This is a genomic window from Nonomuraea sp. NPDC049646 (assembly GCF_044465525.1).
Lineage (GTDB): Bacteria > Actinomycetota > Actinomycetes > Streptosporangiales > Streptosporangiaceae > Nonomuraea.
Window position 1 is genome coordinate 56,043 of sequence record NZ_JBITLU010000004.1, and the last position, 107,264, is coordinate 163,306.

Sequence of the window (107,264 nt, forward strand, 5' to 3'; positions counted from 1 at the left end):
AGCCGCAGCAGCACGGTGGCCGCCACCGCCTTCGTGCACGAGTACGCGAAGGCCGGCGTGTCGGCCTCCCAGGCGCGTCCCGTGTGCCGGTCGGCGACGCCGTCCCACAGGTCCACGACGAGCTCGCCGTCGAGGTGGACGGCCACCGCCGCGCCCAGCTCCTCGCCCTCGGCGAAGTTCCGCTCGAACGCCTCGCGCACGCGGGAGAACCGGGGATCGCAGTACATCAGACCTCCGCAGGAAAGGAAGCGCTTACTTGGTGCACGAGCCTAACAACTGGGGACGATTCGGCCCAGACGATCAGCGGGGCACCCTCAACCTGCTGACCCCCGCCGTCGTCCTGGAGGCCCTGCGCAGCGCCGTCACCGGCGAGGTGCTGAGCCTGGCCATGCCGATCAGGGGAGCCACCTCATCGGCGGCCCCCACGACCGTCCCCCACCTGCGGGGCCGTCCGCTGCCGCAGCACTTCATGTCCGTGGACGGCGGCGACTACGCCGCGGGCGCCCGGCCGGTCGGCGACGGCCTGCGCGTGGCCGACGACGCCCTGCTGGTCAGCCACCACGGCACCACCACCCACATGGACGCGCTGTGCCACATGTGGACCGGCGACCGGCTCTACAACGGCCACCCGGCCGCCCGCGTCCGCTCCTACGGCGCGACCAGGTGCGGGATCGAGCACGTCGGCGGCGTGGTGGCCAGGGGCGTGCTGTTCGACGTGCCCCGGCGGCTCGGGCTCGACCACCTTCCGGCGGACTTCCGGATCCCGGCCGGGCTGCTCCAGGAGATCGCCACGCCGCGTCCCGGCGACGTCGCGGTGGTCCGTACGGGATGGCCGCTGGTGTGGCAGCGGTCGCGCGAGGAGTACTGGGCGGGGCAGCCGGGGCTGTCGGCGGAGGCCGGCGCCTGGCTGGCCGCCCGGGACGTGTCGGCGGTGGCCTGCGACAACGCCGCCGTGGGCGGCCTGAACGAACACCAGCTCGCCGACGAGTGCGCCGCCGACGACCTGCACCTCATCCTGCTCCACCGGCACGGCGTCCACTTGATCGAGATGCTGTGGCTGGAGGAGCTGGGCGCGGCCGGGCGGACGGAGTTCGTCTTCGTGGCCGCGCCGCTGCGCATCGAGGGGGGCACCGGCAGCCCGATCACCCCGCTCGCCGTCCTGTGAGCGGTCACCAGGTGACGGGCAGGCTCCTGACGCCGTACACCGAGGCGTCGTGCTTGACCGGCACCTCGCCCGCCGGGACGGCCAGCCGCAGGCCGGGGAAGCGCTCGAACAGCGCCCGGTAGCCGATCCGCAGCTCGATCCTGGCGAGCTGCTGGCCGAGGCACTGGTGCACGCCGTGCCCGAAGGCCAGATGGCGGCGCGCCTCCGGACGGTCCGTGAGCAGCCGGCCGGGGTCGGCGTACACGGCGGGGTCGCGGTTGATCGCGGGCAGGGACAGGGCCACGGTCTCGCCCGCCCTGACCGTCACGCCCGCCACCTCCACGTCCTCCAGCGCGGCCCTGGACGGCGCGCCGAGATGCAGGATCGACAGCCAGCGCAGCAGCTCCTCGACCGCGCCCTCCTCGTACGGGCAGCCGCGCTCCAGCAGCGCGAACACGCCCAGCGCCAGCATGTTCGCCGTGGTCTCGTGGCCCGCCACGAGCAGGATCACCGCGAGCCCGGCGAGCTCGTCGTCGCCGAGCTCGCCGGTCAGGTCGCCGATCAGGCCGCCGTCCGGCTCCACGCGCCTGCGGCGGACCAGATCGCGCAGGTAGCCGGTCAGCTCGGCCAGCGCCCCCGCGCCGTCCGCGCCGAAGGTGACGAGCCGGGCGCTGAGCTCCTGGAACCGGTCGTGGTCGGCGTACGGGACGCCGAGCAGCTCGCAGATGACCAGCGACGGGATCGGCAGCGCGTACGCCGTCACGAGGTCGGCCGGCGGCCCGGCGGCGGCCATGGCGTCGAGGTGGTCGGCGGCGATGCGCTCGATCCGCGGTTCGAGCAGGCGCATCCGGCGCAGCGTGAACCGGCCGGTGAGCAGGCGGCGGTAGCGGGTGTGCTCCGGCGGGTCCATGGCCGCGAAGAAGCCCGGCGGGGCGGGGACGCCGAGCCCGGCGGGACCCCCGGGCGCGGCCCGGTGCTTGAGCTCCTGCCGGGCGCTGAACCGGGGATCGCCCAGCACCGCGCGGGCGGCCTCGGCGGTGGTGGCCAGCCAGCCGAGATGGCCGTCGGCGAACTCCAGACGGCTCATCGCCGGAAGGCCCGCCAGCCCGGCCGGGGGATCGAAGGGGCATTCCGCCGGGCGTTCAATGGGAAGTCGCATAATTGTGAGAGTAGACTCTCAAATAAGAGTTGCATAGCGCCTTTGTCGGGTGGACGCGCGGGACTCCCGCCCGGAGAATGCGGTGACATGAGCGAACGACCTGCCCAGGGCCTGCGCGAGCGGAAGAAGGCCAGGACCCGCGCCCTGATCCAGAAGGAGGCGCTGCGCCTGTTCCGCGAGCAGGGCTACGCGGCGACGACCGTGGAGCAGGTCGCCGAGGCGGCGGAGGTCGCGCCCAGCACCGTCTTCCGCTATTTCCCGACGAAGGAGGATCTGGTGCTGGTCGACCAGTTCCCGCCCTTCGTCGAGGCGCTCAGGGCCGTGCCCGCCGGGGTGGGGCCCGTCCAGGCCGTCCGCGCGGCCATGCGGGCGGTCACGGACGCCCAGACGCCGCAGGAGATCGCCGACGGCATGGAACGGGAGAAGCTCATGCTCACCGTCCCCGAACTGTGGGCGGCCAGCCTGGAGAACGTCACCGGCGTGCTGCGGACGCTGCGGGAGGAGCTCGCGGCGCGCCAGGGCCGGGACGCGGACGACCCGGAGATCAGGAACGTCACGGGGGCCGTCACGGGCGTGATGGTGGCCCTGTGGTTCGAATGGGTCCGGAACCCTGCCATGGACGGCCCCGCCGAGCTGGACAAGGCGCTCGCCCACCTGGAGGCCGGGCTTCCGGTGCAGCCCGGCCTGTAGCCCGGCCTGCGAGCCGGCCTGCGGGCCGGGCGCGCGGGTCAGGCGCCCGGGTAGTTGCCGCCGCCGTACGCGGCGTCGAGGGCGTCGTAGTCGGGGGTGAAGCCCTGCTTGGGGATGGCGTCGGCGAACACCACCTCCCGCGGCCTCTTGTACGCCGCCAGCTCGCCCCTGACGTGCGCGACCAGGTCGTCCGGCGTGGCGGCGGCGTCCGGCCTCAGCACGACCACCGCCTTGACCGCCTGGTGCCAGCGCGGGTCGGGCACGCCGATCACCGCGGCGTCGGCGACGGCCGGGTGGGTCCGCAGCGCGCGCTCGACCTCGGCCGGGTAGATGTTCTCGGCGCCCGACTTGATCATGCGCAGCCGGGGGCCGATGAAGGTGATGGTGCCGTCGGGTTCGCGGCGGCCGAGGTCGCCGGTGTGATGCCAGCCGTACCGCGACTTCTCAGCATTTAAGTCGGGCCGGGCGAAATATCCGGAAAAGAGGGTCTTGCCCCTCGCGCAGATCTCGCCCGCCTCGCCCACCGGCACCTCCACGCCCTCCGGATCCAGGATGCGCACCTGGACCAGCGGCGACGGACGTCCCGCGAACCCCGCCCCGCCCTCGGCCAGCCCGAGGAAGGTGAGCATGCCGCCCACCTCCGTCTGCCCGTACCCGCCCATCTTCGAGCGGCACCAGGGCGAGTCGTCCACGGTGATCATGTCGTCCCACTCGGCGGAGTGGGCGACGAAGCGCAGCGAGGACAGGTCGTACTTGCCGCCCGCGTTCGCCGCCGCGACCGCGTCGATCATCGGCCCGAACAGGAACGCCTGCGTCACCCGCTCGGCGTCCACCAGCCGGCAGACCTCCTCGGCGTCGAAGGCGGGCGTGAACACGTTCGTGCCGCCGATCTGGAGGGTGGCCAGGCAGAACATCATCGTCCCGACGTGGAAGAGCGGCCCGTCGTTGAGGAAGGTGAACCCCGGCTCCATCTGCCGGACGACGAGCAGCGTGGCGCTGTGGGCCACCAGGGCCGCGCTGCTGAGCAGGGCGGCGCCCGGCCGGCCCCCGAAGGCGGCGGTGTAGAGGGCGAGCACCGGCTCGGCGTCGTCCACCTGCGGGAACTCGCGCAGCGAACCGCCGGCGACCATCTCCTCGTACGGCTCGCCCGCCCGCACCCACGTCGCCTCGTCCGCCAGCTCGGCGGCGGTGTCGGAGTGCTGCCAGACGACGACCCGCGGCGCCAGGTCGGCCAGGACGAAACGCAGCTCGTCCCCGGACTGCCGCCAGTTGGCCGGGCAGAGCACCGCGCCCAGGCGGGAGCAGGCCAGCAGCAGCTCCAGCACGGCGTGCGAGTTCTGGCCGAGCCACAGCACCCGGTCACCGGCGGCCACGCCGCGCCCGGCCAGGGCGTCGGCCAGCCGCGTCACGCGGGCGTCCAGCTCGGGGTAGGTGAGCCGCACGTCCCCGTCCACCACGGCGGTGACGTGAGGGCGGCTGCGGGCGTGGTCGGCCAGGACGTCGGACAGGGTGAGGCTGTGGATCATCGTCATCCTCCTGCGGGGGCGAAGGCCGGCATGACCTCGGCGGCGAAGAAGCGCATGACCCGCTTCATGTCCTCCAGCGGCATGGGCCTGGTGCTGCCGAAGTCGCACAGGAGGTTGCTGAAGCCGGCGTCACTGAGCAGCGAGATCTGCTCGATCACGCGGGCGGGGTCGCCGATGACCTCAAGCTGCTCCCAGCGGAAGTCCGGCGAGACCGAGCCGCCCTTGAGGTAGCGGTCCTGGTAGTACTCGAAGCCCTGGGCGGCCTTGCCGGTCCTGGCGTCGATGGGCGCGCTGCGCTCGTTGAAGATGCGCGAGCGGTCGAAGGACGCCTCGAACCTGGCCTGGTCCTCGCGGGCCCGCTCCAGCGTGGGGGCGACATAGACGCTGCGGGCCACCACCAGGTCGGCGCCCGCCGGGTGGCCGGCCCGCGCGGCCGTCTCCCGCCAGGTCTCGGCCGCCCTGACGACCTTGCGGAACGTCGCCGCGGGGTCGGCCAGGACGGGCAGGCCGCGCTCGGCGTACATGGTGACGGTCTCGGGGGAGACCGCGGCCACGTGCAGCGGCGGGTGCGGCGACTGCAGCGGGCGTGGTACGAGCGAGACCTCGGCGCCGGTCCGGTAGAACTTCCCCTCGTGCCGGTACGACTCCCGCGTCCACAGCCCGAGGATCACCTCCAGCGCCTCGTTGAACCGGTCGCGCGCCTCGGCCAGGTCGATGCCGAAGCCCTCGAACTCGAAGCTCTGGTACCCCCGCCCGATCCCCAGGTCGAGCCGCCCGCCGGAGAGCACGTCCACCTGCGCGGCCTCCTCGGCCACGTGGACGGGGTTGTGCAGCGGCAGCACCACGATGCCGGTGCCGAGCCGGAGCCGGGAGGTGCGGGCGGCGGCGTGGGCGAGCATGGTGAACAGGTTGGGGACCACGCCGTAGTCGCGGAAGTGGTGCTCGGCCAGCCGCACCCCGTCGAAGCCCAGCTCCTCGGCCAGCTCGATGAGCTCCAGATGGTAGTCGTAGACGTCCTTGAAGCTCTGGCCGTCGAAGCGGTGGAAGAGGTGGAAGGTCGAGAACTTCATGCGGCGGCCTCTCCGTATGTAAACCAAGCGCTCGCTTGGGAGCGTATCACGCCGGCTGCCGCTCCAGGACCACCTCCCGGGTCGCCTCGCGCGGCCGCAGCACCGGCGCGAGCAGCGTGAGCGCCACCAGGATCCCCGTGATCAGCGCGAACGCCGCCGGGTACGACACGCCGTCGGCCACCCATCCCGTCACCGCCGGCGCGGTCAGCCCCGACAGGTACGTGATCGTCGCGACCCCGGCGACCCCCTCGCCCGGCGTGGGCCCCGCGTTCCCCGCCGCCGCGAACACCAGCGGCACGATGACCGCGACCCCCAGCCCGACCAGCGCGAACCCGACGATGCCCAGCGCGGGCGTGCGGGCCAGGACCACCAGCACGCCGCCCACGACCGCGATGATCCCGCCCGTCCTGACCGCCCGCACCGGGCCGGTCAGGCGCACCACCCGGTCGCCCAGCAGCCGGGCGCCGGCCATGCAGAGCATGAAGATCGTGTAACCCGCGGCGGCCACGCCGGGCCCGGCGTCGGCGACGTTGGTGAGGTAGACCGCGGCCCAGTTGGAGCTGGCGCCCTCGGCGAACGTGCCGCAGAAGCCGACCACGCCGATGGCCGCGATGGCGCGCGAGGGCAGGGCGAACCGGCGCGGCGCGGGCCCGGCGGCGGCCCGCGGCCCGTCGGGCAGCAGCCCGCGCCCGGCGATCCCGCTCGCGACCACCAGGACGGCGGCGACGACCCCCAGGTGCAGGCGGGCGTCGACGCCGGCGTGCGCGGCCAGGGTGCCGAGGCCGCCGGCCGCCAGGCTGCCGACGGCCCACATGCCGTGGAGGCCGGAGATGACCGGCTTCTTCAGATGCCGTTCAAGGGTCACGCCGTGGGCGTTCATGACGACGTCGCACATGCCCGCCGACGCGCCGTACAGCAGGAAGATGACGAACAGCCACACGGGGGCGGGGGCGAAGGCGGGCAGGGCCAGGCCGCCGCACCACAATGCGAGCAGCGCGCGCGTGGTGGCGCGGCTGCCGAACCGGTGGGCCAGGCGACCGGCCAGCGGCATCGCCGCGAAGGCCCCGATCGAGGGGCAGAGCAGCGCGAACCCGAGCATCGCCGCGCTCAGGTGGACGTGTTCCTGGAGCCACGGGATGCGGGTGGCGAAACTGCCGGCGACGGCTCCGTGCGCGGCGAAGACGGCCGCGATGGCGCGATGAGGGCTCATGGCGAGAGAAACTATCAGGGAACCTTCCTGATGAAAAGAGCTATCAGGGAGCCTTCCTGACTATTATGGACGGCGTGAAGACCGCGACCCCGTCCATGGCCCGTGCGATCAACGACCGGCTCGCCCTCGACCTGCTGCTGGAGCACGGTCCGCTGACCGCTCCGCAGCTTCGTGAGCTGACCGGCCTGTCCCGGCCCACCGTCTCCGACCTGATCGAACGGCTCAAGGGCGGCGGCCTCATCGAGGAGGCCGGCGAGCGCGGCGAGGACCGTCGCGGCCCCAACGCCCGCCTCTACGCGCTGGTCGCCGGCCGGGCCCACGTCGCCGGGGTCGACCTGCGCCGCACGGCGATCAAGGTCACGGTGGCCGACCTCACCGGCCACGTGGTCGGTGAGGCCGTCCGCGAGATCTCCGGCGACCTGGTCGATCTCGTCGCGGCCACGGTCGCCGAGGCCGCCGGGGGCCGCGCGCTCGACAACGTGGTCATCGGCGCCCCCGGCCTGGTCAAACCCATGGACGGCGAGCTGGCGGTGGCCAATGACGTGCCCGGGTGGCGGCCCGGCCTGGTGGGCGCCGTGCGCGAGCGGCTGGGCGTGCCCGTCGTCCTGGAGAACGAGGTGAACCTGGCCGCCGTCGCCGAGCTGCGCACCGGCGCCGCCCAGGGCAGCGACGACTTCGTGCTGCTCTGGCTGGACGACGGCATCGGCGCCGCGGTCGTGCTCGGCGGCCGGGTGCGGCGCGGCGCGTCAGGCGGCGCGGGCGAGGTCGGCTTCCTCGACGTGGAGGGCACGCCGTTGTGCATCCTGCTCCAGAACACGACCCGGCCCGACGAGCTGGCGCGCCGGGTGGCCAAGGGCGCCTTCGCCTTCGTCACCCTCCTCGACCCCGGCCTGGTGGTGCTCGGCGGGGCCACCGGCCAGGAGGGCGGCGACGGGCTGGCCGAGCAGGTCGCCGTCCGGCTGGGCGAGCTGTCGCCCGCGCCCACCGAGGTCAGGGCCACCCGGGTCGGGGGCAACGCGGTGCTGGAGGGGGCCGTGCTGACCGCCCTCGACGCGGCGCGGGACAACGTCTGGTGACCCGCGCCGCGCAGTGCTCAGCGGACCCGGCTTACTGGACGGCGGCGGGCTCGCGCAGCGGCAGGCGCACCTCGAACCAGGTCTCGCCCGGCACCGAGCGCACCTTGATCTCGCCGCCGTGCCGCCCGGCCACGATGCGGTAGGAGATGTCCAGGCCGAGCCCGGTGCCCTCGCCCACGCTCTTGGTGGTGAAGAACGGCTCGAAGATCCGGTCCTTGATCGCCTCGGGCACGCCGGGGCCGGTGTCGCCGATCTCGACGATCGCCTCGTCCTCGTCGTGGGCGGTGCGGACGGTCAGCGTGCCCTCGTCGCCCATGGCGTCGAGCGCGTTGTGGATGAGGTTCGTCCACACCTGGTTGAGCTCGCCGGCGTAGCAGGGGATGAGCGGCAGCGTGCGGTCGTAGTCGGTGACCACGCTGACGCCCGGCGCGATCTTGCCGCGGAAGATGGCGATCGTGCTGTCGAGCAGGTCGTGCACGTCGATCAGCTGGAACGGCGCCCGGTCCATCTGCGAGTACTGCTTGGCCGAGCGGATCAGCGAGGTGATGCGCTCGGTGGCCTCGGTGACCTCGTTCAGCATCTGCGAGATCTCGATGGCCTCGGCCAGCCAGTGGAGGGCGGCCGGGGTGTGCTCCTCGCCCACCTTGCCGCGGATCTTCTGCAGGTACTCGGCGGTGAAACCGGCGTTGACCAGCGCGGGAGCCAGCTCCCACGCGTCCTCGACGCCGACGTCCTCCAGCGCCTCGCCGAGCGCGTCCTCGGCGTCGGAGATCTCCAGCGGGGAGCGCTGCGGCTGGTTGCCCAGGTTGCTCGTGCACGCCTCCTGGGCCTCGATCAGCGTGCGCAGCTTCTCCGGCGGGATGCCGGCCTCGGCGAGCTGGGCGAGCTGGATGCGGGACGCCTTGATCAGCGAGCGCAGCTCGCTCACCGCGCGCACGGCCGCCGCCGCCGGGTTGTTCAGCTCGTGCGTGAGCCCGGCGGTGATCGTGCCGAGCGCGGTCAGCCGCTGCCGCCGGTCGATGATCTCCCGCTGCATGCGCCCGCCCGACATCATGCCGTCGAGCAGGTGCATCGCCATCGGGAACCACTCGGCCACGATGTAGGCGAACTTCTTGGCGGGCAGCAGGAAGATCCGCGAGGGCGCGGTCGCGCGCAGCGTGTGCTGGTAGGTCTCCGGCGCCCGGTCGCCCAGGTAGGCCGAGGTAGCGCCGCCGTAGACGCCGGGCTGGGAGGCGCGCGGCATGGCGACGGTGCCGGCGCTGACCGTCTCGTTGATCATCTGCACCTCGCCCGCCAGCAGCACGGCGAAGCACTCGGCCGGCTCGCCCTGCCGGACGATGTCCTCGTCCTGGGCGTAGGAGCGCACCCGGCCGCTGGCGGCCAGCTTGCCGAGCTGCTCGTCGGTCAGCCGCTCGAACAGGAAGAGCTTGCGCAGTTCGTCGATGTCGACGGTGTCGAGGCGGTCGGTCATTGCTTCTCCAGATAACGATGCACCAGCGCGACGGCCATCGCGCCCTCACCGACGGCGGAGGCCACCCGCTTGATCGACTCGGCCCGCACGTCCCCCGCGGCGAACACGCCGGGCACGTTGGTCTCCAGGTAGTAGGGCTCGCGGCGCAGCGTCCAGTTGCGCGGCCGCCTGCCGCCCTGCACCAGGTCGGGCCCGGTCAGCACGAACCCCTTGGCGTCCCGCTCGATCGTCTCGCCCAGCCACGACGTGTACGGCTCGGCCCCGATGAACACGAACAGGTACTGGGCGTCGACCGTGCGCTCCTCGCCCTTGGTCGACAGCGTGAGCCGTTCGAGGTGGTCGTCACCGGCGCCGGCGACGACCTCGGTCAGGAGGCTGACCTCGATGTTGTCGATCGCGTTGATCTGCTCGATGAGGTAGTGGGACATGGACTTCTCCAAACCATCACTCCTCACCAACAAATGGACCTTGCGCGCGAATCCCGCCAGGTAGACGGCCGCCTGCCCGGCCGAGTTGGCCGCGCCGACGATGTGGACCTCGTTGTCCTTGCACGCCGGCGCCTCGGTCAGCGCGGCGCCGTAGAAGACGCCCCGGCCGACGAACTCGTCCAGGCCGGGCGCCTCCAGCCGCCGGTAGGTGACGCCGGTGGCCAGGATGACCGCGTGGGCGGCGATCTCCCCGCCGTCCTTGAACCCGATCACCCGGGCCTGCCCGCGCGGCTCCAGATGGGTGACCTTGCGCGCGCTCAGCAGCTCGGCCCCGAACTTGAGCGCCTGCCGGCGCGCCCGGTCGGCGAGCTGCTGCCCGGACACCCCGTCGGGGAAGCCCAGGTAGTTCTCGATCCTGGAGCTCTGGCCCGCCTGGCCGCCCGAGGCGTGCGCCTCGACCAGCACCGTGTTCAGGCCCTCCGACGCGCCGTAGACCGCCGCGCCGAGGCCCGCGGGCCCGCCGCCGACCACGATCAGGTCGTAGAAGTCGGTGGCCGGCGTGGTGGACAGCCCGACCGCGGTGGCCAGCGTGGCCTGGTCGGGGGACTCCAGCGTGGTGCCGTCCTCGGTGACCACCAGCGGCAGGTGACAACCCTCGCCCGCCGCCTTGACGAGCTGCGCGCCCTCGGGGTCCTCGGCCAGCATCCACTGGTAGGGCACGTGGTTGCGGGCCAGGAAGTCCCGCACCTGGTACGAGCGCGCCGACCAGCGGTCGCCCACCACGCGCAGCTCGGGACGCGCCGTCCGGTCGGTCCGCATCCAGGCGTCGAGCTGGCCGTCGATCACCGGGTAGAACTTCTCCTCCGGCGGGTCCCACGGCTTGAGCAGGTAGTGATCGAGATCGACCACGTTGATCGCCTGGATCGCGGCGTCGGTGTCGGCATAGGCGGTCAGCAGCACCCGGCGCGCGTACGGGTACATGTCCATGGCGGCTTCCAGGAACTGCACGCCGTTCATCTGCGGCATCCGGTAGTCGGCCAGGATCGCCGCCACCTCGTCGCCGCGCAGCCGCATCTCCTTGACCGCCTCGATGCCGTCGTGGGCCGCCTCGGCGCGGACAATCCTGTACTCATGGCCGTACCGGCGCCTGAGGTCACGCGCCACCGCCCGCGACACCCCCGGGTCGTCGTCAACCGTCACGATGACCGGCTTGTCCATTCCTCTACCTTCTCCCCAATGGTCCCTAAGGGAAGGATGTCATGCACGCGTGGGTTGGTGAGCACTCGCTCATATCATGGGCCGATGAGCACCCGTGAGCGCATCCTCGACGCCGCCGAGCAGGCCATTCGGGAGTTCGGCATCTCGGGCGCGACCACGCGGCGCATCGCCCAGGCGGCCGGCTGCTCCGAGGCGCTGCTCTACAAGCACTTCGCCGGCAAGGAGCAGATGTTCCTCGCGGTCCTGCTCGAACGGCTGCCCGCGCTCGCCCCGGCGCTGGCCCGGCTGCGGCAGAGCACGGGCGAGGGCGACCTGGCCGGCAACCTCACCCGCTTCACCCTGGCGGCGCTGGAGTTCTACACCGAGGCCGCCACCATCGCCTCCGGCATGCTGGCCGACCCCTCGCTGCTGGCCCGCTTCAAGCACATGCTGGCCGCCACCGGCACCGGCCCCCACCTGCCGATCAGGTCGCTGGCCGAGATCCTCGACGCCGAGCGGGCCGCGGGCCGCACCGACGCCGGCCTCGACCCCGGCGCGGCGGCCGCCCTGCTGATGGGCGCCTGCTTCCATCGGGCCAACCTGTCCTACTTCGTCGACCCGGCCGACAAGGACGAGGAGTGGGCGGCCGGCGTCGTCGCCGCGCTGCTCAGGCGATGACCCGGCCGGCGCCGCCGTCGACCAGCATCGAGACGCCGTTGACGTACGAGGCCCGCTCGCTGGCCAGGAACGCGATCACGTCCCCCACCTCGTCGGCCTGACCGACCCGCCCGACCGGCACGGCCCGGCCGCGCTCCTCGACCACGTCGTCGCCGCCCGACATGCCGCGCAGGCGTTCGGTGTCGATCGCCCCCGGCAGCACGTTGTTGACCAGCACGCCGTCGCCGCCGACCTCGCGGGCCAGCGTGCGCACGAGCCCGGCGACGGCCGGGCGCATGGCGTTGGACAGCGCCAGCCCGTCGATCGCCTCGCGGACGGACGAGCTGGTGACGGTGACGATCCGGCCCCACCCCCGCGACCGCATCTCCGGCAGCACCGCCTGGATCAGCCGGACGGTGCCGAGCAGGTTGCGCTGCACCGCGACGTCCCAGTCCTTGAGGCCGACCTCGTCGAAGCGGCCGGTGGGCGGGCCGCCCGCGTTGGCCACCAGGATGTCGACCGGGCCGAGCACGTCGCGCGTCTCGTCGGCCACCCGCTGAGCCGCCGCCGGGTCCTCCACGTCGGCCAGCACGGCGTGCACCACGTGGCCGAACTGCTGCAGCTCCACCACCGCGTCCGCGAGCCGTTCCGGGTTGCGCGCGCTGACGCACACGTCGCAGCCCTCGCGCGCGAGGCTCTTGGCGGCGGCCAGGCCGATGCCCGCGCTGCCGCCGGTGACCAGGGCTACCTTGCCCGAGATGCCGAGATCCATAAGCCGACTATAGTGACGGGCCGATCACTGCGGCCGCACCCGGGTCAGCTTGTCCGGGTTGAGCACGCCGTAAAGCCCCTGGATACGGCCGTCGCGCACGTCGAGGGCGATGAGCTGGTCGCTTCCGGCCACGTGCGTCCACAGGGCGGGGCGGCCGTTGGCCTCGACCAGGCGCGCCCGGCTGAAGTCGTAGCGGGCCAGCAGGCCGCCGATGAAGCCGCTGACCTTGCGCCGGCCCAGGATCGGCCGCAGGGCGGCCCGGACCTTGCCGCCGCCGTCGTTCCACAGGACGACGTCCTCGTGCAGCAGCTCGGTCAGCGCGTCGAGGTCGCCGCCGCCGGCCGCCTCCATGAACTTCGTCAGCAGCCTGGCGTGGTCCTCGTTCGTCGGCGTGAACCGGTCGCGGCCCTGCGACACCCGGACCGAGGCGCGGTGGTGCAGCTGCCGGGCGTTGGCCACCGACGAGCCGACGATCTCGGCGATCTGGTCGTACGGCAGCTCGAACGCCTCCCGCAGCACGAACACCGCCCGCTCCGGCGGCGACAGCTTCTCCATCAGGTGCAGGGTCGCGAAGGAGAGGGTGTCGCGCAGCTCCGCCGTGTCCAGCGGCCCGGCCTCGCCCGTCGCGACCGGCTCGGGCAGCCACGGCCCGGTGTACGCCTCCCGCCGCACCCGGGCCGAGCGAAGCTGGTCGAGGGCCAGCCGCGAGACCACGGTCAGCAGGAACGCGCGGGGCTCCCTGATCTGGCTCCTGTCGGTGCCCTCCCACCGCAGCCATGCCTCCTGCACGACGTCCTCGGCGTCCCACATGCTGCCGAGCAGGCGGTAGGCCAGGCCCAGCAACATGGGGCGGTATTCCTCGAAGTCCACGTCCGGCATCATGCCCTGCCGCCCGGACGGGCGGCTCGGCGGGGGCTCGGCGGGGGGGCGCGGCGGCGGCGCCACGGGGTGGCCAAGGCGGGCCGGGCGTGATGGGCTGGGGGCGTGGCGAGAAATCTGATCCTGTCAGGAGGGCTCTTCCACGACTTCGCCGCCACGTCGGCCGCGCTCGCCGACGTGCTGGGCGAGGTGGGCGTCGAGTCCGAGATCACCGAGGACATCGCGGGCGCGCTGAGCGAGCCGCCGGAGGTGCAGCTCATCACGGTCAACGCGCTGCGCTGGCAGATGGGCCAGGACCGCTTCGCCGACCTGCGCGGCGAATGGCGCTTCGCGCTGCCCGCCCAGGCCCGCACCACGCTCCTCGACCACCTCGACCGGGGCGGCGGCCTGCTGTGCATGCACACGGCCGCGGTCTGCTTCGACGACTGGCAGGGCTGGCCGCGGGTGCTCGGCGGCTGCTGGAACTGGCCCAAGTCCCACCACCCGCCGCTGGGCTGGACCGGCGTGCGGGTGCACGGCGCCGCCCACCCCATCGTGGCGGGCCTGCGCGACTTCGACCTGGTCGACGAGGTCTACAGCGACCTCGACGTGCTGCCGGACGTGCGGCCCCTGGCCTCCGCGCACGGCCAGCCGCTGGTGTGGGCGCGTCCGGTGCGCCGCGGCCGGGTGGTCTACGACGCGCTGGGGCACGACACCAGGTCCTACGACAACGAGATCCACCGGACCCTGCTCCAGCGGGCCGCGTCGTGGCTGCTGAAACGGCCGGTGGACGACACCGGGTGACACGTCCGGTTCGGACAAGACCCGAGCTCGCGCGGCGGGCACGATGGCTCCATGAACGTCAATCTCTCGGCGGTCGCCGGCTTCCTGGCCACGCACGCGCGGGTCCTGGACCGGCGCCGCTTCCACTTGCTCATGGAGGAGACCGGCCCGGCCTCCGTGCTCGGCGCCCTCGACGCCTACCGCAACCCCGACGGCGGCTACGGCTGGGGCCTGGAGCCCGACCTGCGCTCGCCGGAGAGCCAGCCGGGCGCGGCGCTGCACGCCTTCGAGGTGTTCGAGGAGATCGGCCCCGACACCGCGCCGCAGGCCGTCGCGCTGTGCGACTGGCTGGAGTCGGTGACGATGCCCGACGGCGGGCTGCCGTTCGCGCTGCCGCTCACCCTGACCGACGGCACCGCGCCCTGGTGGGCGGGCGCGGACACGAGCACGTCGTCGTTGCAGATCACGGCCGTCTCCGCGGCGGCGGCCCACGCCGTGGCCGCCCACGACCCGGCCGTGGCCGCGCATCCGTGGCTGGAGCGGGCCACCCGCTACTGCCTCGACGCGATCCAGGCGCTGGACGAACGGCCGCACGCGTACGTGCTCTCCTTCGCCGTGCGCTTCCTGGACGCCGTCCACGGGACGCGGCCCGAGGCGGCCGGGCTGCTCAAGCGGCTGGCCGCCCACATCCCCGAGGACGGGCGGGTGCCCGTGGAGGGCGGCACCGCCGACGAGCGGCTGAACCCCCTCGACTTCGCCCCCTACCCGGGGCGGCCGGCGCGCGAGCTGTTCGCGCCCGAGGTGATCGCCTCCGACCTCGACCGGCTGGCCGGGACGCAGCAGGAGGACGGCGGCTGGGTCGTGGACTACGCGCGGATCTCGCCCGCGGGCGCGCTCGAATGGCGGGGCGCGGCCACCGTGCGGGCCGTCGAGATCCTGCGGCGCAACGGCGTGCTCTGACCGGCCCCGATCGTCACTGCCGGCGCTGCCCGACCCGGCGGGCCGACTCCGACTCCTGGGCCATGCGACGCAGCGTGTCGAGCGCCTTGCCGTACAGGACGGTGCCCAGCACCAGGGCCTCCACGGCGGCGTCGCGCGGCCCGTCGAAGGGGATGGTGTCCATCTCGACCTCGGTCACCAGCTTCCTGGCGGCCTCGACGTACGGCGCGAGGTCGACGCGCAGGCCGAGCTGGCGCATGCGGACCATCGTCTGCGCCAGCTCGTCGCGGGTGGGGGCGTCCTCGGCGACGGTCCAGCCGAGCTCGCCGAGCAGCCGGTCGACCTCGGCCCTGGCGGTCCGCCACTCCTCGTCCTGCTCGGGCTCGACGACCGGGCCGAGCGCGTAGTGCGCGATCCCCAGCATGTGGTGGATGGGCAGCGTCTCGTCGTCGACGGCGGCGATGACCTGCTTGATGGCGGCCACGGGGAGCCGGCCCACCTCCAGCAGGGCGCGGATCAGGCGCAGCCTGCGCAGGTGGGACTCGTCGTACTCGGCGCGGGTCGCGGCGGTCTGCTCGCCCTGGTGCAGCATGCCCTCACGCAGGTAGTACTTGATCGTGGGGATGGCGACACCGGATCGGGCGCTCAGTTCTGAGATGCGCATCGATAGATAATAGCGCTATCCAGATCGGGCGACGTGGCGGGCCGCGCTCACCACCTCGTGCACGTCGGCCTGCCGGTTCCACAGGAAGACCGCCTCCAGCGGCGGCACGTCCTCCTTGATGGGGACGAAGGTGAGCGCCTCGGGCACCGCGCTGCCCTCGTGGACGCACAGGCTGTAGCCGGCCCCCGCGCCCACCATGTCGATCACCAGGTCGTGGGTGGCGGCGGCCGGGCCCAGCCGGGGATGCAGCCGATGCCGGACGAACCCCTCCAGGAATCGCCGGGCCCCGGCGACCGCGTCCGACTCGGGCATGATCAGCGGCTCGCCGGCCAGGTCCGCCAGCGACAGCGCCTCCCGTCCGGCCAGCGGGTGGTCGCGGGGGAGCAGCGCGCGGACCGGGAAGCGGTGGACGAGCATGCGGGCCACGCCCCTCGGCAGCGAGCCGGGGGCGTAACCGAGGCCGGCCTGCAACGTGCCGTCGGCGATGGAGATCAACTGCTCGGCGGTGCTCATCGGCGCGATCCGCACCGGCACGTTCTGGAGCTGCGCGAGCAGCCGGGCGGCGACGTCGGCCAGCCCGTCGGCCACGCCCAGGCGGGCGGTGCGGCCCGTGCTCCGCGCGGCGGCCACGGCTCGTTCGTAGGCGTCGAGCGCGACCGTGGCCTGGGCCAGGAACGCCTCGCCCGCCTCGGTGAGCCGCACGCCGCTGGACGATCGGCTGAACAGCTCGACGCCTATCTCCTTCTCCAGCGCCCTGAGCTGCTCCGACAGCGTGGGCTGCGCGATGTGCAGCGCGGTCGCGGCGCGGCGGAGGCTGCCGGCGCGCGCGATCGCCATCGCGTATCTGACGTAGCGCAGATCCATCTCTCACCTCGGGGTGATGATGATGGGCTATCGGCTGATCACATCTCCGTATTACAAGACGGTGCAGCCCGCGTGAAGACGTCCAGTCACGGCTTGTGCCTTCCCGCTGTTCAGGGCCTCGCCCAACCTGGCGGCGCGGCCCTTCGGGCGGAAGTCGCCGCCGTTGCGGCCGCCCGGAAACGCCGCGTACGCCCCCCGGGCCCTCGCCCGGCCTGCCGTACCGAGCAAGCGCTTGTCTCAGCGTGTTATCGTGATCGCCGAGCTGGAGGGGGCGGGATGCAGTCCTTCGCCGGGTGCGCGGCCGTGGCCGGGATCGGGATGACCGCGCTGACCAGGCAGTCCGGGCGCACCGAGCTGGAGCTGGCCGCCGAGGCGTGCCGGGCCGCCTGCGCGGACGCCGGGATCGCGCCCGGCGAGGTCGACGGGCTGCTCAGCTACCACATGAACGACTCCGCGCCGGTCGTCCAGGTCGCCCGCGCGCTGGGGATCGAGCGGCTGCGCTGGCACAACGACATCTCCGGCGGCGGGACGCAGGCCGCGTCCGTGCTGGGGGACGCGGCCATGCTGATCCACGCCGGCGTGGCCAGGAACGTCCTGGTCTTCCGGGCGCTCAACGGGCGGTCCGGCACGCGGATGAACACCGCCTCCACCGGCCCCCTGGAACGCCACACCTACGGCCTGGCGGGGCCGATCCCGCTGTTCGCCATGGCCGCGACCCGCTACCTGCACGACACCGGGCTCACCGCCGAGCACCTGCACGCCGTGGTCGCCCAGTCCAGGAGCAACGCCGCCGCCAACCCGCGCGCCCTGCGCCGCGACCCCCTGGACCTGGCCGCCTACCTGGCCAGACCGTACGTCTGCACGCCGCTGCGCACCGTCGACTGCTGCCTGGAGACCGACGGCGCGTGCGCGCTGCTGGTGAGCGGCGTCCTGGACGGGCCGCGCATCCGGGCGGTCGTCCGCGGGGGCGGCCCCGGCTGCTCCTCCATGGACCGCTCGCCGGACGTGACGGCCGTCTTCTCCTCTCACGTCGCGCCCCTGTTGTGGGCGGCGTCCGGCATGCGGCCCTCGGACGTCCGGGCGGCGCTGCTCTACGACGCCTACTCCTGGCTGGTGCCCCGGCAACTGGAGGACTTCGGGCTGGTGGCGCGGGCGGACCTGGGGGCGTACCTGCTGGAGCGGCGGCACGCGTGGGTGAACCCGCACGGCGGCCTGCTGTCGGAAGGGTACGTGCACGGGCTCAACAACGTGGCCCAGGCGGTGCGGGAACTGCGCGCCGGGCGCGAGACCGCCCTGGTGACCGGGTTCGGCGGCAGCTACGGCAGCGCCGCCCTGCTCACCCGGTGAACGTCAGGGAGCGAGCGTGAACGCCGCGTGCGAGCCGCGGCCGTCGTCGCCGGGCAGCACGCCGCGGGCCGCCAGCCAGGCCGCCGCGCCCGCCGCGTCGCGCGCCGTCGCCACCCGCTCGCCGGACAGCCGCGCCAGCACGGCCCGGCGCACCGGCCCCTCGCTGGTCAGCACGCTGCCCGCGAGCACGACGTCGCCCGAGACGTGCACCCTGCGCAAGGTGGCCACCAGCCGGTCGGCGGCCTCCTCGGCGACCTTGAGCGCCATCGGGTCACCGGCCTCGGCCGCCCGGCTGACCAGCGCGGACAGCGCGGCCAGCCGCATGTGGTCGGCCTGCGCGAGCCGGACGAGCCGGTCGGCGACCGCCCGCGGCGACCCCGGACGCTCCTCGCCCAGGAAATGCCCGACGACGAGCGCGACCAGGCTGCCCGGCTCGCCCGCCGCGCCCCGGTCGAGGGCGGAGACCACGGCCTTGGCGGCGGCGCGGCCGATCCAGAAGCCCGAGCCCTCGTCGCCCAGCAGCCAGCCGAGCCCGTCGGCGATCGTGTCGATGCGGTGGCCGGCGACCCTGGCCGCGACCGCGCCCGTGCCCGACAGCAGCAGCGAGCCGTCGGGCTCGGCGGTGCCGGCGGCGTAGGCCACCGCGACGTCCCCCTCGATCAGGGGGCCCGCCTCGATGCCGTGGCCGGCCCACACCCGGGCCAGCTCGGGGACCAGCGTGTCGACCTGGCCCGCGACCCCGGCCAGCGAGGCCACGACCAGGCCGCCGTCGTGCGACCCCAGCGCCTGACCGAGCGCCGTGCCGATCGCCGCCACCGCCTTGTCCAGACCGTGTGCCGAGGGGTTGCCGGCGCCCGCCCGCGCGTAGCCGACGCGGGTGCCGTCGAGGGTGTGGACGGAGACGCGCGTCGAGGTGGCTCCCGCGTCGACACCGACCACCAGCGATTTGGTCACGGTCGAATTCTGGGGGTTGACGTGACCGGGAAGCAAGAATAATTTTCGCCAGAAGACCGAGTATTCGGAAGGAATATTCGTGACTTCAGGAGCCCTCGGGCGCGTCGAAACGGAACTGCCCGGTCTGCCGGAGGCGTTGCGCCGGGTCGGCGAGGTGATCCTCGGCGACCCCGCCGAGGCCGCGCGGTCGACCATCATCGCGCTGGCCGAGCGGGCGGGCAGCTCGCCCGCCACCGTGACCAGGTTCTGCCGGGCGTTCGGCTTCTCCGGCTACGCCGAGCTGCGGGTCGCCCTCGCCACCGAGACCGGCAGGGCCGCGCAGGCCGGCTGGGGCGCGGGCGTCGGGCACGAGATCGGCCCCGACGACCCGCTCGACTCGGCCATCGAGGTGATGGCCGCCGCCGACGCCAGGCTCATCCAGGACACCGCCGCCCAACTCGACCTCGCGATGGTCGCCCAGGTCGCCGACGCCGTCGTCAGGGCCCGCCGGGTGCTGCTGATCGGCGTCTCCACCAGCGGGAACGTCGCCACCATGCTCGAAGGCAGGCTGCGCCGCATCGGCATCCCGTGCTGGAGCGCCGGCGACGCGCACGTGGCGCTGTCGGAGGCGGCGCTGCTCGGCGCGGACGACGTCGCCATCGGCATCAGCCACCGTGGCCGCACCCGCGAGGTCATGGAGGCGCTGGCCGAGGCGGGCAGCCACGGCGCGACCACGGTCGCCGTCACCTCCTTCGCCCGCTCGCCGCTGGCCGAGCTGGCCGGCCTGGTGCTGACGACGGCCAGCAGGGAGACCACGTTCCGGCTGGGCGGGCTGGCGGCCGTGCACTCGCAGATCTTCGTGCTCGACGCCGTCTACGTGGCGGTCGCGCAGCGCACGTACGAGCGCACCAACGAGGCGTTCGAGCTGACGATCAGCGCGGTGGAGAGCCACCGCGTGGAGAGAGGCTGACATGCGGTACGCGTCCACGGCCCTCGCCCTCGCCGGGCAGGTCGCCGAGAGCCAGGCGGAGCCGGTGCGCCGGGCCGCCGCCCTCATCGTCGCCGCGCTGCGCGCCGGCGGGGTGGTCAACGCGTTCGGGTCGGGGCACTCCGAGGCCATCGCCATGGAGATCGCCGGACGGGCCGGCGGCCTGGTGCCCAGCAACCGCCTCTCCCCGCGCGACCTCGTCCTGTACGGCGGCCGGCCGCCGAGCGTGCTCACCCCGGAGCTGGAACGCGACCCGGCCGTCGCCCACGAGATCTACGACCTGGCCCCCGTCGAGCCGCAGGACGCGTTCGTCCTGGTCTCCAGCTCCGGCGTGAACGGCACGGTCGTGGAGCTGGCCACGCTGGTCAAGGAGCGCGGCCACCCGCTCGTCGCGATCACCTCGGTCGCGCACAGCACGCGCATGACCTCGCGCCATCCCTCGGGCGGCAAGCTCATGGACCTGGCCGACGTCGTGCTCGACAACGGCTCCCCGTACGGGGACGCCGTCCTCGACCTGCCGGACGGCGGCACGTACGGCGCGGTCTCCACGATCACCTCGGCGCTGCTCGCGCAGATGGTGGTCACCGAGGCGGTGGAGGAGCTCGTCGCCCTGGGCGAGCGGCCCCCCGTCTACCTGTCGGTCAACGTGACCGGCGGCGACGAGCACAACAAGGCCCTGGAGAGCCGGTACGCAGGGCGGATACGACGAGGATCATGAACAGCTAGGAGCCATCAATGCCTGACACCCCCCATATCAGCCGTCGTCAACTCCTGCGTGGCGCGGCCCTCGTCCCCGTCGCGGGGGCGCTGGCCGCCTGCGCCACCCCGGCCGCCAAGCCCACGGCCACCGCCTCGTCCGCGCCGGTGGCGACCAGCGCGGCCAACCCGTTCGGCGTCGCGGACGGCAAGCCGCTGGAGGTGTGGATCTTCGACGGCGGCTTCGGCCAGGACTATGCCAAGACCATCCACGAGCCGCTGTTCAAGGCGAAATATCCGAAGAGCGAGATCAAGCACAACGCCACCAAGGAGATCACCAAGGTCCTCCAGCCGCGGTTCGCCGGCGGCAACCCGCCGGAGGTGATCGACAACTCCGGCGCCAACTTCATGGACTTCGGCGCCCTGTCCCAGGACGGCCAGCTCCAGGACCTCACGTCCCTGCTCGACGCGCCGAGCTGGGACGACCCCGCCGTCAAGGTCAGGGACACCATCGACCAGTCCGTCATCGACATCGGCACCTACGACGGCAAGTTCAGCGTGCTGGGTTACGTGAACTACATCCACGGCATCTGGTACTCACAGAAGGTGTTCAGGGACAACGGCTGGGAGATCCCCAAGACCTGGGACGAGTTCACCAAGCTCTGCGAGACGATCAAGAAGTCCGGCAAGATGGCGCCCTTCACGTACGCGGGCAAGTTCCCCCAGTACCTGTACGAGCCGCTGCTGACCATGGCCGCCAAGATCGGCGGCAACGAGGTGCTGGTCAACATCGACAACCTGGAGGACGGCGCCTGGACGACCGAGGCCATGAAGACCGCCGCCACGGCCTGGGCCGAGGTGGGCGCCAAGTACCTCATGGAGGGCACGACCGGCCTCGACCACGTGCAGACCCAGACGGCCCAGAACAAGTACAAGGTGGCCATGCTGCCGTCCGGGTCGTGGCTGGAGAACGAGCAGAAGAGCACCACCCCGCCCGACTTCGAGTACGGCATGTTCCCGATCCCCGACGTCACCGGCTCCGACAAGATGCCGTACGGCACCCTGCACACCCAGCCCGGCGAGAACTTCATGGTCTCGGCCAGGAGCGCCAACCCGCAGGCGGGCATCGAGTACCTGCGCGGCATGTTGTCGAAGAAGGCGGCCGGCGACTTCAGCGAGATGGTCAAGACGGTGACCGCCGTCAAGGGCGCGACCGAGGGCCGGACGATCTCACCCGGCGTCACCAGCGCCTCCAAGGCTGTCGCCGACGCCGGCGCCAACACCCTCTACTACCGCTGGAACACCTGGTACGGCCAGCTCAAGGACGAGGGCATCGCCGCCACCGGCGAGCTGATGTCCGGCGGCCTGACGCCGGAGAAGTACCTGGAGCGCATGCAGAAGAAGGCCGACGAGATCAAGAACGACTCCTCGATCAAGAAGTACCAGCGCTGATGTTGTTCAACAGGTATCGCCGCGGGCTGTTCATCACCGCGTTCCTGGCAGCCCCGGTGATCCTCTATCTCGTCTACGTCATCTCGCCGCTGCTCCAGGCGTTTCGCATCGCGATGACCGACTGGCGCGGCGTGACGGCCACCCCGAACTTCATCGGGCTGGACAACTTCGTCCGCCTGTTCAAGGACGGCGTCTTCTGGAAGGCCGTCACCCACAACGCCATGCTGCTCGTGCTGCTGCCGCTGCTCACGATCGTCATCGCGCTGTTCTTCGCCTTCCTGCTCAACGTGGGCGGGCGCAAGGGCTCCTCGGGCATCGCGGGCTCGAAGTTCTACCGGGTGGTGTTCTTCTTCCCGCAGGTCCTGGCCGTGGCCGTGGTGGGCGTGCTGTTCCAGCAGGTGTTCCGGCCCGACGGCAGCGGCATGCTGAACGGGCCGCTGATCGCGCTCGGCGCCAAGCCGGTCGGCTTCCTGTCCGACCCCGGCCTGGCCTTCTGGTCGGTGCTCGGCGTGCTGGTCTGGCAGGCGGTCGGCTTCTACGTCGTGCTGTTCTCGGCCGGGCTGGCCTCCATCCCGCGCGACATGTTCGAGGCGGCGCAGATCGACGGCGCGGGCCGGTTCAGCCTGTTCTTCCGCATCACGCTGCCGCTGCTGTGGGACACGATCCAGGTGGCCTGGGTCTACCTCGGCATCCTGGCGCTCGACGCGTTCGCGATCGTGTGGGTGATGACCGACCAGCACGGCGGCCCCGACTGGTCGACCACCGTCATGGCCGCCGAGATCTACCGCAACGCCTTCCAGTACTTCCGCTTCGGCTACGCCTCGGCCCTCGGCGTCATGATGTTCTTCTTCACCGTCGGCTTCGCCATCCTCTCGCTGCGCCTGTCACGCCGCGAACGAATCGAGTACTAGATGACAACGACGACCACGTGGACGGTGGCGAACTCCCGCAAACTGGCCCGGCAGGAGCGCCGGCGGCGGCTCGGGCCGATGGCCGTGCTCTCCCACGTCGCGCTCCTGGTGTGGACGGTGCTCGTCGTGGTGCCGATCCTGTGGACCTTCCTGGCCTCGGTGAAGAGCGAGGACGAGATCTTCGGCGAGGCGTGGGGGCTGCCGGCCAAGCTCAACTGGGACAACTTCGCCCGCGCCTGGGAACAGGCGCACATCGGGCAGTACATGCTCAACAGCGTCATCGTCGTCACCTTCAGCGTCGCCGGGACGATGCTGCTCGGCTCGATGGCCGCGTACGTGCTGGCTCGCTACCCCTTCCGCGCCAACCGGCCGATCTACTTCCTGTTCGTGTCCGGGCTGGCCTTCCCGGTGTACCTGAAGCTGACGCCGCTGTTCTTCGTCGTGCAGAACATGGGGGCGGTGCCGCTGGTGGGGCCGTACATCGGGTTGAACACGCATGCGGGGCTGGTGCTGGTCTACATCGCGTACTCGATGCCGTTCACGGTGTTCTTCCTGACCGCGTTCTTCCGTACGCTGCCCACGGCGGTGGGGGAGGCGGCCATGGTGGACGGCGCCTCGCACACCCGGGTGTTCTTCCAGATCATGTTGCCGATGGCGCGGCCGGGCATCATCAGCATCACGATCTTCAACGTGCTGGGGCAGTGGAACCAGTACCAGCTTCCGCTGGTGTTGCTCCAGGACCGGGACAAATGGGTGCTCACGCAGGGGATCGCCGACATCTCGACGTCCGCCGGGTACGACCAGGACTGGTCGGCGCTGTTCGCCGCCCTGACGCTGGCGATCCTGCCGATGCTGGTCGTCTACACGGTGTTCCAGCGCCAGATCCAGTCCGGCCTGACGTCGGGAGCCCTCAAGTAGGGGGCTTCGCCTCTGGGCTCAGAGGTCTTCGTCGGGGGCGCTTCGCGCTCGGAGACTCAGGCGGTTTTTCCTGGGGCGCCTGGCGGCGCAACCCCCGCGCCTGGCGGCGCAACCCCCGCGCCTGGCGGCGCAACCCCCGCGCCTGGCGGCGCAACCCCCGCGCCTGGCGGCGCTATGGTGCGGCCAGGCCGCGACCGGCTGCCGGGTCGCCCGGCTGGGCCCTACCGGAGGCCCAGCGCAACCGCCATGGCGCGGCCTTGGGCGGCGCGGACTTCGTTCCGCTCCCACGAGAGCCCGGTGACAGCGGGATCCTGATCAATCGACGTGCGGATGCCTCTGCCCCAGGTAGTCGTTGAGCTGTCGCCACTGGGTCGGATGGATGTCGAGCGTGTGCAGCTCGCCCGGCTCGACCCAGCGCACGTCGCTCGCCTCGTCGTTGGCCTCCGGACGGCCGCCGACCGGGCGGGCGATCAGCATCACCTCGTACTCCTGGCGGACCTCGCCGTCGGTGTAGGCCACGATGTGGGCCGGGTCGGAGTAGACGCCGAGGAGGCCGGTGGGCTCGACGCGGACGCCCGTCTCCTCTTCCGTCTCCCGTACCGCGCACTGCGAAGGCGTCTCGCCGATCTCCATCTTGCCCATCGGCAGCGCCCACTGGCCAGTGTCGCGCCGGCGCTGCATGAGGATGCGTCCGGCGTCGTCCACGGTCACCGTTCCGCAGGCCGGCACCAGGCTGTTCGCCTTCGGGGCGTCAGGGTCGTTCCAGTACTCGATTCGTCCCATGGGGCACGCCTCCTCAGACTTCCGCGCCGGACCACGGAACGGCTCCGGCCCAGACTCGCTCGAACGATGACATGTAGTGCTCGGCCATCGTCCCCCCGTCGAGACGATGGAAGTGGAAGGTCGGGTTGGCGGAGGCTGGTTCGCCGTACGCGTGCGGGTTGACCAGGATGTCGTCGTCGTAGCGGAACAGCGAGGCGTACAGAGTGGTCGCGTGCAGCCGGATCTCACAGCCATCCAGGTCCGGCAGCGTCCGGTAGTAGGTCAAGGATGAGCGGATCTTGGCCGCTAGCGTGCCGCTCAGCCCTTCCTCGCGATCTCGCGTCTCCACCGACTGCGCGTCGGGATCGCCGAAGCACAATCTGATCGCGACACCGCGCTGTGCGAGCTCGGTGAGCAATCGGGCGATCTTGGGTTGCGTCTGGGCGTAGAAGGTTCCTGAGAAGACGAGAACGTCCACCTGCTGCTGAGCATCGGTGAGAAGCCGTAGCCAGAGCTCACGAGGCACGCTGGCACGGTCGGGAAAGACCTCCACGAGCTCTGACCGGTTCGCCCTGCCCCGGCGAGCCCCGCTGCCTTCCAGCACATCGGGCCACAGATACGTCTCGTCGGCGGTCAGCAGTTTCGCCGCCGCCCACCTGTGCCGACGATGCGGAACACGGCCGGTGTTGATCCAGCGTTCGACTGTCTTGGGTTCGACGCCGCAGGTCTCGGCCAGGTCCTCCAGGGCCACACCATGACGGAGCATCGCTGTGCGTAGGCGCTCGTTCACGAATCCAGTGGACGCGACCGGCCGGGGACGTTTCAAGGCCGTCCAGGGACGTTTCCCGGTGCCTCGACACGTCCTGGCGATGGGCTGCGGCGAGGTTGGAAGGTCCCGTGCTCCTGGCTTCACTTGGCGTACCGGGACCGAAGTCACTGGAGGCAGGTGGATGAACCCACAACCCGCACGATCGCGCCCGCGGGTCATGCTGTCGCTGGACGCGGCGGAGCAGCTGCAGCGGAAGTCGAGGCATCTGCACGTGCCCGGTGACGTACATGACGGCTACGGGATGGCGCTCGTCTCCGTTCCGGGCGGTCTCGTCGTCTGGTGTCGCCACGAGGGGTTCTGGTGGCGTACGGGCTGGGGGCCGGACCGCAAGCGTGCCCTCCACGCCTGGCACCCACTTCCGGCCCCGGGAAGGGCGGCGCGGCCATGAGCCTGACCGTGCAGCAGGTTCTTGGCAGGTTTCCCGGGTGGCGGATCATGGACGTGACGGGCGGCTGGGTCGCGTTCCGCGTCCCCCTCGTGTCCGCTGACAGCGGGCTCTCCAACGTCCGCTGCGGGGCGACCCTGGCGGAACTGGCCGAGAACCTCCAGGCCGAGAGCAGGCTGCACAAGTCGCGCTCACCTACGACGAGCAACTGATCGGACGGAGGGTGACCGGGCACGCCGTCCCTGTCCCGCCGCCCCGAAGCAGTCGTTCTTCAGCGGTAACGGTGCTGCTGGCGGCGGTTCTCAGAGTCTTTCCGGCAGGAGGAGCAGCGAATGGGTGTGGTGCGGGCGCACCACCGTGAAGTGTCGGCGATCGAGCGTGGCCACCTCTGGAGTGTTGAGCCGTTCGGCGATCGCTATGACGGAGGCGTCGACCGCGCCCAGAGGCAGGTTCGACCAGCGGCGACCAACGGGCCTGTGTCAAGGACGATCACAAGGGAGGATTGTCCTCCGCCCGCAGGATCTCCTCGGCGCGTTCCGCGAAATCCGGCTCCGCCTCGAGCATTCCGATGAACGGCAAGTCCCGCACCGCCTGCTGCTCGTCGAGCTGATCCCGGACCAGACGGAGCAGAGGCGCGACCTCATCCTCGGGCAGCCGGTCCACCAGGTGATGAAGTTCGTCGCGCATCGCGCTCATGCCATCCAGGCTACGAGACGTGAGCGCCCTGAGCCTGGGACACCACTGTCCTGGCAGGGGAAGGCCGTCCCGCCGAGCTCTGGGTGACGGCCTGGTGGACGTCGTTGAGGAAGCGTTCGATCGTGGCCTGTTCCGTGGTGTCGTACCCCTCCATGAGCTGGACGATCTCCTGGATGAGCGGGCCGAAGAAGCTCCAGCCGAGCGTGCCGGCGCTCTCGTCGACCTTCAGCAGCACACGGCGCCGGTCCCGGGTGTCGCGTTCCCGGCGGACGTGGCCGAGCCTTTCCAGACGATCCACCACCGCCGTGGTGCCCGCGGAGTTCAGGCCGAGGTGCGTGGGCCCAGGCTCGCTGCGGGCGCTCACCACGCCGGCCCTCGTGCTCGTCGCCGGGTGCGGCAAGGCGCACTCGCCGCACCGCGTCGCGTCGGCCGCCGCCCGCCTGCTGCCGGGCGCGCGGACCGCGGTGCTGCCGCGCCTGTCCCATCACGCGATGCCGTGGCACGAGCCCGCCGACCTCAACGCCCGCGTCGCCGGCTTCCTCGACGGACGAGCCACCTGACCGGCTGAGCCGCGCCCTTCCGGAGGCGCGCGGGCACGCCCATCTCGCCGTTCCGGAACCTAGACTCCTGGGCATTCCGCGACGCAGCAGGCCGTGAGGAGACTCCCATGCCATCCGCGCCCGAACAGGAATCACTCGCCGCCCTCGCCACCCGTCACGGGCTGCGGCGATCCATGGCCCGCCCGGACATGCACGTCTACCTGCGCCGATTATGGGAACGCCGGCACTTCGTCCTGGTGTACGCGACCTCGCGCACCGCCTCGAAATACTCCGCCTCCGCGCTCGGGCAACTGTGGCAGGTGCTGACGCCGCTGCTGAACGCCGGCATCTACTGGGTCATGTTCGGCCTCGTCCTGGGCGGACACGACCACATCGACAACTATGCGGCGTTCCTCGTCACGGGGATGTTCGTCTTCACCTACAGCCAGCGGTCGGCCTCGGCGGGGGCGAAGTCCGTCTCGGGGAACCTCTCGCTCATCCGCGCCCTGCACTTCCCGCGCGCCGCGCTGCCCCTGGCCTACACCCTTCAGGAACTGCGGCAGGCGGCCGTCTCCATGGGCGTGCTGCTCGTCCTCGTGGTGGTCATGGGGGAGTTCCCCACCTGGTTCTGGCTGCTGGTCCCGGTCGCCCTGCTCCTGCAGACGATGTTCAACATCGGGCTGAGCCTGGTCCTGGCGCGGTTGGGGGCCTCGCTGCGCGACGTGAACCAGCTCCTGCCGTTCGTCCTGCGGACCTGGCTGTACGCCTCCGGGGTCTTCTTCTCCATCCAGTACAAGATCGTGGGATATCCGGACCCGGTCACCGGCAAGCCGGTCGGCGGCGTCGGGCTGCCGCAGTGGGTGGCCGACGTCATGTATCTCAACCCCGCCGCCTCCACCATCGAGTTCATGCGCGACATCCTGATCCACGCGGCCGGCCCTCGCCCGCTCGTCTGGCTGAGCTGCTTGTTCTGGGCGGTCGCCGGGCTGACCCTCGGGCTCTGGTATTTCTGGCGGGCCGAGGACAGGTACGGGCGCGGGTGAGGGCCGGAAAAGGGTTCGCGCGCGGGGGGCGTGCTCTGGTTTGCTCCCCTTCATGACGTCTGCGTGGGTCGGCGAGCGCGTGCGCCTGAGGGCCATCGAACCGGAGGACTGGGCGGCGTTCCTCGCCTTCGAGGAGGACACCGACGCGGCCAGGAACGGCTGGCGGGTTCATCCGCCCCGCTCGGCCGCCGAGGCGCAGAAGTGGGCCAAGGAACTGGCCGAGCAGGAGTCCGACATGGACGAGCTGCGCCTGGTGATCGCCGACGCCGGCGACAACCGGCCGGTCGGCATGATCAACACGCACGAGGTCGAGCGGGTGCACGGCACGTTCTGCTACGGCATCTCCATCGGCACGCCCCACCACCGCAAGGGCTACGCCGGCGAGGCGATCGTGCTGCTGCTGCGCTACATGTTCGCCGAGCGCCGCTTCCAGAAGGCCGAGGCGTGGGTCTACAGCTCCAACGACCCGTCGCTGGCCCTGCACCGGCGGCTCGGCTTCGTCGAGGAGGGCCGCCGGCGCAGGAGCCGCTTCGCCGCCGGACGCTACGACGACGGGATCCTGTTCGGGATGACGGTCGAGGAGTTCGCCGAGCTCCACGGCTGACGCTCGGCCGGTCGAGGGGCTCGCCGGGCTCTACGGCGCAAGCTCGGCCCGCAGCCGCCGGGTGGCCTCGACGACGTGCGCCAGCGAGGCCTCCACCTGCTCGTACGTCCGCGTCTTCAGCCCGCAGTCGGGGTTGACCCAGACCCGCTCGGCCGGCAGCGCCGCCAGCGTCCTGCGCAGCAGGCCCTCGACCTCGTCCGCGCCGGGCACGCGCGGGGAGTGGATGTCGTACACGCCGGGGCCGAGGCCGCGGCCGAACGCGCGCACCGCGCCCAGGATGCGCGCCCCCGAGCGGGCCGACTCGATCGTGGTGACGTCGGCGTCCAGGCCGTCGATGGCGGCCAGGATCTGGTCGGCGTCCGAATAGCACAGGTGGGTGTGGATCTGGGTGCGGTCGGCCGCGCCCGAGGTGGCCCGCCGGTACGCCGCCACCGCCCACTCCAGGTAGTCGGCCTGCGCGGCCCGCCGCAGCGGCAGCAGCTCGCGCAGGGCGGGCTCGTCCACCTGGATGATCGACACCCCGGCCGCCTCCAGGTCGCGCACCTCCTCGCGCACCGCGTCGGCCACCTGGAACACCACGTCCCGCAGCGGCAGGTCGTCGCGGACGAACGACCAGGCCACGATCGTCACCGGCCCGGTGAGCATGCCCTTGACCGGCTTGGCGGTGAGCGACTGCGCGTAGGAGGCCCAGCGCACGGTGATGGGCCCGGGACGGCCGACGTCGCCGTGCAGGATCGGCGGCCGGGTGCAGCGCGACCCGTACGACTGGACCCAGCCGTTCCTGGTGACCGCGAACCCGTCCAGGTGCTCGGCGAAGTACTGCACCATGTCGTTGCGCTCGGGCTCGCCGTGCACGAGCACGTCCAGGCCGAGGCGTTCCTGCACCCTGACGACGCGCTCGATCTCGGCCTCGACCCGCCGCTCGTAGTCCTCCTCCGGCAGCGTGCCGGCCACCACGGCCGCCCGCGCCGCGCGCAGCTCGCCGGTCTGGGGGAACGAGCCGATGGTGGTGATCGGCAGCACGGGCAGGCCCAGGTGGGCGGCCTGGGCGGCGGCCCGGACCGCGTACGGCGCCCGCTCCTCCGGCGCGGCCGGCGCGGTCAGCGGCGCCGAGGGCCCGGCCGGGACCGGCCCCCCGAAGTCCGGCCCCCCGGCGACGGCGAGGGCCAGCGCCACCACCTCGGCCACCTTCTGCTCGGCGAACGCCAGCCGTTCCCGCAGCGCCGGATCGAGGTCGGGCTCGGCGTCCACGTCGTAGGGCACGTGCAGCAGCGAGCAGGACGTGCTCACCGTCACCCGGTCCGCGCGCACGCCGCCGAGTGCGGCCAGGGCGCGTTCCGGCGAGGTGCGCCACACGTCGCGGCCCGAGACCACGCCCGCGACCACGGTCTTGCCCGGCAGGTCGGGCACGGCGCCGCCGCGCACCAGGTCCACGCCGATCGCCTCGACGGGCGTGCCGGCCAGCACCGGCAGCGCGGGCCCGAGGTCGCCGAAGTAGGAGGCCACGAACAGCCCCGGGCGGACGGCCGCCGACCCCAGCCGGTCGTAGGCGAGCCGCACGGCCGCCAGCTCCTCGGGCGTGCGGTCGCCGGTCAGCGCCGGCTCGTCGAGCTGCACCCACTCGACGCCCTCGGCGGCCAGCGCCGCGAGCAGCTCCTCGTAGCAGCCGAGCACGTCCTCCAGCCGCTCGGGCGCCCCGGCCAGCAGCAGGAACGTCACCGGCCCGACCACGACGGGCCGCGTCTCGTGGCCGAGCGCGCGGGCCTCGCGCACCTCGGCCAGCGGCTTGGCGGCGTCCAGCTTGAAGACGGTCTCCGGGCCGATCTCCGGCACGATGTAGTGGTAGTTGGTGTCGAACCACTTCGTCATCCGCAGCGGCGCCAGCCCCTCGGTGCCCCTGGCCATCGCGAAGTAGGGGTCCTCGGCCGCGCGGTAGCGCTCGGGCACCGCGCCCAGCAGCACCGCCGTGTCCAGCACGTGGTCGTACAGGGAGAAGGTGTTGGACGGCAGCCCTTCCAGGCCCAGCTCGGCCAGCCGCCGCCAGGTCCGCTCCCGGATCTGCGCGCCCGTCCGCTCCAGCTCCGCGCGGCCGGACCGCCCGTCCCAGTACGACTCCAGGGCCCGCTTCAGCTCCCGTCGCGGCCCGATCCTCGGGTACCCGAGCACCGTGGACGTGGGGAATGGCGACATCTCAGCTCCTCGATCACGTCGGTCAGATGCCGGAATCGTGTCCGGCGGGACCGAGGTGGTGCATCATCGATAAGTGCTGCTTATGCTCAAGGAGATCCACTGCTTCCTCCTGGTCGCCGAGCGGCTCGGCTTCTCGGCCGCCGCCGCCGACCTGGGCATGTCGCAGCCCGCCGTGAGCCAGGCCATCACCCGGCTCGAACGCGCCGCCGGGGTGAGGCTCTTCGAGCGCAACGCCCGCGAGGTGCGGCTGACGGCCGAGGGCAAGGGCCTGCTGCCGTACGCCCGGCAGGTGCTCGAATCGGCCCAGGCGTTCACCGCGGAAGCCGCCAGACTGGCCCGGCCGACGATTCACCTGGCTTATCCACCGCTGGTGGGCACGCTCGCCGCGCGCATCGCCAGACGGCTGGCCGGCCGCGCCCCGGCGATCGGCGTGGAACTCGTCGTGGCCGGACGGGGCGCCGCGGCCCAGGCGCTGGGCAGCGGGGAGGTCTCGGCCGCGATCCTGTCCACACCGGCCCCCGCGCAGTTCGTCACGGCGGCCCGATTCCACGTGACCGTGGACCATCTGGCCGTCCCGCTCGGGCACCGGCTGGCCGGGTACGGCAGGGTCACGCCCGACGACCTGGGCGGGCAGGTGCTGCTGACGCCGGGGAGCCGGCCGTGGGCGGGGCTGCCGGGGCGTGCGCGGATGGTGGCCGACGACGACTTCGCCGCCGCGCTCGACCTGGTGGCCGCCGGGGCGGGGCTGCTGCCGATCCCGCAGCTCCTGGTCAGGTCCGTGCGGCGGGACGACGTGCGGTTCGTGCCGCTGGAGGCGGGGGAGCTGCGCATCACCTACGCGCTGGCCTGGGCGCGGGAGCGGGTGACGCCGGAGCTGATGGCGCTGGTGCAGGCGGTGCAGGACGCGCTCTGGACCAGGTGAGGCGGTCAACTCAAAGGCAGGTTCTTCAGGGCCTCGCGGCGGCTCAGGCCGGAGATGCCCTTGGCGCGGACGTATCGGATGACTTCGTCGGGGTTGGTCTTGGCGTACTCGCGTAAGGACCAGCCGATGGCCTTGCGGGCGAAGAAGTCGGTGTCGGACAGGCTGGGCTCGATGCAGGCGTATAACAGGGCCGTGTCGGTGCGGGACTTGAAGCGGTTCTGGCACAGGATCGCCGTGCGGCGCTTCCACAGGTCGGCGTCGGCCGCCCACTCCAGCATGAGCGGGCGCATGGTGTCGGGGAAGGCCGCCAGCAGGTCGCCGACGCGGTGGGTGGCCAGCTCGTCGACCAGGTCCCACCAGGCGCCGGTGACGATCATCTCCTCGTACATCGGCACGGTGTAGAGGGTCTGGAAGTCGCGGTAGTAGTGGTGGCCGGTCAGCTCGACGGCGGCGTAACGCTCCTCGCGGTACTCGGCCTCCCGCCACAGCGAGAGCACCGCGCGCCGCCACTCGGGCGCGGAGTCGATGCGGTGGCGGGCGAACACCCGCCGCAGCGCCGCCCGCCTCGGCGTGGCCTGCACGCCGAGGAAGGGCATCTCCGACTTCATGTACGCGCGCATCGGCTCGGCCTTGTCCGGCTCGGCGATCTCCTCAAGGGCCAGCCGCACCGCCTTGCCGAGGCTCATCCCTGACGCTGGGTCGTGCGCTCGCCGGTGGCGAGCCCGTCGAACAGCACCGTGATGTAGTGCTCGGCCAGCGCGGTGGTGTTGAGCCTGCCGCCGGGACGGAACCACCGCACGGCCACCCAGATGGTGTCGCGGATCATCCGGTAGGTCAGCTTGGGGTCGACGTCGGCCCTGAACAGCCCGGCCGCCTGACCGGCCTTGATCTGGGCCACCCAGATCTGCTCGACCTCGTCCTCGGCCTTGACCAGGTAGTTGAAGCGCTCGAACTGGCGCAGGTAGTTCCAGTCGTTCTGCATGACGGTGATCGCGGCGCGGTGGGGCTCCAGGGTGCCGAAGCCGATGCGGACCATCTCCGACAGGACCGTGCGGGCGTCGGCGTTGCTGTCGACGGCGGCGCGGTAGCGGGCGATGAGGTCGTCGAGGAAGGTGGACAGCACCTCGTCGACGATCGTCTCCTTGGAGTCGAAGTGGTGGTAGAGGCTGCCCGACAGGATGCCCGCCTCGTCGGCGATCTCGCGTACGGTCGTGGCCTGGAAGCCCTTGCGCGCGAAGAGCTCCGCGGCGAGTTTGACGAGGTGGTCGCGCCGCTCTGAGGCCGCCCCAGTGGAGGAGGCGCGCTGGCGCTTCGCCGGTGACGTGGTGGTGCCGGAGTTCTTTCGCGTGGTCACGTTTCCCATTATGAGCCCTCAGACAATCGCTTGTTCACACGCCAGGCCCAGCTCGTAGGGCATTATCGCACTTACCAAGCGCTTGTTAGGATGAGGGGATGAATGAGGCTTACATCGTCGCCGCCGTCCGTACCCCCGTCGGGCGCAGGAACGGCGGGCTGGCCGCGGCCCACCCGGCCGACCTCGGCGCGCACGTCCTGCGCGAGCTGATGGACCGCGCGGACGCCGATCCCGCCGCCGTCGAGGACGTGATCTTCGGCTGCGTGGACACGATCGGGCCGCAGGCCGGGGACGTCGCCCGTACCTGCTGGCTGGCCGCCGGGCTGCCCGAGCACGTGCCGGGCGTCACCGTCGACCGCCAGTGCGGCTCCTCCCAGCAGGCCCTGCACTTCGCCGCCCAGGCCGTGCTGTCGGGCACCAGCGACCTGGTGGTGGCGGGCGGCGTGCAGAACATGAGCATGATCCCGATCTCCTCGGCCATGCTGGCGGGCCGGCCGCTCGGGCACGAGACGCCGTTCGCCGGGTCGAAAGGCTGGGCCGCCCGCTACGGCGCGGCGGAGGTCTCCCAGTTCGCCGGCGCCGAGCAGATGGCGGTGGACTGGGACCTGTCGCGCGAGGACATGGAGCGCTTCGCCCATGAGTCCCACCGCCGCGCGCTGCGGGCCGTGGACGAGGGGCGTTTCCGGCGCGAGATCGTCCCTTACGAGGCCGTCGCCGACGACGAGGCGCCCCGCAGGGACACCACGCCGGAGAAGATGGCCGCGCTCCGGCCGCTGGCCGAAGGGGGGCGGCTCACGGCGGCGCTGGCGTCCCAGATCTCCGACGGCGCGGCGGCGCTGCTGGTCGCCTCGCCCCGGGCCGTACGCGACCACGGGCTGACCCCGCGCGCCCGCGTGCACCACCTCTCGGCGCGCGGCGCGGACCCGATCATGATGCTCTCCGCGCCCATCCCCGCCACGGCCCACGCCCTGGGCCGGACCGGCCTGGCCATCGACGACTTCGACGCGATCGAGATCAACGAGGCGTTCGCCTCCGTCGTGCTGGCCTGGCTCAAGGAGACCGGCGCGGACCCCGCCCGGGTGAACCCCAACGGCGGCGCCATCGCGCTCGGCCACCCGCTCGGCGCGACCGGCGCGGTCCTGACCGTGAAACTGCTGCACGAACTCGAACGCACCGGCGGCCGGTACGGCCTGCAGACCATGTGCGAAGGCGGGGGACAGGCGAACGTCACCGTCATCGAACGCCTCGGCTGAAAGGCCGCGCGCGCAACTGAAGTGAGCATTTGCGGCAATGGTTGAACAAGACACGGAAGGCACCGGGCTGACATCAGAAAATGCCTCTAGCAAATAGGAAACTTTCCTATTAGATTTCGGGTCATGCCCCTCAGCGGTGACCTTCTTCGCCTCGCCGACGCCGTTCTCCTCCCTGGTTTCGCGGGACGGACGCCTCCGGACTGGATCCGCCGCCGACTCGGCGAGGGACTGGCCGGCGTGGTGCTGTTCTCCCGCAACATCGCCGACCCCGCGCAGGTCGCCCGGCTCACCGCCGCGCTGCGCGCGGAGAACCCCGCGGTGCTCGTCGGCACCGACGAGGAGTCCGGCGAGGTCACCCGGCTGGAGGTGAGCACCGGCAGCAGCCGTCCCGGCGGGTACGCGCTCGGCGTCGTGGACGACGTCGGCCTCACCGAGGCCCTGGCCAGGGACATGGGCGGCGAACTGGCGGCCGCGGGCATCACGATCGACTTCGCCCCGTCCGCCGACGTCAACTCCAACCCCGACAACCCGGTCATCGGCCTGCGCGCCTTCGGCGCCGACCCCGCGCTCGTCGCCCGGCACACGAGGGCGTTCGTCCGCGGCCTGCAGTCGGCCGGGGTGGCCGCCTGCGCCAAGCACTTCCCCGGCCACGGGGACACCACCGTCGACTCCCACCACGGCGTGCCCGTGGTGGCCGACGCCGGCATCGAGGAGGCGCTCTTCCCCTTCCGGGAGGCGATCAAGGAGGGGGTCAGGTCGATCATGACCGGCCACCTGCTGGTGCCCTCCTACGACGCCGAACTGCCCGCCACGCTCAGCCCCAAGGTCCTCACCGGCCTGCTGCGCGAGGAGCTGGGCTTCCAGGGAATGATCATCACGGACGGCATAGAGATGGCCGCGGTGTCGGGGGCGTACGGGATCGGGGGCGCCTCCGCCCGCGCCATAGCCGCGGGGGCCGACGCGATCTGCGTGGGCGGCGAGCGGGCCGACGAGGCCACCGCCGTCGAGGTCCGCGACGCCATCGCCGCCGCCGTGACCGAAGGACTGCTGCCCGAGGAGCGACTGGCCGACGCCGCACGCAGGGTCCGCGAGCTGGCCGCCTGGACCACCTCCTCGGGCAGCCCCGTACCGGAGGACGGCTACCTCGGGCTCTCCGCCGCCCGCCGGGCCGTCCGCGTCACCCGCAGGTCCACGGCCCCCGTGCTGCCGCTCACCGGGGCGGCGCACGTGGTCGAGCTGACGCCCGAGATGAACCTGGCCATCGACAAGGGCACCCCGTGGGGCGTCGGCGAGCCGCTCGGACGGCTGCTGCCCGGCACCGCCGTCACCCGCCTGGCGGCCGCGGACACCACCGGGGCCAGGCTGGAGCGGCTGATCGGCGAGGCGGCGCAGCGCCCGCTGGTGATCGTGGTCCGCGACGCCCACCGCTACGCCTGGCAGGGCGAGGCGCTGCGGCACCTGCTCAGCGCCCGGCCGGACGCCGTCGTCGTCGAGATGGGCCTGCCCGCCCGCTCCGACCTCGGCGCCGTGCACATCGCCACGTACGGGTCGGCGCGGGTCTGCGGCCAGGCGGCGGCGGAGGTGCTCACCGGTACGCTGTGACACCGTGATCCTCGACGGCGAAGACCTCTCCCACAGCCGCCCCGCCCTCCACGACGACGGGCCGCACGTCTTCCGCGGCTGCGACCTGACCGAGGCCGACCTGTCCGGAGCCGCGCTGGCCGGCGCCCGCTTCGAGTCCTGCGTGCTCGACGGCGCCGACCTGCGCAAGGCCGACCTCGACGGCGCGGTCTTCGCCGGCGGCGGCGGCATGCGCCCGAGGTTCAACGACGCCGACCTGATCGACGCCACGTTCACCGACGTCGACCTGTCCTCGGCCCAGTTCGGCGGCGCCCTGCTCACCGACGCCTCCTTCCAGGGCTGCCGCATGATCGGCGCGGCGCTCACGGCCTCGCGCGGCACCGGCTTCAAGGTCGCGCGGTGCAACCTGACGCTGGCCAACCTCGGCGGCTGCTCGCTGCGCGGCGAGTTCATCGAAGGCGTGCGCTTCGACGACGCCGACCTGTCGGGCTGCGACTTCACCGAGGCCACCTTCAGCGACTGCCGGCTCATCGGCACGCGGCTGCTCAACACCACGTTCGCCAAGGCCGACCTGCGCGGCGCCGACCTCGGGCAGCCCGACGACGCCAAGCTGCGCGCCTTCGCCGGCGCGATCATCAACCAGACCCAGGCCAACGCCATCCTGCTCGCCCGGGGCATCACCGTCCTGTGAGCCGGGCTCCGCGTGGGGTCAGGCTCCGCGTGGGGTCAGGCTCCGCGTGGGGTCAGGCCAGGCGTTTGCGTGCCTCCTCGGCCTCGGCCATCACCCGCCCGATCAGCTCGGCGCACGACGGCAGGTCCTCGATCACGCCCACCACCTGGCCCGAGGCCATCACCCCGAGGTCGGCCCGGCCGTCCACCATCGCCGCGCGCAGCAGCACCGGCGTGTTGGCCGCCTGGAGCACCTGCGCCCAGGTCAGGTCCCGGCCGCGGCGCATCCGCCGTCCTTCGCGGACCAGCGCGCCCCACGACAGGCCGGACAGCCGCCGGAACCGGGCGCCGTTCAGCACCGCGCGCAGCAGCCGCGACCGTTCCAGCGAGGCCACGAACGGGGTGTTGAGCACGCGGTGCGGCACGCCGTCCACCCTGGTCGTCACGACGGTCTCGCGGGCGGCCAGGTAGACGTCCTTGACCGCGCCGGGCACGGGGGACTCGCGGGTCAGCAGGAACCGGGTGCCCATGGCGATCCCGCACGCGCCGTAGGCCAGCGCGGCGACCAGGCCCCGGCCGTCGAAGAAGCCGCCCGCCGCGATCACCGGGATGTCGACCGCGTCCACGACCTGCGGCAGCAGCAGGGTGGTGGCCAGCGGGCCGGTGTGCCCGCCGCCCTCGCCGCCCTGCACGATCACCGCGTCCACGCCCCACGCGGCCACCTTCTCGGCGTGCCGGCGCGCCCCCACCGACGGGATGGTGACGACCCCCGCGTCCTTGAGCCGGGCGATCAGCTCCCGCCGGGGCGCCTGGGCGAACGACGCCACCCGCACGCCCTCCCTGATCATCACCTCGACCCGCTCGGCCGCGTCGTCGGCGTCGGAGCGGATGTTCACCCCGAAGGGGGCCTCGGTGCGCTCCTTGACCCGCCTGATCGCCGCCGTCATCTCGGGCACCGACATGGTGGCGGCGCCGATCACGCCCAGCCCGCCCGCCGCCGAGACGGCCGCGGCCAGCCGGGCGCCCGCGACGTACCCCATGCCGGTCTGGACGACGGGATGACGGCAGCCGGTGAGCTCGGTCAGCGCCGTCCTCACCCGGCCACCTCGCGGTCGCGCGCCCGGCCGGGATCCAGCCGGTCCAGGACGGCCAGCTCGGCCGCGTCCGGCTCCCGCGTCGTGGGCACCTCCGGCGGGACGACCAGGTCGAACCCGGTGGCGGCCAGCACGTCGGCCACGCTCACCCCCGGATGCGTGGAGGCCAGGCGCATCGAGCCGTCGGGCGTGCCGAAGTCGAGCACCGCCAGGTCCGTCACCACCCGCCGCAGCTCGTACGCCCCCCGGTCGGTGCCCAGCCCGCTCACCATGTCCACCTCGGGCACGAACACCCGCCGCGAGTGCCGCGGGATCCAGTAGCTCGTCGGGTCGCACCGCGTGTTCCCCGGCGCGCCGCGCACCCCGAGGAGCTGGGCCTTGGGACGGGCCCAGTCGCCGATGCAGGAGATGTTGCTGTTCCCGTGCCGGTCGATCTGGCTCGCGCCGAGCATCACGTGCCGGCGGCCGTTCAGCACCAGCCACAGGTGCTCCCGGAACGGCAGCCACCCCTCCACCACCCCGGGCGCCGCCCCCAGCGCCGGCACGTCGCCGGTGAGCAGGCAGACGCCGTCGGAGGTGAGCAGGTCCGGCTCGAACGTCAGCCGGGCCAGCCGCGCGGCCAGCACGGTGATCGCGCCGCCGATCCCGGCCGCCAGGATCTCCCCGTCGCCCCGAAACGCCTCCGCGCAGGCCAGCACGCACACGTCAGCCCTGCTCACCTCAGTTCCCCGCATCGGTGCCGCCCTCCACGTAACGCCGCTGCCGCTCCTCGTCGCGCCCGTAGTCCGGCTCGCAGGAGGTGAACCCGGCCCCGCCCGGGGACTCGACCACGCCGGTCACCATCGAGCGGCTGATCAGCAACGACTGCACCGGCCCCTCCTTCAGCAGGTCGGCGGTGTCCACCAGCCGCTCGCAGGAGACGTAGCAGCGTCCGGCCGCCTTGGCGTACAGGTCGTCGAAGTACGGGTCGGGGCCCAGGTACTGGGCGTTCCCGCGGGCGTCGGCCCGGTTCAGGTGCACCAGCGCCACGTCCATGGTCAGGGCGGGCACCGCGACCAGCTCCTCCCCGTCCCCGTACGGTGAGCGCACGGTCCGCAGCTCCGGGTTGACCCGCAGCACGCCGGACCCCAGCCCCGCCCGCGTCGGCAGGAACGGCAGCCGGTGCGCCGCCGCCAGCAGCCCGAACATGAACATGCCCTCGTCGTACTCGGTGAACTCGACCGCGCCCGCCTGCCTGGCCGCCCGGAAGTGCGGTTCGAGGGGGATGGAGTCGAGCGTGACGAACGGCGCAACGACCCTGCGCACCTTGCCCGCCGCGCACAACATGCCGACGTCGGGGCCGCCGTAGGAGACGACCGTCAGATCCCGGACGGACGTGCGCAGCAGGCCGCCCACCAGGGCCATGGGCTTGCGCCGCGAGCCCCAGCCGCCGATCCCGACCGTCATCCCGCTCTCCACCGAGGCCGCGACCTCCTCGACGGACATCACCTTGCTCATCGGAACCGCTCCCTGTGCTCGTCGCCCATGCCCATGAGGTTCAGCTCGAAGGTGAAGCCCTGCTCGAAGCGGTAGCTGCGGCGCACGTCCACCGGGTCGATGCCGTTCAGCGACTCCTTGGCGCGGCGGATGACGTACGGGTCCTTGGCCGCGATCTGCCCGGCCACCTCCATCGCCGCCTCGCGCAGCTTGTCGCGCGGCACCACCTCCAGGACCGACCCGAACGCGTGCAGCTCGGCCGCCGTGACGTTCCGGCACGTGTAGACCATGGCCCGCATGAGGTGCTGGGGCACCAGCCGGGCCAGGTGCGTGGCCGCCCCGAGCGCTCCGCGGTCCACCTCGGGCAGCCCGAAGTAGGCGTCCTCGCTGGCCAGCACCACGTCCGCGTTGCCGGCCAGGCCGACGCCGCCGCCCAGGCAGTGCCCGTGCACGGCGGCGAGCACCGGCACCTCGCACTCGTAGACGGCCGCGAACGCCTCGAAGCACTGCCGGTTCGCCCCGACGAGCGCCGTGTGCCCGGGGTCGGCCCGGATCTCCTTGATGTCCACGCCGGCGTTGAACCCGCGGCCCTCGGCCCGCAGCACCACCACCCTGGTCGCCGGGTCGCGCCCGGCCGCGCGCACCGCCGCCGCCAGGTCGGCCCAGCCCTGGACGGTCAACGCGTTCACCGGCGGCACGTCCACCACGACCTCGGCGACCGGCCCGTCCCGCAGTGTGATCCCCATCGCGCTCCCTGGTCGCACCTAACGCTTGCTTGGTACGGTAGCACCCGTGACGGTCACTTACGACTACACGGGCAGGTCCGTGCTGGTGACGGGCGGCACCCAGGGCATCGGCGCGGGCATCGCCAGGGCTTTCCGCGCGGCCGGCGCCGACGTGACGGTCTGCGCCAGGAAGGACCCCGGCCCCCTGGACGGCCTGCGCTTCGTCCAGGCCGACGTGCGCGTCCCGGCCGACGTCGAACGGCTGGTCGCCGGGTTCGACCGGCTGGACGTGGTGGTCAACAACGCCGGCGGCTCGCCGCCCGCCCCCGTGTCGGGCACCTCGCCGCGCCTGCACGCCCGCGTCATCGAGCTCAACCTGACCGCACCGCTGCTGGTCTCCCAGCGGGCCCACCCGCTGCTGGCCGCCGCCCGCGGGGCGATCGTGATGATCGGCAGCGTCAGCGGCGCCCGTCCCTCGCCCGGCACCGCCGCGTACGGCGCCGCCAAGGCGGGCCTGCACCACCTGGCCCGCTGCCTGGCCGCCGAATGGGCTCCCGAGGTCAGGGTCAACTCGGTCGTGGTCGGCCTGGCCGACACCACGGCGGCCGAGCGGTACACCGGCCAGGGGCGGGCGGACGCCGCCATCCCCGCCGGCCGTCCCGCCACGCCCGCCGACGTGGCCGCGGCGTGCCTGTGGCTGGCCGCCCCCGGCTACGTCACGGGCGCCGAGGTGCGGGTGGACGGCGGCGGCGAGATCCCCGCCTGGCAACACCTGGCTTCTGACGATATTTCCTGATATCTGTGCATGATCCCCTTGGGAGGTCTTGTGGGCATTTGCGCTGGCCGTGTGGTGATCGTGACAGGCGCCGGACGCGGCATCGGCAGGCAGCACGCCCTGGAGTTCGCCCGGCAGGGCGCCCGCGTCGTGGTCAACGACCTCGGCACCGCCCGCGACGGCGGCGGCGCGTCCGCCGGCCCGGCCCACGAGGTCGTCGCCGAGATCGAGGCCCTCGGCGGCCGGGCGGTGGCCAACTGCGACGACGTGTCCGACTGGGCCGGCGCCGCCCGGCTGGTCAAGACCGCCGTCAGCGCGTACGGCCGGCTGGACGTCCTGGTCAACAACGCCGGCTTCCTGCGCGACCGCATGCTGGTCTCGATGACCGAGCAGGACTGGGACGACGTCGTCCGCGTGCACCTCAAAGGCCACTTCCTGCCGCTGCGGCACGCGGCGGCGTACTGGCGGGAGCGGTCGAAGGCGGGCGAGGAGGTGTCCGGCAGGGTGGTCAACACCTCCTCGGGCGCGGGCCTGCTGGGTAGCGTCGGCCAGGCCGGCTACTCGGCGGCCAAGGCCGGGATCGCCGCGCTCACCCAGGTCGCCGCGGCCGAGCTGGCCCGCTACGGCGTCACCGTCAACGCCATCGCGCCGGCCGCCCGCACCCGGATGACCGAGGAGGTGTTCGCGGCGACCATGGCCAGGCCGCGGGACGGGTTCGACCCCATGGACCCGGCGAACGTCGCCCCGCTCGTGGTCTGGCTCGGCTCGGCCGCCTCCGCGCACGTGACGGGCCGGGTCTTCGAGGTCGAGGGCGGCACGATCGCCCTGGCCACCGGCTGGCGGCACGGCCCCGCCGCGGACCGGGGGGCCCGCTGGTCGCCGGAGGAGGTCGGCGCGGCCGTCGCCACGCTCCTGGAGGCCGCGCCCGCCCCCGAGCCCGTCTACGGCGCGGCCCCCTGATCCCCGCCGGCTAGCGGACCACCCCGGGCACGGACGTCTGGCCGTCCCCCCGCAGCGCGAACAGCTCGGTGGCGCGCCCCGAGGTCACGTCCACCGCGTAGACCACGGCGACGGCGCGGGGGTCGTCCGGATAGGCCAGCAACGTCACCTCCCGGGAGGACGTCCAGCCGCCCAGCTTGGCCGGCCGCAGCCCCTCGGCGAGCCCGGACGGCCTGACCCGGCGCTCCGCGCCTCCCGTGACGTCGAAGACGACGATCGTGCCGTCGCGCCGCACCATGGGCTCCCGGTTCCGGTCGAGGGTCGTGCCGATGCGGGCGATCGTGCGACCGTCCGGGGCCAGGGCGCTGAAGTCGTAGGTGTGCTCCGGGACCGTCACCGGGTCGCGGCCGAGCACCCACAACGACGTGGTGTCCCCCTTGGCCCTGGCCAGCACGACCGGGCCCGTCCCGTCCGCCACGCTCACCGGCCACGAGCCCTTCGGCAGGGAGGTCGACGTGCCGCCCGCCACGTCCACGAGCCGGGGCGCGCCCGTCGCGGCCACCACGAACCGCAGGCCGCCGGGGGAGAGCCGCAGCGCGTACTCGCCGGCGAAGTCCTGGCCGTCCTGCTTCAGCGGCGACGTCCACACCTGGCCCCCGGCCAGGTCCCGGACGACGATCGCGTGCTCGCGGGGGCTGTAGTAGGCGATCCGGCGCCCGTCGGCCGTCGCCTCGACCGGCCCGTTCCGCGGCCCGTCGGTCAGCTCGTACGTGGCGCCGTCCCGGGTCACCAGCCGCCACATGCACGCCGGTCCGCCGGTGCGGCACGTCGGCCGGTAGAACTGCTCGACCGGCGCGACCCCCTTGGCGGGCAGCGGAAGGGCGGTGGCGGCCGGCGGGGTGAGCACGATCGGCGGCGCCGGACGCGCCTGCTGCAGCAGCACGGCGCCGCCGCCCCCGATCACGCAGACCGCCGCCGCGACGCTCACGGCCAGGCGGGTCGCGCGCCTGCGCCGGGCGCCCCGGACGGCCCGCGCCCCCAGGTCGACGACCGGCGCGTGCTCGGCCAGCGCGTGCAGGTCCTCGCGCAGCGTCTTCATCGGTACACCTCCGCGGGGGTGAGGGCGCGCAGCTTGGACAGCGCGTAGTGCGTCTGGCTCTTGACCGTGCCGAGCGAGACGCCCATGAGCCGGGCGGTCTCGTGCTCGGTGCGGTCCTCGTAGAAGCGCAGCACGATCACCGCGCGCTGTTTCGGGGTGAGCCGGGCCAGCGCCTGGAGCAGGGTCAGGCGGCGCGCGGTCGCCTCGTCGTGCGCGTGCCCGCCGGTCTCCGGCAGCTCGGCGGCGGGCAGTTCGGGCCGTCTGCGCCGGCGCCAGGAGATGGTCTGGTTCACCAGCGCCCGGCGCGCGTACGCCTCGGGGTTGCCGTCCTCGGCGAGCTTGCCCCAATGCGAGGCGACACGGGTGAGGACCGTCTGCAACAGGTCCTCGGCGAGATGGGGGTCTCCGGTGAGCAGGTACGCGGTCCGCATCAGCGACTGCTGACGGGTGCGTACGAACTCGTGGAACCCCTCGTAGCGGTCCATGTAGGAAATCAACTCCGCCGAGGGCCCGAAAGTTGGAAGAAGTCGTCAGCGCATCGACGACCGGGCGGTGGGACGCAGGCGCAGCCGCACCGGCGGGGCGGTCAGGCGGGCCTCCAGCATGGACAGGTCCGCCTGGCGCTCGTCCTCGGGCCGGGCGAACCGGGTGAACCACACGAACACGTTCTCCCCGGTCCGGACCGGCAGGCGGGGAAAGGTGTTCTCGGCGTGCTCGCTCTCCAGGCAGCCGACCGGCGGCGTCCCGGCCGCGGCCAGCGCGGGCGCGACCTGACCGGCGAAGAATTCGGCGAAGCCCGCCTCGACGTGGCAGATCGTCGCGACGTACAGGGCGGCGGGCGGCTCGGCGGCGCCCGCGGGCGGCCGTTCCCAGGAGGGCAGCTCCGGACCGGACGGGCGCAGCAGCAGCACGTCGTCGGAGTCGATCATCGTGGCGTTGGCGGCGTCGCGGTGCGCCCGCCAGACGGGGCCGTCGTAGAAGCCCTCCAGCGCCGCCCGGCGCGCCCGCATGTCGGGGAAGGCGCGCAGCCAGGTGAAGGTGTCGGGCGCGTCGGGATCGCGGAAGGTGCCCAGGACGCGCATGCCGACCGCCTCCTGCGGCTCGACGAACTCGCGCTCGAACAGCGTGATCAGGGTGTCGCGCCGCCCGGGGTGAAGGGTGTACCGCCGTAGTTCGCAGATCATGGGCGGACGCTAGGGCCTGGTCACTGCCATCTCATGTCAGGGTCGGCGGCGAACAATGTTCTGATCACTCTGTGCTACCGAATGGCAACGCAGAGTTATATAGTCGCATTGACCTTGATCCCAATGGGTCACAGAAGGTCAAAAAGAGGGCGGCGGCTGCCCAGGGCCCTGGCGTCCGCCGCCTCGCAGGGGTCCATACCGGTGAAGGAGCAGAAGTGATCAAAAGGCTGTGCGCCGCAGGTGCCGTGCTGGCCGCGGCCGCCGGCGTCGCCATATCGGCCGTTCCCGCCCACGCTGACACCTGGTCCGACAACTGGAGCAGCAACAGCGACTCGTCGCAGTCGGGCAACAACTTCGGCGACGTCTCCGCGGCCAACCGCGGTGGCTGGGACTCGACCAACGTCAACAACATCAACGGCGTCGCGACGACCGCCACCGACGGCGGCATCGCGGTGACCTACATCTTCTACTGACCTCCGTACAGCTCCGAGGAAGGGACATCGACATGATGAAGAAGCTCTGCGTGACCACCGGCGCCGTCGCCGCGGCCGCCGCCCTGACGCTCCTGTCCGCCCCGGCCCACGCCGACGTCACCGCGGGCAACTCCAGCTCCAACCACGACACCTCCCAGTCGGGCAACAACTTCGGCAACGTCGTGAACGTCAACGTGAGCGGCACCGACGCCACCAGCGTCAACAACGTCAACGGCAACGCCACGACCGCCGACGACGCGGGCCACGCCGGCACCAGCGTCGACTCCTAGCCGGACCCGGGGGCGTCCTCCGGCGCGGAGAGGGCGTCCCCGTGCGGGCCGGGTCGAGACGGCCCGGCCCGCCCCCACTACCATCCCTGGATGACGAACTGTGCATATGTCACCTTTGATGACCCAACCGGCCTGGACGACGAGCGCGACCTCGCGCTCTCCTGCTGGCACGCCAACGGCATCGAGGGCCGCGCCGAACGCTGGGACGACCCCGCGGCCGACTGGAGCGCCTACGACGCCGTCGTGGTGCGATCGGCCTGGGACTACATTGATCGCCGCGCGGAGTTCCTGGCCTGGGCCCGCCGCGTCGAGTCCGTCACCAAGCTGCTCAACCCGGCCGTCGTCCTGGAGGGCAACACCGACAAGACGTACCTGAGAGACCTGGGCGTGCCGACCGTGCCGACCCATTGGTCCGCCCGCGACCTGCCCGACTGGCCCGAGTACGTCGTCAAGCCCGCGATCTCCGCCGGAGCCCGCGACACGACCAGGACCACCGACCGTGACAAGGCGGCGGAGCTGGCCGCCGCCCTTGAGGCCGCAGGACGGCAGCCGATGGTCCAGCCCTACCTCGACATGGTGGAGTCGGAGGGCGAGACCTCCCTGCTCTACTTCAACGGCCGCCTCAGCCACGCCGTCCGCCGCCATCCGATGCTGGCGGCGGGGGCGACCCTCGACCACAACGCGCGGGCCGAGCTCCGCACCCCGGCCCCGGACCAGGTCGACCTGGCCGAGAAGGTGCTCGCAGCCATTCCCCACGCCCTTCTCTACGCCAGGATCGACCTGGTCCGGCTGTCCGACGGCACGCCGGTGGTCATCGAGCTGGAGCTGACCGAGCCGTACCTGTTCCTGCGGTACGCGCCGGACGCCCCGGCGAACTTCGCCAGGGCTCTGGGGGAGCTGGTCTGATCAGCAGGAGATCCCGCCGTCCACCGGGATGACCGTGCCCGTCAGGTACGACCCGGCCCGCGAGGACAGGAAGATGGCCGCGCCCGCCATGTCGTCGGGCCGGCCGATCCGCCCCAGGGGCACGTTCGAGGCGATGGCGGCGCGGGTGGAGGGGTCCTCCAGGGCGAAGGCCATCATCTTGGAGTCGAACGGCCCGGGGGCGATGGCGTTGACCGTGATGTGCTCCTTGGCCAGCTGCCTGGCCAGGTGGCGGGTCAGCATGTGCACGGCCGCCTTGGTGGAGGAGTAGGCGTAGCTCTCCAGGGCGGGCACCCGGATGCCGTCGATCGAGCCCACGTTGATCACCCGGGCCGGGTCGTCCGCGCCGGCCGCCTCGCGCAGGTTCGGCAGGAACTTCTGGGTCAGGTAGAAGACGCCCTTGACGTTGATGTCCCAGAGCTTGTCGAAGGCGTGCTCCGGATACTCCTCCAGAGGCGCGCCCCAGGTGGCGCCGGCGTTGTTGACCAGCACGTGCAGCGGGCCGCCCACCGCCGTGACCAGCGTGTCCACCCCCTCGGGCGTGGACAGGTCGGCCTGGACGGCCGTGCAGCCCAGCTCGGCGGCGGTCTTGTCGACCTCCGCCGCCTTGCGTGCCGATATGACGACGGTCGCGCCGGCCGCCACGAACCCGGCGGCGATCATGCGGCCGATGCCGCGCGAACCGCCGGTGACGACGACCGTCTTGCCTTCCACCGAGAACAGACTCATGTTCCGGAAGCATGCCATACCGACTGGTCGGTTACTAGCTGCCCTCGTCCTTCACCCACAGTCGCAGCAGCCCCCGGAAGTGCTCGGTGAACCGCTCGCGCTCGGCCGCCGGGTACGTGGCCGCGACCGTGTCGACCAGCAGCCGGTCGAACTCCGGCCCGGCCACCCAGTCCAGCACGATCTCGTCGATGTGCCCCAGGTGCGTACGGCAGAACTCCTCGTACCGGTCCACCTCGAAGTACCGGTCGGCCAGCTTGCGGTACTGGGCCAGCCGTTCGCCGTAGTCGCCGGTGACCTCGAAGTAGTCGTGCGTCTCCAGGTCGATGCGCGGCCGGCGGCGGGTGGCCACGCAGAACACGCTCCACTTCACCAGCGCCTTGATCGCCCAGGGGAAGTAGTAGTGCAGGCTGGTCAGGGCCACGTCGGGGCAGGCGTTGGCGTAGTCGATCGGGTGCACGTCGGCGCCCTTGACGAGGGTTTCGCAGGAGTTGAACTCCCAGCGGAAGAACGCGTTCACCAGCCGCCCGACGGTGACGACCTCCTCGCCCACGGACGGCGAGAGGAACTCGTGGTCCACGGCGTACCGGGCGTGCATCGGCTCGTCGGGGCGGAAGCGCATGACCATGGTCTCGGCGCCGATCGACAGCGACCTGGCGAAGGCGTCGTACCCCTCGACGGACTGCTGGAGGTGCATCAGCATCTCGCCGCTCTGGTCGTAGGCGCGGTGCAGCTCGTCGCGGTCGCGGACGCGGGAGACGCCCCGCCAGGCGCCGCCGTCGTAGGGCTTCATGAACAGCGGATAGCCGATGCGCTCGGCCACCGCGTCGAGGTCGAAGGACCGGTTGTAGCGCTCGGCGGTGTAGGCGTAGCGCGAGTTGTCCAGCGGGTTCTTGTACGGCACCAGCACCGTCTCCGGCACCTTGAGCCCGAGCCGCATCATCGCGCAGTAGGCCGCGTGCTTCTCCATCGACTGGAACGTGAACGGGCTGTTCAGCAGATAGACGTCGTCCATCATGGCGATCTTCTTCAGCCACTCGCGAGGATGGTAGTACCAGTACGCCAGCCGGTCGATCACCAGCTCGTGGCGTGGCTTGGCGCGCAGGTCGAACGGCTCGATCGTGATGCGCTCGACGTCGAACTCGCCCACCCCCTTGATCGGCCCCAACCGGCGTAACACGGTCTCGAACGCCGCCGGCCAGTCCTCCTCGGTCCCCAGCAGCAGCCCAATGAGATGACGCACGATGCTCCTCCGCGGCCGCCGCGAGGGCTCACAGGCCGGGCAGGCGACCGTTCCTGAACAGGTCGACGAACCGTTGATGGTCTTCACGAGCCTGTGCCCCATATCGGTGGGCGAAATCCACCAACATGCCGATGAATCCGGATTGATCGCCATTGATGACCGCGACGATCGCCTCCTCCGTCGAGAAGTCCACCAGGTCGTGGCTGGACTCGTCGTCGGCCACCGAGTGCATGCGGGCCACCGCCCGCCCCAGGTCGCGCATGATGGAACGCAGCTCGTCGGGCTCGTTGACGTCGTCCCAGTCGAGGTCGGCCGAGTACGGCGACACCTCGGCCACGAGCTGGCCCACCCCGTCGAGCGAGGCGTACCCGAGCCAGGGGTCGGCGTAGGCCTGCAACGCCCGCTGCGACTCGGCCGTGCGATGGCCCTGGTGCAGGAAGTAGGAGGCCGCCTTCTCGTTGTCGACGTACCGGGCCACGGCCGGGGCCTGGGCCTGCTTCATGTAGAGGATGACGTCGTTCTCCAGCGCCTGCGAACGCCCCTCCAGCAGCAGGTTGTACGACGGCAGCCCCGCCGACCCGATGCCCACGCCCTTGCGCAGCGCCACGTCCTTGACGACGTGCTCGACCGGGTTGGACGGCGTGGGCAGCGTCCCCAGATAGCCCTCGAAGGCCGCCAGCACCCTCTCCCGGGTCGCGGCGTCGACCTCCTCCCGGCCGTCCATGAGGGCGAAGCGCCGGTCGTAGTCGTCGATCACGGTCTCCACGTCCAGCATCGCCACCCGCGTGCTGAGCCGCGCCGTCTGCAGCACCCGGTGCAGCACGCCGCCGGTGGTCTCCAGGGTGAGCGAGCCGATGGCGTCGTCGCCGCCGGCCGCGATGCCGTGCAGCTCGGCCAGGTACGACCGGGCGAACTCGGTGACGAGCGCGCTGATCGTCTCGTCCGACAGCGCCTTGGCATAGCCGATCAGGGCCACGCTGGCGGCGAAGCGCTTGAGATCCCAGACGTAGGGGCCGACGTAGGCCTCGTCGAAGTCGTTGACGTTGAAGACCAGCACCCCGGAGGCGTTCATGTACGTGCCGAAGTTCTCGGCGTGCAGGTCGCCGTGGATCCAGACCCGGCCCGTGGGCTCGTCGAGATAGGAGTCGTCGGCGAAGTCGCCGGTCAGGTCGGCGTAGAACAGGCCGGCGCTGCCCCGGTAGAAGGCGAAGGGGGAGGCCGCCATCTTGCGGAACTTGCGCCGGAAGGCGGCCGGGTCCCGTTTGATCGACTCGCCGAACTCGCTGATCAGGACGTCGAGCAGGAAGGAGGAGCGTGTGCCCATGACACGGACGGTAGCCCGCCCGATGCCCGCCGCCTACCCCGAATTGTCCCTGACAGGGCCAGGTCAGGGATGTTGCGAGGACACCGAGACGGTCTCGCCCGTCATGTACGAGGAGTAGTCGCTGGCCAGGAAGACGATCACGTTGGCCACCTCCCACGGCTCGGCCGACCGCCCGAACGCCTCCTTGGCGGCCAGCTCCGCCAGCAGCTCCTCGCTGGTCACCTTCGCCAGGAAGGGGTGCACGGCCAGTGACGGCGCCACCGCGTTGACCCGTACGCCGTGCTCGGCGACCTCCAGCGCGACGCACCTCGTCAGCGCCATCACCCCGGCCTTGGCCGCCGCGTAGTGCGCCTGCCCGCGCTGCGCCCGCCAGCCGATCACCGAGGCGTTGTTCACGATCACGCCGGAGCCCTGGCCGATCATCTGCCGGACCGCGGCCCTGGTGCAGCGCATGGTGCCGTTGAGGGTGACGTCGAGGACCGCGTGCCACTGCTCGTCGGTCATCTCGGCCAGCGGGGCCGTACCGCCGAGGCCGGCGTTGTTGATCACGACGTCGAGCCGGCCGTGCGCCTCCACCACCGCGTCGAACAGCGCCAGCACCTGCGGCTCCGACGTCACGTCGCACGGGACCGCCAGGGGCTTGACCCCGGTCAGCTCGGTCAGCGCCTCGGCGGCGGCGGACAGGCGGCGCTCGTGCCGGTCGGACAGGACGATCGTCGCCCCCTCCTCGGCGCAGCGCCTGGCGGTGGCGTAGCCGATGCCCGCGCCCGCGGCGGCGGTCACCAGCGTGACCTTGCCGTCGAGCAGACCGTGCGACTTCGGATAGGGCGGTGCCATCCGTGCTCCAATCAGCGGGGGAGTCCGAGAGTGCGCTCGGCGATGATGTTCCGCTGGATCTCACTCGACCCGGCATAGATCGTGTCCGCCCGGCTGAACAAATACAAGCGCTGCAGGTCGTTCAGCCCGCCCGCCGCCACGAGCCCGGCCTTCCCCTGCACCTCCTGCGCCAGCTCGCCCAGCCGGCGATGCCACTCCGACCAGTAGAGCTTGGCGATCGACACCTCCGGGCCCGGGTCCGGGCCCAGCATCCGCAGGGCGTTCAGCCGCATGATCTCCAGCTCCAGCCACGACCGGACGAGCCGGTCGCGCAGCACCGGGTCCTTCGCCGCCCCGGTCCGCCGGGCGGTCGCGATCACCTCGGCCAGCTCCCGCCGGAACCCGATCTGCTGCCCCAGCGTGGACGCGCCGCGCTCGTGGCCCAGCGTGGCCATGGCCACCCGCCAGCCGTCGCCGGGCGCTCCGAGCAGGTTCCCCGCCGCCGTGCGCGCGCCGTCGAAGAACACCTCGTTGAACTCGGAGGTGCCGGTGAGCTGCCTGATCGGACGTACGGTGACCCCCGGCCCGCCCATCGGCACCAGCAGGTACGACAGCCCGCGATGCCGCTGCGAGCCCTCCTCGGTCCGGCACAGGACGAAGCACCAGTCGGCGACGTGGGCCAGCGACGTCCACACCTTCTGCCCGGTGATCACCCACTCGTTGCCTTCGAGCCGCGCCCTGGTCTGGACGTTCGCCAGGTCGGACCCGGCCTCGGGCTCGGAGTAGCCCTGGCACCACAGCTCCTCGCCCCGCTGGATCGGCGGGAGGAAGCGGTCTTTCTGCTCGTCGGTGCCGAACTCCAGGATGGTCGGGCCGATCAGCCCCTCGCCGATCAGGCCGATCCGGGCGGGGGCGCCGGCCCTGGCGTACTCCTCGTAGAAGGCGACCTGGTCGTCGAGGGAGGCGGCCCGGCCGCCGTACCGCTCGGGCCAGCTCAGGCAGGTCCAGCCCGCCTGGCCGAGCCGGCGTTCCCAGGCCAGGCGCAGGTCGTGCCCCTCGTGCTCCCTGCCGGGGCCGCCGAGCCCGCGGACGTGCGCGAACTCGCCGGACAGGCTCTCCTCCAGCCAGGCGCGGGCCTGCTCACGCAGGCTCAACAAAGCCCCCGTAGCCGCCCTGGAAGAAGACCAGGGGGCCGCCGTCGGCGTGCGTGTCGAGCTGCAGCACCCGGGCCACCACGATCATGTGGTCGCCGGCCGGGTGCTCGGCCTCGATCACGCAGTCGAGCCAGGCCAGCGCGCCTTCGAGCACCGGGTTGCCGCCGGGGGAGCCGGTCCAGGCCAGACCGGCGAACTTGTCGCCGCCCTTGGCCGCCATCTGCGCGCAGACCGGCTGCTGGTGCTCGGCCAGCACGTTCACCGTGACGACCTTCGCGCCGCGCACCCGGGGCCAGCTCGTGCTGGTGTGGGCCACGCAGAAGGCCACCAGCGGCGGGTCGAGCGAGACGGAGGTGAAGGAGTTGGCCGCCAGGCCGCACGGCTGGTCGTTCGCCGGGTCGAGGGCGGTGATCGCCACCACGCCGGTCGCGAACCTGCCGAGGACCTGACGGAACCGGCGGCTGTCGATGTGGCCGTTCCCGTTGTGCTGTGCTGGGCCGGGCGGCATGGCGGCTCCGTTGCGAGTCCTGCTGCGCTGGTGGGGCGCCGGAAGGCCGCGACAGCCGTCCGGCGCGATGAGCCGGGCAGCGTGTGTGCTCATGGGGTCCGCCTCCTCGTCACCGACTGCGCCCATCATACATACCAAGCGCTTGCTTGGACACTAGGCTCGTTCCCGAGACCCTGTCAACCCGCCCGAGGCCCGCCCGGAGCCCGCCCGGCGCCCGCCCGGCGCCCGCCCGGCGCCTGGCCGGCGCCTGGCCGGCGTCCGCTCGGGCCCCGGTCGGCGCTCGCCCTCCGGCGGTGGGGGCGCCCGTGGTTGACATGGTCAAAAAGGTGGGCATAGCGTGATCGATGTGCCCAAGCGCTTGCTTGATTTCCGGGATGTGACCGCCATAGCGGGCATCGGCTACACCCCCTTCACCAAGAACTCGGGCGTCAGCACCCTCACCCTGGCCTGCCGCGCCATCCTGGCCGCCCTCGACGACGCCGGCCTGCCCCCGGACGCCGTGGACGGCCTGGCCACCCACCGCGTCGGCGACTCGGCCCCGCCCTCCCTGGTGGCCCCCGCCCTCGGCCTGCCCGACCTCGCCTGGCACCTCGACCAGTTCGGCGGCGGCAGCGTCTCGCACGCCGTCGTCGGCCAGGCCGCCCTGGCCGTGGCCACCGGTATGGCCGAGACCGTCGTCTGCTACCGCGCGATCAACGCCCGTTCCGAGTTCCGCATGGGCGGCACCGGACGTGGCGTGCCGGTCAGCCCCGAGGTCCAGTACCAGGCCCCGTACGGCTTCTTCGCCCCGCCGCAGCAGTACGCCATGTACGCCCGCGCCCACATGCTCCGGTACGGCACCAGGCCCGAGCACTTCGGCCGCCTCGCGGTCACCCAGCGCGCCAACGCGGTCAAGAACCCGCGGGCCCTCATGCGCACCCCCATCACGCTGGAGGACTACCTGGCCAGCAGGTGGATCGCCGAGCCGTTCCGCCTCCTGGACTGCTGCCTGGAGACCGACGGCGCCTGTGCCCTCGTGGTCACCACCGCCGAACGCGCCCGCGACCTGCGCCGCCACCCCGTCCTGATCTCGGCGGCGGCCTGGGGCGGCGGCACGTCCCACCTGTCGGGCACGGGCCCGGCCGATCCCACGGTGACCGCGGCCGCCGCCCTGGCCCCGCGCCTGTACGCGCAGGCCGGCCTCGGCCCCGGCGACGTGGACGTGGCCGAGATCTACGACTGCTTCACGTACTCGGTGATCGTGCAGCTGGAGGACTACGGCTTCTGCGCCAAGGGCGAGGGCGGCCCGTACGTGGAGTCGGGCGCCACGGCCCCGGACGGCGAGCTGCCGGTGAACACGCACGGCGGTTTCCTGTCGGAGGGGTACGTGCACGGCGTCAACCACGTCGCCGAGGCGGTCGCCCAGCTCCGGGGCGAGGCCGGCGACCGTCAGGTGCCCGGCGCCGAGGTGGCGCTCTCGACCGCCCAGCCCGGCTACATCCTGCCCGCCACCTCCGCGCTGATCCTCAGGAGGTCGTGACCCATGACCCACGGTCCCCGTCCCGAGCCCGACCGCGACTCCGCCGAGTGGTGGGAGCGCCTGGCGCGGGAGGGGTTCGCGGTGCAGCGCTGCGACGGCTGCGGCACCGCGCGCTTCCCGGCGCGGGCCTTCTGCCCGTCCTGCCGGGGCGAGGCGTGGCGGTGGCTCCCGGTGCCGGCCGAGGGCGTGGTCGAGAGCTGGATCGTCAACCGGCGGGCCTTCCTGCCGGGGTCGGAGGAGCCGTACGTCGTGGTGATGGTCCGGCTGGAGGCCGTGCCCGGCTGCCTGGTGCACGGCAACTGGCGCGGCGCCGCCCCCGAGCCGCTGCCCGGCCAGCGCGTACGAGGGGTGCGCACGCGCGTCGACGACCGGCTGACCCTGCTCGACTGGGAGCCCCTGGACGGGGACGCGGATGCCCATTCGCCCGAGCGCACATCCTCCCGCTGATCGGTCCAGATCCGGACTTTCGTTTCGTACCGGAAATTCCCACCAGTCCCACCATTGCGAAGGTGCCTACAGGTTGGCCCCCGAGGGTTGATGATGAAGCTGAGGCGTCAACCATGGAGGCGACCCGGACGTGGCGGCGTACGTGTGCGGTAGCGACTCGGCGACAGACGTGACACCGAGGTCACGACCGCTGACCCCTGCCGCCCGCCCGGGCCTGGATCGGACTGCGCGCAGCCCTCCGGGCACGGGGGCGGTACGGCGGCGCAAGAGGGTCCCTCGGAGGAAGGCGCGTCCTGGCGGGCGTGGGGGACCCGCCAGGACGCGCTTCCTGCCCCGTGCGCGGCGACGCCAGGACTCCGGCGAGGGATGGAGTCCTAGGCCGCGAGTTCGCGCACGGAGTCGGTGGGGGTGTGCGAAGGCACGTGCCGCCGGCGACGAACGGTGCTGCGTCGAGCCGTACCGACAGGGTCATCGATGGGGTGCGTGACGGGGGCGCCACCCTCCTCGTTCCAGACAAAGGATCCGTCTATGCACCGCACGGTCGGTTCGGTCGACACCGAGAGCACGGACATCGCCATTTCCAAGCTCTGGTGCTTGTGGGAGAACCCGTCGCGCCGCAACGCGTAACGCAGTGAACGAGTTGCTTCGCGGGGGTCCTGCCAGGGCAGGAACGGCGTGTCCGAGTGAACCGGCAACACTTTGGCCTCCACCCCCTCACCGGCCTTTAGATGGATTTGTACCAACGAATGGATGATGGGCCGGTCGAGGGGCTTCGGTCAAGGGGTTGTGGCCTGCTAGAACCAGATCGTCTAAATTGTTGGAACAAAAGGGGTGAAAGTGGCAAGGTCGGTGCTGTATCAGCAGGTGGCGGCGGAATTGCGTCGAGCCATCTACTCGGGTGTCCTCGGCCCCGGGGCGCAGCTGCCGACCGAGGCACAGCTCATGGAAGACCACGGGGTGAGCAGGAACACCGTCAGGCTGGCTCTCGGGGAGCTCGTCAACGAGGGGCTGGTCACGCGCACGCCGAGGCGCGGCACGGTGGTCCGCGACCGCAGGCCGCTGCTCATCTACCCGCAGCGCGAGCTGGAGCCGCAGCCCACCGGAGAACTGAAGGAGGCCTTCGCCTACGCCGTTGCGCAGGAAGGCCGGGCGCCGAGCCAGTACATTGAAGTGCTGACGGTTTCTCCCGTCGAGGAGATCGCCAGCAGGCTGGAACTGGCCGACGGAGAGCTGGCGGTCGTGCGTCGCCGCCTGCGGTTCGTCGACGGCCAGCCGTACAACACCAACGACTCCTACTTCCCCCGTGATCTGGTCGCCGACTCCGAGATCGCCAGGCCCGGAGACATCGCGCGCGGGGCGAACAGGGTTCTGGAAGAACTCGGGCACGCGCAGATACGCGTCGTCGACGACATCTGGGCCCGCATGCCCAACCAGGAGGAGGCCGAGCGCCTCCAACTCGAACTCGGCACGCCGGTCATGGTCTACGTCCGAGTCGGATACGACGGGGCGGACATGCCGGTGCGTGTCGCTGTGTCGGTGCTGCCCGCCGACAAACATCTGATCAGATACGAGCTCGATCGTCGCCGCTGACGGGCTCGGTTGAAGGGGTGATCCCGCCGGCCGGGCGCAGCGAGAAAGCCGCCTCGCTGGCCTAGGGGAGTCGTGCATACTCCCCTAAATCGCCATTTATCCATATATATCGGGTTGAGGACCCATATCGCCCCTGCGCGACATTGCGTCATCACGCTGTGTGTCGGCATGGGCACCCAACGCATCGAAGGGCTGTATTATGCACACAAACACCCTCCTTCACCCGCTCGCACTCCGGCGCGCGGAGCCCGCGGACCTCCCCGGCGTGCTCAGGCTTCTCGCGGACACCGCCGAGTGGCTGCACACCCAGGGAGTGCGGCAGTGGCCGCGGCAGGGATTCGGCCCCGAGCGGATCGAGCCGCTCATCGAGGAGCGGGTCCTGTACCTGCTCGACGACGAGCTGCGCTATCTCGACCCCGACGTCCAGGCCCCGCCGGTGGCGACCATCGCCCTCGACGGCAACGCCGACCCCGAGTTCTGGACCCCGGCCGACGCCCCGGGGGCCGCGCTCTACGTCCACAAGCTGGCCGTGGCCAGGCCGTGGTCCGGCAGCGGGCTCGGCGACGCGCTCCTCGACTGGGCCGGCTCCGCGGCCCGTTCGGCCGGGCTGCCCTGGCTCCGGCTCGACTGCGCCAAGGCCAACCCGCGGCTGCAGGAGTACTACCGCATGCGCGGCTTCCGGCACGTCCGCACGGTGGACCTGCCGCACCGCTCGTCCGGGGCCCTGTTCCAGCGGCCGTCGCGCGACCTGACGACGACGGCCTTCCGTGACCTGACGGTCGCGGAGCTGATCAGCGCCTAGCGAACCCCTCTGGCCGGATTCGGTCCGGAAGAGGGCCGGGTCCGGCCGGTGGTCGCGCGGCGCCGAGCCGCCGGCCGGTCGAGCGGGGCCAAGATCATACCGCAGCGGCCCCAATGGGCACGTGCGTTTCCGGCGCAAGTGGACAGAGCGCCATATAACCTCTTTGCCATGACCGGATCCCTCCTTGAGGTGATCGCGCTCAATGTGCGCGACGCCGTGGCCGCCGAGCAGGGCGGCGCCGACCGCCTGGAGGTCGTCGCCGACATGGCGGCCGACGGGCTCACCCCTGCACCGGAGACGGTCGCCGCGATAGCCGCGGAGTGCCCCCTTCCGCAGATGGTGATGCTCCGCTGCGAGGCCAACTTCACCGCCGACCCCGACGTCCTGGACCGGCTGCGCCGCGACGCCAAGGCGCTCGCGCAGGCCGGCGCCGCCGGGTTCGTGTTCGGCTTCCTGGACGGCGCGGGCGCGGTCGATCTGGCGGCCACCGAGGCGCTCATCCACGCCGTCTCGCCGCTCCCGTGGACCTTCCACCGCGCGGTCGACCACGCCGCCGACGTGCAGGCGTCCTGGCGGGCCGTGCGGCTGCTGCCCAACCTGGCCACCGTGCTCACCTCCGGCTCCCCCCAGGGCGTCGGCGCGGGGCTGGCCACGCTCAGGTCCAGGGCCGAGGCCGGCGACGGGTCGATCATCCTGGCCGGCGGCGGGCTCAAGCCGGCTCACGTGCCCGACCTGCTGGACTACGGCGTCCGCGCCTTCCACGTGGGCTCGGCCGTACGGGCGAGCTGGACGGACCCCGTCGAGTGGCGGCTGGTCCGGCAGTGGCGCTCCCTGGTCGAGCGCGACTGACCTGCCAGGGACCCCGGGCCGCGCGGCTCAGGGGTACAGGGCCGCGTCGGCGCGGCGGAGGGCGGCGGCCAGCGTCCTGACGGTGGCCGGCTCGTCCATGACGCCGCCCCCGGCCGCCCGCCCCTCCTCCCAGGCCCGTACGCGCTCCCGGTAGGAGTCGTAGTGGGCCAGGTGGAAGGCGTAGACGGTGGCGAACCTGCTGACGAGCTGCGCCGGATGCATGTCCCAGCCCTGGTGGAAGCCGTGGGCCAGGGAGTGGCCGACCAGCCGGGCATGCCTGCCCCACAGGGCGTGGACGTCGTCCGCCCGGTCGGAGGCGGGCCCGGCGGCCAGCGAGCCGTCGGACAGCTCGACGCCCGTGCCCGCGAACGCCGTCTGCATCACGTGCCTGGCATGGTCGCAGGCCGGATGGTCGAGGCGCTGCTCGTGCGGCGGCAGGCCGATGGCGGCGGTGTAGTCGAAGACGCCGAAGTGCGCCGCGGCCAGCCGCCCGCCGAGCGTCCCGGGCAGCTCGGCCCGCAGGAACGGCAGCGTCTGGGGAGCCTCCACCTGCATCTCGAAGCGCAGCCCGGACAGGCCGAGGCGCGCCTCCAGCCGTTCCAGCACGCCCGCGAACTGCCCGAGGTACGCCTCCATCAGCACCTTCGGGAACGTCACCGTGAACCCCGCCGGCAGCTCGCCCGCCCGCTCCAGCACCCCGGTCAGCAAGCCGCCGAGCGTGCGCACCGACCGGCCCGGGTCGCCGTCGGCGAACGACTTCACCCGCAGCCCCCACCGCCGCGGCAGGGTCCCGGCGGCGTGCAGCTCGGCCACGGCCCGCGCGGCCCGCTCGGCGTGCGCGTCCTCCTCCTCGTGCGGGCGCACGCCGTAGCCGTCCTCGAAGTCGATCCGCAGGTCCTCGACCGGCTCGCGGGCCAGCTTGCCGAGCACCCGGTCGCGCACGCCGGGCGCGAACGCCTCCAGATGCGCCTCGGCCAGCCGGAGCGCCCGCTCCCCCCACTCGGCGACGGTCGAGGCGGAGAACCGGTCGGCGGGCACGTAGACGGTGTGGACCGGCTGCCAGCCCGGCTCGGCCATGGGGTAGCGGGCCCGCTGCGCCGCGTGGACCTCGGCGAAGCCGGGCACGGGCTCGTCGTGCACGTACGGGCTCATTCCGGGTGGGCGCAGGCGCGGAGCATGGTGTCGACGCCGACCAGCTTGACGCGTTCGCCCCGGCCGAGCGATCGGGCCAGCTCGCCCTCGGCCCGTTCGATGGCCAGCCAGTCGTCGTAGGTCACCGGCCGCACGCCCCGCTCGGCCAGCAGCGACTCGACCGACGGCCGCGACGCCCGCGCGCCGCCCTCCGGGGCCTCGCCCTCCAGGTCGGCCAGCAGCGTGCGGACCGTCTCGGCGGCGTCGGACTTGTTGGTGCCGATGACGCCGGTCGGCCCGCGTTTGAGCCAGCCCGCCACGTACTCGCGCGGACGCACCCGGCCCGCCTCGTTGGGCACGGTCATGGTCCGCTCGGAGAACGGCACGCCGGGCAGCGGGACGCTCTGGTAGCCGACCGAGCGCAGCACCATGCCGACGGGCAGCGTCTCGTACTCGCCGGTGCCGACGACGCGGCCCTCCTCCGACAGGCGGGTGCGTTCGAGCCGGAGCCCCTCGACCCGGTCGGCGCCCAGGATCTCCACCGGCCGCAGCCAGAAGCGCACGTCGAGGCGGCGCGGCCGGCCCACGGGCTCGCGGCCGGCCCACGACTGCAGGACCTTGATGTTGCCCTGGACCTGGCGCGGGAAGTCGGCGCCGAGGACGGCCGCCTCGTCGGGGCGCACGCAGACGTCGGCGTTGGCCAGCTCGCCGAGCTCGCGCAGCTCCTTCAGGGTGAACTTGGCGTGCTCGGGCCCCCGCCTGCCGACCATGTGGATCGCCTTGACCTGGCTCTGGCTCAGCCGGTCGAGGACGTCGTGGGGCACGTCGGTGTGCCGCAGCTCGTCGGCGGTCTTGGCCAGCACGCGGACGACGTCGACGGCCACGTTGCCGACCCCGATCACCGCGACCTCGGAGGTGTCCAGCGTGAAGCGGCCGGGATCGACGTCGGGATGGCCGCAGTACCAGTTGACGAAGTCGGTGGCCGCCACGCTGCCCGGCAGGTCCTCGCCGGGGATGCCGAGCCGCCGGTCGACCATCGCGCCCGTGCAGTAGACGACCGCGTCGTAGACGCGAAGCAGGTCCGCGACCGAGACGTGGTCGCCCAGCGTGACGCCGCCGAGGAAGCGCACCTGGGGCAGTTCGAGGACCCTGCGCAGGTAGTTCGCGATCGACTTGATCGAGGTGTGGTCGGGCGCCACGCCGTACCTGACCAGCCCGTACGGCGTGGGCAGCCGTTCCAGGACGTCGACCAGCACAGGCTCGGCCGCCTGCTTGACCAGCGCCTCGGCCGTGTAGATCCCGGCCGGGCCCGACCCGATGACCGCCACGTGCAACGCCACGCTGCCTCCTCATGCCGGTGAAGGTGCGACGCGGAGGACGCGTCCCTAGAGGTGCAACCGGCCCGTGTGCTCGATGTATCCCCGGTCGCCCGCAGGTGAACCCGTCTCCCGTGAATACCCGTCCAACCGGATTCTCGCTCACGGGGCTCCTCATGGCAGCCCCTGAAACGCCGCTATCCGGCGACGGCCCGCGAGCGCAGGAGGAGCTTGTCGACCTTGCCGTTGACATTGACGGGCAGCGCGTCCACCACTTCGACGCGCTTGGGCACCTTGTAGTTGGACATGTTGGCCTTCGCCCAGTCCAGCAGCGCGCCGGCGGTGACGCGGACGTCCGGCCGGGGCACCACGTACGCCACGCCGGCCTCGCCGGAGACCGGGTCGGGCACGCCGACCACGGCGGCCTGGGCCAGCGAGCCCTCGCGCAGCAGGAGCGCCTCGACCTCGGCGGGCGAGACGTTGAACCCGTTGACGATGTAGAGCTCCTTCTTCCTGTCCACGATGGCGAGGTTGCCCGCCTCGTCCAGCACGCCGACGTCGCCGGTGTGCAGCCAGCCGTCGGCGTCGATCACCTCGGCCGTCCTGCCGGGCTCGTCCCAGTAGCCGCGCATGACGCCGTAGCCGCGTTGCAGGATCTCGCCGCGCCGGCCGGGCGCGACCTCCTTGCCGTCGTCGTCCACGATCTTGACCTCGATGCCCGGGACGGCCCTGCCGGTGGTGTTCGCGATCACGTCGATGGGGTCGCCGGCCCGCGTCATGGACACGACCGTGCCCTCCATCAGCCCGTACGCGTTGATCATCCGTTCCAGGCCGACCCGCTCGGCCAGCCGGGTGATCAGCGTCGCGGGCACGGAGGCGGCCCCGCAGATGGCCACCCGCAGGGAGGAGACGTCCCAGTCGGCGCGGTCCAGCTCGTCCAGGATCCGGGCGAACAGGGTGGGCGGCCCGGCCAGGATCGTCACCTTCTCGGCGGAGATCAGCGACATCAGGGCGTCCGGCGAGAACACCGGGATCGGCAACATCGTGGCCCGCCGCAGCACGCACGCGACGAGCCCGGCGTTCAGCCCGAACCCGTGGTTGAACGGCGCGATCACCGGATAGCGGTCGTGCTCGTCCAGCGTGACGATCTCCGCCCAGTCCCAGTAGCCGCGCAGGACCTGGGCGTGGTCGAGCATCACGCCCTTGGGCGTGCCCGTGGTGCCGGAGGTGGACATGATCTCGCACAGGTCGCCGGGCCCGACCGCGAGCGCGCGTTCCTCGACAGCGCGTCCGCTCACGCCGCCCGGCTCAAGGTCGCCGGCCGGGCGCACGGCCACCCGGGCGTCCATGGGCGGCAGCAGGCCGGCGAGCGGCGGATCGCCGACGATGACGACCTTCACCCCGGTCCGGCCGATCAGCCCGGCCGCCTCGATGCCCTTGTACCGCGCCGACAACGGCACGAGGACGGCCCCCGCGTCCCAGACGCCGAACGCGTGCCGCACCCATGACGCCGAGTTCGGGCCCCATATGGCCACCCGGTCGCCGGGTTCCACGCCGAGGGCGATCAGCCCCCGGGCGACCTCGGCGGCTCCCGCCCTGAGCTGCGACAGCGTGACGCGCGTGCCGCCCTCGACGACCGCGACGGCGTCCGGGTGGCGGGCGGCCTGGTCGCGCAGCATGCGGGGGAGCGTCCCCCAGTCGGGCATCGATGCCATCGGCTACTCCGTCGCGCTAGCTGACGAGGGCCCTGTCCCGGCCGAGATGGTGGCCGCGCCGGTCGTCCACCGTGCCGGGCACGGGGGTCTCCAGGACGTCCTGGGCGATCCGCACGTCGATCGAGATCGGGGTCAGGGCGCGCACGGCCTGCTCGATCCTCGACCGCCACATGGGGTTCCTGACCAGGCTCTCCCGGCCGAACGAGACGGTCAGGGCGGCGGCGTCCAGGGTGCCCTGGCGCTCGACCGACAGCTCCCAGCCGGTCACCCCGTCGATCTTCGACAGCGCCTTCTCGACCCGCGGCAACGCCAGCCACACGCCCCTGACCAGAACGTGGTCGCCGACGGTGTGCGCGGGGGCGGGCAGCCCGGAGCCGCCGGCCCTGGCCACCAGGCCGGTCCTGAGCACGGCGTCGCCCAGCGTGGAGTGCCCGGACGGCGTGAGGACCAGCTCGGCCAGCGGGTCCTGCCCGCCGGCCAGGTCGTCCTTGGTCAGCGAGGCCAGGCCCAGCACGCCGTCGGCGAGCGGGGTGAGCGGCGCGTCCTCGGCGGTCCGGTACGCCAGCGCGCCCCCGCTGAACGGGCTGGCCAGCACCTCCGTGACCGCGCAGCCGAACTCGCCGGCCAGATGTCCCATCGTCCGCCTGGAGGCGATCTCGCCGGTCAGGACGATGTGGTCGAGCCCGAGGTCGAGCGGGTCGAGGAGGAACTCCAGGTGCAGGCGGGCCAGCAGGTCCATCGCGCCCGTCGGGGTGCTGACCAGCGTGGTCGCGCCGAGCGCGGTCAGCGCGTGGTGCAGGCGCAGGCGGCCGCGCGGCCCGACGGCGGCGGCGGCCCGCGCCACCTGCGCGGCGGCGGCGGCCCACAGCGCGCCCGCGGGCTCGGCGAGCGCCACCACGACCCGGTCGCGCCCGCCGACCCCGGCCGCGCGCAGCGCCGCCGCGGTGAGCCCGGTCGCGGCGGCGGCGTCGTCGGGGCCGAGCGGGAACACGCTGGACAGGTCGGGCGCCACGAGCAGCAGCCCCTCGGCGGAGCGGGCGGCCGAGGCGAGGTCGTCGCGGGTCAGCCAGCGGGCGGCGGTCAACGGGCCACCTCGTTCATGAACAGCGTCATCGACTCGCACACCCGCTCGTGGGCCAGCCCGCCGACCTGCGCCTGGATGATCAGGTCCGTGGCGCCGGCCTCGGCGATCCTGGCCAGGGCCTTGCGCGAGCCCTCGACGTCGTCCACCACGACCATGAGGTGCTCGCGCAGGGTGGCCATCGCCTCCTCCGGCGGCATCCCGGCGGCGAGCTGGCCCAGCACGCGGTGGGTGGCGTGCCGGGCGTCGTAGTAGTCGGGCGGGGTGACCAGGTTGACCTGGCGGCGGATGTACCACAGGACGGCGTCGGCGGCCGTGGCGGTGGCCTCGTCCCGGGTGGGGGCGGCGAACCAGGGGATCATCAGCGCCACGCGCCGGGAGGCGGGGTCGAATCCGCTCTCGGCCAGGCACTCCCGGTATCTCGCGATGTCGGCGGCGACGTCGTCGATGCCCTTGAGCATCGTCATGCCCAGCAGGTTGTAGCCGTGCCGGGCGGCGGCCAGGTAGCCCTCCAGCGAGGTGGAGGCCACCCACACGGGCGGGTGCGGCTCCTGGACCGGACGGGGGTAGACGGCCACGTCGGGGATCTCGAAGAACTCGTTCGACCTGCTGATCGGCTCGCCGTCGGCGCGCCAGATGGCGAGCGTGGCCTCCAGCGAGTCCTCCCAGATCTGCCGCGACTTCTCGAACGGCCGCTGGAAGGCCTGGTACTCCAGGGGGGAGGCGCCGCGTCCGGTGCCGAACTCGACCCGGCCGCCGCTCAGCACGTCGAGGGTGGCGACCCGCTCGGCGGTGCGGATGGGCGACTGGAACGGCAGCAGCACCACGCCGAGCCCGAGGTGGATGCGCTCGGTGCGCTGGGAGATGGCCGCCAGGACCAGGTCGGGGGCGGAGGAGTGGGAGAAGCCCCTGGTGAAGTGGTGCTCGACGAACCAGGCCGTGTCGAACCCCAGCCGATCGCCGAGGACGACCTGCTCGATCACGTTCTGGAACGCCTGTCGTTCGACCCCGCGGGTGCGGCCGCGGACCTCCAGTTCGTACCCCAGGCTGATCCGTAGGGACGTCATCGCGCCTCCGGCGAAAGTAGTGAACCAAGCGCTCGCTTGGTAGAGCGTATCAGGGCCGAAGACTTGCGGGAAGGGCGCGCCGCCGATCAGAGTGGTTGCTCGTGAGGCGAAAGCACGCGCTGCGGCGGTCGAAGGACGGCACGTTCCACGACCATGGCGACGACGATCCCTCGCTGCCCGACGCGCGCGCCTACGAGGCTTTCGGCCGGGTCATGGCCGCCCTCGCGACCGAGGCCGACGTCATCGAGTCGTGCCGCGACCTGACGTGGTGGCGCGGCGCCGACCGGAGCTGGCACATCGAGTGGCGCGACGGGCCGTACGCCTCGGAGGTGGCCGCGCTCCTCGCCGCCCAGGCCGGCGACGCCGGTGGCGCGCCGCTCACGGCCGCCGGCCCCGCGGGCGCGGGCTCGGCGGTGCTGGAGGTGATGGGGGTGCGCTTCGAGCTGCGCGCGATCGACCCCATGGGCCGGGCGCGGGTGCGCGCGCGGCCGGGGTTGTGGCGTCTGGCCGAGGCGCTCGACACCACCCGCCGCACCAACACCCGTCATCCGTGGGAGGAGCTGCTCGGCGGCTGAGCCGCCTCACGCCTGGCCGAAGACGTGCGCGGCCAGGCGGGCGCGGTGCGTTCGCGGCGGGCACAGGAGCTGGGCGTCGGACGTGGCCCGCTTCAGATACCGGTGCGCCGGATGCTCCCAGGTCACCCCGATCCCGCCGTGCACCTGGATGTTCTCGCCCGCCGCCGTCAGGTACGCCTCCGCGCAGTACGACCCCGCGACGGCCGCGAAGACCTCCGTCTCCGTCTCCGTTTCCGACGCCGCCGCCTCCGCCGCCGCCCGTGCCGCCGAGCGGGCGGACTCCACGAGCAGCAGCACGTCGGCCAGCTTGTGCTTGATCGCCTGGAACGAGCCGATCGGCCGGCCGAACTGCCGCCGCGAGCGCGCGTACTCGGTGGCCATCTCCAGGCAGCGCGCCGCGCCGCCGGTCTGCTCGGCCGCCAGGGCCGCGATCCCGAGGTCGCGTACGCGGGCCCACGACGTCCCCGGGCCCAGCCGTCGTACGGGGGCGCGGTCGAAGGTCAGGGAGACCAGGGGCCGGGTCTCGTCCATGGTCGGGTACGCCGTCCGCCGCGTCGGCGCGGCCTCCACCAGGTGTCCGCCGGCGTAGGCGAGCACGATCTCGCCGTCCAGCGCGTACGGGGCCGAGCCCGAGAGCCGGTCGCCGGCCAGCGTCAGGTCGCCGTCGCCCGGCAGCAGGACGGTCGCGGTCGCCGTCCCCGAGGCCAGCTCCGGCAGCAGCCGGGCCCGCGCCTCCTCGTCGCCGTCGGCCATGAGCGCCCCGACGGCCAGCACGGCCGACTGCAGGAACGGGTGGGGTGACAGCGCGCGTCCCAGCTCCTCGGCCACGGCCGCCGCCTCGGCCGGGCCGCAGCCCGCGCCGCCGTACTCCTCGGGCACGAGCAGCCCCGCGGCGCCCACGTCCCGCGCGAACGCCTGCCACGTCGCGTCCGGCCGGTCGGCGAGGTAGGCGCGGACGACGGCGCCGAGCTCATCGGAGAGGGTCACCCGAGCATAGTAAACCAAGCGATTGCTTGTCTTAGATTCGGATGACCGAAATTTGCCTTTTTTGGATGGATACATAATCTGGATGCGGTCATCCCTAGACATTTCCGGGGGAGGGATTGACCAGGGAATGAAGATGAACCACACCGCGATCGAGTACGCCGACTTCGCCGAATGCGACCGGCGTCTGCGCCGCATGGAACGCCATGTGCTGGCGGCCTTCCTGGCAGGACTGGCCGTCGGCCTCGTCGGCATGTTCACCGCCGGCAAGGGCCCGGAATGGTTCGGCCAGCTCTACGACCCCTACGCCTACCTGACCCTCGCGCTGGTCGTGGGCGCCACCGCGTCGGGGTTCGGCTGGGCGCTGCTGACCACGTTCCTGGCGGCGGTGTCCACCCTGGTCGCGGCCATGGGCGCGGGCGCGCTGCGCGGTGTGGACGGCTTCGACATCATCGGCGGCGGCGTCGCCGGGCTGAACTGGACGGTCGGCCTGCTCGTCGGCCTCGGCCTGCTCGCCTACGTCACCCGCAGGCGGGACCGCTGGGGCGACCTGGCCGCGGGCGCGATCGGCGCCCTGCTGATCGCCGACGTCGTCGACCGCGCGACCCCCGGCTTCATCGACAGCGAGCAGTCCTTCTGGCCCGGTCCCGCCACGGTGGTCGCGCTGCTGGCCGTGGCCCTGGTCGTGGTGCTGCGCAGGAACCGGCGGGCACGCGTGCGCGCCCTGGCGGTCTCGGCCGTCTTCGCCGGTCTGTTCACCGTGTGCCTGGGCGTCTTCGTGGGCGGCTGGCTGCCCCTGCCGGCCTGAGCGGGCGTACCGGCCGCGAACCCGGCGATCCGGGCCGATCAGGACCCGCGCCCGATTAACGCCGCGCGGCGCGGCTCCCCGAGTCGATAGCCTGTAATCCTTCAGATCCAGGCCCGAGCAAGGAGTAGCCGTGTTGCTGCGCATGTCGTCGTTGTTTCTTCGCACCCTGCGGGACGACCCGGCAGACGCGGAAGTGCCGAGCCACAAGCTCCTCGTCCGCGCCGGCTACGTCCGCCGCGTGGCCCCCGGCATCTACTCGTGGCTGCCCCTCGGCAAGCTGGTGCTGGAGAACGTCACCAGGATCGTCCGCGAGGAGATGAACCGGATGGGCGGCCAGGAGGTGCTCTTCCCCGCCCTGCTGCCCCGCGAGTACTACGAGGCCACCGGCCGCTGGACCGAATACGGCGACACCCTGTTCCGGCTCCAGGACCGCAAGGGCGCCGACTACCTCCTCGGCCCCACGCACGAGGAGCTCTTCACCGACATGGTCAAGGGCGAGTACTCCTCGTACAAGGACTACCCGGTCACGCTCTACCAGATCCAGACCAAATACCGCGACGAAGCCAGGCCCAGGGCCGGCATCCTGCGCGGCCGCGAGTTCCTCATGAAGGACTCCTACTCCTTCGACCTCGACGACGACGGCCTCAAGCGCTCCTACGAGCAGCACCGCGAGACCTACATCCGCACGTTCGAGCGGCTCGGCATCGAGTACAAGATCGTGTTCGCCACCTCGGGCGCGATGGGCGGCTCGGCCTCCGAGGAGTTCCTGGCGCCGACCCCCACCGGCGAGGACACGTTCGTGGCCTGCCACTCCTGCGGCTACGCGGCCAACGCCGAGGCCGTCACCACCACCGCGCCGCCCGCCCGCGACCTCGACGGCGCCGCGCCGATGCGGGTCCTCGACACGCCCGACACCCCGACCATCGAGTCCCTGGTGTCCTACGTCAACGAGCGCCACGGCCTGTCCGTCACCGCCGCCGACACGCTGAAGAACGTCGTCGTCAAGGTCACCACCCCGGGCTCCGACAAGGTCGAGACGCTGATCATCGGCGTGCCCGGCGACCGCGAGGTCGACTTCAAGCGCCTGGAGGCCGCGCTCGCGCCCGGCGAGCCCGCCATCTTCGAGGCCGCCGACTTCGCCGCCCACCCCGGCCTCGTCCGCGGCTACATCGGCCCGCAGATCCTGCGCGAGCTCGGCATCCGCTACCTCGTCGACCCGCGCGTCGTCACCGGCAGCTCCTGGGTCACCGGCGCCAACGAGCCCGGCAAGCACGCCGCCGACGTGGTCGCCGGGCGCGACTTCGTCCCCGACGGCACGATCGAGGCCGCCGAGGTGCGCGCCGGCGACCCCTGCCCCCGCTGCGGCTCCCCGCTGTCCATCGACCGCGGCATCGAGATCGGCCACATCTTCCAGCTCGGCCGCAAGTACGCCGACGCCGCCGGCCTCGACGCCCTGGGCCCCGACGGCAAGCCCGTCCGCATCACCATGGGCTCCTACGGCATCGGCGTCTCGCGGGCCGTGGCCGTCATCGCCGAGCAGGCCCACGACCAGCTCGGCCTGGTGTGGCCGCGCGAGGTCGCGCCCGCCGACGTGCACATCGTCGGCACCGGCAAGGAGAACCAGGTCGAGGCCGCCCTTGAGCTGGCCGGCGAGCTGGAGGCGCAGGGGCTGCGGGTGCTCGTCGACGACCGCGCCCAGGTCTCGCCGGGCGTCAAGTTCAAGGACGCCGAGCTGCTGGGGGTGCCCACGATCGTGGTGATCGGGCGCGGGCTGTCGCAGGGCGTCATCGAGCTGCGCGACCGGGTGACCGGCGTCAAGGAGGAGATCCCCCTCGCCGAGGCCGCCACCCGCATCCTCGCCGCCTGCCGCTGACCCGCGACCCGCGGGCCGGGCGACTTCCCGCCCGCCCGCGGTCCGGTCTCGCTGTCCCGGCTCCCGCGATGGGGCTGCTGTCCGGCTCCCTGGGCTCCGGGCCGCTGTTCCGCCTCCCTGCGATGGGGCAGGGCCGCTGTTCCGGCTCCCTGCGATGGGGCAGGGCCGCTGGTCGGTGCCCCAAGGGGGCGGTTCGTGGTGGTGTTGTCAGCCGCCGGAGCGGGACGGGGCCGGTGTGGGGGGCGGGGTGCTGCCCGGCATGCCGGGGAAGGCCGGGGGTGGCGCCGGCTGGAAGGCGTAGGCGCGGGTCGCCGACTCCTGCATGGCCAGGGCGGCGTACTTGCGCAGCGCCGGGTCCGCGGCGGCGGCCAGCTCCAGATAGGCGGCCGTGATGCCGCTCTCCAGCTGCACGGCCAGCCGGGCGGCCTGCGCGGCGCCCGTGGGCACGTACGGCAGCGCGTAGGAGGGCTCCGACTCGTTCGGCCGGCCCCCGCGACCGATGATCAGATTGCGGAGCTGGTCGCGGCGGGCCCGGTGGGCCTCGTACGCGGCGCCGGTCAGGTCCCGCAGGGAGCCGGTCGTACGCGCCCCCAGGAGCCCGTAGGCGAACACGGCGGCGTGCTCGGCGGCCAGGGCCTTGCGCAGCTTCCCGACGTCGTCCCCGTCCATCAGGGCGCTTTGCCGCGCGGCGCTGTCCATCACGAACCCGTTCATCCCGATCCCGTTCACGACGACTTGGGCAGCGACACGGCGTGGACCGCCTCGCACGCCCCGATGCTGGCGAGGAGCTGGGCCACGCCGGGGGACAGGCCGGCGAGCTGACGAGGCCGTTGCGCCGCGGCCCGGCGCTCCACGTCCCGCAGCCGCGACAGCGTGGGCTCGGGCGGCTTCGACGGCGTGGCGCTCGGCGACGCGCCCGGCGAGGCAGGCGCGGAGCCGGCCGGCGAGGAGGCGGACGGCGAGGCGGGCGGCGGGCCCGCGGGCAGGTATTTGCGCAGCTCCGCCAGGTGCGCCTGGTGCCGGGCGCGGAAGGGCTCCAGGGACTCGGCGCCGCCCGCGATCAGCGCCGAGTAGAGGGCGACCGTGCGCTCCTTGTCGGCGACCACCTGCCGCAGCAGAACGGTCTCGGGCGAGTCGGGCGCCGGGGTCGCGGGCCCGGCGGGACCCGGGGCGCTGCAGGCCGTCAGGGCGGCCGCTCCGCCCGCCAGCACGGCTCGCCTGGAGAGGTGACGCGGGCGCACGGGCTTGGACCTCCGGTGACTACGGACCCGGTGACGAGGGACCCCAGTGACCGGGGCGCCGACGGCGACGGTTCCAGGTGACTGCGGACGCAGATAGCATCGTACGGGCTGGTGCCCGGGAACGCCGTCAGGCGACGCTCCGCCACTCGACCACGACGAGTGGCGCTCTCTCCGTGCCTCCGTACAGATAGGGTGTCAACTGTCGTCGCTGGCTGCGCAGCCAGACGGCGGAGAGCCAGTGGCGAGGTCCGCCCGGCTGAGACATGACAATAGGGGAGGTCGATATGGGCAGCGCATCACCCCGCGACCACCTGATGAAGCTCCTGGAGCCCGTGGTCGGCGCGGAGGGCCTCGATCTGGAGGACGTCACGGTCACCCAGGCGGGCAAGAGGCGGTTGCTGCGCGTGATCGTCGATCGCGACGGCGGCGTGAGCCTCGACGACATCGCCGACGTGAGCCAGGCCGTCTCCACGGCGCTCGACGAGGACGACGTGATGGGGCAGGCCGCCTACACCCTTGAGGTCTCCTCTCCGGGCGTGGACCGCCCGCTCACCGAGCCGCGCCACTGGCGCCGAGCCGCCAAGCGGCTGGTGAAGGCCGAGATGAGAGACGGCACCGTGGTGGAGGGCCGCGTTACGGCGGCGGACGAGAGCGGCGTCGACCTCGACGTCGCCGGCTCCGCGCGCCGGCTCGATTACCAGGACCTGACCCGAGGCCGGGTGCAGGTGGAGTTCCGCCGGATCGACGACACCGACGACGTCGACGGCGACGAAGGCTAAGGGGGAAGCCTCGTGGACATCGACATGAGCGTCCTGCGCAGCCTGGAGCGGGAGAAGGACATCTCCTTCGACCTGGTCGTCAAGGCGATCGAGGACGCGCTGCTGATCGCCTACTTCCGCACCGAGGGCTCGGCGCCCAAGGCGCGCGCCGAGCTCGACCGCGGCAGCGGCCACGTCACGATCTGGGCGGCCGAGCTCGACGACGAGGGCGACGTCGTCAGGGAGTTCGACGACACTCCGGGCAACTTCAGCCGGATCGCCGCGACCACCGCCAAGCAGGTCATCCTGCAGCAGCTCCGCGACGCCGAGGACGAGATCAACTTCGGCGAGTTCGCCAGCCGCGAGGGCGAGCTGGTCTCGGGCGTGATCCAGCAGGGCAAGGACCCGCGCGTGGTGCTGGTCGACCTCGGCAAGATCGAGGCCGTGCTGCCGCACGCCGAGCAGGTCCCGGGCGAGGACTACGTGCACGGCGAGCGCATCCGCGCCTACGTGGTGCAGGTGAAGAAGGGCCACAAGGGGCCGTCGGTGACGCTGTCGCGCACCCACCCCGGCCTGGTCAAGAAGCTGTTCGCGCTGGAGGTGCCGGAGATCGCCGACGGCACCGTGGAGATCGCCGCGGTGGCCCGCGAGGCCGGCCACCGCACGAAGATCGCGGTCCGGTCGCGCAAGCCGGGCGTCAACGCCAAGGGCGCCTGCATCGGCCCGATGGGCTCGCGCGTCCGCAATGTGATGACCGAGCTGCACGGCGAGAAGATCGACATCATCGACTGGTCCGAGGATCCGGGCGAGTTCGTCGGGAATGCGCTGTCGCCGGCCCGTGTTTCCCATGTCGAGGTTCTCGACCTCGAAGGACGGGTCGCACGGGTGACGGTCCCCGACTACCAGCTTTCGCTGGCCATCGGCAAGGAAGGGCAGAACGCCCGGCTTGCCGCAAGGCTCACCGGATGGCGTATTGACATCCGGCCTGACACACAAGCCGAGGATGCCGCCGGTTCCGTAGATGCGTCAACACGGTAAGCTGGAATATGGTGGCCACGCGGCCCCACAGCGCACCTGTGTGGGCTGCAGGGTTCGCACGGCTAAGTCCGAGCTGCTCCGCCTGGTGCGGATCGAGGACCATCTGGTCCCTGATCTGCGAGGACGGCTTTCTGGCCGCGGTGCATCGCTGCATCCGTCCTTGAGCTGTCTGGAGCTTGCCGAGCGTCGCCGAGCGTTCCCGCGCGCGTTCCGCGTGCCGGGGCCGCTTGACGTCTCGCGAGTGCGGGCACACCTGGAGGAGGAATCACGAAATGTCATGTAGGACGCCGAGTTGATGGGCGGAGTCAGATTGCTATGAGCGCCTGATGAGCACGCGGCGATGAAGACGTCAAGTTAACGACGGTCCGGACGGCACAGCCAGCCTCCCGGGCCGAGTAAGGGAGTGCAGTGGCGAAGGTCCGGGTATACGAGCTCGCTAAGGAGTTCGGCGTAGAGAGCAAGGTCGTCATGGCCAAGCTCCAAGAGATGGGGGAGTTCGTCCGATCGGCGTCCTCGACCATCGAGGCGCCGGTGGTCCGCAGGCTCACCGAAGCTCTGGGCGCATCGAAGGGTGGGCCCTCCAGGGGCGGCGGTTCGTCGTCCAACAGGCCGCAGCCGCCCAAGGCTGCGCCCCGTCCGGCAGAACACCAGGCCGGCAACGGCGCCGCGGAGGCGCCGACCCCTATTTCTCCGCGTCCGGGTCCGGCTCCGAGGCCAGGACCGCGTCCCGGCCCCGCGGGTCCCGCCGGCGGCGCGCAGCCGCGTCCGCCGGTGCCGATGCCCCACCAGCCGCAGCAGCAGCCCGAGGCGGCGCGCGGCGAGACCTCCGGGGCTCCGCAGGCCCGCTTCGAGAGCGCGGCCGGTTCCGGCGCGCCCGCGCGTCCGACTCCGGGGCCGCGTCCGGGTCCCGCCGCCCGTCCGGGCCCGGGTCCCAAGCCCGGTCCGGCGCCCCGTCCCGGGCAGCCTTCCGGCGGCGGTGGCGGCGGCCAGCAGCAGGCTCCGCGTCCGGGTGCGCCCGCAGGCGGCGGCCCGCGTCCCGGTCCCGGTCCCAAGCCGGGTCCGCGTGGCCCGCGTCCGGGTAACAACCCGTTCTCGTCCAACGCCAGCGGCATGGGCCAGTCGCGTCCGCCGCGTCCCGGCGGCAACCGCGACGGCGGTGGCCCCGGCCAGCGCGAGCGTCGTGAGGGTCCGCCGCGTGACGGCGCGATGCCGCGTCCGCCGCGTCCCGGTGGCGGCGGCGAGGCCGGTCCGCGTCCCGCGGGTCCGCGTCCCGGTCCGCCCGGTGCGGCCGGTCCGCGTCCGGGTCCCGGCGCCGGTGGTCCGCGTCCCGGTGGGCCGCGTCCCAACCCGATGATGATGCCGCAGGGTCGTCCTGCCGGTCCGGGCGGTGGCCCGCGTCCCGGTGGCGGCGGCGGTGGCGGTCGTCCCGGCGGCGGTGGCGGCGGTGGCCGTCCCGGTGGTGGCGGCGGTCGTCCCGGTGGCGGCGGCGGCTTCGCCGGTCGTCCCGGTGGCGGCGGCGCCGGTCCCCGTACCGGCACCGGTGGTCCCGGTGGCGGCGGCGGTGGCTTCGGCGGTCGTCCCGGTGGCGGCGGCCGTGGTCGCGGCGGTGGCACGGCGGGCGCGTTCGGGCGTCCCGGCGGCCGTCCCGCGCGTGGTCGTAAGAGCAAGCGTCAGAGGCGCCAGGAGTTCGACAACATGTCGGCGCCGGCGATCGGCGGTGTGCAGGTCGCTCGCGGCAACGGCGCGACGATCCGCCTGCCGCGCGGCGCGTCGCTGTCCGACTTCGCCGACCGCATCGGCGCGAACCCCGCCTCGCTCGTGCAGATCATGCTGCACCTCGGCGAGATGGTGACCGCGACCCAGTCGGTCAACGAGGAGACGTTGCAGCTCCTCGGCGCGGAGCTCGACTACAACATCCAGGTCGTCAGCCCGGAGGAGGAGGACCGCGAGCTTCTCGAGGCCTTCGACATCGAGTTCGGCGAGGACGAGGGCGACGAGGGCGACCTCGCCGCGCGTCCGCCGGTCGTGACCGTCATGGGTCACGTCGACCACGGTAAGACCAAGCTGCTCGACGCCATCCGCAAGACCAACGTGGTGGCGCGCGAGGCCGGTGGCATCACCCAGCACATCGGTGCCTACCAGGTCGCCACGACGCATGAGGGCGAAGACCGGAAGGTCACCTTCATCGACACCCCGGGTCACGAGGCGTTCACCGCCATGCGTGCCCGAGGCGCCAAGTCCACCGACATCGCGGTGCTGGTGGTCGCGGCCGACGACGGTGTGAAGCCGCAGACGATCGAGGCGCTCAACCACGCCCAGGCGGCCGACGTGCCGGTCGTGGTCGCGGTGAACAAGGTCGACAAGGAGGGTGCCGACCCCAACAAGGTCCGCGCCCAGCTCACCGAGTACGGCCTGGTCGCCGAGGAGTACGGCGGCTCGACCCTGTTCGTCGACATCTCGGCGAAGAACGGCACGGGCATCGACAACCTCCTCGAGGCGATCCTGCTCACCGCCGACGCCGAGCTCGACCTGCGGGCCAACCCGACGATGGACGCCCAGGGCATCGCGATCGAGGCGCACCTCGACAAGGGCCGCGGCCCCGTCGCGACCGTCCTGGTCCAGCGCGGCACGCTGCGCGTGGGCGACTCGATCGTGTGTGGCGAGGCCTTCGGCCGCGTCCGCGCGATGCTCGACGACAACGGCGACCCGGTCGAGGAGGCCACGCCGTCCCGTCCGGTCCTGGTCATGGGTCTGACGGCCGTGCCGAGCGCCGGTGACAACTTCATCGTCGTCACCGACGACCGGATGGCCCGCCAGATCGCCCAGCAGCGCGCGGCGCGCAAGCGCAGCGCCGACATGGCGAAGTCGAGCCGTCGCCGCACCCTCGAAGAGCTGTTCAGCGACCTTGAGAAGGGTCGCGTCGACGAGCTCAAGCTCATCATCAAGGGTGACGTGTCCGGTTCGGTCGAGGCCCTGGAAGACGCCCTGCTCAAGATCGACGTCGGCGACGAGGTCAGGCTCCGTGTCCTGCACCGCGCGGTCGGCGCCATCACCGAGTACGACGTCAACCTGGCCGTCGCCGACGACAACGCGGTCATCATCGGCTTCAACGTCCGCCCCGAGCCTCGGGCGCGCGACCTGGCCGAGCGCGAGGGCGTCGACATCCGCTACTACTCGGTCATCTACCAGGCGATCGAGGAGATCGAGGCGGCGCTCAAGGGCATGCTCAAGCCCGAGTTCGAAGAGGTCCAGATGGGCACCGCAGAAGTCCGCGAGGTCTTCAAGGTGCCGAAGATCGGCAACGTCGCCGGTTCGCTGGTCCGCTCCGGCACGATCGTCCGCAACAGCAAGGCCAGGGTGATCCGCGATGGCGTCGTCATCGCCGACAACCTGACCGTCTCGTCCCTGCGTCGCTTCAAGGATGACGCGACCGAGGTCCGCGAGGGCTTCGAGTGCGGCATCGGTGTCGGTTACAACGACATCCGGATCGACGACACGATCGAGACGTTCGAGATGCGGGAGAAGCCGCGGGTCTGACCCGCGGCCGGGCGCCCGGCGGAACCTCCGCCGGGCGCCTCTCGCACGCCCGTGCCCCCTTCCCACCGCAGCGGGCCGGGCGTGCTTCCACCCCACCAGGCCAAGCGGTGGTTTCACACGATGTATGTGGGTGCTCTGACCCTGGACATCCTGCTCGGCGACGTGCGTTCGCTGAAGCAGAAGCGCTCTGTCGTCCGGCCTCTGATCGCCGAGCTGCAGCGACGTTACCCGTCCATCGCGGTGGCCGAGACCGGTCATCTTGACCTGCATCGCAGGTGCGAGGTGGGCGTCGCGGTGATCTCCGCCTCCGCGGGTAACTGCAAAGAGGTGATGGACGCCTGCGAGCGGATGGTGGCCTTCCGCCCTGAGATCGAGTTGCTGTCAGCCAGGCAGCGGCTCTACAACGACGAAGATTGAACGACAGCACGGCCAGGTCGTGCGTGAGGGGGAGCGAACATGGTGGATGCCGCACGAGCGCGCAAGCTCGCCGACCGCATCCAGCAGATCGTCGCCGAGATGCTGGAGCGCCGGATCAAGGACCCGCGCCTGGGCTTCGTCACCGTGACCGACACGCGCATCACGGCTGACCTGCGTGAGGCGACGGTGTTCTACACGGTGTTCGGCTCCGACGCCGAGCGGTCCGACAGCGCGGCCGCCCTGGAGAGTGCCAAGGGCATCATCCGCGCCGAGGTGGGCCGCCAGACCGGCGTGCGCTTCACCCCGACGCTGACGTTCCGGCACGACCCGCTGCCCGACAGCGCCCGTCAGCTCGACGACCTGATCAACGCCGCCAGGGCGCGGGACGCCGAGGTGGCGCGCCGGGCCGCGGGCGCGGCCTACGCCGGCGAGGCCGACCCCTACAAGAAGCCCGATGAGGGTGAGGACGACCAGGCGTGACGTCGCACGTGCGCGCCCGAGCCGAGCAGCCCTCCCAGGAGGCCACGGACATCCCCGAGGCCGCCTGGGAGCGCGCGGTCCAGCTCATCGGCCAGGTCGACGAGGTCGCCCTGGCCTGTCACGTGTCACCCGACGGCGACGCGCTCGGCTCGATGCTGGCCGTCGGTTACGTGCTGCGCTCGATCGGCAAGCGGGTCGTGGCCTCCTTCGGCGACCAGTACTTCGCGGTCCCGCGGATCCTGCGGTTCCTGCCGGGGCAGGAGATGTTGTGCCCGCCGGCCGACTATCCCGAGGCCCCGGCTTTGATGATCACCTTCGACTCCTCCACGTTCGAGCGGCTGGGCCTGCTCAGCCCCAACGCGGCCAGGGCGGAGGAGGTCATCGTGATCGACCATCACCCGTCCAACGCCGGGTTCGGCACGCACAGCCTCATCGACCCGCGGGCGGCGGCCACGGCCATGCTGGCCGAGCAGCTCATCTACCGGCTCGGCGGCAGCCTCGACCGGGACATCGCCACCTGCCTGTACACCGGGCTGGTGACCGACACGGGCTCCTTCCGCTACGCCTCCACCACGCCGGCCGTGCACCGGATGGCGTCCAGGCTGGTGGCCACCGGCCTGCACACCGACGAGATCGCCCGCGAGCTGTGGGACCGCTCGCCGTTCGGCTACCTCAAGGTGCTGGCCAGGGCGCTCGACCGGGTGCAGCTGGAGGGCTCGATGGTCTGGACGTACGTGCCGCGGGTCGACCGGGCCGCGTACGGGCTGCCGTACTCGGAGATCGAGGGCATGATCGACATCGTCCGCCGTACCGACGAGGCCGAGGTCGCGGTCGTGCTCAAGGAGGACGACCACGGCGACTGGCAGGTGTCGACCAGGTCCAAGGGCGCGGTCGACGTGGCGGCCGTGTGCGCCGCGCTGGGCGGCGGCGGGCATCACAACGCGGCCGGGTTCACCTCCTACGACAGCGTGGAGGAGACCATGGCCAAGTTCAGACGAGAGCTGGGGAAGGCTGGATGGCCGAGAGCGGTCTGATCATCGTCGACAAGCCGGGCGAGTGGACCTCGCACGACGTGGTGGCCAAGATGCGGCGCATCGCGGGCACCCGTCGCGTCGGGCACGCCGGCACGCTCGACCCGATGGCCACGGGCGTGCTGGTGATCGGGGTGGAGAAGGCGACCCGGCTGCTCGGGCACCTGGCGCTGACCGAGAAGGTCTACGAGGCCACGATCCGGCTGGGCGTGTCCACCAACACCGACGACGCGGAGGGCGAGACCGTGGCCACGGCGTCGGCGGCTGAGGTGGGGGCGGCCGAGGTGCACAAGGGCGTCGAGGCGCTCACCGGGGCCATCATGCAGGTTCCGCCGCAGGTCAGCGCCATCAAGGTCAACGGGCAGCGGGCGTACAAGATGGCCCGGGCGGGCGAGGAGGTCGCGCTCGCGGCCCGGCCCGTGACCGTGTACGGCTTCGACGTGCTCGACATCAGGGCCTCAGGCGACGTCGTGGACGTCGACGCGGTCGTCACCTGCTCCAGCGGCACCTACATCCGGGCGCTGGCCCGCGACCTGGGTGCCGCGCTCGGCGTCGGCGGACACCTGACGAGCCTGCGCCGGACCCGGGTCGGCCCCTATGACCTGTCGCTGGCCCGCAGCATCGACCAGCTCGCCGAGCAGTGCGTGGTGCTGCCCATCGGCGAGGCGGTGTCGGCCGCGTTCCCGCGCCGGGACGTGACCGCCGAGGAGGCGCGCGTGATCGGCCACGGCGGCCGGCTGCCCGCGGCCGGGCTCGGCGCGGGGCCGATCGGCGTGTTCGGGCCGGAGGGCGAGCTGCTGGCGCTGGTGGAGGAGCACGGCCGGATCGCCAAGCCCCTGGCCGTGTTCGCAGGCTGAGCCGCGGCCTTCTTCCGTCAGGCGGGTTTGCGGGCGACCAGGATGTCGCGGACGATCGCCTGGTCGACCCAGTGCTCGAAGTCGGGGTAGTCCATGACCTCCAGGCCCGCGCCGGTGAGGATCGCGGCCAGCTCGGCGCTCTTGCCGCCGTAGGTGTTCCAGGAGATGCCCATCGCGCCGCCGGGACGCAGCAGCTCGGCCCAGACCGGCACGGCCTGCCTCAGCAGCTCCAGCGGGCTGCGGGACAGGCCGCCGCCGCCCTTGCTGCCGTGCTGGACGCCGTAGGGGGCGTCGGTCACGACGACGTCGAACGTGCGGGGCTTGAAGAACTCGCGGCTCTTGAGCGTGTCGGCGTTGACCACGGCGAGCTGCTGCACGTCGCCGGCCTTGACGGCCTCCTTCGACAGCCCGAACGTGACGTTGAGCCGCCGCCCCACCAGTGCCCGCGCCCGCCGCACCGGCACGGTCTCGGCGGTGTGCTTGAGCCGCTTGTTGCGCAGCCAGGTCTTGATGAACGTCGTGTACGCCTCGAAGTCCTTGCCGTCGACGTCGAGGCCGTAGGCGTCGTAGCCGTACATGAGGGCCTGGTTGAGGGTGGTGCCGCGGCCGCACATCGGGTCGAACACCGACAACCTGCCGGACATGGGCCGGTCGCAGGCGAGCACGGTGACGTTGAGCAGCAGCTTGGTGAAGTGCTCGTTGGTCTTGCCGGCGTATTTCTGGATGGTCAGCAGGTCGCTGCTCAGCCGGTCGAGGGGGCGCATGGCCAGCGGGCGCAGCAGCTCGCCCTCGACGCCGAAGACCGCGTAGACGGAGGACAGGTTGGACAGCAGCGCGACGTCGGGCTCGGAGAGCGGCTCGGCGGTCTCGAACGTGATGTACGGGACGCCGCCGATGGTGGTCTCCGCGCTGTCCAGCACGGTGTTCTCGATGGCGTGGTCGCTGAAGACGGCCAGCTCGCCCCTGGTCAGGCGTGGGGAGCTCTCGCCGTAGACCCGGTTGAAGGCGGGCAGGATCAGGAGCGCGTATCGAGGCATGATGGCTCATCCTACTTGCGGGAATACCGCGCTCCGCCCCTCGATTGGAGGTGAGCGGGAGGTGCATGGCAGGCTTGTGTCGGATTGATCTGCCACGAACGAATGGGGCCTAGCGTGCGGGGTTCGAGAGGGTCTGTGGTGACCATCGGCGTGTACGACGGGGTCCATCGCGGGCATCGCAGGGTGATCGAGCGGACGGTCGAGCTGGCCCGCGAGCGGGGGACGCGCAGCGTGGCGGTGACGTTCGAGCCGCATCCCGACGAGGTGGTGCGGCCGGGCACCCGGCGGGCGCGGCTGACCACGCTCAAGCGCCGCGCCGAGCTGCTGGCCGGGCTGGGCATCGACGACGTCGAGGTGATGGAGTTCACCCTCGACCTGTCCAGGACGAGCCCTGACGACTTCGCCCAGAGCGTGCTGAGCGAGCGCCTCGGGGCGGCGGTGGTCGTGGTCGGGGCGGACTTCACGTTCGGGCACCACGCCGTCGGCGACGCCGGGACGCTGCGCACGCTGGGCGACAAGTACGACTTCGAGGTCGAGGTGGTGCCCCTGCTCGACGGCGTCTCCTCGACCTCCGCGCGCGAGCTGATCGTCGCCGGTGACGTCGAGGGGGCCGCGGCCGAGCTGGGCCGTCCCCATCGGGTGGAGGGCGTGGTGGTGCGCGGCTACCAGCGCGGGCGGCAGCTCGGCTTCCCGACCGCCAACGTCGAGACCCCGCAGCAGACGGCCATCCCGGCCGACGGGGTCTACGCCGGATGGCTGGAGTGCGTCCCGGTGGCCAACCTGCCCGCGCCGTACGAGGGCGAGCGGTGGCCGGCGGCGATCTCGGTGGGCACGAACCCGACGTTCGAGGGCGTGCCGCGTACCGTGGAGGCGTACGCGCTCGACCGCGACGACCTGGAGCTCTACGGGGTGCACGTGGCGGTGGAGTTCGCCGCCCGGCTGAGGGGCAACACCCGGTTCGAGTCGATCGAGGCGCTGATCGACCAGATCCACGCCGACGTCGACGCCGCCCGCCGCATCACGTCGTGACACCGGTCGCGGCGGGCGCGGAACGTTCGCGGGCGCGAAACACTTGACTCCGATGGTAACCTTGCATGTCGGCTCTGTAACGGTGGCGCTGCTGCGCTGCCCATGACGGCCTTCACGCGGCGACTGTAGGCACGCACGGTCGTTCGCACTGTCATCTCATTCGCGCGTGTCCGTAGATCGAAGGAGAGCCGTGTCCCTCGACACCGCTGCCAAGAAGACCATCATCAGTGAGTACGCGACGGCCGAAGGCGACACCGGTTCGCCCGAGGTGCAGATCGCGCTGCTCAGCAAGCGCATCAGCGAGCTCACCGAGCACCTGAAGACGCACAAGCACGACCACCACAGCCGTCGTGGCCTGCTTCTGCTCGTCGGTCGCCGGCGTCGTCTGCTGAAGTACCTGCAGAAGGTCGACATCCAGCGTTACCGTTCGCTCATCGAGCGACTCGGTCTGCGCCGATAACATGAAAGGGAGCGGCGTCGGACGCCGCTCCCTTCTCATATGGCTCCGCCCATGTGGGTAGGAGCACACACGACCGGCGCGTCGTGGCGGCGAACCGCCGCGCCGTCGGCGTACAACTGAATATCCGAGACACACAGCCCCCGCGTCCGATTCAGCACCATGCGACCCGCGACGCCTGCGGGCCGGTCCTCGGTAGTGGCTTCCGGTAAGAATGACCGGGCGCTTCGATCGAAGACCGGCGCTGCACCTTCTATGGGGGACACGCTGACGGATCGCCGCCACCGTGCCACCGGGCACGACGGATGGGCGGCGCCCTGACGAGCGGGTCCCTTCATAGGCACGAGGGTGCCGGTGAGAAAAGAGGGCGCGGGTGACCGACCACAAGGAGGTCCCCCGTGGAGGGTGTCCACACCGCTGAAGCCGTCATTGACAACGGCTCTTTCGGCACGCGCACGGTCCGGTTCGAGACCGGCCGGCTCGCGCGCCAGGCGGCGGGTTCCGCCGTCGCCTATCTCGACAACGACACGATGGTGCTCTCAGCCACCACCGCGTCCAAGGCTCCCAAGGAGAACTTCGACTTCTTCCCGCTCACGGTCGACGTCGAGGAGCGCATGTACGCGGCGGGCCGCATCCCCGGCTCGTTCTTCCGCCGTGAGGGCCGTCCGTCCGAGGACGCGATCCTGACCTGCCGCCTGATCGACCGGCCGCTGCGCCCGTCGTTCGTCAAGGGCCTGCGCAACGAGATCCAGGTCGTCGCCACGGTCATGGCGCTCAACCCCGAGCACCTGTACGACGTGGTCGCCATCAACGCCGCCTCGCTGTCCACGCAGCTCGCCGGGCTGCCGTTCTCCGGCCCGATCGGCGGCGTGCGGGTCGCGCTGATCGAGGGCCAGTGGGTGGCCTTCCCGACGCACCCCGAGCTGGAGCGGGCCACGTTCGACATGGTCGTGGCGGGCCGCCTGCTCGACGACGGCGACGTCGCGATCATGATGGTCGAGGCCGAGTCCACCAAGGACACGCTCAAGCTGGTCGCCGACGGCGCGGTCGCGCCGACCGAGGAGACCGTCGCGCAGGGCCTTGAGGCCGCCAAGCCGTTCATCAAGGTGCTGTGCGAGGCGCAGTCCCGCATCGCGCAGGTCGCCGCCAAGGAGACCGCCGAGTACCCGGTCTTCCTCGACTACCAGGACGACGTCTACAACGCGGTCGAGGCCGCGATCAAGACCGAGCTGGCCGCCGCGCTGACCATCGCCGGCAAGCAGGAGCGCGAGACCGAGCTCGACAAGGTCAAGGCGCTGGCCGCCGAGCGGCTGCTGCCCGAGTTCGAGGGGCGCGAGAAGGAGATCTCCGCCGCCTTCCGCTCGGTGATGAAGAAGCTCATGCGCGAGCGGGTCGTCAAGGAGGGCGTCCGCATCGACGGCCGCGGCACCAAGGACATCCGCGCCCTGTCGGCCGAGGTCCACGTGGTGCCCCGGGTGCACGGCTCGGCCCTGTTCGAGCGCGGCGAGACCCAGATCCTGGGCATCACCACGCTGAACATGCTGCGCATGGAGCAGAACATCGACACGCTCAACCCCGAGCGGACCAAGCGCTACATGCACAACTACAACTTCCCGCCGTACTCCACCGGTGAGACGGGCCGCGTGGGCTCGCCCAAGCGCCGCGAGATCGGTCACGGCGCGCTGGCCGAGCGGGCGCTCATCCCGGTGCTGCCCTCGCGCGAGGAGTTCCCGTACGCCATCCGCCAGGTCTCCGAGGCCCTCGGCTCCAACGGCTCCACCTCGATGGGCTCGGTCTGCGCGTCCACGATGGCGCTGCTGGACGCCGGCGTGCCGCTCAGGGAGATGGTCGCCGGCATCGCGATGGGCCTGATCAGCGAGGGCGGCAGCTACGTCACGCTGACCGACATCCTCGGCGCCGAGGACGCCATGGGCGACATGGACTTCAAGGTCGCCGGCACCAAGGACGTCATCACCGCCCTGCAGCTCGACACCAAGCTCGACGGCATCCCCGCCTCCGTGCTGGCCGCCGCGCTGAAGCAGGCCAAGGGCGCCCGCCTGGCGATCCTCGACGTGATGCAGGAGGCGATCGACTCCCCGGCGGAGATGAACCCGACCGCGCCGCGCATCATCACGATCAAGGTTCCGGTCGACAAGATCGGCGAGGTCATCGGCCCGAAGGGCAAGATGATCAACCAGATCCAGGACGACACGGGCGCCGAGATCACCATCGAGGACGACGGCACGATCTACATCGGCGCCACCGACGGGCCCTCCGCCGAGGCGGCCCGTTCGGCGATCAACGGCATCGCGAACCCGCACATGCCCGAGGTCGGCGAGCGTTACCTGGGCACGGTCGTCAAGATCGCGGCCTTCGGCGCGTTCATCTCGCTCATGCCCGGCAAGGACGGCCTGCTGCACGTCTCCCAGATCCGCAAGCTGCACGGCGGCAAGCGCATCGAGAACGTCGAGGACGTCATGGGCGTCGGCGAGAAGATCCAGGTCGAGATCGCCGAGATCGACGGCCGGGGCAAGCTCTCCCTCGTGCCCGTCGAGGTCATCGAGAAGGAGGCCGCCGAGAAGGAGGCCAAGGCCTCGGCCGGCGCCGAGGACGGCGAGGCTCCCGCGCCCGAGGCCGACTCCGCCGCCGCCGCCGAGGACAAGCCGGAGCGGCCGCGCCGCACCCGGACCCGCGTGCGCACCAGCCGCCCCAACGAGGGCGACGACCGCAACTCGTGACCGGGCAACCACAGTTCTCGGCACCCCCGAAGCAGGAGGCCTCGTGATGACCACCACGCTGCACCCCGGCAAGGACGGAGCCGGGGTCGTCAGGCGCACCGTCCTGCCGGGCGGGCTCCGTGTGGTGACCGAGACCATGCCGACCGTGCGTAGCGTCGCGGTCGGCATGTGGGTCGGCATCGGCTCGCGTGACGAGGCCCCCGAGCACATGGGGGCCACCCACTTCCTGGAACACCTGCTGTTCAAGGGCACGCCCACGCGGGACGCGATGGAGATCTCGGCCTCCATCGAGGGCATCGGCGGCGAGATCAACGCCTTCACCGCCAAGGAGTACACCTGCTACTACGCGCGGGTCCTCGACGAGGACCTGCCCGTGGCGGTCGACGTGCTCGCCGACGTGGTGACCGGCTCGCTGATCACCGAGGAGGACGTCGAGTCCGAGCGCGGGGTGATCCTGGAAGAGATCGCCATGCACGACGACGACCCGTCCGACGTGGTGCACGAGCAGTTCGCCGCCGCGCTCTACGGCGACTCGCCGATCGGCCGGCCCATCCTGGGCACGGTCGAGTCGATCAACGCCCTGGGCCGCGAGCGCATCGCCGAGTACTACCACCGGTACTACCGGCCGCGTACGACGGTGGTGTCGGTGGCGGGGAACGTGCGGCACGAGGAGGTCGTCGAGCTGGTCGCCCGCGCGTACGAGCGGGCGGGCGCGCTGGAGGGCCCCTACGAGTTCGCCCCGCCGCGCACCAGCGGGCCGGGCGCCGAGACCCGTTCCGGGGTCAGGGTGCTGGATCGGCCGACCGAGCAGGCCAACCTGGTGCTCGGCACGACCGGCATGTCCCGCACCGACGACCGCAGGTTCGCGCTCGGCGTGCTCAACGCCGCGCTGGGCGGCGGCATGTCCTCCCGGCTCTTCCAGGAGATCAGGGAGAAGCGCGGGCTGGCCTACTCCGCCTACAGCTACACCTCGGCCTACGCCGACACCGGGCAGTTCGGCATCTACGTGGGCTGCCTGCCCTCGAAGATCGACGACGTGCTCAAGATCTGCCGGGACGAGGTCTCCCGGGTGGTGGCCGAAGGGATCACCGCCGACGAGATCATGCGCGGCAAGGGGCAGATGCGCGGCGGGCTCGTGCTCGGGCTGGAGGACACCGGGTCGCGCATGTCGCGGATCGGGAAGAACGAGCTGGTCTACGACGAGCTGATGTCGGTCGACGAGGTGCTGGCGCGCATCGAGGCGGTCACCCCTGACGAGATCGCGGAGGTCGCCCGTGACGTCCTGAACCGGCCGCTCACGCTGGCCGTCATCGGGCCGTACGGGGACAAGGACTTCTCGGAGGCCATCGCCTGACGCCGGGTCCGCCCCGGCCGGGGTCGTTTCGAAGGGGGAGAGCGGGATTCCGCTCTCCCCCTTCCCGCTTCCGGGGGGTGCTTGGGAGGGGGTGGCGGGCGTAATAGGGTTGGGGGCGTGATCAGGGTTGGTGTTCTGGGCGCGCGTGGTCGCGTGGGCGTCGAGGTGTGCAAGGCGGTCGAGGCGGCGGACGACCTGGAGCTGGTCGCCGCGCTCGACAAGGACGATCCCGTCGAGGGGCTCGAAGGCGCCGAGGTGGTGGTCGACTTCACCCATCCCGACGTCGTCATGGGCAACCTGGAATGGGCCATCGCCCACGGCGTGCACCCGGTGGTGGGCACCACGGGCTTCGACGCCGGCCGGCTGGAGACCGTGCGCGGGTGGCTGGAGCGTTCGCCGGGCGTCAACTGCCTGATCGCCCCCAACTTCGGCATCGCGGCCGTGCTCATGATGCACTTCGCGCAGCAGGCGGCCCGCCACTTCGAGTCCGTCGAGATCATCGAGCTGCACCACCCGAACAAGGCCGACGCCCCTTCGGGCACCGCCCGGCGTACCGCCGAGCTGGTGGCCGAGGCGCGCGGCAAGGCCGGGCTCGGCGGGATGCCCGACGCCACCAGCACCGCCCTCGACGGCGCCCGCGGCGCCGACGTCGGCGGGGTGCGCGTGCACGCGGTGCGCCTGTCCGGGCTGATCGCCCACCAGGAGGTGCTGCTCGGCGGCGACGGCGAGATCCTCACCATCCGGCACGACACGATGAGCAGGTCGGCGTTCACGCCGGGCGTGCTGCTGGGCGTGCGCCGGGTGCGCGAGCTGCCCGGCCTCACCGTGGGCCTGGAGCCCCTGCTCGACCTGTGACCGCTGCACGACGTGCCCATGACCGCATGTGACTGGGGTCATGGGCACGTCGTGAGGAGAGGGTCCCGGCTCCGCACAGCCGGGCCTACGATCATCAACACTAATACCAGCGGCGTGGTCCGCCCGAAACATGAGACCGTGTCGTCATGGTGCGATGGGCCGACCCCGGCGAGCTGGCCGGGCTGATCTCCGTGGAACTGGCCGCCGACAAGCTGTTCGAGCAGGCCGGCATAGTCTTCCCGCCGGGCACGACCATGGTCGAGGACGTGACGGACGCGACCTCGGTGCTGGTCGAGGGCGACCCGCCGGCCGGGTTCGCGATCGTCGGCCGGGTCGACGGCAACCTGCACCTCGACCAGCTCGCGGTGCACCCCGACCACATGCGGCAGGGCATCGGCGGGCGGCTGGTGGAGGCGGTGGCCGACCACGCGCGGGCGGTCGGGGCGCCGGCGGTCACGCTGACGACGTTCCGCGACGTGCCCTGGAACGCCCCCTGGTACGAGCGGCACGGCTTCGCGGTGCTGCCCGAGGCCGAGTGGGGGCCGGAGCTGCGCGCGCTGGTGGAACACGAGCGCGAGCTGGGCATCGAGGTGGCGCCGCGGGTCGTGATGCGCCGATAGCCTGGGCGGGTGAGCCGGTTTCGTGATGAGTTGTGGCAGGTCGTCGGCGGTGTGTACGACCAGATCCTGGCCCACCCGTTCCTGTCGGGGCTGACCGACGGATCCCTGCCGCGGGAGGCGTTCCGGCACTACGTGGTGCAGGAGGCGCACTTCCTGCCCGACTACGCCAGGGCGCTGGCGGCGTGCGCGGCGCGGTCGCCGGAGCCGTCCGGCGTGCAGCGTTTCGCCCGCGACGCCGCCATGACCGTCGAGGTGGAGCACAGCCTGGTGGTGGAGCTGCTGGCCGCGTTCGGGCTGGACGAGGCCGACGCGCGCAGGACGCCCGCCGGGCCCACGACGGTCGGGTACACGTCGTACCTGGTGCGCACGTGCTCGCTGGGCACGTTCCCGGAGGCGCTGGGCGCGATCGTGCCCTGCTACTGGATCTACGCCAGGGTCGGCGAGACCCTGCTCGGCCGTTCCTCGCCCGACCCGCTGTACGCCTGGTGGATCGACACCTACGGCGGCGAGGGCTACCAGGAGACCGTGGCCGGGGTGCTCGACCTGCTCGACGGGCTGGCGCCGGCCGGCGAGGAGCGGCTGCGGCTGCTCGACCGCGCGCTCACCACGGCCCGCTACGAGTGGATGTTCTGGGACGCGGCCTGGCGCCGGGAAGGCTGGCCATGCGGCTGAGGGACCTCCTCCAGGCCGGCCAGCTCGCCCTGAAGGTGCTGACCGGGCACGACCTGCTCGACCGGCGGGTCCGCGGCGTCGCCACGACCGACCTGCCCGACCCGGCCATGTTCGTCAAGGCGGGCGAGCTGGTGCTCACCGAGCTGACCTGGCACACCGGCCCGGCCTCCTCGCGCGACTTCGTCGCCAGGCTCGGGGACGTGGCGGCGCTGGTGGCCGGCACCGCGCTCAAGGTGCCGCCGGCCGACCTGATCGACGCCTGCGCCGAGGCCGGGCTGCCGCTGCTCACCCTGCCGGTGGACGTGCCGTTCAGCCAGGTCACCGAGCACGTGCTGCGGGCCCTGATCGCCGAGCTGGGCACGCCGCCGCGGCCCGCGTACGCCGCCCGCAGGCGGCTGGCCAGCACCCTGGTCGACGGCGGCAGCCTCACCAAGCTGGTCACGGCGGTGGCGGGCGAACTGGACGTGCCCTGCTGGGTGCTCTCGCCCACGGGCCGGGTGGTCGTCGGCTCCCAGCCGCTGGAGGCCGCGGCCCGGCTGCGGCTGGCGCACACGTTCCTGACCGCGCGTTTCCTGCCGGGGATGGCGACGCAGGAGGACGGCACGGCGCTGTCGGTGTTCCCGGTCAGCAAGGGGGCGCCGCACCGCATCGCCAACTGGTTCCTGGCGTACGCGGGGGAGCAGGTGCAGGGCGAGAACGAGGACCTGATCGTCGAGCTGGCCGCGCTGGTGGCGCTGGAGCGCTCGCGGCTGGAGGCGGCCCAGCGCATCGAGCGGCGGGTGCTCGACCAGCTCCTGACGCTGCTGGAGTCGGGCGACGCGGCGCTGCCCGGCGTGGTCTCGCGGCTGCACACGCTGCACGTGGAGACCGAGCACGGCCTGCTGGCCGTCGCCCTGTCGGCGCGGCTCGACGGCGGCGGCGACGAGGTCGCCGTGCCCGTCCTGGACGAGCTGCTGCGGCCGCTGGCGCCCGGCATCGTCACCGCCACCGGCCCCGCCGAGGCGGTCGCGCTCGTCCCGCTGGCGGGCAACACGGCCGACGAGCTGACGGCCCACGTGCTCAGGGGCGCGCGGACGCTGGAGGCGGGGCTCGGCCAGGGCCGCATCACGCTCGGGGTGAGCAGCGTGACGACCGGCCCGGCGGCGCTGAGCAGCCTGATCGAGGAGGCCAGGCACGCGCTCACGCTGGCCGGGCTGAGCGGCGACCGGGTCAGCGTGATCACCGGCGACGACGTCAGCTCCCACCGCACGCTGCTGGCCGCCATCCCGGGGGAGTTGCGGCGGGCGTTCCGGTCGCGGCTGCTGGGGCGGCTGGAGTCGTACGACGCGGCCAACCAGACGGACCTGCTGGAGACGTTGCAGGCGTACCTGGAGGAGTCGGGCTCGTGGGCGGCCACGGCCGAGCGCCTGCACGTGCACGTCAACACGCTGCGCTACCGGCTGCGCCGGATCGAGGAGCTGACCGGCAGGTCGCTCAACTCCTGGGACGAGCGGGTCGACTTCATGCTGGCGCTCAGGATGCGCTGAGCCGCGCCCGCACCTCCTCCACGCCGGGGTTGACCAGGGCGGAGCCGTCGGGGAAGACGACCGTGGGGATGAGCCAGGAGCCGCCGTTGAGCTCGGCGATGTGGTCGACGGCGCCGGGGGTCTCGTCCACGTCGATCTCGGTGTACGGGATGCCGGCGCGGGAGAGCTGCGCTTTCAGCCGGTGGCAGTGACCGCACCAGGGAGCGCTGTACACGGTGATCATGTATTCCCGATTCGTTAGGTGGGTTTGACTGGTGGCGCAGGCGCCGAATACTCTCATGTGCCAACTGGAGTTTACCGGTAGACACTGCAGCTAGGCGGGTTGACCGGTCGTGTGAAAGTAGGGTCCCCCCGTGACCGATCTGCCTGTCTCCCGGCGTTCTGTCCTACGGTCCGCCGCCTTCGCGGGGGCGCTCGCCGTGCTGCCCGGCCTGCTGTCGGCGTGCGGGCCGGCCGAGCAGGAGGCGGGGACGGCCGCCAAGAAGAGCCTCGACGTCCTGCGCGTCGCGCTGCCCTCCTCCATCGGGTCGCTGGACGCGGCCAAGGAGGCGGGCATCATGAACTACGTCGTCGCCCTCCTCGTGCAGGAGTCCCTGGTCGGCGTCGGCCCGGACGGCAGCCTCCAGCCGTCCCTGGCCGAGTCCTGGGCCAGGAAGGACGCCACCACCTACGTCTACAAGCTGCGTCCCGGCGTGACCTTCTCCGACGGCAGCCCGCTCACCGCCGCCGACGTGGTCGCCAGCCTGAACCTGCACGCCAAGAAGGGCTCGACCACCGCCTTCGCCTACGCCTACGCCAACGTGGACACGATCGAGGCCACCGGCGACGCCGAGGTGACGATCACGCTCAAGAGCCCCGACGCGGCGTTCGCGTGGGTGCCCACGCCCGGCACACTGCTGGTGACCAGCGCGAAGTTCATCGAGGCCACCGGCGAGCGCATCGGCACGCCGGAGGGCAAGCTGCTGGGGACGGGGCCGTACAAGGTGGCCGAGTTCGCCCCCGACTCGCACGTCACGCTGGAGCGCAACGACGCCTACCGGGGCGGCAGGCCGGCCTTCCGGCAGATCAGGATCGACTTCATCCCCGAGGAGTCCACGCGGCTGCTGGCCATGCGCGGCGACAACGTGGACGTCGCGCTCAACGTGCCCGCCGAGCAGATCGACCAGTGGAAGGCGGTGCCCGGCGCGCAGGTGCTGACCGCCGCCGACCGTTCGCTGGTCACGCTGGCCTTCAACACGGCCAAGAAGCCCTGGGACGACGTGCACGTGCGCAGGGCCGTCGCCCACGCCGTGGACCGGGACGGCATCGTCAAAAGCGTGCTGCGCGGCCACGGCAAGGTCGCCACCGCCATCCCCGACCCGGCCCAGTGGGGCGGCGTGCTGGACGAGGCCGGGGTCGCCGCCCTGTACGCGTCCATCCCCCAGTACGGCTTCGACCTGGCCCAGGCCAAGGCCGAGCTGGCGAAGTCGGCCACGCCGCAGGGGTTCGCCGACACGCTCACCTACCCGAGCAGCGGCCCGCAGCTCGGGCGGGCGGCGCTCACCCTGGCCGAGAACCTCAAGACCATCGGCATCACGCTGGAGGTCAAGGAGGTGCCGCTCGAACAGTGGATCGCCGACCTCGGCAAGCACGGCTCCGGCGTCTACCTCGGCTGGTACTTCGCCACCACCGGCGACCCCGCCGAGTACGTCCAGCAGCTCCTGCACGGCGGCGCCACCGGCCAGAACGGCACCAACATCGCCGAGTACGACAACGCCGAGGTGACCGGCCTGCTGGACAAGGCCAAGGCGGGCACCGACGACGCCGCCCGGGGCAAGCTGCTCGGCCAGGCGCTGGTCAGGGCGGCGGCGGACGTGCCGTACCAGCCGCTGTGGTGGGGCGAGGCGGCCACCGCGTTCGGCAGGGCGGTCGCCGCCGAGGGCTTCGGGCCCTACTTCTTCGTCGGCCCGTGGGCGACGAAGGTGGCCGCACGCTGATGACCGACCCCATTCAGGTGCACCAGGCGCTGGCCGGGATGCGCTATCCCGAGTCGGTGTCGCTGCATCCCGGCGGCGACCGCGTCGCCTGCGTGATCGACGGCGTCGCGCACGTCGTCGGGCTCGACGGCGCCATGGAGGCCGCGGGCGAGTGCCACGGCCCGGTCCGCTGGCTGCCCGACGGGCGGCTGCTGCGCACGCCGTCGCCGTCCGAGCTGGCCGTCGACGGCTGGCGGGCCCGCGTGGACGGCGAGATCGAGGACCTGATCCCCGGCGAGGACGGCACCGTCCTGGTCCGGCTGGCCGACCCCGGCAGCGAGCGCGACGGCAGCCACCTGGGCCTGCGCGTAGACGACCCGTCCGACCCGTTCGTCCTGACGCCGGGCGGACGGCTGCGCCGCCTGGCCTGGTTCGAGATCGGCGACGACCGTCCCCGCGAGCTCGCGCTGCCCGGCCTGACCGTGTGGGACGCCGACTGGCGCGGCCGCCGCGCCCTGGCCGTGACCTCGGAGGACGAGACGCCCGCCGGGTACTACCGCCCCCGGCTCGACCTGGTCGAAGACGGCGAGGTGCGCACGTTGCACCGCACGTCCTGGCAGCTCGCCCGGCCCCGGCTGGCCCCGGGCGGACGGGCCGCCGTGGTGGTCGAGGGGCTGTCGATCGTCTCGGGCCGCGTCCTGCGGGCCGACCTGGTCACGGGGGAGGTCGCCTACCTGGGCGACCTGGACGACGTCACCGACCTCGGCTGGCTGGACGACGACACCCTGTGGTTCACCGGCTGGTCGGGCACCGGCGTGCACGGCGGGGTGCTCAGCGCCGCCGACGGCCGCGTGCTGAGCCGCTGGACGGCCCGGGGCACGCTGGGCGGCCGCGACGGCCAGCCCTCGCTGTCCGTGGACCGCACCGGCACGGTGGCCGCGGCCTGCTGGGAGAGCCCCGAGCAGCCTCCCGAGGTCGCCGTGGCCGTCCTGCGGGAGGGCGGCTGGCGTCCGGTCACCGCGCTCAACGCCGGGCTGGCCGGGCTGGCGGCACACCAGGAGGAGATCACCTGGACGGGCCGCGACGGCCTGCCGGTCAGCGGCCTGCTGCTCACCACCCCCGGCGCCGGAGAGGGCCCCAGGCCGCTGGTCGTCATGGTGCACGGCGGGCCCACCTGGTTGTGGTCCAGCTCGTTCGCGCCCGCCGAGTCCAACCAGCTCGCCCTGCCGCTGGCGCACGCCGGCGCCGCCGTCCTGCTGCCGAACCCCAGAGGCAGCAGCGGCCGCGGCCAGGACTACGCCCGCGCGGTCATCGGCCAGGTCGGCGCGGCGGACCTGGACGACGTGCTGGCCGGCGTGGACCACCTGGTCGCCGCGGGTGTCGCCGACCCCGGCCGGACCGCGGTCATGGGCCTGAGCTACGGCGGCTACCTGACCGCCTGGGCCGTCACCCGCACGAACCGCTTCCGTGCCGCCGTCGTCATGTCCGGCGTGAGCGACTGGCTGAGCTTCTCCACCGCCAGCAACCTCGCGGGCGGCTTCGACCCGCTCTACCACGACGGCGCCGACCCGGCCACCGGCGAGGGACGCGAACGCCTGGCCGCCCGCTCACCCGTGCACCACGCCGCCCAGGCCGCCAGGGCCGGCACCCCGACCCTGATCCTGCACGGCGAACGCGACCGCACCACCCCTCCCGGCCAGGCGGAACAGCTCTATCGTGCCTGGTCGGCGGCGGGCCTGAGCACTCAGCTCGTCCTCTACCCTCGGGAGGGTCACGAGCTGGTCGAGCCCGCCCACCGCAGGGACGCGGCGGAGCGCGTGATCGGCTGGCTGACCGGGGGCGGGGTGTTGTGATGGGCTGGGCCGGGTTCCTGCTGCGCAGGTCCGCGGGCACCGCGGCCGTCGTGCTGCTGCTGTCGGCCGGCGTGTTCGGCCTGCTCTACCTGGCCCCGGGCGACATCCAGCAGACCCTGCTCGGCACCCGCCCGGCCACCGCCGACACGATCGCCGCCCTGCGGGGCCGCTACCACCTCGACGACCCCGTCGCCGTCCAGTACCTGCGCTGGCTCGGCGGCGTGCTCGGCGGCGACCTCGGCACCTCCATCAGGACCGGCCAGCCGGTCGCCGCGATGCTCGGCGAACGCCTGCCGCGCACGCTCGTCCTGACCGGCTACGGCACGCTCCTGGCCGCGCTGGCGGGCCTGCCGCTCGGCGTGCTGGGCGCGCTGCGCAAGGGCCGGGCGAGCGACCAGCTGGTGGTGACCGCCGGGGTGGTGGGGCTGAGCGCGCCGCCGTTCGCGGTCGGCCTGCTGCTGCTCGTGGTGTTCGCGCTCGGGCTCGGCTGGTTCCCCGTCTACGGCACGGGGGAGGGGCTCGCGAGCGAGTTGTGGCACCTGACGCTGCCCGCCGTCGCGCTGGCGGCCGGGGCGGCCGGGATGCTGCTGCGCTTCAGCAGGGCCGCGCTCGTCCGCGAGCTCGACCAGGACTACGTGGTCTTCGCCCGCGCCCGCGGCCTGAGCGCGCCCGTCGTGCTCGGCTACGCCATGCGCAACTCGCTGGTGCCCGTCCTGACCGCGGCCGGGCTCGTCGTCACCGGCATGCTGGCCGGGACCGTGCTGGTGGAGGTCACGTTCGCGCTGCCGGGGCTCGGGTCGCTGCTGGTCGACTCGGTCACCTTCAAGGACGTGCCGGTGGTGCAGGCGCTCGCGCTGCTGCTCACCCTGCTGATCGCCGCCGTCAACCTGCTGGTGGACGTCGCCTACTCGGTGGCCGACCCGCGCGTGCGGCTCGGCGGGGGCGCGTCGTGACCGCGGCGGCCCGTACGCGCGGGCGTGCCGTGATCCGCCGGTTCCCGATCGCCGTGCCGCTGGCGCTGGCCGTGCTCGTGGTCGTCGTGGCCGCCGCCGCGTTCGCGCCCTGGCTGGTCCCCGGCGCCACCGCGCAGGACCTGATGACCGGCATCTCCATGCCCGGCCCCGGCCACCCGCTGGGCACCGACGACCTGGGCCGCGACGTGCTGAGCCTGCTCGTCGCGGGGGCCCGCACCGCCGTGCCGGGGGCGTTCGCCGTGGCCGCCGGGTCCATGCTGATCGGCAACCTGCTCGGCCTGGCCGCCGGGTACTTCGGCGGCTGGACCGACACCCTGGTCATGCGCTGGGCCGACCTGATGTTCTCGCTGCCCGCGCTGCTGGTCGCGATCGTCGTGGCGGGCGTGCTCGGCGGCGGTTACGGCCTGGCCGTCGCCGTGCTGGTGGTGCTGTTCGCGCCCACCGACACGCGCGTGGTGCGCGGCGCCGTCCTGGAGCAGCGGCACCGGCCCTACGTCGAGGCGGCCCTGCTCAAGAACCTGTCGTCCTGGCGGATCATGACCCGGCACATCTGGCCGAACATCGTCCCGGTCAGCCTGGCCTCTGCCTTCCTGAACTTCGCCTTCGCCCTGGTCTCGCTGTCGTCGTTGTCGTTCCTCGGCCTGGGCGTGCCGGCCGGATCGCCCGACTGGGGCCGCACGCTGGCCGACAACCGCACCCAGCTGCTGGCCAACCCGTGGGCGGTCATCGCGCCCGGCCTGGCCGTGATCGTCACCGCCGCCGCGCTCAACCTGGTGGGCGACTGGCTGCACGAACGTTTCGAGCGGAGGGCCCGGTGACCATGCTGCGGGTGGCCGACCTGACCGTACGGCAGCCGGACACCGGCCGTACGCTGCTGTCGCAGGTGTCCTTCGAGGTCGCCGCCGGCGAGTCGGTGGCGATCGTGGGCGAGTCCGGCTCGGGCAAGTCGCTGACCGTCCGCGCGCTGCTCGGGCTGCTGCCCGCCGGGCTGGAGTCCACCGGCCTGGTCGAGATCGACGGACGGCGGGTCGACGACGACCCCAGGGCCAGGCGGCGCCAGCGCGGCGGCACGGTCTCGCTGCTCATGCAGGACCCGTTCACGCTGCTCAACCCCCTGCGCAGGGCCGGCAGGCAGATCGCCGACGGCCTGCCGGACGGCGCCGACGCCGAGACCGAGGTGCCGCGGCTGCTGGCCGAGGTGGGCCTGCCGGGCGAGGTGGCGGGCCGCTACCCGTTCCAGCTCTCCGGCGGCATGCGCCAGCGGGTGGGCCTGGCCTGCGCGCTGGCCGCCGCGCCGCGGATCCTGCTGGCCGACGAGCCGACCACCGCCCTCGACGCCACCACGCAGCGCGAGGTCCTCGCCCTCATCCGCCGCATCCAGCGCGAACGCGACATGACGTTCCTGCTCATCACCCACGACCTGCGGCTGGCGTTCTCGATGTGCGACCGGGTCGTGGTCATGTACGCGGGCCGGGTCATGGAGGTCGGGCGCGCCGCCGAGCTGCGCAAGGAACAGCGGCATCCGTACACGCGGGCGCTGCTGGCCGCCGAGCCGCCCGCCGACCGGCGGCTGCCGGTCATCCCGTCCGTGCCGGGCTCGGTGCCGGCCCACGACGCGGTGGCCGGGCGCTGCGGGTTCGCCGACCGGTGCGCGCACGCGGGGGAGGAGTGCCGGGCGGGCGTCCCCGCCCTGGTGCCGGTGCCGGGCGCGCAGGTCCGCCTGTCGGCCTGCCTACGGGCCGCCGCGCTGCCCGCGGCGCCGCCGCCCCCGCCGGGCGTGCCGTCGCCGCCGCGGACCTCCGCCGCGCCGCTGCTGGCGGTGACGGGCCTGCGGAAGACGTACGCGGGCGGGTCGCGGCCGGCCCTGGCCGGGGTGGACCTGACCGTGGCGCCGGGCGAGGTCGTGGCCGTCGTCGGCGAGTCGGGGTCGGGCAAGACCACGCTGGCCCGCTGCGTCACCGGCCTGGAACGCCCCGACGCGGGCGTCGTCACCCTCGACGGGCTCGACTGCTCCGACCCCGCCCGCATGTCCCGCCAGGCGGTGCGCCAGGCCCGCCGGATGGCGCAGATGATCTTCCAGGACCCGTACTCGACGCTCAACCCGGCGCGTACCGTCGGCGCGACGCTCAAGGAGGCGCTCGCCGCCGACGGACGCCCCACGGACGTCGCCGCGCTGCTGCGCCTGGTCGGCCTCGACCCCGCACTCGCCCGCAAGCGCCCGGCCGGCCTGTCGGGCGGCGAGCGGCAGCGCGTGGCCATCGCGCGGGCCGTGGCCGGCGAGCCCCGCCTGCTGGTCTGCGACGAGCCCGTCTCCGCCCTCGACGTCTCCGTGCAGGCGCAGGTGCTCACCCTGCTCGCCGGGCTCAAGGAACGCCTGGGCATGGGCCTGCTGTTCATCACCCATGACCTGGCCGTCGTCCGCCAGCTCGCCGACCGCCTGTACGTGCTGCGGGCCGGCGAATGCGTCGAGACCGGCGACGTGGACCGCGTGCTGGACGCCCCCGCCCACCCCTACACCCGCGAACTGCTGGCCAGCGTGCCCGACGGAAGCAGCCGCTGGCCCGGCTAGTCGTAGGAGATCAGCGTGAGCATCCGGCAGCCGCGCTCGCCGGTGGAGTAGACGTGGTCGACCTCGGCCCCGAACCGCACCGCGTCGCCCTCGCCCAGCCGCACCGACCACGTGTCGCTCTCGACCGTCACCTCGCCGGACACCACGTAGGCGTGCTCCACGGACCCCTCGCCGTGGGCGCTCCTGGCGCTGCGCGTCAGCGGCGGCAGCTCGCCCTCGGCCAGCTCGAACCGGCGCCGGTCGGCTGCGGCGAACAGGCCGCGCACGGTCGTGTCGCCCACCGCCACCGGCCGGCCCTCGCTCCTGCGCAGCACCTCGGGCTCGGCGAGCCGGGTACGGGTCAGCTCGGCGAAGGTGAGCTCCAGCGCCCCAGCCAGCCGGGTCAGCACCTCGATCGTCGGATTGGCCACGCCGCGCTCGATCTGCGAGATCAGCGCCTTGCTCACCCCGGTCAGCTCGGCCAGCTCGCGGACGCTGAACCCCCGGGCCAGCCGCGTGCGCCGCAGGTTGCCCGCCAGCGCGCCGCGCACCCCGGCGGCCTGCCCGTTGGTGACCGCGAGTTCCTGCCGCACGTGGTGAGTCCTTCCTGTCCCGGCGTCCACCCCCATCATGCCCTGCGCGTCAGGCCGCGTCGTCCGGCGAGCTCGTCCAGGAAGCCGGAGACCGCGGCGACGAACGCGCCCGGGTCGTCCACCCACGGGAAGTGCCCGGCGCCGGGCAGCGTCACCAGCGTGGCGTCGCGGAACAGGGCGGCGAAGGGCCGCGCGTAGAGGCGGCAGGGGTGGACGTCCAGGTCGCCGGTCAGCAGCAGCGCGGACGCGTCGAGCGCGGCCAGCCCGGCCCTGACCTCCTCGGGCGTCACGGGGGACGGCGCGTAGAAGCCGTCCGCCGCGGCCTCGCCGCACTCCTCCTCGGCACGGGCGGAATGGGCCGCGGCGCGCTCGGTCCAGGGGCCGTAGAAGAACCGGTGGCGCTCCAGGCCCTCGTCCGCCAGGAACTCCGCCAGGGCGGCGGCGTACCACGGCTCGTGCGCGCGCAGCTCCAGACCGGCCTGCCAGTCCTCCTCCGTCGGGACGAGGCCGACGGCGACCGGCGAGGGCGCGACCAGGCACAGCGACCTCAGGCGGGCCGGATGCAGCCCGGCGTACCGGACGGCCACGTTCGCGCCCGCCGAGTGCGCCAGCAGGTCCATGCGGTCCAGCCCCAGGTGCTCACGCAGCGCCTCGACGTCCTCGGCCAGCCGGTCCCACCGGTACGTCCCGGGGTCGGCCGGGATGGCGGAGTCGCCGGTGCCCCGGCCGTCCAGCCGGATCAGCCGCCGGGGCAGGCCGCCGAGGTCGCCCAGGTAGACGGAGGCGCGTCCCGGGCCGCCGGGCACGCACACCAGCGGCTCGCCCGTCCCGTACGCGTGGTAGGCCAGCTCGGTCCCGTCGTGGGCGAGAAAGGAGGGCATGGGGCGATTATGCCGGGTACCCCTGGTCGTCGGACGGCGGATCCTCGAACCGCGGACGCTGCGGCGGGCCGCCGCTCACCGACCGGACGATCGTCGCCGCGACGTGGTGCACCTTGAGATTGCGGTCCTGGGAGACGTTGCGCAGCAGCTCGAACGCCCGGTCCGCGGTGCAGTGACGCTGCGCCATGACGATCCCGATCGCCTGGTCGATGACCGGACGGGTGCCGAGCGCCTCCTTCAGCTGCGCCGACACCTCCCGCGTACGGGCCGCGCCGATCGCCACGTCGAACAGCACGCCGATCGTCGCGGCGCTCACCTGCGCGGCGACGTGCGTCGGCGCGGCGAAGCCGCCCGCACCCGCCGAGTAGAGGTTGAGCGTGCCCAGCAGCCGTCCCTGGGAGGTCAGCGGCTCGGCATGCAGGCTGAGGATGCCGTGCGGCTGCGGGCAGAAGGAGCCCCAGCGGGCGTCGCCGGCCGCCAGACCGGCCGCCGTGACCGCGCGCCCCGCCTCGATCGCGTCGAAGCTCGGCCCCCGCCCGGCCGCCGACTGCATGCCGTCGAGCATCCCGGCGCGGGCGTGCGCGCACGCCGCCGAACGGATGCTGCGTTCGGTGCACAACGTCACGCTGACCAGCGGAGAGTCGGGCATCGCACGGGCGGCGATGACGACGCTCCGCGCCAGTGCCCGTTCGAACTCGTCGATTCCGGCCGGAACAGCGGTCCTGTTCAACAAATCCCTCGCGCTCGGCTGCGGCTCACGCCTGCGACCAGACAGCCTGCCCCTCCAGCGGGGTTCTAAGCGGGCCCCGCCGGAGGTTTTCCCGGGACCCCTCAGGCGAGGTAGGCGTCGACCTCGGCCAGGTAGGCGTCCTTCAGGTGGCGCGGCAGCCAGGTGATCTCGAACGCGTTGCGCTCCAGCCGGGCCAGCTCCTCCCGGGTGAGCTGCAGCTCCTCCTGCAGCGCCACCAGGTTCTCGCCCACGTACCCGTTGAAGTACGCCGGGTCGTCGGAGTTGATCGTCACCCGCACGCCGAGCTCCATGAGCTTGCGGATGCCCTCGGCCTTCATGGAGTCGGTGACGTACCCGTTGGAGATCGGGCAGCAGGTCAGGCCGATGCCGCGGGCCAGCACCAGGTCCACCAGCCGCTGGTCCTCCAGGATGTTGACGCCGTGGTCGATCCGGTCGACGCCGATGTCCTCGATCGCCTGCCGGATGTGCTCGATCGAGTTGTCCTGGTCGACGTCGCAGTGCATGGTCAGCAGGTAGCCCTCCTGGCGGGCCCGCTCGTACACGGCGGCGAACTTGGCCGGCGGGTTGCCCTTCTCGTCGGAGTCCAGGCCGATGCCGACGATCCACTCCTTGTACGGCAGCGACTCCAGCAGCGTCGCCATCGCGTACTCGGCCTGGAAGTCGCGCAGGAAGCACATGATGAGCTGGGCCCGCACGCCGAGCTGCCGGTCGGCGTCGATCAGCGCCCGCCGCAGCCCGCGGATCACCACGTCGAACGGCACCCCGCGCGAGGTGTGCGCCTGCGGGTCGAAGAAGATCTCGGCGTAGCGCACGTTCTGCTCGGCGGCCTTGCGCAGGTAGGCCATGGCCAGGTCGTAGAAGTCGGGCTCGGTGCGCAGCACCTGCATGCCCTCGTAGTAGACCGTGAGGAAGGAGGGGAGGTCGTCGAAGGAGTAGGCGGCCCGCATCTCCTCGACCGACGTGTAGGGCAGCGCGATGCCGTTGCGCCGGGCCAGGTCGAACTTGAGCTCCGGCTCCAGCGTGCCCTCGATGTGCAGGTGCAGCTCGCACTTGGGGAGACCGGCGATGAAGTCCTTCATGATCAAACCTCCGTGAGGATGGGGTCGACGACCTCGAGCCGTACGCAGTCGACCAGCCCGAGGTCGGTGACGGCGTAGTCGGGGATCGCGGTGATCGACAGGAAGAACAGGTACATCAGCGGCGCCGGCAGCGTGCAGCCCAGCTCGCGGGCCAGGTCGTCGAGCCGCTCCTCCAGCACCGCCATCTCGGCGGCCGGCAGGTCGGAGACGATGCCGCCGACCGGCAGCGGCAGCAGCGCCCGCACCTCGCCGTCCACCACCACGGCCTGGCCGCCGCCCTGCTCGGCGACGGTGTTGACGGCCAGCGCCATGTCCTCGCGGGAGGCGCCGACGCAGATGATGTTGTTGTCGTCGGGGGCCGCGCTGGTGGCGATCGCGCCGGCCCGCAGGCCCATGCCGCTGACCATGGCGACCGGCTTGTTGCCGGTCTTGCCGTAGCGCTCGACGACCGTGACGAGCAGCGCGTCCTGCTCCACGGACGGCTCCACGACGCCGCCGGTCACCGGCAGGGTCACGTCGCGCCTCCTGCGGACGAAGACCTGCTCGGTGAAGCCGAGGGTCAGCACGGTCGCCTGCTCGCCCTCGGCACGCAGCACCAGGTCGTCCGCGGTGACCGGGGCGATCGGGAACGGCCGGACCGGGCCGCGCTCGGGGGCGGGCGTCGGCGTGACCATCCGGCCGTCGCGGGCGGCGGGCACGCCGTTCGCGATCACCTCGCGGACCCGGAAGTCGGTCAGCGAGTCGACGATCAGCACGTCCGCGAACCGGCCGGGGGACAGGCTGCCCACCAGGTGGTCGATGCGGTACATCTCCGCGCAGTTCACCGTGGCCATCTGGATCGCCGTCACCGGGTCGACCCCCGCCGCGACCGCCATCCGGACGAGCTTGTCCATGTGGCCGCCCGCCAGCACGTCGGCGGCGTGCACGTCGTCGGTGCAGAACGCCAGCCTGCGGGACCCGGCCAGGGCCACGGCCTTGATGTTCTCGTCGAGGAAGTGGGCGACGGAGGACTCGCGGATGATGCCGTACATGCCGCGGCGCAGCTTCTCCAGCATCTCCTCGTGCGAGTAGGACTCGTGGTCGAGCCGCACCCCGGCCGCCGCCAGACCGCTGATCCGGCGCGGGTCGGACAGCGGCGCGCAGCCGAACACCGGCAGCCGCCGCTCCCGAGCCAGGTCGAGGGCCTCCATGACGGCAGGATCGGAGTGTTCCACCATCTCCTGGACGGTCTCCCAGATCCCCACACATTCCGGCCATTCGTGGGCGATCCTGTGCTCAGCCGGACCGAACGGATGCCCGACGGTCGACTCCGGCACGGTGTAGGGCGCCTTGGCGGGTGCACCCCACCAGATTCGCATGCCGGTCGCCGCCGACTCGTCCAGGAAACGCCGGACGCCCGGCAGGCCCTCGGCCACGAGGATCTGGTCCAGCCCCGACACCACGCTCGTCGTGCCGAACGGCACCACCAGGTCGGCGAAGCTGGTGACCGACAGCTTGCTGCACTCGATGTGCAGGTGGCCGTCGATCAGGCCGGGGACCAGGTAGCCGCCGCGGGCGTCGATCACCTCGGTGTCCGGGCCCCGCTCCAGCGCCGGCTCGACGGCGGCGATCCGGCCGCCCACGATGCCGATCTCGGCCGGGTAGAGCTCGCCGGTCAGCACGTTGACGAGCGTGCCGTTCGCGATGATCGTGTCCGCGGGCCGCCGCCCGTACGCCACGTCCAGCAGGTCGCGGTCCATCATGCCTCCACAGTCCGTACGGCGGGCCGCGGGACGAGCAGCGCATAGGCCGCGCCCGCCACCAGGAAGCCCGCGAAGATGCTGAAGTCGCTGCCGCCCGTCGCCTGCGACAGCGGCCCGACGAAGACGGCCGAGTTGATCCACAGGGCCGCCGCCACCATGCCCAGGACCTGCGCGATGATCGCCGGCCACCGGACCTGGCCGGGCGCCTGCTCGTCGAACAGCGCCTCGGCGTCGTAGCGTCCCCTCCTGCGCAGCCAGTCGGTGATGTAGACCCCGGCCCAGGGCGCCAGCCAGATGATCAGCAGCGCGAGGAAGTTGTTGAGCATGGTGTTGAAGCTGTTCGAGGTGACCGCCACGAACGTGATGATCACGCAGAGCACGAGGTCGCCGACGACCGCCACCCAGCGCTTGACCTTGATCCCGGCCGCCTGCAGGTTCAGCCCCGAGGAGTACAGGTCGGTGGTGTTGACCGCGAACAACGACACGATCGCCAGCAGCAGGTACGGCACCACGAACCACTGCGGCAGCGCGCCCGGCAGCCCCGAGATCGGGTCGGTGTTGTCCTTGACGACGGTCGCCACGGCCGCCCCCAGCGTCATCAGCAGCACATACGGGACGAACCCGCCCAGGGCCGCGTACCCGAAGACCGCCTTCCTGGAGGAGTTCGCCGGCAGGTAGCGGGAGTAGTCGCCGCCCAGCGGCCCCCACGACAGCCCGCCCGCCGACATGATCATCGCGATCGCCATCGTGAACGTGGCGAAGTCCGCCGACCCGCCGCCGCCCCCGAGCTCCACCTTGGGCGCGATCAGGATCGCCATCAGGCCGAACAGCACCACGAACACCCAGGTGAAGTACTTCTGCGCCTTCATCACCGCGGCGTGCCCGATCAGCGGCAGCACGAGCTGGATCGCCGCCGCCACCAGGATGACCACGACCTTGAGCCCGAGCCCCTGGTCGCTCACCCCCGCCTGCTCCAGCAGCGACAGCGCCGCGAACGTGATGAGCACCATGCCGCCGGCCTCGAAGCCCACCATGTTGAGCCAGCCGAAGAAGCTGAGCACGCGGGCGCCCTTGGGGCCGTAGGCGGCCCTGGAGACCGCCATGGTGGAGGTGCCGGTGGCCGGGCCCTGCAGGCTGGTCAGGCCGACCAGCGGGAACGACAGCAGGTTGCCGATGACGATCGCGATGACCGCCTGCGTGAAGCTGAGCTGGAACGCCGCCACGATCGTGATGCCGTAGACGAGGGTGAAGATGCCCATCGTCGTCCCGGACCAGAGGAAAAGCAGGTCACGCGGGCGGCCGTACCGTTCGCCGGCCGAGACCAGTTCGATCCCGCGTTGTTCCATGGCCCCTCCTGAGGGTCGCTGGGTGTGTGCGCACACAGTGAACCGTAGGGGGGTGACCTGGTTATTTATCCGGACATACGAGCGTGCTGGGAGCCAGTTGTGCCCTGGCTACAAAGTGATCGCCAAGCCGGCCGCCGTACTGGCTCTCTACAGCGTGATCGCCGCGCCGGCCGCCGTGACCGGGTGTCTACAGCGTGACCGGGTGTCTACAGCGTGATCGCCGCGCCGGCGGCCGTGACCGGGTGTCTACAGCGTGATGGCCAAGCCGACCGCGAACAGCAGGCCGTACGCCATCTGCAGTTTGCCCGTCTGCTGCAGGACCGCGATCAGCGCCGGCCCGACGGCCTTGCCCAGCACGGTCCTGATCGGCGTGACCGCGAGCGGCGCGGCCAGCGCCGCGAGCGCCGCCCACGGCGTGACCGCGATCATCGCCAGCGCCACCACGAACGGCACCACCTGGCACAACACGTACAACGCCCGGGTGCGCTCGGCGCCGAGCACCACCGCCAGCGTGCGCTTGCCCGACGTGCCGTCCGTCTGGACGTCGCGCAGGTTGTTGACCACCAGCATCGAGCACGACAGCAACCCCACCGGGATCGAGGCCAGGAACGCCGTCCAGCTCAGCTGCTCGGTCTGCACGTACGCGGTGCCCATCACCGGGACCACGCCGAAGAACACGAAGACCGCCAGCTCGCCCAGGCCGCGGTAGCCGTAGGGCCGCTTGCCGCCGGTGTAGAACCAGGCCGCCGCGATGCACGCGACCCCCACCAGCAGGATCCACCACGCCCGCGTCACGACCACCAGCACCAGCCCGAGCACCGCCGCGACCGCGAAGCAGCCCAGCGCCGCCGTCAGGACCTGCCGGGGCGTGGCCGCCCGCGAGCCCACGAGCCGCATCGGGCCGACGCGCTGGTCGTCGGTGCCGCGGATGCCGTCGCTGTAGTCGTTGGCGTAGTTGACGCCGATCTGCAGGGACAGCGCCACGAGCAGCGCCAGGACCGCGCGCCACCAGACGAATCCGCCGTCGCCGATCGCCACGCCCGTGCCGACCATGACGGGGACTACGGCGTTGGGAAGCGTGCGCGGGCGCGCGCCCGCGATCCACTGACCGGGGGTTGCCATGCTGTCGAACCTCTAGCTGATATCCGTGGTGAGCCTGACCATGCGGATCGGACGGCCCATGTCGAGGACGCGTTCGGCCATGTCCTCGCCCCAGCCGGCCGACTCCAGGAAACCGAGCACCGCGTAGTTGTCGGCGAACACCCAGGTGACGATCTGGCGGAAGCCGTCCTCACGCAGGTAGTCGACGGTGGCGTTGAGCAGGCGGCTGCCGTGGCCGCGGCGCACGAAGTCGGGATCGACCAGCAGCGTCAGCATCTCGGCGACCCTGCTGGGATCCAGGTCGGGATCCTCGGCGGGGGCGTGCGAGGCCAGCCCCACCACCCGCTCGCCGCCGCGCGGGGTCGTCAGCGCCGCGCTGCCGCCCGCACCCAGCGCGGGGAAACCCTCGGTGTCGAGGATGGTCTCCACCGCGACCAGCACCCGGCACGAGGGGCCGGGCGGGGCGACGATCGCCTCGTCCCACTGACGCAGCCACATCTTCTCGGCCGCCGGCCCCGTCATCTGCTCGAGTGGGCCTTCCGGGAGGAACTCCCGATATCCGTAGCGCCAGGCGCGGATCTGAGTATTCGCAACCTGGAGAACATCCTCGCGCCGGGCCGCCCGGACGCCTACGTCTGCCATCTCGGCCCGCTCCTTCGCCTGCCGTTCGTGCCACAAGGCACGAGTTACACCGTATCGGTGTTTGAGCCTTGGAGACGACGCGAACCCCGCTTCCGCGCCCGGTAAGCGCGTGTCTTGCTGTTGTCACCGCATACCCGCATCGACCACCACGACCCCGAACGATTCCCTAGCCTGTCGACCAACACATCCCCTCCACCCGGGGCGACTCCCCGCTCCAACACCCACCAAGGGCCTTCGGCCGGGATGGCTCGCCGTTCCAACGGCGTCCGATGGCCTTCGTCTGGGATGGCTCGCCCCTCCAACGGCCTCCGCCCGCCTTCGTCTACCTCCGCCCGCCTCCCCTTACGTCCGCCCGCCTCGGTCGCCTCCGTATATTTCCGCCCTCCGTTACCTTCGCCCGCCTCGGTCGACCTCTGCCCGCCTCCGCCTGTCACCGTTCGCTCCCAGCGCGCGCTTCTCCGCGCTGTCGGCCCGCGTGGCGTCCGCGCGTGTTGATCAGCGCCCGCCGACTGCGGTGACGGCCGATACGGCGGCGGTCGCGGCCGTCCGCGCCGCCCATCACCGCCCGCCCCTTCCGCGCGTCCATCCGCCCGCCCTTCCGCCTACCCCTTTCGCCCCGCCGTTTCCGCGCGTCGATCCGCGCGTCGATCCGCGCGTCGATCCGCGCGTCGATCCGCGTGGCGATCGGCATCCGCTGACGGCGGTGGCAGCGGGGCCGATGCGGCGGCGGCCGGGCGCGCCCCCGTCGCCCCTGCCGGCGCCCCTGCCGGGCCCCCGATCACCGGGCCTGTGCGTCCAGTGCCTGCCCGAGCCTCCGTACCCCCTCCACCAGCACCGTCAGGTTGGCGGCGGCCATGTGCGTCACCCTGATCCGCGGCCCCGGCGGCTCCGACGGGTAGTACATCCGCCCAGGGCTCACCAGCGTCCCGTACCGCCTCGCCGTCTCGACCAGGGCGTTCTCGTCCACCTCCGCGGGCAGCCGCAACCACAGGTGCAGGCCGCCGATCGGCATCAGATGCACCTCCGCCCCGGGCACGTGGACCGCCAGCGCCGCGGCGAGCGCGTCCCGCCTGGTCGCGATCTCGGCGTGCACGGTGTGCAGATGCCTGCCCCACGCCGCCGAGCCCACGAACTCCAGCGCCGTCTCCTGCAGCGGCCGCGCCACGAAGAACGACTCGACGAGCTGACTGGCCCGCAGCCGGTGCGCGGCCGGCCCGCGTGCCACGACCGCGGCCACCCGCAGGCTGGGCGACAGGATCTTGGTCAGCGAGCCCACGTTGACGACCGTGCCGTGCGCGTCCATGGAGGCCAGCGACGGGGGAGCGGCGGGGGACAGGTAGCGGGCGTAGTCGTCCTCGATCACGAACGCCCCCGCCGCCCTGGCCACCTCCAGCACCTGCGCGCGCCGCTCCAGAGGCAACGTCGCGCCGGTGGGGTTGTGCAGGGTGGGCTGGCAGAAGAACACCCGCGCGCCGGTGACGGCGAACGCCTCGGCGAGCAGATCCGGCCGTACGCCGTCGCGGTCCATCGGCACGGCCGTCGCCCGCAGCCCGGCCGCCTTGGCCGCCGCCAGCGCCCCGGGATAGGTGGGCGTCTCGACCAGCACCGGCGTCCCGGGGGCCGCCAGTGCCCTGAACGCGTGCGTCAGCGCCGCCTGGCCGCCGCTGACGATCAGCGCGTCCGCCGCCGTCACGTCGCCCCCGGCCTGACGGGCGAACCAGCCGCGCAACTCGTGCAGGCCGGTCAACGGCGGCGTCGCCCAGACGTCCGGACGGCGCACCGCCCGCGCGGCAGCCGCCGCGAGCTGCCTGTCCGGCCTCAGCCCCGGGTTCAGGTAGCCGCCGGTCAGCGGCACCACCTCCTCGGACGGCTGCGCCAGCAGCGCCGCCACCGGCCCGTCGTCCACCACCCGGTCGCCGAGGGCGACCGTCTGCCAGGACAGGTCCAGAGGGTCCTGACCGCGCACGACCTGCCGCGGCGCCACGAACGCCCCGCTTCCCGGACGCGACACCACCCGCCCCTCGGCGGCGAGCTGGCCGATGGCGCGCGAGACCGTCACTGGGCTGACGTTGTGCCGCCGCATGATCTCCCGGCTGGACGGAAGCCGCGCACCTGGCCCGAGCCGGGCAGCCTCTTCACGCAGTATCGCCGCAATCTGGGCGATACTGCTATCGTTGGTCATGAAAGACAAGGATAGCGCTACCGCCCAAAACCGAGTAGCACCTCCTGCCGCCCCCACACGAACCCCCACCGGCTCTCCCGCCACCGGCGGCACCGCCACCCTCAGCGACGCCCGGACAGGAACCGGCGGAGCCACCGCCCGCGCCCGCCAAGGGACGATGCTGGCCTTCCTGGGCGTCCTGGCCTTCTCCGGCAGCTTCCCCGGCACCGTCTACGCGATGCGCGGCTTCGACCCCTGGCTCGTCGCCATCGGCCGCGCCGCCGTAGCCGGCGTCATCGCCCTGGTCTGCCTCAAGGCCGCCCGCCTGCCCCTCCTCCCGCCGCGCCGCCACTGGCCCTCCTACGCCGTGATCTCCCTGGGCGTGGTCTTCGGCTTCCCGGTGTTCAGCAGCCTCGCCCTCGACCTGGGCGCCAGCACCTCCCACGCCGCCGTCGTCATTGCCCTGCTCCCCGCCGCGACCGCCGCCTGCGCCGTCGTACGGGCCGGCGAACGCCCCCGCCCCCTGTTCTGGGCCGCCTGCGCCGCCGGCGCCGCCGCGATCATCGCCTTCACCCTCACCCGCGGCCAGGCCGGCGCCGCCTGGCCGGACCTGCTCCTGGTCGGCGCCCTCCTGTCAGCCGCGCTCGGCTACACCGAAGGCGGCCGCCTGACCAGGACGACCCCCGGCTGGCAGGTGATCAGCCACGCCCTCGTCCTCTCCCTCCCGCTGACCGCCGTGATCACCGCGGTCCTGGCCCTCACCACCCCCATCACGCCGACCGCCCCCGCCCTGGCCGGCTTCGCCTACGTGGCGCTGATCTCGATGTTCCTCGGCTTCATCCCCTGGTACGCCGGTCTGGCCAGAGGCGGCATCGCCAGAGCCGGCCAGACCCAGCTGGCGCAGCCGCTGCTGACCCTCATCTGGGCCTGGGTCCTGATGGGCGAACGTTTCGGCCCGGCGACCGTGGCCGCCGCACTCGCCGTCCTGGCCTGCGTCGCCGTCACGCAGCGCACCCGCTCGTAGGGGGAAAGCCCTGGCACGACGACGTACGCACCGGGCCGCGGCGATGCTTGCATGGCGTGACGCCGCCACGCAGGATGGCAGGGGAGGTGTCACAGCCATGGCGGACCTCACGATCCCGGAAGGCGGCTTCTGGCCCGCGCCGGAGATCCCGCAGCCCAACATCTATCCGATGGAATGGCGCGTGGAGACCGAGAAACTCGCGGCCATCTACGAGAAGTCCAAGCGCAAACTCTGGAACCCGGCCGACCTCCCATGGGACGGCCTCAACCCCGACGACTTCACCCGCGAACAGCGCCTGGGCATCATGTACTGGTTCGCCGTCCTCGCCAATTTCGACGCCTCGGGCCCGGCCGTGTTCGCCCGCGCAACCATCCAGGCTTTCGAGAAACACGAGGAAGACCCCGTCAGGAAGTGCTTCTTCTCCATCACCCGCGACGAGATGAACCACGAGGAGTGCTGCCAGCGCACCATAGCCCGGCTGTGGCCCGGCGGCCCCCTGAACTGGACCCCCGAAGACGATCTCGAAAAAGCCGCCCACAACAACATCGGCTGGCTCTACCACAACGGCGGCCGCTACTGGACCGGCTACACCAGCGCCGTCGGAAGATACTCGCTGCCGGTCCTGTTCACGAGCTTCATGATGGGCGAGATGGCCGCGTCCACGCTGTTCAGAGGCATGGCCACGGGCACCCGGCATCCGGTCTTCGGCGAGATGTTCCAACGCATCGGCCTCGACGAGTCCCGCCACCTGCAAATCTGCATGACCATTCTGGAAAACGAATGGCCGGGCCTCACCGAGGAGACCCGCAGCCTCATCACCCGCCAGCTGCGGGCCGGTTTCGTGTTCCTCTCCATGATTCTCTGGGAGCCGCCGGAAGGTTTCTGGGAACTCCCGCCGTACTTCCTCGACAACCACCGCGTCCTGATGAACCACGCCAGGGAAGCGGGCCTGGGCGTGCTCTCGTACGAGGAACAGAAGGAGAACTGGCGCGTGGCCATGGCGAAGGTCCGCGCGATCGTCGAACGATGGGGCATCGCCTTCCCCGCCATTCCCGAACTGGACCTGGAAGGCGTCGAGGTGAACGTCATCGACCCGGAGGAGATCATCCCCGTCTTCTAGGATGCGCGCATGTGGCCCCGCATCGACGGACGCAGAGTCCTCGCCCTAGGCACGCCCGGCAAGGTGCGTACCCTGCTGACCGACCTCACCCTCTCAGGCGCGAAGACCGCCACCGCCGGTCTCCTGCCCCTCGACTACGAGGCGGAGGGCGAAGAGGTCGAACACGTCGGCGAACACCTGATCCTCGTGGACGACGCCGGCGAGAAGGCCGCCACCATCGAGATCACCTCAGTGGCGCTGGTGCCGTTCGCCGAGGTGCCGTGGGAGTTCGCCGAAGCGGAAGGCGAAGGATTCACCTCGATCCAGCACTGGCGCGAAGTCCACCAACGCTACTGGTCATCCCTGGGCCACGAGGTGAACGACACCTCCACAATCGTCTGCCTCCACTACCGCCTACTCCCCACATAACCCCCGGGCCCAGAACAACCAGCCCCCGTAACGAGCCAACCCCCGCGCAACCACCCCAGCCGCACTACCCCCAAGCCCTCGCCACCCCCTGGGGGAGAGCAGCCATCAACCACCGCTACTCACCCTGCGACCACGCCCTTGGGGCAAGCATCCACTCCCGGCTAACCATTCATTCACTCCGGGCCGAGCATCCACTCCCGGCCAGGTATCCGCCCCTCAGGTACGCATTCGCGGGCCGCCTGAAGAGGAACCCTGCCGAAAAGGCGAGCCAACCCGCCCACCGTCACTCCCGCACCGACACCCTCAGCGAACCACCCCACCCAGCTCCCGCAAACTTCCGCCTCCGTCGTCC

General features: G+C 72.2%; 110 protein-coding genes (1 of these 110 only partly in view). 57 read left to right on the plus strand and 53 right to left on the minus strand.

The features are described from left to right. Positions 1 to 227: the 5' end (the start) of a serine hydrolase domain-containing protein gene (locus ACIBQ8_RS12725; protein WP_397191985.1), read on the minus strand. 1,006 nt of this gene lie to the left of the window's left edge; the window shows 227 of its 1,233 coding nt (coding positions 1–227); the start codon lies at positions 225 to 227; its stop codon lies off the left edge, out of view. Between the two features lie 29 nt (positions 228 to 256). Between ACIBQ8_RS12725 and ACIBQ8_RS12730 the strand changes: the two genes are divergently transcribed. Beyond that, positions 257 to 1,165 carry a cyclase family protein gene (locus tag ACIBQ8_RS12730; RefSeq protein WP_397179605.1) on the plus strand — a complete coding sequence of 303 codons (909 nt, stop codon included), beginning with the start codon at positions 257 to 259 and terminating at the stop codon, positions 1,163 to 1,165. A 4-nt stretch (positions 1,166 to 1,169) separates the two neighbouring features. On the opposite strand, the gene ACIBQ8_RS12735 is transcribed toward ACIBQ8_RS12730, so the two are convergent. Continuing rightward, a complete protein-coding gene (locus ACIBQ8_RS12735) occupies positions 1,170 to 2,303 on the minus strand; it encodes a cytochrome P450 (RefSeq protein WP_397191986.1) in 1,134 nt (377 codons plus the stop codon). An 87-nt stretch (positions 2,304 to 2,390) separates the two neighbouring features. Here ACIBQ8_RS12735 and ACIBQ8_RS12740 point away from each other — a divergent pair, with 87 nt between their 5' ends. Continuing rightward, complete coding sequence (locus ACIBQ8_RS12740; RefSeq protein WP_397179607.1) at positions 2,391 to 2,993, plus strand: TetR/AcrR family transcriptional regulator; 603 nt, start codon at positions 2,391 to 2,393, stop codon at positions 2,991 to 2,993. A gap of 38 nt (positions 2,994 to 3,031) precedes the next feature. Here ACIBQ8_RS12740 and ACIBQ8_RS12745 read toward each other — a convergent pair whose 3' ends face one another. From ACIBQ8_RS12745 to ACIBQ8_RS12755, 3 genes are read right to left on the minus strand one after another with little or no spacing between them, the layout of a single operon-like run. Beyond that, positions 3,032 to 4,519 (minus strand): AMP-binding protein, encoded by a 1,488-nt coding sequence (locus ACIBQ8_RS12745; RefSeq protein ID WP_397179608.1) that lies wholly within the window; start codon positions 4,517 to 4,519, stop codon positions 3,032 to 3,034. Between the two features lie 2 nt (positions 4,520 to 4,521). Beyond that, positions 4,522 to 5,589, minus strand: coding sequence for an LLM class flavin-dependent oxidoreductase (locus ACIBQ8_RS12750; RefSeq protein WP_397191987.1), 1,068 nt, complete (start codon positions 5,587 to 5,589; stop codon positions 4,522 to 4,524). A 46-nt stretch (positions 5,590 to 5,635) separates the two neighbouring features. Continuing rightward, positions 5,636 to 6,799 (minus strand): MFS transporter, encoded by a 1,164-nt coding sequence (locus ACIBQ8_RS12755; protein WP_397191988.1) that lies wholly within the window; start codon positions 6,797 to 6,799, stop codon positions 5,636 to 5,638. A 74-nt stretch (positions 6,800 to 6,873) separates the two neighbouring features. Here ACIBQ8_RS12755 and ACIBQ8_RS12760 point away from each other — a divergent pair, with 74 nt between their 5' ends. Continuing rightward, entirely contained in the window at positions 6,874 to 7,875 is a 1,002-nt protein-coding gene (locus ACIBQ8_RS12760) for an ROK family protein (RefSeq protein ID WP_397179611.1), read from the plus strand. A gap of 31 nt (positions 7,876 to 7,906) precedes the next feature. Here the strand turns inward: ACIBQ8_RS12760 and ACIBQ8_RS12765 are convergent, their stop codons facing one another. Both ACIBQ8_RS12765 and ACIBQ8_RS12770 read right to left on the minus strand, forming a co-directional pair. Next, positions 7,907 to 9,346 (minus strand): ATP-binding protein, encoded by a 1,440-nt coding sequence (locus tag ACIBQ8_RS12765; RefSeq protein ID WP_397191989.1) that lies wholly within the window; start codon positions 9,344 to 9,346, stop codon positions 7,907 to 7,909. Continuing rightward, on the minus strand, positions 9,343 to 10,992 hold the full coding sequence (locus ACIBQ8_RS12770) for an FAD-dependent oxidoreductase (RefSeq protein ID WP_397191990.1): 1,650 nt from the start codon (positions 10,990 to 10,992) through the stop codon (positions 9,343 to 9,345). Before ACIBQ8_RS12770 ends, ACIBQ8_RS12765 begins: the two co-directional genes overlap by 4 nt. An 84-nt stretch (positions 10,993 to 11,076) precedes the next feature. On the opposite strand from ACIBQ8_RS12770, the gene ACIBQ8_RS12775 reads away from it, so the two are divergent. Then, a complete protein-coding gene (locus ACIBQ8_RS12775) occupies positions 11,077 to 11,649 on the plus strand; it encodes a TetR/AcrR family transcriptional regulator (RefSeq protein ID WP_397179614.1) in 573 nt (190 codons plus the stop codon). Here ACIBQ8_RS12775 and ACIBQ8_RS12780 read toward each other — a convergent pair. Beyond that, on the minus strand, positions 11,639 to 12,400 hold the full coding sequence (locus ACIBQ8_RS12780; RefSeq protein ID WP_397179615.1) for an SDR family oxidoreductase: 762 nt from the start codon (positions 12,398 to 12,400) through the stop codon (positions 11,639 to 11,641). The two genes, ACIBQ8_RS12775 and ACIBQ8_RS12780, sit on opposite strands and share 11 nt — an antisense overlap. A gap of 24 nt (positions 12,401 to 12,424) precedes the next feature. Next, positions 12,425 to 13,279, minus strand: coding sequence for an RNA polymerase sigma-70 factor (locus ACIBQ8_RS12785; RefSeq protein ID WP_397179704.1), 855 nt, complete (start codon positions 13,277 to 13,279; stop codon positions 12,425 to 12,427). A gap of 105 nt (positions 13,280 to 13,384) precedes the next feature. Between ACIBQ8_RS12785 and ACIBQ8_RS12790 the strand changes: the two genes are divergently transcribed. Both ACIBQ8_RS12790 and ACIBQ8_RS12795 read left to right on the plus strand, forming a co-directional pair. Further along, entirely contained in the window at positions 13,385 to 14,062 is a 678-nt protein-coding gene (locus ACIBQ8_RS12790) for a ThuA domain-containing protein (RefSeq protein WP_397179616.1), read from the plus strand. A gap of 51 nt (positions 14,063 to 14,113) precedes the next feature. Beyond that, positions 14,114 to 15,001: a hypothetical protein gene (locus tag ACIBQ8_RS12795; protein WP_397191991.1), complete on the plus strand. Its 888-nt coding sequence runs from the start codon at positions 14,114 to 14,116 to the stop codon at positions 14,999 to 15,001. Positions 15,002 to 15,014: 13 nt separating this feature from the next. Here ACIBQ8_RS12795 and ACIBQ8_RS12800 read toward each other — a convergent pair whose 3' ends face one another. Both ACIBQ8_RS12800 and ACIBQ8_RS12805 read right to left on the minus strand, forming a co-directional pair. Beyond that, on the minus strand, positions 15,015 to 15,644 hold the full coding sequence (locus ACIBQ8_RS12800; RefSeq protein ID WP_397191992.1) for a MerR family transcriptional regulator: 630 nt from the start codon (positions 15,642 to 15,644) through the stop codon (positions 15,015 to 15,017). 15 nt (positions 15,645 to 15,659) lie between these two features. Next, complete coding sequence (locus ACIBQ8_RS12805) at positions 15,660 to 16,508, minus strand: LysR family transcriptional regulator (RefSeq protein WP_397179619.1); 849 nt, start codon at positions 16,506 to 16,508, stop codon at positions 15,660 to 15,662. A 276-nt stretch (positions 16,509 to 16,784) separates the two neighbouring features. Here ACIBQ8_RS12805 and ACIBQ8_RS12810 point away from each other — a divergent pair, with 276 nt between their 5' ends. Next, a complete protein-coding gene (locus ACIBQ8_RS12810; protein WP_397179620.1) occupies positions 16,785 to 17,855 on the plus strand; it encodes a thiolase C-terminal domain-containing protein in 1,071 nt (356 codons plus the stop codon). A 3-nt stretch (positions 17,856 to 17,858) separates the two neighbouring features. On the opposite strand, the gene ACIBQ8_RS12815 is transcribed toward ACIBQ8_RS12810, so the two are convergent. Beyond that, positions 17,859 to 18,809 carry an N-acetylglucosamine kinase gene (locus ACIBQ8_RS12815; RefSeq protein ID WP_397179621.1) on the minus strand — a complete coding sequence of 317 codons (951 nt, stop codon included), beginning with the start codon at positions 18,807 to 18,809 and terminating at the stop codon, positions 17,859 to 17,861. A 79-nt stretch (positions 18,810 to 18,888) separates the two neighbouring features. On the opposite strand from ACIBQ8_RS12815, the gene ACIBQ8_RS12820 reads away from it, so the two are divergent. The 5 genes from ACIBQ8_RS12820 to ACIBQ8_RS12840 are packed head-to-tail and all read left to right on the plus strand — an operon-like array spanning position 18,889 to position 23,753. Next, a complete protein-coding gene (locus tag ACIBQ8_RS12820) occupies positions 18,889 to 19,758 on the plus strand; it encodes a MurR/RpiR family transcriptional regulator (protein ID WP_358298526.1) in 870 nt (289 codons plus the stop codon). Position 19,759: 1 nt separating this feature from the next. Further along, on the plus strand, positions 19,760 to 20,494 hold the full coding sequence (locus ACIBQ8_RS12825; protein ID WP_397179622.1) for a sugar isomerase domain-containing protein: 735 nt from the start codon (positions 19,760 to 19,762) through the stop codon (positions 20,492 to 20,494). A 17-nt stretch (positions 20,495 to 20,511) separates the two neighbouring features. Next, complete coding sequence (gene ngcE, locus ACIBQ8_RS12830) at positions 20,512 to 21,924, plus strand: N-acetylglucosamine/diacetylchitobiose ABC transporter substrate-binding protein (protein WP_397191993.1); 1,413 nt, start codon at positions 20,512 to 20,514, stop codon at positions 21,922 to 21,924. After that, positions 21,924 to 22,835, plus strand: coding sequence for a carbohydrate ABC transporter permease (locus tag ACIBQ8_RS12835; RefSeq protein ID WP_397179624.1), 912 nt, complete (start codon positions 21,924 to 21,926; stop codon positions 22,833 to 22,835). Before ngcE ends, ACIBQ8_RS12835 begins: the two co-directional genes overlap by 1 nt. After that, positions 22,836 to 23,753 carry a carbohydrate ABC transporter permease gene (locus tag ACIBQ8_RS12840; RefSeq protein ID WP_352363084.1) on the plus strand — a complete coding sequence of 306 codons (918 nt, stop codon included), beginning with the start codon at positions 22,836 to 22,838 and terminating at the stop codon, positions 23,751 to 23,753. It abuts the gene before it with no gap. A gap of 315 nt (positions 23,754 to 24,068) precedes the next feature. On the opposite strand, the gene ACIBQ8_RS12845 is transcribed toward ACIBQ8_RS12840, so the two are convergent. Beyond that, positions 24,069 to 24,536, minus strand: coding sequence for an NUDIX domain-containing protein (locus ACIBQ8_RS12845; protein ID WP_397179625.1), 468 nt, complete (start codon positions 24,534 to 24,536; stop codon positions 24,069 to 24,071). Positions 24,537 to 24,549: 13 nt separating this feature from the next. Continuing rightward, positions 24,550 to 25,305: an XRE family transcriptional regulator gene (locus ACIBQ8_RS12850; RefSeq protein WP_397179626.1), complete on the minus strand. Its 756-nt coding sequence runs from the start codon at positions 25,303 to 25,305 to the stop codon at positions 24,550 to 24,552. Positions 25,306 to 25,728: 423 nt separating this feature from the next. Here ACIBQ8_RS12850 and ACIBQ8_RS12855 point away from each other — a divergent pair, with 423 nt between their 5' ends. Continuing rightward, entirely contained in the window at positions 25,729 to 25,941 is a 213-nt protein-coding gene (locus ACIBQ8_RS12855) for a hypothetical protein (RefSeq protein WP_397179627.1), read from the plus strand. Positions 25,942 to 26,218: 277 nt separating this feature from the next. On the opposite strand, the gene ACIBQ8_RS12860 is transcribed toward ACIBQ8_RS12855, so the two are convergent. Together ACIBQ8_RS12860 and ACIBQ8_RS12865 are read right to left on the minus strand one after the other, a co-directional pair. Beyond that, the gene (locus tag ACIBQ8_RS12860) at positions 26,219 to 26,425 is read right to left on the minus strand and encodes a hypothetical protein (protein ID WP_397179628.1); all 207 of its coding nucleotides are present in this window, start codon (positions 26,423 to 26,425) and stop codon (positions 26,219 to 26,221) included. A 10-nt stretch (positions 26,426 to 26,435) separates the two neighbouring features. After that, positions 26,436 to 26,792: a MarR family transcriptional regulator gene (locus tag ACIBQ8_RS12865; RefSeq protein ID WP_397191994.1), complete on the minus strand. Its 357-nt coding sequence runs from the start codon at positions 26,790 to 26,792 to the stop codon at positions 26,436 to 26,438. Here ACIBQ8_RS12865 and ACIBQ8_RS12870 point away from each other — a divergent pair. The 3 genes from ACIBQ8_RS12870 to ACIBQ8_RS12880 all read left to right on the plus strand — a co-directional run bounded on the left by ACIBQ8_RS12870 (position 26,761) and on the right by ACIBQ8_RS12880 (position 28,611). After that, the gene (locus ACIBQ8_RS12870) at positions 26,761 to 26,985 is read left to right on the plus strand and encodes an alpha/beta fold hydrolase (RefSeq protein WP_397192251.1); all 225 of its coding nucleotides are present in this window, start codon (positions 26,761 to 26,763) and stop codon (positions 26,983 to 26,985) included. The genes ACIBQ8_RS12865 and ACIBQ8_RS12870 overlap by 32 nt on opposite strands. Before the next feature lie 107 nt (positions 26,986 to 27,092). Continuing rightward, positions 27,093 to 28,007, plus strand: coding sequence for an ABC transporter permease (locus tag ACIBQ8_RS12875; RefSeq protein ID WP_397179631.1), 915 nt, complete (start codon positions 27,093 to 27,095; stop codon positions 28,005 to 28,007). A gap of 52 nt (positions 28,008 to 28,059) precedes the next feature. Continuing rightward, positions 28,060 to 28,611: a GNAT family N-acetyltransferase gene (locus ACIBQ8_RS12880; protein WP_397179632.1), complete on the plus strand. Its 552-nt coding sequence runs from the start codon at positions 28,060 to 28,062 to the stop codon at positions 28,609 to 28,611. Between the two features lie 30 nt (positions 28,612 to 28,641). Here ACIBQ8_RS12880 and metE read toward each other — a convergent pair whose 3' ends face one another. After that, positions 28,642 to 30,801: a 5-methyltetrahydropteroyltriglutamate--homocysteine S-methyltransferase gene (gene metE, locus ACIBQ8_RS12885; protein ID WP_397191995.1), complete on the minus strand. Its 2,160-nt coding sequence runs from the start codon at positions 30,799 to 30,801 to the stop codon at positions 28,642 to 28,644. A gap of 82 nt (positions 30,802 to 30,883) precedes the next feature. Here metE and ACIBQ8_RS12890 point away from each other — a divergent pair, with 82 nt between their 5' ends. Then, positions 30,884 to 31,723, plus strand: coding sequence for a LysR family transcriptional regulator (locus tag ACIBQ8_RS12890; RefSeq protein ID WP_397192238.1), 840 nt, complete (start codon positions 30,884 to 30,886; stop codon positions 31,721 to 31,723). A 5-nt stretch (positions 31,724 to 31,728) separates the two neighbouring features. Here the strand turns inward: ACIBQ8_RS12890 and ACIBQ8_RS12895 are convergent, their stop codons facing one another. Further along, positions 31,729 to 32,409, minus strand: coding sequence for a DNA alkylation repair protein (locus ACIBQ8_RS12895; RefSeq protein WP_397179634.1), 681 nt, complete (start codon positions 32,407 to 32,409; stop codon positions 31,729 to 31,731). After that, on the minus strand, positions 32,406 to 33,077 hold the full coding sequence (locus tag ACIBQ8_RS12900) for a TetR/AcrR family transcriptional regulator (RefSeq protein ID WP_397179635.1): 672 nt from the start codon (positions 33,075 to 33,077) through the stop codon (positions 32,406 to 32,408). The genes ACIBQ8_RS12895 and ACIBQ8_RS12900 overlap by 4 nt, the downstream gene beginning before the upstream one ends. A gap of 98 nt (positions 33,078 to 33,175) precedes the next feature. Here ACIBQ8_RS12900 and ACIBQ8_RS12905 point away from each other — a divergent pair, with 98 nt between their 5' ends. From ACIBQ8_RS12905 to ACIBQ8_RS12915, 3 genes are all read left to right on the plus strand, one after another. Next, positions 33,176 to 34,330 carry an acetyl-CoA C-acetyltransferase gene (locus ACIBQ8_RS12905; RefSeq protein ID WP_397179636.1) on the plus strand — a complete coding sequence of 385 codons (1,155 nt, stop codon included), beginning with the start codon at positions 33,176 to 33,178 and terminating at the stop codon, positions 34,328 to 34,330. Positions 34,331 to 34,453: 123 nt separating this feature from the next. Further along, the gene (locus ACIBQ8_RS12910; RefSeq protein ID WP_397179637.1) at positions 34,454 to 35,932 is read left to right on the plus strand and encodes a glycoside hydrolase family 3 protein; all 1,479 of its coding nucleotides are present in this window, start codon (positions 34,454 to 34,456) and stop codon (positions 35,930 to 35,932) included. Positions 35,933 to 35,936: 4 nt separating this feature from the next. Beyond that, on the plus strand, positions 35,937 to 36,602 hold the full coding sequence (locus ACIBQ8_RS12915; RefSeq protein ID WP_364340348.1) for a pentapeptide repeat-containing protein: 666 nt from the start codon (positions 35,937 to 35,939) through the stop codon (positions 36,600 to 36,602). A 52-nt stretch (positions 36,603 to 36,654) separates the two neighbouring features. Here ACIBQ8_RS12915 and ACIBQ8_RS12920 read toward each other — a convergent pair whose 3' ends face one another. The 4 genes from ACIBQ8_RS12920 to ACIBQ8_RS12935 are packed head-to-tail and all read right to left on the minus strand — an operon-like array spanning position 36,655 to position 39,896. Continuing rightward, a complete protein-coding gene (locus tag ACIBQ8_RS12920; RefSeq protein WP_397179639.1) occupies positions 36,655 to 37,677 on the minus strand; it encodes an NAD(P)H-dependent flavin oxidoreductase in 1,023 nt (340 codons plus the stop codon). Continuing rightward, entirely contained in the window at positions 37,674 to 38,408 is a 735-nt protein-coding gene (locus tag ACIBQ8_RS12925; RefSeq protein ID WP_397179640.1) for a CoA-transferase subunit beta, read from the minus strand. The genes ACIBQ8_RS12920 and ACIBQ8_RS12925 overlap by 4 nt, the downstream gene beginning before the upstream one ends. Next, positions 38,395 to 39,171 (minus strand): CoA transferase subunit A, encoded by a 777-nt coding sequence (locus tag ACIBQ8_RS12930; protein WP_397191996.1) that lies wholly within the window; start codon positions 39,169 to 39,171, stop codon positions 38,395 to 38,397. Before ACIBQ8_RS12930 ends, ACIBQ8_RS12925 begins: the two co-directional genes overlap by 14 nt. Then, positions 39,168 to 39,896, minus strand: coding sequence for an enoyl-CoA hydratase family protein (locus ACIBQ8_RS12935; protein WP_397179642.1), 729 nt, complete (start codon positions 39,894 to 39,896; stop codon positions 39,168 to 39,170). Before ACIBQ8_RS12935 ends, ACIBQ8_RS12930 begins: the two co-directional genes overlap by 4 nt. A gap of 46 nt (positions 39,897 to 39,942) precedes the next feature. Here ACIBQ8_RS12935 and ACIBQ8_RS12940 point away from each other — a divergent pair, with 46 nt between their 5' ends. After that, positions 39,943 to 40,671 carry an SDR family oxidoreductase gene (locus tag ACIBQ8_RS12940; protein ID WP_397191997.1) on the plus strand — a complete coding sequence of 243 codons (729 nt, stop codon included), beginning with the start codon at positions 39,943 to 39,945 and terminating at the stop codon, positions 40,669 to 40,671. A gap of 9 nt (positions 40,672 to 40,680) precedes the next feature. Continuing rightward, complete coding sequence (locus tag ACIBQ8_RS12945) at positions 40,681 to 41,610, plus strand: SDR family oxidoreductase (protein ID WP_397179644.1); 930 nt, start codon at positions 40,681 to 40,683, stop codon at positions 41,608 to 41,610. A 10-nt stretch (positions 41,611 to 41,620) separates the two neighbouring features. Here ACIBQ8_RS12945 and ACIBQ8_RS12950 read toward each other — a convergent pair whose 3' ends face one another. The 3 genes from ACIBQ8_RS12950 to ACIBQ8_RS12960 are packed head-to-tail and all read right to left on the minus strand — an operon-like array spanning position 41,621 to position 43,872. Next, entirely contained in the window at positions 41,621 to 42,688 is a 1,068-nt protein-coding gene (locus ACIBQ8_RS12950; RefSeq protein WP_397191998.1) for a hypothetical protein, read from the minus strand. Beyond that, the gene (locus tag ACIBQ8_RS12955) at positions 42,685 to 43,173 is read right to left on the minus strand and encodes a SigE family RNA polymerase sigma factor (RefSeq protein WP_397179646.1); all 489 of its coding nucleotides are present in this window, start codon (positions 43,171 to 43,173) and stop codon (positions 42,685 to 42,687) included. The genes ACIBQ8_RS12950 and ACIBQ8_RS12955 overlap by 4 nt, the downstream gene beginning before the upstream one ends. A gap of 45 nt (positions 43,174 to 43,218) precedes the next feature. Beyond that, positions 43,219 to 43,872 carry an NIPSNAP family protein gene (locus ACIBQ8_RS12960; protein ID WP_397191999.1) on the minus strand — a complete coding sequence of 218 codons (654 nt, stop codon included), beginning with the start codon at positions 43,870 to 43,872 and terminating at the stop codon, positions 43,219 to 43,221. A 215-nt stretch (positions 43,873 to 44,087) separates the two neighbouring features. Between ACIBQ8_RS12960 and ACIBQ8_RS12965 the strand changes: the two genes are divergently transcribed. The 3 genes from ACIBQ8_RS12965 to ACIBQ8_RS12975 all read left to right on the plus strand — a co-directional run bounded on the left by ACIBQ8_RS12965 (position 44,088) and on the right by ACIBQ8_RS12975 (position 45,541). Next, positions 44,088 to 44,345: a hypothetical protein gene (locus tag ACIBQ8_RS12965; RefSeq protein ID WP_358298478.1), complete on the plus strand. Its 258-nt coding sequence runs from the start codon at positions 44,088 to 44,090 to the stop codon at positions 44,343 to 44,345. A 32-nt stretch (positions 44,346 to 44,377) separates the two neighbouring features. Further along, positions 44,378 to 44,635 (plus strand): hypothetical protein, encoded by a 258-nt coding sequence (locus ACIBQ8_RS12970; RefSeq protein WP_358298476.1) that lies wholly within the window; start codon positions 44,378 to 44,380, stop codon positions 44,633 to 44,635. Positions 44,636 to 44,725: 90 nt separating this feature from the next. After that, positions 44,726 to 45,541: a RimK family alpha-L-glutamate ligase gene (locus tag ACIBQ8_RS12975; RefSeq protein WP_397192000.1), complete on the plus strand. Its 816-nt coding sequence runs from the start codon at positions 44,726 to 44,728 to the stop codon at positions 45,539 to 45,541. Here the strand turns inward: ACIBQ8_RS12975 and ACIBQ8_RS12980 are convergent, their stop codons facing one another. From ACIBQ8_RS12980 to ACIBQ8_RS13005, 6 genes are all read right to left on the minus strand, one after another. Then, positions 45,542 to 46,288, minus strand: coding sequence for an SDR family oxidoreductase (locus tag ACIBQ8_RS12980; protein WP_397192001.1), 747 nt, complete (start codon positions 46,286 to 46,288; stop codon positions 45,542 to 45,544). Between the two features lie 34 nt (positions 46,289 to 46,322). Then, entirely contained in the window at positions 46,323 to 47,528 is a 1,206-nt protein-coding gene (locus ACIBQ8_RS12985; RefSeq protein WP_397192002.1) for a hypothetical protein, read from the minus strand. Positions 47,529 to 47,556: 28 nt separating this feature from the next. After that, positions 47,557 to 48,852 carry a DUF2252 domain-containing protein gene (locus ACIBQ8_RS12990; protein ID WP_397192003.1) on the minus strand — a complete coding sequence of 432 codons (1,296 nt, stop codon included), beginning with the start codon at positions 48,850 to 48,852 and terminating at the stop codon, positions 47,557 to 47,559. A 63-nt stretch (positions 48,853 to 48,915) separates the two neighbouring features. Then, the gene (locus ACIBQ8_RS12995; RefSeq protein ID WP_397179652.1) at positions 48,916 to 49,689 is read right to left on the minus strand and encodes an SDR family oxidoreductase; all 774 of its coding nucleotides are present in this window, start codon (positions 49,687 to 49,689) and stop codon (positions 48,916 to 48,918) included. Positions 49,690 to 49,700: 11 nt separating this feature from the next. Continuing rightward, positions 49,701 to 50,822: an acyl-CoA dehydrogenase family protein gene (locus ACIBQ8_RS13000; protein ID WP_397192004.1), complete on the minus strand. Its 1,122-nt coding sequence runs from the start codon at positions 50,820 to 50,822 to the stop codon at positions 49,701 to 49,703. Next, positions 50,809 to 51,423 (minus strand): flavin reductase family protein, encoded by a 615-nt coding sequence (locus ACIBQ8_RS13005; protein ID WP_397179654.1) that lies wholly within the window; start codon positions 51,421 to 51,423, stop codon positions 50,809 to 50,811. Before ACIBQ8_RS13005 ends, ACIBQ8_RS13000 begins: the two co-directional genes overlap by 14 nt. 265 nt (positions 51,424 to 51,688) lie before the next feature. Here ACIBQ8_RS13005 and ACIBQ8_RS13010 point away from each other — a divergent pair, with 265 nt between their 5' ends. The 5 genes from ACIBQ8_RS13010 (at position 51,689) to ACIBQ8_RS13030 (ending at position 56,537) form a co-directional block, all read left to right on the plus strand. Beyond that, positions 51,689 to 52,849, plus strand: a complete 1,161-nt coding sequence (locus ACIBQ8_RS13010) for a thiolase C-terminal domain-containing protein (RefSeq protein ID WP_397192239.1) — start codon at positions 51,689 to 51,691, stop codon at positions 52,847 to 52,849. A 3-nt stretch (positions 52,850 to 52,852) separates the two neighbouring features. Continuing rightward, positions 52,853 to 53,296, plus strand: a complete 444-nt coding sequence (locus tag ACIBQ8_RS13015; protein WP_397179655.1) for a Zn-ribbon domain-containing OB-fold protein — start codon at positions 52,853 to 52,855, stop codon at positions 53,294 to 53,296. An 849-nt stretch (positions 53,297 to 54,145) separates the two neighbouring features. Then, complete coding sequence (locus ACIBQ8_RS13020; RefSeq protein ID WP_352363150.1) at positions 54,146 to 54,886, plus strand: GntR family transcriptional regulator; 741 nt, start codon at positions 54,146 to 54,148, stop codon at positions 54,884 to 54,886. A gap of 265 nt (positions 54,887 to 55,151) precedes the next feature. Further along, a complete protein-coding gene (locus ACIBQ8_RS13025) occupies positions 55,152 to 55,688 on the plus strand; it encodes a GNAT family N-acetyltransferase (RefSeq protein WP_397179656.1) in 537 nt (178 codons plus the stop codon). A 168-nt stretch (positions 55,689 to 55,856) separates the two neighbouring features. Then, complete coding sequence (locus tag ACIBQ8_RS13030) at positions 55,857 to 56,537, plus strand: copper homeostasis protein CutC (RefSeq protein ID WP_397179657.1); 681 nt, start codon at positions 55,857 to 55,859, stop codon at positions 56,535 to 56,537. A gap of 27 nt (positions 56,538 to 56,564) precedes the next feature. Here ACIBQ8_RS13030 and ACIBQ8_RS13035 read toward each other — a convergent pair whose 3' ends face one another. From ACIBQ8_RS13035 to ACIBQ8_RS13055, 5 genes are all read right to left on the minus strand, one after another. Further along, on the minus strand, positions 56,565 to 57,677 hold the full coding sequence (locus tag ACIBQ8_RS13035) for a DUF6986 family protein (protein WP_397179658.1): 1,113 nt from the start codon (positions 57,675 to 57,677) through the stop codon (positions 56,565 to 56,567). A gap of 8 nt (positions 57,678 to 57,685) precedes the next feature. Then, positions 57,686 to 59,008, minus strand: coding sequence for an FAD-dependent oxidoreductase (locus ACIBQ8_RS13040; protein WP_397192005.1), 1,323 nt, complete (start codon positions 59,006 to 59,008; stop codon positions 57,686 to 57,688). A 173-nt stretch (positions 59,009 to 59,181) separates the two neighbouring features. Beyond that, positions 59,182 to 60,699, minus strand: a complete 1,518-nt coding sequence (locus ACIBQ8_RS13045) for an AMP-binding protein (RefSeq protein ID WP_397192006.1) — start codon at positions 60,697 to 60,699, stop codon at positions 59,182 to 59,184. Positions 60,700 to 60,715: 16 nt separating this feature from the next. After that, positions 60,716 to 61,783 carry a hypothetical protein gene (locus ACIBQ8_RS13050; protein WP_397179661.1) on the minus strand — a complete coding sequence of 356 codons (1,068 nt, stop codon included), beginning with the start codon at positions 61,781 to 61,783 and terminating at the stop codon, positions 60,716 to 60,718. Further along, positions 61,780 to 62,847 (minus strand): LLM class flavin-dependent oxidoreductase, encoded by a 1,068-nt coding sequence (locus tag ACIBQ8_RS13055; RefSeq protein ID WP_397179662.1) that lies wholly within the window; start codon positions 62,845 to 62,847, stop codon positions 61,780 to 61,782. Before ACIBQ8_RS13055 ends, ACIBQ8_RS13050 begins: the two co-directional genes overlap by 4 nt. A gap of 101 nt (positions 62,848 to 62,948) precedes the next feature. Between ACIBQ8_RS13055 and ACIBQ8_RS13060 the strand changes: the two genes are divergently transcribed. Next, positions 62,949 to 63,422 carry a hypothetical protein gene (locus ACIBQ8_RS13060; protein ID WP_397179663.1) on the plus strand — a complete coding sequence of 158 codons (474 nt, stop codon included), beginning with the start codon at positions 62,949 to 62,951 and terminating at the stop codon, positions 63,420 to 63,422. A 6-nt stretch (positions 63,423 to 63,428) separates the two neighbouring features. On the opposite strand, the gene ACIBQ8_RS13065 is transcribed toward ACIBQ8_RS13060, so the two are convergent. After that, positions 63,429 to 64,409 (minus strand): acyl-CoA dehydrogenase family protein, encoded by a 981-nt coding sequence (locus ACIBQ8_RS13065; RefSeq protein ID WP_397192007.1) that lies wholly within the window; start codon positions 64,407 to 64,409, stop codon positions 63,429 to 63,431. A 133-nt stretch (positions 64,410 to 64,542) separates the two neighbouring features. Between ACIBQ8_RS13065 and ACIBQ8_RS13070 the strand changes: the two genes are divergently transcribed. Next, on the plus strand, positions 64,543 to 65,214 hold the full coding sequence (locus tag ACIBQ8_RS13070) for a hypothetical protein (RefSeq protein WP_397192008.1): 672 nt from the start codon (positions 64,543 to 64,545) through the stop codon (positions 65,212 to 65,214). 130 nt (positions 65,215 to 65,344) lie between these two features. Then, the gene (locus ACIBQ8_RS13075) at positions 65,345 to 67,087 is read left to right on the plus strand and encodes a proline--tRNA ligase (RefSeq protein WP_358298442.1); all 1,743 of its coding nucleotides are present in this window, start codon (positions 65,345 to 65,347) and stop codon (positions 67,085 to 67,087) included. 207 nt (positions 67,088 to 67,294) lie between these two features. Here ACIBQ8_RS13075 and ACIBQ8_RS13080 read toward each other — a convergent pair whose 3' ends face one another. Both ACIBQ8_RS13080 and ACIBQ8_RS13085 read right to left on the minus strand, forming a co-directional pair. Beyond that, the gene (locus ACIBQ8_RS13080) at positions 67,295 to 67,801 is read right to left on the minus strand and encodes a ferritin-like domain-containing protein (RefSeq protein ID WP_397192009.1); all 507 of its coding nucleotides are present in this window, start codon (positions 67,799 to 67,801) and stop codon (positions 67,295 to 67,297) included. Positions 67,802 to 67,812: 11 nt separating this feature from the next. Further along, positions 67,813 to 68,328 carry a hypothetical protein gene (locus tag ACIBQ8_RS13085; protein ID WP_397192010.1) on the minus strand — a complete coding sequence of 172 codons (516 nt, stop codon included), beginning with the start codon at positions 68,326 to 68,328 and terminating at the stop codon, positions 67,813 to 67,815. Between the two features lie 284 nt (positions 68,329 to 68,612). Between ACIBQ8_RS13085 and rimP the strand changes: the two genes are divergently transcribed. The 8 genes from rimP to truB all read left to right on the plus strand — a co-directional run bounded on the left by rimP (position 68,613) and on the right by truB (position 76,446). After that, the gene (rimP, locus tag ACIBQ8_RS13090; protein WP_397179669.1) at positions 68,613 to 69,107 is read left to right on the plus strand and encodes a ribosome maturation factor RimP; all 495 of its coding nucleotides are present in this window, start codon (positions 68,613 to 68,615) and stop codon (positions 69,105 to 69,107) included. Between the two features lie 12 nt (positions 69,108 to 69,119). Further along, entirely contained in the window at positions 69,120 to 70,124 is a 1,005-nt protein-coding gene (gene nusA, locus ACIBQ8_RS13095; protein ID WP_397179670.1) for a transcription termination factor NusA, read from the plus strand. Next, entirely contained in the window at positions 70,108 to 70,407 is a 300-nt protein-coding gene (locus ACIBQ8_RS13100) for a YlxR family protein (RefSeq protein WP_352365338.1), read from the plus strand. Before nusA ends, ACIBQ8_RS13100 begins: the two co-directional genes overlap by 17 nt. Before the next feature lie 125 nt (positions 70,408 to 70,532). After that, complete coding sequence (gene infB / locus ACIBQ8_RS13105; RefSeq protein ID WP_397179671.1) at positions 70,533 to 73,661, plus strand: translation initiation factor IF-2; 3,129 nt, start codon at positions 70,533 to 70,535, stop codon at positions 73,659 to 73,661. A gap of 120 nt (positions 73,662 to 73,781) precedes the next feature. Then, the gene (locus tag ACIBQ8_RS13110; RefSeq protein ID WP_352320823.1) at positions 73,782 to 74,078 is read left to right on the plus strand and encodes a DUF503 domain-containing protein; all 297 of its coding nucleotides are present in this window, start codon (positions 73,782 to 73,784) and stop codon (positions 74,076 to 74,078) included. Positions 74,079 to 74,117: 39 nt separating this feature from the next. Beyond that, on the plus strand, positions 74,118 to 74,558 hold the full coding sequence (gene rbfA, locus ACIBQ8_RS13115) for a 30S ribosome-binding factor RbfA (RefSeq protein WP_397179672.1): 441 nt from the start codon (positions 74,118 to 74,120) through the stop codon (positions 74,556 to 74,558). Continuing rightward, positions 74,555 to 75,592, plus strand: a complete 1,038-nt coding sequence (locus ACIBQ8_RS13120; protein ID WP_397179673.1) for a bifunctional oligoribonuclease/PAP phosphatase NrnA — start codon at positions 74,555 to 74,557, stop codon at positions 75,590 to 75,592. Before rbfA ends, ACIBQ8_RS13120 begins: the two co-directional genes overlap by 4 nt. Then, positions 75,574 to 76,446: a tRNA pseudouridine(55) synthase TruB gene (gene truB, locus ACIBQ8_RS13125; RefSeq protein ID WP_397179674.1), complete on the plus strand. Its 873-nt coding sequence runs from the start codon at positions 75,574 to 75,576 to the stop codon at positions 76,444 to 76,446. Before ACIBQ8_RS13120 ends, truB begins: the two co-directional genes overlap by 19 nt. Positions 76,447 to 76,463: 17 nt before the next feature. On the opposite strand, the gene ACIBQ8_RS13130 is transcribed toward truB, so the two are convergent. Further along, positions 76,464 to 77,483, minus strand: a complete 1,020-nt coding sequence (locus ACIBQ8_RS13130) for a TRM11 family SAM-dependent methyltransferase (protein ID WP_397179675.1) — start codon at positions 77,481 to 77,483, stop codon at positions 76,464 to 76,466. A 102-nt stretch (positions 77,484 to 77,585) separates the two neighbouring features. Between ACIBQ8_RS13130 and ACIBQ8_RS13135 the strand changes: the two genes are divergently transcribed. The 8 genes from ACIBQ8_RS13135 (at position 77,586) to ACIBQ8_RS13170 (ending at position 86,734) form a co-directional block, all read left to right on the plus strand. After that, on the plus strand, positions 77,586 to 78,512 hold the full coding sequence (locus tag ACIBQ8_RS13135) for a bifunctional riboflavin kinase/FAD synthetase (RefSeq protein ID WP_397179676.1): 927 nt from the start codon (positions 77,586 to 77,588) through the stop codon (positions 78,510 to 78,512). A 190-nt stretch (positions 78,513 to 78,702) separates the two neighbouring features. Then, positions 78,703 to 78,972: a 30S ribosomal protein S15 gene (gene rpsO, locus ACIBQ8_RS13140; protein ID WP_090945762.1), complete on the plus strand. Its 270-nt coding sequence runs from the start codon at positions 78,703 to 78,705 to the stop codon at positions 78,970 to 78,972. Positions 78,973 to 79,367: 395 nt separating this feature from the next. After that, positions 79,368 to 81,707, plus strand: a complete 2,340-nt coding sequence (locus ACIBQ8_RS13145) for a polyribonucleotide nucleotidyltransferase (RefSeq protein WP_397192011.1) — start codon at positions 79,368 to 79,370, stop codon at positions 81,705 to 81,707. Positions 81,708 to 81,753: 46 nt separating this feature from the next. Next, positions 81,754 to 83,061: a M16 family metallopeptidase gene (locus ACIBQ8_RS13150; protein WP_397179678.1), complete on the plus strand. Its 1,308-nt coding sequence runs from the start codon at positions 81,754 to 81,756 to the stop codon at positions 83,059 to 83,061. A 117-nt stretch (positions 83,062 to 83,178) separates the two neighbouring features. Then, the gene (gene dapB / locus ACIBQ8_RS13155; RefSeq protein WP_397179679.1) at positions 83,179 to 83,916 is read left to right on the plus strand and encodes a 4-hydroxy-tetrahydrodipicolinate reductase; all 738 of its coding nucleotides are present in this window, start codon (positions 83,179 to 83,181) and stop codon (positions 83,914 to 83,916) included. A gap of 146 nt (positions 83,917 to 84,062) precedes the next feature. Beyond that, entirely contained in the window at positions 84,063 to 84,536 is a 474-nt protein-coding gene (locus ACIBQ8_RS13160) for a GNAT family N-acetyltransferase (RefSeq protein ID WP_397179680.1), read from the plus strand. A 9-nt stretch (positions 84,537 to 84,545) separates the two neighbouring features. Continuing rightward, the gene (locus tag ACIBQ8_RS13165; protein WP_387682064.1) at positions 84,546 to 85,208 is read left to right on the plus strand and encodes a TenA family protein; all 663 of its coding nucleotides are present in this window, start codon (positions 84,546 to 84,548) and stop codon (positions 85,206 to 85,208) included. Continuing rightward, positions 85,199 to 86,734 (plus strand): PucR family transcriptional regulator, encoded by a 1,536-nt coding sequence (locus ACIBQ8_RS13170; protein WP_397179681.1) that lies wholly within the window; start codon positions 85,199 to 85,201, stop codon positions 86,732 to 86,734. Before ACIBQ8_RS13165 ends, ACIBQ8_RS13170 begins: the two co-directional genes overlap by 10 nt. Here the strand turns inward: ACIBQ8_RS13170 and ACIBQ8_RS13175 are convergent. Beyond that, positions 86,721 to 86,957: a glutaredoxin domain-containing protein gene (locus ACIBQ8_RS13175; RefSeq protein ID WP_397192012.1), complete on the minus strand. Its 237-nt coding sequence runs from the start codon at positions 86,955 to 86,957 to the stop codon at positions 86,721 to 86,723. The genes ACIBQ8_RS13170 and ACIBQ8_RS13175 overlap by 14 nt on opposite strands. Positions 86,958 to 87,087: 130 nt before the next feature. Here ACIBQ8_RS13175 and ACIBQ8_RS13180 point away from each other — a divergent pair, with 130 nt between their 5' ends. The 5 genes from ACIBQ8_RS13180 to ACIBQ8_RS13200 are packed head-to-tail and all read left to right on the plus strand — an operon-like array spanning position 87,088 to position 94,085. Then, positions 87,088 to 88,710, plus strand: coding sequence for an ABC transporter substrate-binding protein (locus tag ACIBQ8_RS13180; RefSeq protein ID WP_397179683.1), 1,623 nt, complete (start codon positions 87,088 to 87,090; stop codon positions 88,708 to 88,710). Beyond that, positions 88,710 to 90,542: a prolyl oligopeptidase family serine peptidase gene (locus tag ACIBQ8_RS13185; RefSeq protein WP_397179684.1), complete on the plus strand. Its 1,833-nt coding sequence runs from the start codon at positions 88,710 to 88,712 to the stop codon at positions 90,540 to 90,542. The genes ACIBQ8_RS13180 and ACIBQ8_RS13185 overlap by 1 nt, the downstream gene beginning before the upstream one ends. After that, entirely contained in the window at positions 90,542 to 91,495 is a 954-nt protein-coding gene (locus ACIBQ8_RS13190) for an ABC transporter permease (protein ID WP_397192013.1), read from the plus strand. Before ACIBQ8_RS13185 ends, ACIBQ8_RS13190 begins: the two co-directional genes overlap by 1 nt. Positions 91,496 to 91,524: 29 nt before the next feature. Next, complete coding sequence (locus ACIBQ8_RS13195; RefSeq protein ID WP_364340271.1) at positions 91,525 to 92,334, plus strand: ABC transporter permease; 810 nt, start codon at positions 91,525 to 91,527, stop codon at positions 92,332 to 92,334. Between the two features lie 2 nt (positions 92,335 to 92,336). After that, positions 92,337 to 94,085 (plus strand): ABC transporter ATP-binding protein, encoded by a 1,749-nt coding sequence (locus ACIBQ8_RS13200; protein ID WP_397192240.1) that lies wholly within the window; start codon positions 92,337 to 92,339, stop codon positions 94,083 to 94,085. Here ACIBQ8_RS13200 and ACIBQ8_RS13205 read toward each other — a convergent pair. The 11 genes from ACIBQ8_RS13205 to ACIBQ8_RS13255 form a co-directional block, all read right to left on the minus strand. After that, positions 94,082 to 94,657, minus strand: a complete 576-nt coding sequence (locus ACIBQ8_RS13205; RefSeq protein ID WP_397192014.1) for a helix-turn-helix domain-containing protein — start codon at positions 94,655 to 94,657, stop codon at positions 94,082 to 94,084. The two genes, ACIBQ8_RS13200 and ACIBQ8_RS13205, sit on opposite strands and share 4 nt — an antisense overlap. 35 nt (positions 94,658 to 94,692) lie before the next feature. Further along, a complete protein-coding gene (locus ACIBQ8_RS13210; RefSeq protein WP_397192015.1) occupies positions 94,693 to 95,538 on the minus strand; it encodes an alpha/beta fold hydrolase in 846 nt (281 codons plus the stop codon). Between the two features lie 7 nt (positions 95,539 to 95,545). Beyond that, entirely contained in the window at positions 95,546 to 96,268 is a 723-nt protein-coding gene (locus ACIBQ8_RS13215; protein WP_397179689.1) for a GAF and ANTAR domain-containing protein, read from the minus strand. 101 nt (positions 96,269 to 96,369) lie between these two features. Then, the gene (locus tag ACIBQ8_RS13220; protein ID WP_387682093.1) at positions 96,370 to 97,368 is read right to left on the minus strand and encodes an adenosine deaminase; all 999 of its coding nucleotides are present in this window, start codon (positions 97,366 to 97,368) and stop codon (positions 96,370 to 96,372) included. Between the two features lie 2 nt (positions 97,369 to 97,370). Continuing rightward, positions 97,371 to 99,110 (minus strand): adenine deaminase, encoded by a 1,740-nt coding sequence (locus tag ACIBQ8_RS13225; RefSeq protein ID WP_397179690.1) that lies wholly within the window; start codon positions 99,108 to 99,110, stop codon positions 97,371 to 97,373. After that, positions 99,107 to 100,456, minus strand: coding sequence for a purine-cytosine permease family protein (locus ACIBQ8_RS13230; RefSeq protein WP_397179691.1), 1,350 nt, complete (start codon positions 100,454 to 100,456; stop codon positions 99,107 to 99,109). Before ACIBQ8_RS13230 ends, ACIBQ8_RS13225 begins: the two co-directional genes overlap by 4 nt. Positions 100,457 to 100,702: 246 nt before the next feature. Further along, on the minus strand, positions 100,703 to 101,578 hold the full coding sequence (locus ACIBQ8_RS13235; protein WP_352320764.1) for a 1,4-dihydroxy-2-naphthoate polyprenyltransferase: 876 nt from the start codon (positions 101,576 to 101,578) through the stop codon (positions 100,703 to 100,705). Between the two features lie 12 nt (positions 101,579 to 101,590). Continuing rightward, positions 101,591 to 102,079 (minus strand): GNAT family N-acetyltransferase, encoded by a 489-nt coding sequence (locus ACIBQ8_RS13240; protein ID WP_358298391.1) that lies wholly within the window; start codon positions 102,077 to 102,079, stop codon positions 101,591 to 101,593. 164 nt (positions 102,080 to 102,243) lie between these two features. Beyond that, positions 102,244 to 102,633, minus strand: coding sequence for a CGNR zinc finger domain-containing protein (locus tag ACIBQ8_RS13245; protein WP_397192016.1), 390 nt, complete (start codon positions 102,631 to 102,633; stop codon positions 102,244 to 102,246). Then, positions 102,630 to 102,890, minus strand: coding sequence for a hypothetical protein (locus ACIBQ8_RS13250; RefSeq protein ID WP_397192017.1), 261 nt, complete (start codon positions 102,888 to 102,890; stop codon positions 102,630 to 102,632). The genes ACIBQ8_RS13245 and ACIBQ8_RS13250 overlap by 4 nt, the downstream gene beginning before the upstream one ends. Positions 102,891 to 102,977: 87 nt before the next feature. Further along, complete coding sequence (locus tag ACIBQ8_RS13255) at positions 102,978 to 104,381, minus strand: PLP-dependent aminotransferase family protein (RefSeq protein ID WP_397192018.1); 1,404 nt, start codon at positions 104,379 to 104,381, stop codon at positions 102,978 to 102,980. 157 nt (positions 104,382 to 104,538) lie between these two features. Here ACIBQ8_RS13255 and ACIBQ8_RS13260 point away from each other — a divergent pair, with 157 nt between their 5' ends. The 3 genes from ACIBQ8_RS13260 (at position 104,539) to ACIBQ8_RS13270 (ending at position 106,912) form a co-directional block, all read left to right on the plus strand. After that, positions 104,539 to 105,384, plus strand: coding sequence for a DMT family transporter (locus ACIBQ8_RS13260; protein ID WP_397179694.1), 846 nt, complete (start codon positions 104,539 to 104,541; stop codon positions 105,382 to 105,384). A gap of 97 nt (positions 105,385 to 105,481) precedes the next feature. Then, positions 105,482 to 106,504, plus strand: a complete 1,023-nt coding sequence (locus ACIBQ8_RS13265; protein ID WP_397192019.1) for a hypothetical protein — start codon at positions 105,482 to 105,484, stop codon at positions 106,502 to 106,504. A 9-nt stretch (positions 106,505 to 106,513) separates the two neighbouring features. Next, positions 106,514 to 106,912 (plus strand): ASCH domain-containing protein, encoded by a 399-nt coding sequence (locus ACIBQ8_RS13270; RefSeq protein WP_397192020.1) that lies wholly within the window; start codon positions 106,514 to 106,516, stop codon positions 106,910 to 106,912. The last annotated feature ends 352 nt before the right edge of the window (positions 106,913 to 107,264 follow it).

Coding starts and splice junctions, on each gene's coding strand:
- ACIBQ8_RS13255 (WP_397192018.1), bottom strand. CDS start 104,381: ATGACCAACGATAGCAGTATCGCCCAGATTGCGGCGATACTGCGTGAA.
- truB (WP_397179674.1), top strand. CDS start 75,574: ATGGCCGAGAGCGGTCTGATCATCGTCGACAAGCCGGGCGAGTGGACC.
- ACIBQ8_RS13225 (WP_397179690.1), bottom strand. CDS start 99,110: ATGATGGACCGCGACCTGCTGGACGTGGCGTACGGGCGGCGGCCCGCG.
- ACIBQ8_RS12930 (WP_397191996.1), bottom strand. CDS start 39,171: ATGAGCAAGGTGATGTCCGTCGAGGAGGTCGCGGCCTCGGTGGAGAGC.
- ACIBQ8_RS12955 (WP_397179646.1), bottom strand. CDS start 43,173: ATGGACCGCTACGAGGGGTTCCACGAGTTCGTACGCACCCGTCAGCAG.
- ACIBQ8_RS13135 (WP_397179676.1), top strand. CDS start 77,586: ATGGGGCCTAGCGTGCGGGGTTCGAGAGGGTCTGTGGTGACCATCGGC.
- ACIBQ8_RS12835 (WP_397179624.1), top strand. CDS start 21,924: ATGTTGTTCAACAGGTATCGCCGCGGGCTGTTCATCACCGCGTTCCTG.
- ACIBQ8_RS13055 (WP_397179662.1), bottom strand. CDS start 62,847: ATGACGTCCCTACGGATCAGCCTGGGGTACGAACTGGAGGTCCGCGGC.
- ACIBQ8_RS12905 (WP_397179636.1), top strand. CDS start 33,176: ATGAATGAGGCTTACATCGTCGCCGCCGTCCGTACCCCCGTCGGGCGC.
- ACIBQ8_RS12795 (WP_397191991.1), top strand. CDS start 14,114: ATGAACGTCAATCTCTCGGCGGTCGCCGGCTTCCTGGCCACGCACGCG.
- ACIBQ8_RS13190 (WP_397192013.1), top strand. CDS start 90,542: ATGGGCTGGGCCGGGTTCCTGCTGCGCAGGTCCGCGGGCACCGCGGCC.
- ACIBQ8_RS12855 (WP_397179627.1), top strand. CDS start 25,729: ATGAGCCTGACCGTGCAGCAGGTTCTTGGCAGGTTTCCCGGGTGGCGG.
- ACIBQ8_RS13235 (WP_352320764.1), bottom strand. CDS start 101,578: ATGGCAACCCCCGGTCAGTGGATCGCGGGCGCGCGCCCGCGCACGCTT.
- ACIBQ8_RS13130 (WP_397179675.1), bottom strand. CDS start 77,483: ATGCCTCGATACGCGCTCCTGATCCTGCCCGCCTTCAACCGGGTCTAC.
- ACIBQ8_RS13150 (WP_397179678.1), top strand. CDS start 81,754: ATGACCACCACGCTGCACCCCGGCAAGGACGGAGCCGGGGTCGTCAGG.
- ACIBQ8_RS13200 (WP_397192240.1), top strand. CDS start 92,337: ATGCTGCGGGTGGCCGACCTGACCGTACGGCAGCCGGACACCGGCCGT.
- ACIBQ8_RS13175 (WP_397192012.1), bottom strand. CDS start 86,957: ATGATCACCGTGTACAGCGCTCCCTGGTGCGGTCACTGCCACCGGCTG.
- ACIBQ8_RS12895 (WP_397179634.1), bottom strand. CDS start 32,409: ATGAGCCTCGGCAAGGCGGTGCGGCTGGCCCTTGAGGAGATCGCCGAG.
- rbfA (WP_397179672.1), top strand. CDS start 74,118: ATGGTGGATGCCGCACGAGCGCGCAAGCTCGCCGACCGCATCCAGCAG.
- ACIBQ8_RS12735 (WP_397191986.1), bottom strand. CDS start 2,303: ATGCGACTTCCCATTGAACGCCCGGCGGAATGCCCCTTCGATCCCCCG.
- ACIBQ8_RS13100 (WP_352365338.1), top strand. CDS start 70,108: ATGCGTCAACACGGTAAGCTGGAATATGGTGGCCACGCGGCCCCACAG.
- ACIBQ8_RS13110 (WP_352320823.1), top strand. CDS start 73,782: ATGTATGTGGGTGCTCTGACCCTGGACATCCTGCTCGGCGACGTGCGT.
- ACIBQ8_RS12980 (WP_397192001.1), bottom strand. CDS start 46,288: ATGAGTCTGTTCTCGGTGGAAGGCAAGACGGTCGTCGTCACCGGCGGT.
- ACIBQ8_RS12740 (WP_397179607.1), top strand. CDS start 2,391: ATGAGCGAACGACCTGCCCAGGGCCTGCGCGAGCGGAAGAAGGCCAGG.
- rimP (WP_397179669.1), top strand. CDS start 68,613: ATGGGCAGCGCATCACCCCGCGACCACCTGATGAAGCTCCTGGAGCCC.
- ngcE (WP_397191993.1), top strand. CDS start 20,512: ATGCCTGACACCCCCCATATCAGCCGTCGTCAACTCCTGCGTGGCGCG.
- ACIBQ8_RS13070 (WP_397192008.1), top strand. CDS start 64,543: ATGAACCACACCGCGATCGAGTACGCCGACTTCGCCGAATGCGACCGG.
- ACIBQ8_RS13220 (WP_387682093.1), bottom strand. CDS start 97,368: ATGAAGGACTTCATCGCCGGTCTCCCCAAGTGCGAGCTGCACCTGCAC.
- ACIBQ8_RS13260 (WP_397179694.1), top strand. CDS start 104,539: ATGCTGGCCTTCCTGGGCGTCCTGGCCTTCTCCGGCAGCTTCCCCGGC.
- ACIBQ8_RS12995 (WP_397179652.1), bottom strand. CDS start 49,689: ATGGCACCGCCCTATCCGAAGTCGCACGGTCTGCTCGACGGCAAGGTC.
- ACIBQ8_RS12935 (WP_397179642.1), bottom strand. CDS start 39,896: ATGGGGATCACACTGCGGGACGGGCCGGTCGCCGAGGTCGTGGTGGAC.
- ACIBQ8_RS12765 (WP_397191989.1), bottom strand. CDS start 9,346: ATGACCGACCGCCTCGACACCGTCGACATCGACGAACTGCGCAAGCTC.
- ACIBQ8_RS12825 (WP_397179622.1), top strand. CDS start 19,760: ATGCGGTACGCGTCCACGGCCCTCGCCCTCGCCGGGCAGGTCGCCGAG.
- ACIBQ8_RS12875 (WP_397179631.1), top strand. CDS start 27,093: ATGCCATCCGCGCCCGAACAGGAATCACTCGCCGCCCTCGCCACCCGT.
- ACIBQ8_RS12770 (WP_397191990.1), bottom strand. CDS start 10,992: ATGGACAAGCCGGTCATCGTGACGGTTGACGACGACCCGGGGGTGTCG.
- ACIBQ8_RS12775 (WP_397179614.1), top strand. CDS start 11,077: ATGAGCACCCGTGAGCGCATCCTCGACGCCGCCGAGCAGGCCATTCGG.
- ACIBQ8_RS12960 (WP_397191999.1), bottom strand. CDS start 43,872: ATGATCTGCGAACTACGGCGGTACACCCTTCACCCCGGGCGGCGCGAC.
- ACIBQ8_RS12950 (WP_397191998.1), bottom strand. CDS start 42,688: ATGAAGACGCTGCGCGAGGACCTGCACGCGCTGGCCGAGCACGCGCCG.
- ACIBQ8_RS12990 (WP_397192003.1), bottom strand. CDS start 48,852: ATGGGCACACGCTCCTCCTTCCTGCTCGACGTCCTGATCAGCGAGTTC.
- ACIBQ8_RS13080 (WP_397192009.1), bottom strand. CDS start 67,801: ATGAACGGGTTCGTGATGGACAGCGCCGCGCGGCAAAGCGCCCTGATG.
- ACIBQ8_RS12845 (WP_397179625.1), bottom strand. CDS start 24,536: ATGGGACGAATCGAGTACTGGAACGACCCTGACGCCCCGAAGGCGAAC.
- ACIBQ8_RS13265 (WP_397192019.1), top strand. CDS start 105,482: ATGGCGGACCTCACGATCCCGGAAGGCGGCTTCTGGCCCGCGCCGGAG.
- ACIBQ8_RS13240 (WP_358298391.1), bottom strand. CDS start 102,079: ATGACGGGGCCGGCGGCCGAGAAGATGTGGCTGCGTCAGTGGGACGAG.
- ACIBQ8_RS12910 (WP_397179637.1), top strand. CDS start 34,454: ATGCCCCTCAGCGGTGACCTTCTTCGCCTCGCCGACGCCGTTCTCCTC.
- ACIBQ8_RS12755 (WP_397191988.1), bottom strand. CDS start 6,799: ATGAGCCCTCATCGCGCCATCGCGGCCGTCTTCGCCGCGCACGGAGCC.
- ACIBQ8_RS12880 (WP_397179632.1), top strand. CDS start 28,060: ATGACGTCTGCGTGGGTCGGCGAGCGCGTGCGCCTGAGGGCCATCGAA.
- metE (WP_397191995.1), bottom strand. CDS start 30,801: ATGTCGCCATTCCCCACGTCCACGGTGCTCGGGTACCCGAGGATCGGG.
- ACIBQ8_RS12970 (WP_358298476.1), top strand. CDS start 44,378: ATGATGAAGAAGCTCTGCGTGACCACCGGCGCCGTCGCCGCGGCCGCC.
- ACIBQ8_RS12975 (WP_397192000.1), top strand. CDS start 44,726: ATGACGAACTGTGCATATGTCACCTTTGATGACCCAACCGGCCTGGAC.
- ACIBQ8_RS12780 (WP_397179615.1), bottom strand. CDS start 12,400: ATGGATCTCGGCATCTCGGGCAAGGTAGCCCTGGTCACCGGCGGCAGC.
- ACIBQ8_RS13160 (WP_397179680.1), top strand. CDS start 84,063: ATGGTGCGATGGGCCGACCCCGGCGAGCTGGCCGGGCTGATCTCCGTG.
- ACIBQ8_RS13230 (WP_397179691.1), bottom strand. CDS start 100,456: ATGGAACAACGCGGGATCGAACTGGTCTCGGCCGGCGAACGGTACGGC.
- ACIBQ8_RS13015 (WP_397179655.1), top strand. CDS start 52,853: ATGACCCACGGTCCCCGTCCCGAGCCCGACCGCGACTCCGCCGAGTGG.
- ACIBQ8_RS13030 (WP_397179657.1), top strand. CDS start 55,857: ATGACCGGATCCCTCCTTGAGGTGATCGCGCTCAATGTGCGCGACGCC.
- ACIBQ8_RS13210 (WP_397192015.1), bottom strand. CDS start 95,538: ATGCCCTCCTTTCTCGCCCACGACGGGACCGAGCTGGCCTACCACGCG.
- ACIBQ8_RS13185 (WP_397179684.1), top strand. CDS start 88,710: ATGACCGACCCCATTCAGGTGCACCAGGCGCTGGCCGGGATGCGCTAT.
- ACIBQ8_RS13250 (WP_397192017.1), bottom strand. CDS start 102,890: ATGCCGATCGCCACGCGGATCGACGCGCGGATCGACGCGCGGATCGAC.
- ACIBQ8_RS12860 (WP_397179628.1), bottom strand. CDS start 26,425: ATGAGCGCGATGCGCGACGAACTTCATCACCTGGTGGACCGGCTGCCC.
- ACIBQ8_RS12890 (WP_397192238.1), top strand. CDS start 30,884: ATGCTCAAGGAGATCCACTGCTTCCTCCTGGTCGCCGAGCGGCTCGGC.
- ACIBQ8_RS13045 (WP_397192006.1), bottom strand. CDS start 60,699: ATGGCATCGATGCCCGACTGGGGGACGCTCCCCCGCATGCTGCGCGAC.
- ACIBQ8_RS12840 (WP_352363084.1), top strand. CDS start 22,836: ATGACAACGACGACCACGTGGACGGTGGCGAACTCCCGCAAACTGGCC.
- ACIBQ8_RS12745 (WP_397179608.1), bottom strand. CDS start 4,519: ATGATCCACAGCCTCACCCTGTCCGACGTCCTGGCCGACCACGCCCGC.
- ACIBQ8_RS13270 (WP_397192020.1), top strand. CDS start 106,514: ATGTGGCCCCGCATCGACGGACGCAGAGTCCTCGCCCTAGGCACGCCC.
- ACIBQ8_RS12945 (WP_397179644.1), top strand. CDS start 40,681: ATGATCCCCTTGGGAGGTCTTGTGGGCATTTGCGCTGGCCGTGTGGTG.
- ACIBQ8_RS12810 (WP_397179620.1), top strand. CDS start 16,785: ATGCAGTCCTTCGCCGGGTGCGCGGCCGTGGCCGGGATCGGGATGACC.
- ACIBQ8_RS12750 (WP_397191987.1), bottom strand. CDS start 5,589: ATGAAGTTCTCGACCTTCCACCTCTTCCACCGCTTCGACGGCCAGAGC.
- ACIBQ8_RS13005 (WP_397179654.1), bottom strand. CDS start 51,423: ATGAGCACACACGCTGCCCGGCTCATCGCGCCGGACGGCTGTCGCGGC.
- ACIBQ8_RS12785 (WP_397179704.1), bottom strand. CDS start 13,279: ATGCCGGACGTGGACTTCGAGGAATACCGCCCCATGTTGCTGGGCCTG.
- ACIBQ8_RS12800 (WP_397191992.1), bottom strand. CDS start 15,644: ATGCGCATCTCAGAACTGAGCGCCCGATCCGGTGTCGCCATCCCCACG.
- ACIBQ8_RS12805 (WP_397179619.1), bottom strand. CDS start 16,508: ATGGATCTGCGCTACGTCAGATACGCGATGGCGATCGCGCGCGCCGGC.
- ACIBQ8_RS13170 (WP_397179681.1), top strand. CDS start 85,199: ATGCGGCTGAGGGACCTCCTCCAGGCCGGCCAGCTCGCCCTGAAGGTG.
- ACIBQ8_RS12925 (WP_397179640.1), bottom strand. CDS start 38,408: ATGCGGGGAACTGAGGTGAGCAGGGCTGACGTGTGCGTGCTGGCCTGC.